Annotated in this window: 78 protein-coding genes, 3 tRNA genes and 1 riboswitch (2 of these 82 cut by a window edge); of the genes, 49 read left to right on the top strand and 32 right to left on the bottom strand. The window is 33.8% G+C overall.

The genetic code is table 11. The features are described 5' to 3' along the window. From BLR17_RS12515 to BLR17_RS12505, 3 genes are all read left to right on the top strand, one after another. Nucleotides 1-581, top strand: partial view of a class I SAM-dependent methyltransferase gene (locus BLR17_RS12515; protein WP_066330165.1) — the 3' portion only. It extends 154 nt beyond the left edge of the window; the window shows 581 of its 735 coding nt (coding positions 155-735); its start codon lies beyond the left edge, outside the window; its stop codon occupies nt 579-581. Nucleotides 582-605: 24 nt separating this feature from the next. Next, nucleotides 606-1,022, top strand: a complete 417-nt coding sequence (gene ruvX, locus BLR17_RS12510) for a Holliday junction resolvase RuvX (RefSeq protein WP_066330164.1) — start codon at nt 606-608, stop codon at nt 1,020-1,022. A gap of 113 nt (nt 1,023-1,135) precedes the next feature. Beyond that, nucleotides 1,136-2,629: a malate:quinone oxidoreductase gene (locus tag BLR17_RS12505; protein ID WP_066330163.1), complete on the top strand. Its 1,494-nt coding sequence runs from the start codon at nt 1,136-1,138 to the stop codon at nt 2,627-2,629. Nucleotides 2,630-2,667: 38 nt separating this feature from the next. Here BLR17_RS12505 and BLR17_RS12500 read toward each other — a convergent pair whose 3' ends face one another. After that, nucleotides 2,668-4,902, bottom strand: a complete 2,235-nt coding sequence (locus BLR17_RS12500) for an FUSC family protein (protein WP_066330162.1) — start codon at nt 4,900-4,902, stop codon at nt 2,668-2,670. A gap of 198 nt (nt 4,903-5,100) precedes the next feature. Here BLR17_RS12500 and def point away from each other — a divergent pair, with 198 nt between their 5' ends. The 4 genes from def to BLR17_RS12480 all read left to right on the top strand — a co-directional run bounded on the left by def (nt 5,101) and on the right by BLR17_RS12480 (nt 9,582). Then, on the top strand, nt 5,101-5,688 hold the full coding sequence (gene def, locus BLR17_RS12495; RefSeq protein ID WP_066330161.1) for a peptide deformylase: 588 nt from the start codon (nt 5,101-5,103) through the stop codon (nt 5,686-5,688). 80 nt (nt 5,689-5,768) lie between these two features. After that, nucleotides 5,769-6,239, top strand: a complete 471-nt coding sequence (locus BLR17_RS12490) for a DUF5606 family protein (RefSeq protein ID WP_066330160.1) — start codon at nt 5,769-5,771, stop codon at nt 6,237-6,239. A gap of 84 nt (nt 6,240-6,323) precedes the next feature. Next, nucleotides 6,324-7,097 carry a nucleoside triphosphate pyrophosphohydrolase gene (gene mazG, locus BLR17_RS12485; protein WP_066330159.1) on the top strand — a complete coding sequence of 258 codons (774 nt, stop codon included), beginning with the start codon at nt 6,324-6,326 and terminating at the stop codon, nt 7,095-7,097. Between the two features lie 216 nt (nt 7,098-7,313). Then, a riboswitch (cobalamin riboswitch) is annotated at nt 7,314-7,571 on the top strand. A gap of 97 nt (nt 7,572-7,668) precedes the next feature. Continuing rightward, nucleotides 7,669-9,582, top strand: a complete 1,914-nt coding sequence (locus BLR17_RS12480; RefSeq protein WP_066330158.1) for a TonB-dependent receptor plug domain-containing protein — start codon at nt 7,669-7,671, stop codon at nt 9,580-9,582. A 62-nt stretch (nt 9,583-9,644) separates the two neighbouring features. Here BLR17_RS12480 and BLR17_RS12475 read toward each other — a convergent pair whose 3' ends face one another. After that, the gene (locus BLR17_RS12475) at nt 9,645-11,081 is read right to left on the bottom strand and encodes a S41 family peptidase (RefSeq protein WP_066330156.1); all 1,437 of its coding nucleotides are present in this window, start codon (nt 11,079-11,081) and stop codon (nt 9,645-9,647) included. 207 nt (nt 11,082-11,288) lie between these two features. Here BLR17_RS12475 and BLR17_RS12470 point away from each other — a divergent pair, with 207 nt between their 5' ends. Beyond that, nucleotides 11,289-11,816 carry a DUF4252 domain-containing protein gene (locus BLR17_RS12470; protein ID WP_066330228.1) on the top strand — a complete coding sequence of 176 codons (528 nt, stop codon included), beginning with the start codon at nt 11,289-11,291 and terminating at the stop codon, nt 11,814-11,816. 74 nt (nt 11,817-11,890) lie between these two features. Here the strand turns inward: BLR17_RS12470 and BLR17_RS12465 are convergent, their stop codons facing one another. Then, a complete protein-coding gene (locus tag BLR17_RS12465; RefSeq protein WP_066330154.1) occupies nt 11,891-12,391 on the bottom strand; it encodes a tetratricopeptide repeat protein in 501 nt (166 codons plus the stop codon). Nucleotides 12,392-12,581: 190 nt separating this feature from the next. On the opposite strand from BLR17_RS12465, the gene BLR17_RS12460 reads away from it, so the two are divergent. Next, on the top strand, nt 12,582-13,244 hold the full coding sequence (locus BLR17_RS12460) for a DUF3826 domain-containing protein (protein ID WP_066330152.1): 663 nt from the start codon (nt 12,582-12,584) through the stop codon (nt 13,242-13,244). A gap of 142 nt (nt 13,245-13,386) precedes the next feature. Here the strand turns inward: BLR17_RS12460 and BLR17_RS12455 are convergent, their stop codons facing one another. The 6 genes from BLR17_RS12455 to BLR17_RS12430 all read right to left on the bottom strand — a co-directional run bounded on the left by BLR17_RS12455 (nt 13,387) and on the right by BLR17_RS12430 (nt 23,629). Continuing rightward, nucleotides 13,387-14,406, bottom strand: a complete 1,020-nt coding sequence (locus BLR17_RS12455; protein ID WP_066330151.1) for a glycoside hydrolase family 43 protein — start codon at nt 14,404-14,406, stop codon at nt 13,387-13,389. A 21-nt stretch (nt 14,407-14,427) separates the two neighbouring features. Further along, nucleotides 14,428-15,861 carry an MFS transporter gene (locus BLR17_RS12450; RefSeq protein ID WP_066330147.1) on the bottom strand — a complete coding sequence of 478 codons (1,434 nt, stop codon included), beginning with the start codon at nt 15,859-15,861 and terminating at the stop codon, nt 14,428-14,430. Nucleotides 15,862-16,024: 163 nt separating this feature from the next. Then, nucleotides 16,025-17,143: an endo-1,4-beta-xylanase gene (locus tag BLR17_RS12445; RefSeq protein ID WP_066330146.1), complete on the bottom strand. Its 1,119-nt coding sequence runs from the start codon at nt 17,141-17,143 to the stop codon at nt 16,025-16,027. Between the two features lie 17 nt (nt 17,144-17,160). Next, nucleotides 17,161-20,061 (bottom strand): glycosyl hydrolase 115 family protein, encoded by a 2,901-nt coding sequence (locus BLR17_RS12440; protein ID WP_066330145.1) that lies wholly within the window; start codon nt 20,059-20,061, stop codon nt 17,161-17,163. 15 nt (nt 20,062-20,076) lie between these two features. Continuing rightward, a complete protein-coding gene (locus tag BLR17_RS12435; RefSeq protein ID WP_066330144.1) occupies nt 20,077-22,242 on the bottom strand; it encodes an alpha-glucuronidase family glycosyl hydrolase in 2,166 nt (721 codons plus the stop codon). Nucleotides 22,243-22,582: 340 nt separating this feature from the next. Beyond that, nucleotides 22,583-23,629, bottom strand: a complete 1,047-nt coding sequence (locus tag BLR17_RS12430; protein ID WP_066330143.1) for a LacI family DNA-binding transcriptional regulator — start codon at nt 23,627-23,629, stop codon at nt 22,583-22,585. 376 nt (nt 23,630-24,005) lie between these two features. On the opposite strand from BLR17_RS12430, the gene BLR17_RS12425 reads away from it, so the two are divergent. The 34 genes from BLR17_RS12425 to BLR17_RS12260 all read left to right on the top strand — a co-directional run bounded on the left by BLR17_RS12425 (nt 24,006) and on the right by BLR17_RS12260 (nt 88,812). Next, the gene (locus tag BLR17_RS12425; protein ID WP_066330225.1) at nt 24,006-26,069 is read left to right on the top strand and encodes a transketolase family protein; all 2,064 of its coding nucleotides are present in this window, start codon (nt 24,006-24,008) and stop codon (nt 26,067-26,069) included. A gap of 1,043 nt (nt 26,070-27,112) precedes the next feature. Beyond that, on the top strand, nt 27,113-30,289 hold the full coding sequence (locus tag BLR17_RS12420; RefSeq protein WP_066330138.1) for a SusC/RagA family TonB-linked outer membrane protein: 3,177 nt from the start codon (nt 27,113-27,115) through the stop codon (nt 30,287-30,289). 11 nt (nt 30,290-30,300) lie between these two features. Continuing rightward, nucleotides 30,301-32,298 carry a RagB/SusD family nutrient uptake outer membrane protein gene (locus tag BLR17_RS12415; RefSeq protein WP_066330137.1) on the top strand — a complete coding sequence of 666 codons (1,998 nt, stop codon included), beginning with the start codon at nt 30,301-30,303 and terminating at the stop codon, nt 32,296-32,298. Nucleotides 32,299-32,387: 89 nt separating this feature from the next. Then, nucleotides 32,388-35,408 carry a SusC/RagA family TonB-linked outer membrane protein gene (locus BLR17_RS12410; RefSeq protein ID WP_217635903.1) on the top strand — a complete coding sequence of 1,007 codons (3,021 nt, stop codon included), beginning with the start codon at nt 32,388-32,390 and terminating at the stop codon, nt 35,406-35,408. Between the two features lie 17 nt (nt 35,409-35,425). Then, entirely contained in the window at nt 35,426-37,231 is a 1,806-nt protein-coding gene (locus tag BLR17_RS12405) for a RagB/SusD family nutrient uptake outer membrane protein (protein WP_066330130.1), read from the top strand. A 25-nt stretch (nt 37,232-37,256) separates the two neighbouring features. Continuing rightward, on the top strand, nt 37,257-38,315 hold the full coding sequence (locus BLR17_RS12400) for a DUF5627 domain-containing protein (RefSeq protein ID WP_066330127.1): 1,059 nt from the start codon (nt 37,257-37,259) through the stop codon (nt 38,313-38,315). 462 nt (nt 38,316-38,777) lie between these two features. After that, nucleotides 38,778-44,171, top strand: a complete 5,394-nt coding sequence (locus tag BLR17_RS12395) for a glycoside hydrolase family 98 domain-containing protein (RefSeq protein WP_066330126.1) — start codon at nt 38,778-38,780, stop codon at nt 44,169-44,171. An 8-nt stretch (nt 44,172-44,179) separates the two neighbouring features. Then, nucleotides 44,180-44,863 (top strand): fibronectin type III domain-containing protein, encoded by a 684-nt coding sequence (locus BLR17_RS12390; protein WP_066330124.1) that lies wholly within the window; start codon nt 44,180-44,182, stop codon nt 44,861-44,863. A gap of 304 nt (nt 44,864-45,167) precedes the next feature. Continuing rightward, the gene (locus BLR17_RS12385; RefSeq protein ID WP_066330123.1) at nt 45,168-48,818 is read left to right on the top strand and encodes a thrombospondin type 3 repeat-containing protein; all 3,651 of its coding nucleotides are present in this window, start codon (nt 45,168-45,170) and stop codon (nt 48,816-48,818) included. An 8-nt stretch (nt 48,819-48,826) separates the two neighbouring features. Next, a complete protein-coding gene (locus BLR17_RS12380) occupies nt 48,827-49,510 on the top strand; it encodes a DUF4962 domain-containing protein (RefSeq protein ID WP_066330122.1) in 684 nt (227 codons plus the stop codon). Nucleotides 49,511-49,863: 353 nt separating this feature from the next. After that, nucleotides 49,864-52,320, top strand: a complete 2,457-nt coding sequence (locus tag BLR17_RS12375) for a glycosyl hydrolase family 95 catalytic domain-containing protein (RefSeq protein ID WP_066330121.1) — start codon at nt 49,864-49,866, stop codon at nt 52,318-52,320. Between the two features lie 20 nt (nt 52,321-52,340). Continuing rightward, the gene (locus BLR17_RS12370; RefSeq protein ID WP_066330119.1) at nt 52,341-54,620 is read left to right on the top strand and encodes a glycoside hydrolase family 127 protein; all 2,280 of its coding nucleotides are present in this window, start codon (nt 52,341-52,343) and stop codon (nt 54,618-54,620) included. A gap of 100 nt (nt 54,621-54,720) precedes the next feature. Continuing rightward, the gene (locus BLR17_RS12365) at nt 54,721-56,778 is read left to right on the top strand and encodes a hypothetical protein (protein WP_217635902.1); all 2,058 of its coding nucleotides are present in this window, start codon (nt 54,721-54,723) and stop codon (nt 56,776-56,778) included. A 73-nt stretch (nt 56,779-56,851) separates the two neighbouring features. Then, entirely contained in the window at nt 56,852-57,808 is a 957-nt protein-coding gene (locus BLR17_RS12360) for a glycoside hydrolase family 43 protein (protein ID WP_066330116.1), read from the top strand. A gap of 3 nt (nt 57,809-57,811) precedes the next feature. Then, nucleotides 57,812-58,783 (top strand): glycoside hydrolase family 43 protein, encoded by a 972-nt coding sequence (locus BLR17_RS12355; protein WP_066330114.1) that lies wholly within the window; start codon nt 57,812-57,814, stop codon nt 58,781-58,783. A 2-nt stretch (nt 58,784-58,785) separates the two neighbouring features. Then, complete coding sequence (locus tag BLR17_RS12350; RefSeq protein ID WP_066330113.1) at nt 58,786-60,357, top strand: glycoside hydrolase family 43 protein; 1,572 nt, start codon at nt 58,786-58,788, stop codon at nt 60,355-60,357. 49 nt (nt 60,358-60,406) lie between these two features. After that, nucleotides 60,407-63,001, top strand: coding sequence for a xylan 1,4-beta-xylosidase (gene xyl3A / locus BLR17_RS12345; RefSeq protein WP_066330111.1), 2,595 nt, complete (start codon nt 60,407-60,409; stop codon nt 62,999-63,001). Nucleotides 63,002-63,045: 44 nt separating this feature from the next. Next, complete coding sequence (locus BLR17_RS12340) at nt 63,046-65,652, top strand: glycoside hydrolase family 31 protein (protein ID WP_245683139.1); 2,607 nt, start codon at nt 63,046-63,048, stop codon at nt 65,650-65,652. Nucleotides 65,653-65,655: 3 nt separating this feature from the next. Then, nucleotides 65,656-66,996, top strand: coding sequence for a glycoside hydrolase family 43 protein (locus BLR17_RS12335; protein ID WP_083189605.1), 1,341 nt, complete (start codon nt 65,656-65,658; stop codon nt 66,994-66,996). Between the two features lie 158 nt (nt 66,997-67,154). Then, entirely contained in the window at nt 67,155-68,513 is a 1,359-nt protein-coding gene (locus BLR17_RS12330; RefSeq protein WP_066330109.1) for a glycoside hydrolase family 43 protein, read from the top strand. 184 nt (nt 68,514-68,697) lie between these two features. Further along, nucleotides 68,698-70,644 (top strand): glycoside hydrolase family 97 protein, encoded by a 1,947-nt coding sequence (locus BLR17_RS12325; RefSeq protein WP_066330108.1) that lies wholly within the window; start codon nt 68,698-68,700, stop codon nt 70,642-70,644. A gap of 21 nt (nt 70,645-70,665) precedes the next feature. Then, nucleotides 70,666-72,012 carry a family 43 glycosylhydrolase gene (locus tag BLR17_RS12320; RefSeq protein WP_066330107.1) on the top strand — a complete coding sequence of 449 codons (1,347 nt, stop codon included), beginning with the start codon at nt 70,666-70,668 and terminating at the stop codon, nt 72,010-72,012. A gap of 39 nt (nt 72,013-72,051) precedes the next feature. Continuing rightward, a complete protein-coding gene (locus BLR17_RS12315) occupies nt 72,052-73,779 on the top strand; it encodes a glycoside hydrolase family 43 protein (RefSeq protein ID WP_066330105.1) in 1,728 nt (575 codons plus the stop codon). 117 nt (nt 73,780-73,896) lie between these two features. Further along, nucleotides 73,897-76,878, top strand: coding sequence for a glycosyl hydrolase 115 family protein (locus BLR17_RS12310; RefSeq protein WP_066330104.1), 2,982 nt, complete (start codon nt 73,897-73,899; stop codon nt 76,876-76,878). Nucleotides 76,879-76,905: 27 nt separating this feature from the next. Beyond that, on the top strand, nt 76,906-78,504 hold the full coding sequence (locus BLR17_RS12305) for a glycoside hydrolase family 43 protein (protein ID WP_066330102.1): 1,599 nt from the start codon (nt 76,906-76,908) through the stop codon (nt 78,502-78,504). 25 nt (nt 78,505-78,529) lie between these two features. Further along, complete coding sequence (locus tag BLR17_RS12300) at nt 78,530-79,771, top strand: SGNH/GDSL hydrolase family protein (protein WP_066330222.1); 1,242 nt, start codon at nt 78,530-78,532, stop codon at nt 79,769-79,771. A gap of 60 nt (nt 79,772-79,831) precedes the next feature. Continuing rightward, nucleotides 79,832-80,668, top strand: coding sequence for a sialate O-acetylesterase (locus BLR17_RS12295; RefSeq protein WP_066330101.1), 837 nt, complete (start codon nt 79,832-79,834; stop codon nt 80,666-80,668). A gap of 72 nt (nt 80,669-80,740) precedes the next feature. Continuing rightward, the gene (locus tag BLR17_RS12290; protein ID WP_066330100.1) at nt 80,741-82,024 is read left to right on the top strand and encodes a family 8 glycosyl hydrolase; all 1,284 of its coding nucleotides are present in this window, start codon (nt 80,741-80,743) and stop codon (nt 82,022-82,024) included. Between the two features lie 68 nt (nt 82,025-82,092). Continuing rightward, nucleotides 82,093-83,223 carry an alpha/beta hydrolase-fold protein gene (locus BLR17_RS12285; RefSeq protein ID WP_066330098.1) on the top strand — a complete coding sequence of 377 codons (1,131 nt, stop codon included), beginning with the start codon at nt 82,093-82,095 and terminating at the stop codon, nt 83,221-83,223. A gap of 33 nt (nt 83,224-83,256) precedes the next feature. Then, entirely contained in the window at nt 83,257-84,411 is a 1,155-nt protein-coding gene (locus BLR17_RS12280; RefSeq protein ID WP_066330097.1) for an alpha/beta hydrolase-fold protein, read from the top strand. A 36-nt stretch (nt 84,412-84,447) separates the two neighbouring features. Continuing rightward, nucleotides 84,448-85,341: an alpha/beta hydrolase gene (locus BLR17_RS12275; protein ID WP_083189602.1), complete on the top strand. Its 894-nt coding sequence runs from the start codon at nt 84,448-84,450 to the stop codon at nt 85,339-85,341. 46 nt (nt 85,342-85,387) lie between these two features. After that, nucleotides 85,388-86,566, top strand: coding sequence for an alpha/beta hydrolase-fold protein (locus BLR17_RS12270; RefSeq protein ID WP_083189599.1), 1,179 nt, complete (start codon nt 85,388-85,390; stop codon nt 86,564-86,566). Nucleotides 86,567-86,619: 53 nt separating this feature from the next. After that, nucleotides 86,620-88,038, top strand: coding sequence for a Gfo/Idh/MocA family oxidoreductase (locus tag BLR17_RS12265; RefSeq protein WP_066330095.1), 1,419 nt, complete (start codon nt 86,620-86,622; stop codon nt 88,036-88,038). Nucleotides 88,039-88,071: 33 nt separating this feature from the next. Then, nucleotides 88,072-88,812, top strand: a complete 741-nt coding sequence (locus BLR17_RS12260; RefSeq protein WP_066330094.1) for a 3-keto-disaccharide hydrolase — start codon at nt 88,072-88,074, stop codon at nt 88,810-88,812. 301 nt (nt 88,813-89,113) lie between these two features. On the opposite strand, the gene BLR17_RS12250 is transcribed toward BLR17_RS12260, so the two are convergent. The 3 genes from BLR17_RS12250 to BLR17_RS12240 all read right to left on the bottom strand — a co-directional run bounded on the left by BLR17_RS12250 (nt 89,114) and on the right by BLR17_RS12240 (nt 89,427). Further along, nucleotides 89,114-89,196, bottom strand: a tRNA-Leu gene (locus BLR17_RS12250). Nucleotides 89,197-89,237: 41 nt separating this feature from the next. Continuing rightward, nucleotides 89,238-89,310: transfer RNA gene (locus BLR17_RS12245), tRNA-Lys, on the bottom strand. Between the two features lie 44 nt (nt 89,311-89,354). Further along, a tRNA-Lys gene (locus tag BLR17_RS12240) sits at nt 89,355-89,427 on the bottom strand. A 127-nt stretch (nt 89,428-89,554) separates the two neighbouring features. Between BLR17_RS12240 and BLR17_RS12235 the strand changes: the two genes are divergently transcribed. Then, nucleotides 89,555-90,073: a shikimate kinase gene (locus BLR17_RS12235; protein ID WP_066330093.1), complete on the top strand. Its 519-nt coding sequence runs from the start codon at nt 89,555-89,557 to the stop codon at nt 90,071-90,073. Here the strand turns inward: BLR17_RS12235 and BLR17_RS12230 are convergent. Together BLR17_RS12230 and BLR17_RS12225 are read right to left on the bottom strand one after the other, a co-directional pair. Then, the gene (locus tag BLR17_RS12230) at nt 90,065-90,565 is read right to left on the bottom strand and encodes a phosphoribosyltransferase family protein (protein WP_066330092.1); all 501 of its coding nucleotides are present in this window, start codon (nt 90,563-90,565) and stop codon (nt 90,065-90,067) included. The genes BLR17_RS12235 and BLR17_RS12230 overlap by 9 nt on opposite strands. 52 nt (nt 90,566-90,617) lie before the next feature. Next, on the bottom strand, nt 90,618-91,013 hold the full coding sequence (locus BLR17_RS12225; RefSeq protein WP_066330091.1) for an RNA-binding S4 domain-containing protein: 396 nt from the start codon (nt 91,011-91,013) through the stop codon (nt 90,618-90,620). Nucleotides 91,014-91,091: 78 nt separating this feature from the next. On the opposite strand from BLR17_RS12225, the gene BLR17_RS12220 reads away from it, so the two are divergent. After that, nucleotides 91,092-92,081 carry a BamM family beta-barrel-assembly machinery protein gene (locus BLR17_RS12220; RefSeq protein WP_066330090.1) on the top strand — a complete coding sequence of 330 codons (990 nt, stop codon included), beginning with the start codon at nt 91,092-91,094 and terminating at the stop codon, nt 92,079-92,081. A gap of 84 nt (nt 92,082-92,165) precedes the next feature. Here the strand turns inward: BLR17_RS12220 and BLR17_RS12215 are convergent, their stop codons facing one another. From BLR17_RS12215 to BLR17_RS12200, 4 genes are read right to left on the bottom strand one after another with little or no spacing between them, the layout of a single operon-like run. Further along, entirely contained in the window at nt 92,166-92,813 is a 648-nt protein-coding gene (locus BLR17_RS12215; RefSeq protein ID WP_066330088.1) for an alpha/beta hydrolase, read from the bottom strand. A gap of 8 nt (nt 92,814-92,821) precedes the next feature. Then, nucleotides 92,822-93,142 carry a DUF4870 domain-containing protein gene (locus BLR17_RS12210; RefSeq protein WP_066330086.1) on the bottom strand — a complete coding sequence of 107 codons (321 nt, stop codon included), beginning with the start codon at nt 93,140-93,142 and terminating at the stop codon, nt 92,822-92,824. An 8-nt stretch (nt 93,143-93,150) separates the two neighbouring features. Continuing rightward, nucleotides 93,151-94,404, bottom strand: a complete 1,254-nt coding sequence (locus tag BLR17_RS12205) for a dihydroorotase (protein WP_066330084.1) — start codon at nt 94,402-94,404, stop codon at nt 93,151-93,153. Between the two features lie 14 nt (nt 94,405-94,418). Beyond that, complete coding sequence (locus tag BLR17_RS12200; protein WP_066330083.1) at nt 94,419-96,347, bottom strand: vWA domain-containing protein; 1,929 nt, start codon at nt 96,345-96,347, stop codon at nt 94,419-94,421. Between the two features lie 132 nt (nt 96,348-96,479). Here BLR17_RS12200 and BLR17_RS12195 point away from each other — a divergent pair, with 132 nt between their 5' ends. Next, nucleotides 96,480-97,589, top strand: a complete 1,110-nt coding sequence (locus BLR17_RS12195; RefSeq protein WP_066330220.1) for a lactonase family protein — start codon at nt 96,480-96,482, stop codon at nt 97,587-97,589. A 37-nt stretch (nt 97,590-97,626) separates the two neighbouring features. Next, complete coding sequence (locus BLR17_RS12190) at nt 97,627-98,148, top strand: hypothetical protein (protein ID WP_066330082.1); 522 nt, start codon at nt 97,627-97,629, stop codon at nt 98,146-98,148. A 273-nt stretch (nt 98,149-98,421) separates the two neighbouring features. Here the strand turns inward: BLR17_RS12190 and BLR17_RS12185 are convergent, their stop codons facing one another. From BLR17_RS12185 to BLR17_RS12145, 9 genes are all read right to left on the bottom strand, one after another. After that, on the bottom strand, nt 98,422-99,771 hold the full coding sequence (locus BLR17_RS12185) for a DEAD/DEAH box helicase (protein ID WP_066330081.1): 1,350 nt from the start codon (nt 99,769-99,771) through the stop codon (nt 98,422-98,424). Nucleotides 99,772-99,958: 187 nt separating this feature from the next. Next, nucleotides 99,959-101,224 carry a YaiO family outer membrane beta-barrel protein gene (locus BLR17_RS12180; protein WP_066330080.1) on the bottom strand — a complete coding sequence of 422 codons (1,266 nt, stop codon included), beginning with the start codon at nt 101,222-101,224 and terminating at the stop codon, nt 99,959-99,961. Continuing rightward, entirely contained in the window at nt 101,224-103,650 is a 2,427-nt protein-coding gene (locus tag BLR17_RS12175; protein WP_066330079.1) for an alkaline phosphatase family protein, read from the bottom strand. Before BLR17_RS12175 ends, BLR17_RS12180 begins: the two co-directional genes overlap by 1 nt. 28 nt (nt 103,651-103,678) lie before the next feature. Then, nucleotides 103,679-105,103 carry a glycosyltransferase family 2 protein gene (locus BLR17_RS12170; protein ID WP_066330077.1) on the bottom strand — a complete coding sequence of 475 codons (1,425 nt, stop codon included), beginning with the start codon at nt 105,101-105,103 and terminating at the stop codon, nt 103,679-103,681. A 2-nt stretch (nt 105,104-105,105) separates the two neighbouring features. Continuing rightward, a complete protein-coding gene (locus BLR17_RS12165) occupies nt 105,106-106,092 on the bottom strand; it encodes a HEAT repeat domain-containing protein (protein WP_139068410.1) in 987 nt (328 codons plus the stop codon). 136 nt (nt 106,093-106,228) lie between these two features. Further along, nucleotides 106,229-106,597, bottom strand: coding sequence for a response regulator transcription factor (locus BLR17_RS12160; protein WP_066330073.1), 369 nt, complete (start codon nt 106,595-106,597; stop codon nt 106,229-106,231). 388 nt (nt 106,598-106,985) lie between these two features. Continuing rightward, a complete protein-coding gene (locus BLR17_RS12155; RefSeq protein WP_245683138.1) occupies nt 106,986-109,772 on the bottom strand; it encodes a T9SS type A sorting domain-containing protein in 2,787 nt (928 codons plus the stop codon). A 372-nt stretch (nt 109,773-110,144) separates the two neighbouring features. Then, a complete protein-coding gene (locus BLR17_RS12150) occupies nt 110,145-110,909 on the bottom strand; it encodes a TIGR02757 family protein (protein ID WP_066330070.1) in 765 nt (254 codons plus the stop codon). A gap of 19 nt (nt 110,910-110,928) precedes the next feature. Further along, on the bottom strand, nt 110,929-111,594 hold the full coding sequence (locus BLR17_RS12145; RefSeq protein ID WP_066330069.1) for an ABC transporter ATP-binding protein: 666 nt from the start codon (nt 111,592-111,594) through the stop codon (nt 110,929-110,931). Nucleotides 111,595-111,726: 132 nt separating this feature from the next. Between BLR17_RS12145 and msrA the strand changes: the two genes are divergently transcribed. Both msrA and BLR17_RS12135 read left to right on the top strand, forming a co-directional pair. After that, nucleotides 111,727-112,275, top strand: a complete 549-nt coding sequence (gene msrA / locus BLR17_RS12140; RefSeq protein WP_066330067.1) for a peptide-methionine (S)-S-oxide reductase MsrA — start codon at nt 111,727-111,729, stop codon at nt 112,273-112,275. A 9-nt stretch (nt 112,276-112,284) separates the two neighbouring features. Next, nucleotides 112,285-112,551 (top strand): hypothetical protein, encoded by a 267-nt coding sequence (locus BLR17_RS12135; protein WP_066330066.1) that lies wholly within the window; start codon nt 112,285-112,287, stop codon nt 112,549-112,551. Here BLR17_RS12135 and BLR17_RS12130 read toward each other — a convergent pair. From BLR17_RS12130 to serC, 5 genes are all read right to left on the bottom strand, one after another. Beyond that, a complete protein-coding gene (locus BLR17_RS12130) occupies nt 112,548-112,859 on the bottom strand; it encodes a DUF6787 family protein (protein ID WP_066330064.1) in 312 nt (103 codons plus the stop codon). The two genes, BLR17_RS12135 and BLR17_RS12130, sit on opposite strands and share 4 nt — an antisense overlap. A 33-nt stretch (nt 112,860-112,892) precedes the next feature. Further along, nucleotides 112,893-113,330, bottom strand: a complete 438-nt coding sequence (locus BLR17_RS12125; RefSeq protein ID WP_066330063.1) for a DUF6146 family protein — start codon at nt 113,328-113,330, stop codon at nt 112,893-112,895. Nucleotides 113,331-113,453: 123 nt separating this feature from the next. Continuing rightward, nucleotides 113,454-114,011, bottom strand: a complete 558-nt coding sequence (locus tag BLR17_RS12120; RefSeq protein ID WP_066330062.1) for a hypothetical protein — start codon at nt 114,009-114,011, stop codon at nt 113,454-113,456. A 96-nt stretch (nt 114,012-114,107) separates the two neighbouring features. Continuing rightward, nucleotides 114,108-115,058 (bottom strand): D-2-hydroxyacid dehydrogenase, encoded by a 951-nt coding sequence (locus BLR17_RS12115; protein WP_066330061.1) that lies wholly within the window; start codon nt 115,056-115,058, stop codon nt 114,108-114,110. A 105-nt stretch (nt 115,059-115,163) separates the two neighbouring features. Beyond that, nucleotides 115,164-115,343, bottom strand: partial view of a 3-phosphoserine/phosphohydroxythreonine transaminase gene (serC, locus tag BLR17_RS12110; RefSeq protein WP_066330059.1) — the end only. 891 nt of this gene lie beyond the right edge of the window; the window shows 180 of its 1,071 coding nt (coding positions 892-1,071); its start codon lies beyond the right edge, outside the window; its stop codon occupies nt 115,164-115,166.

The following is a 115,343-nucleotide window of genomic DNA, read 5'->3' as shown; positions in this document are numbered from 1 at the left end:
CTCCATTTTTCAAAACAGTTTATGGAACTGATATCAGTCAAAAACAATTGGATAATGCTATTCAGGCTGATAATATCATTTATCAGTTGTCAGCAGCAGAAAAAATGACTTTCGAAAATCAAAAATTTGATTTAATAACTGTGGCTCAAGCGGTGCATTGGTTTGATTTTGATGTGTTTTATAAAGAAATCTATCGAATCTTAAAACCGGATGGTATTTTTGCAGTAATGGGGTATGGATTGTTTTCGACTAATACCCATTCGGATGTAATTTTAAATCATTTCTATTATAATATAGTAGGGCCTTACTGGGATAAAGAACGAAAATATTTAGATGAGAATTATGAAACGATTCCTTTTCCGTTTGATGAAATTCCTGTGAAAAAGTTTCAGAATCAATTGAGTTGGACTTTTGAAGAATTAACGGGTTATTTAGAAACCTGGTCGGCAACACAGCATTATATTTCAAAAAACAATCAAAATCCAATCGATTTGATTCGGGATGAATTGCAATCTTCATGGGAAAAGAACAATAAACAAGTGCGCTTTCCTTTATTGTTAAGAATCGGGAAATTAAAATAGTATCTTTGTGAAAAATAAAAATAAATGCCAAGAATTCTCGCTATTGATTACGGACAAAAACGTACAGGAATTGCAGTTACCGATGAATTACAAATTATAGCCTCGGGATTAACGACTATTCCTTCAGCTACTGCTATCGATTTTTTGAAAGAGTATTTTTCGAAAGAAAAAGTAGAGTTGGTACTAATTGGGGAGCCTAAACAGATGAATGGAGAGCCTTCTCAAAGCGCTTCTATTATTAAAGGTTTTGTAACGCATTTTACGAATCATTTTCCGGATATGAAAGTAGTTCGTGTAGATGAACGATTTACTTCAAAAATGGCTTTCCAAACCATGATTGATAGTGGCTTGAAGAAAAAACAACGTCAGAATAAAGCTCTGATTGATGAAATTTCAGCAACTATCATGTTGCAAGATTACCTTTCCCGTAAAATGTTTTAATAATTCTTTGTTAAAACGATTAATCTTAGTGATAAATGTAACTTTTTCAATCTAAATCACTCTTTTAATTACAAGAATATTAAAGTATCTTTGCGCCGAATAAAAATAATATTATGTCTGATACAACCATACGTTCACACTGTGATGTAGTTCTTATTGGAGCTGGAATTATGAGTGCCACTTTAGGCTTAATTCTAAAAGAATTACAACCTGATTTAACCATTGATATTTACGAAAGATTAGATAGTGCTGCTGCCGAGAGTTCAGATGCATGGAATAATGCAGGAACGGGACATTCAGCATTTTGTGAATTGAATTACACTCCGGAAGGAAGTGATGGAAGCATTGATCCTAAAAAAGCGATTAGTATTGCTGAATCCTTTGAAGTATCTCGCCAATTTTGGGCTTATTTAGTGCAACAGGGAAAAGTATCTGCTCCGGAAAATTTTATAAAAAGAATTCCACATATCAGTTTTGTATGGGGAGATAAAAATGTAGATTATTTAACGAAACGTTATAAAGCTTTACAGGCAAACCCTCTTTTTGCAGATATGCAGTTCAGTACTGATTTTACTGAATTAAAAAAATGGATGCCTTTGGTGATGGAAGGCAGAAAAGAGTCAGGCAAAGTAGCCGGTACTACTATGGCTATTGGAACTGATGTTAATTTTGGAGAATTGACTAGAAATATGTTTCATTATCTGACCCAGTTAGATGGAGTGAATATGTATTTTGGTCATGAAGTAAAAAAACTAAGACAAAAAGAAAATAAAACCTGGAGAATAAAAATCAAGAATTTAACAGATGGTTCTATAAGAAAGGCATATCCTAAATTTGTATTTATTGGTGCAGGTGGAGGTTCATTACCATTGTTAGAAAAAGCAAATATTCCTGAAGGAAAAGGATTTGGCGGTTTCCCAGTAAGCGGGCAATGGTTAAGATGTACTAACCCGGAAGTTATTGCGCAACACGAATCAAAAGTGTACGGTAAGGCAAGTGTGGGTGCACCACCAATGTCAGTTCCGCATATTGATTCGAGAATGATTAACGGTGAAAAACAATTGTTGTTTGGTCCTTTCGCAGGATTCTCAACTCGTTTCCTAAAAAACGGTAAATATTCTGATTTGCCTAAATCAATCCAATTGGATAATATTGTTCCAATGGTTATGGCTGGAATTAAAAATATTCCTTTAACAAAATATTTGATTGAGCAGGTAAGACAATCTCCGGCTGACAGAATTAAAGCTTTGAGAGAATATGTTCCGGGAGCTAAATCTAAGGATTGGGTTTTAGAACGTGCCGGACAAAGGGTTCAGGTAATTAAAAAAGATGAAAAAGAAGGAGGGAAATTAGAGTTTGGAACAGAAGTAATTACTTCGGCTGACGGAACTTTATCAGTATTACTTGGAGCTTCACCAGGTGCTTCTACAGCTGTTTCAATTATGATTGATGTGATTAGCAGATGTTATAAAGAAGAAATGAAAACTCCTGAATGGCAGGCTAAGTTTAAAGAGATGATTCCATCTTACGGTCAAAAATTAAACGAAAATCCGGAGTTGTTGAATGAAGTTAGAGAGCATACAGCAACTGTATTGAAGTTGAATTAATCTTTTTGATTTATCATATAATACCAAGAATCCCGACGTTATTGTTGGGATTCTTTTTTTACAGAAGTTAACAGCTGTGTGGTTTTTAGAATGTTCTCGGATAAATTAGTCATCCAGATTAATTGTTCAATCACTAATTGGGCTTCCTGCATTTTGATTTGATAGGCTTCCTGGTCAATTAGTTGTATTTGTTGTAATTCTTTGGCTCTAATATTTTTTAATTCGGTAAGTCGTTGGTCTAAATCTTCGTTAGATACCATGTTTTCTGAATCAGGGTTAGGATTTTCTAATAAATTCATAGCTAATTCCAGATTGGAAATCACTTTGTTAACCACTACATTAAAAGCTTTTGAAGCTTCGGTTGTTTTGTGTGACTGAATATAGGTTCCCAGAGAAGCAAGTGATGAAAGTAATGAATGATTGAGCACCGTTAATTTATAAACCTGAGGGAGTTTGTTTTGTTTGGATTTGGGTTCTTGTAGCATACGCTGAAAAGAAGCCATTAAATTTCCTATTTCAATAAAAGCTTGTTTTCGGGCAAGACGATATTCGGTAGAGACATCCACTTTTTTATTATACATAATCGAAATTTCTTTTAGATAATTGCGATTAGCCTCAATAGCGCTTTCAATATAGGCGGGAAGACTTAAGAATTCCCAGGAAGGCCATAAAAAATAGTTGGCTAATAAGCATAAACAAGCGCCTACAATGGTGTCTAAAATTCGGTATTCGATAACATTTCCATTGTCTGGTGACAGAACACCATAAATTAAAATGACATAAATAGTAATAAAAGTAGATCCAATCTTGTAATTGGTTGGGTTGAATGAAAAACCCAGTAGCATGGCAATAATAGCCATAGTACTAATAGCATAAGAATTGTGTACCACATAGAGGATTCCAAAAGCAATAACACCGCCAACTAAAGTCCCCACTATACGATGGTAAGTACGCTCATTAGTGATTCCAAATCCTTGTTTCATGATAACCACGATGGTGAGAATTATCCAGTAAACATTTTCTAAAGGAAGCACTTTCCCTATCATATATCCCACTAAAATAGTGAGGGTGATTCTAAGCGAATGCCTGAAAACGGTAGAATTGAAGCTGAGGTTTTCTACAAAAGTACTTAATGGATAATATTGAGGTTTGATAAATTTTTCAATGTCTTTATCTCTTCCTTTTATTAAATCTTTCGTATTAACAGTAGCAGAATAGGCGCGTTCTAAAGTGATGATTTTTTCCACCTGTTTTTCGGCATAATGCAACATGGTAATGAGCATTAAGACTCCTTCTGAAGATGATTCATTTTGAATGTCTTTTTTGTAATTAGTTATCGCTAATTCAAAATGATGTAAATCTTCAATTAAATTTCGTTTGGATTCATAAGGTTTGTGTTGTTCGATGCTTTTGGAAAGAGCTTTCATGGCTTTGGCTAAGTTGTAAGCCAAATTTTGATAGGTTTCCAATGCTTTTGGATAACCATCAAACTTTTGATGAAATTTGTTATGGTCAAAAGAAGTAGAAATGGCTAATTCCATAATTTCAACCAAAGAAATAAAACTCAGTAACATTTTTCGGTTTTGTCCCGAAGAACCCGATTTGGTTCGGTTTGTAATGAGTACTTCCCGAATATTTTCATGAAGAATATTTAGTTCTACCTGAAGATGTAATTGTTTTTTGGTAATGGATTTTCTATTCGAATTTAATTCCCATAAATCGCCGCGTAATTTTAAATATTTTGCAGTAAGTCGGATGCATTCAGCCAATTGCAATTCGATATAACGATTGGGTTTTATATGAAAAAAAATGATTGAAATAACCGTGTAAAATAAGCCTCCTGCCAATAAAAGTCCTGAGTAATGTAGCATTTCCCAACCAGTATTTAAGTGAGCAAAGGCCAGTGAAAGAGATAATAAAGCCGAGAAAGATACCATTGTGGCACGTTGACCATAAATGAGAATCATGGAAATACAAAAAATCAAAGTAACCAGAACCGGATAAAACAACCAGGGAATTGGATGGCAAAGGTTGATGATTAAGTTTACCCCGGCAATAATAAATGAGGTGGTTAATAATCCCTTAATTTTATGTTTCAGGTTGCTGGGAATATCACTGGGAAAAGTAAAGAAAGCACCTAAAGCAATTGTAAAACCAACAGAGAAATTATCAAGATAAGAAAAAAATAATACAGGAGAAACAGCGGCAATAGTTATTTTTAAAGCATTAGCGAACTCAGTACTCGAAACAAATTTCTGAATTTTTGTAATCATAAATATTTAGGATTATTTACAAAGGTATGAATTGTGAGATTTATCAATAGGATAAATTAAGATAGTTTTAGGATTAAATTTTTAAATACTATTTATCTTTATTCCCTTTAAGCATTGTTTAAAATTTACTATTTTTGGCAATCCTAAATTTAAGGCTTAAGCCTTGATATAAGGTTAATAATATTTAATACAACAACAATGATTTTACCAATTGTAGGATATGGTGATCCGGTTTTAAGAAAGGTAGGAGCCGAAATAACTCCAGAGTATCTTAATTTGAAAGAAACTATCGCTAATATGTACGAGACTATGTATAATGCTTCCGGAGTAGGACTGGCTGCACCACAAGTAGGACTTGCGATACGTTTATTTGTTATAGATGCTACACCTTTTAGTGATGACGAAGATTTAAAGGCTGATGAACAAAAACAGTTAAAAGGATTCAAACGTACTTTTATTAATGCGAAAATCATTAAAGAAGAAGGTGAAGAGTGGGCTTTTAATGAAGGATGTTTGAGTATTCCGGATGTGCGTGAGGATGTTTATCGTAAAGAAAGAGTTACCCTCGAATATTGTGAAGAAGATTTCGTGATGAAAACTGAGGTATTCGATGGTTTGATTGCTCGTGTTATTCAGCACGAATACGATCATATCGAGGGAATTTTATTCACGGACAAAATATCTTCTCTGAAAAAAAGATTAATTAAAGGAAAGCTGAAAAATATCATGGAAGGGAAAACATTCCAGGATTACAGAATGCGTTTCTTTGGTAAAAAAGTTAGGTAAAAAACTATTTTTGGTATTGTTTTTGACCAAATACAGACAGATAATAAAAAAAATCAATTCTTAATAATAATTAATAAAGCATGAATTTAGAAAAAATATTAGCGATTTCAGGGAAACCGGGTTTATATGTTTTAAAAGTACAAACACGTACCGGTTTTGTGGCGGAATCATTAGTTGATGGAAAAAAAATCACAGTAAATTTAAAAAGTAATGTGAGTTTGTTATCTGAAATTTCAGTCTACACTTACGAAGGTGAGAAACCGTTAAAAGAAGTAATGGCTAATATTGCTGAAAAAGAAAATAACGGTCCTGCTATTTCTCATAAAGAAGACAATACAACTTTGGCAGCTTACTTTAAAGAAGTTTTACCTAATTATGATGAAGAAAGAGTATATGCTTCAGATATTAAGAAAATTTTAAACTGGTACAACACTTTGCAAGCTAAAGGTTTAGTTGTTGAAGAAGCTCCGGTAGAAGAAGTGGTTGAGGTTGCTGTTGCTGAAGAAACTGCTGCTGAAAAACCAAAAAAAGCTAAAAAAGTAACAGAATAATTAATTCTGAATTTTTATAAGAAATCCTGTGTACTAAATTCATTAGAACACAGGATTTCTTATTTTTACACAAAACTATATTCAATGAACACAAGGCAAATACAATTACAGGCTTTTGAGAGATTATTAGCAATCATGGATGATTTGCGTGAAAAATGTCCCTGGGATAAAAAACAAACTTTACAGACTCTAAGACATCTGACAATAGAAGAGACTTATGAATTAGGAGATGCTATCTTGGATAATAATTTAAATGAAGTCAAAAAAGAGTTAGGGGATTTGTTGCTGCATATTGTTTTTTATGCCAAAATAGGAAGTGAAACCAACGATTTTGATATCGCTGATGTTTGTAATGACATTTGTGAAAAATTGATTCATCGTCATCCTCATATTTATAGCGATACTGTGGTAAAAGACGAAGAGGAAGTCAAACAAAACTGGGAAAAATTAAAACTCAAAGAAGGTAAAAAATCAGTTTTAGAGGGAGTACCCCGAAGTTTACCCGCTTTAGTCAAAGCCAGCCGAATTCAGGATAAAGTAAAAGGAGTAGGTTTTGATTGGGAAGAACCGCATCAGGTGTGGGACAAGGTACAGGAAGAATTACAAGAACTACAGCAGGAGGTAGCATCGGGAAATCAGGATGCAATAGAATCAGAATTTGGAGATGTGCTGTTTTCAATGATTAATTATGCCCGTTTTCTGAATGTTAATCCCGAAGATGCTTTGGAACGAACTAACAAAAAATTCATTAAACGTTTTCAATACCTGGAAAGCAAAGCCGAAATAGTAGGCAAGTCCTTAAAAGACATGACGCTTGCAGAGATGGATGTTTTTTGGGAAGAAGCGAAGAAGCTATAACAGTTGAGTTAAACTATATTAAAAGACAAAATAAAGAAAAGAGGATACCGTTTTTGTTTTCACACTTTAAAAGAAAGGATTACCCCGTTTTTGACTCGTTTTTGGGCAATTTCGGGGTTTGTTTTTTTTGATATAAAGCTTATTTGTTGAAAAACAATAGTTTGTGACATTTTGAATGGGGCTATATAAATTTGATTTTTAGCTAAATTAAGTTTTATCTTTGCCATCGTATTATGGTTGCTATGTCCTTGTTAAGGATTTAGCATTAAAAGGGAATCAGGTTAGACACCTGAGCTGTACCCGCAACTGTAAGCTATTAAGCTTGTTGTTATCTACAAAACCACTGTTTTAATTGTAGATTTTAGAATTCAGATTTTAGTTATATCTAAAATCAAAAATCCTAAATCTAAAATGGAATGGGAAGGTCAACAACAGGATGCAAGCCAGGAGACCTGCCTAATGCATCGAGTATCAAACTTTCGGGAAAAAAGGTTTGGGTATGGGTAATTCTATGCTTTTCTCCCATTTATTAGTCATGTAACAGTTAAGCTGTTATTAAATGTTTTTTAAAATGAACAAAAAAATCGTTCGTATTAGTGCGTTATTCGTATTAATAAGTACATGTGCTTTGGCACAAAAAAAAGGAGTTGTTCTGTCTGGAGCCAATGAATTAGATGAGGTTGTTATTTCGGATTCTAAGTTTGCATTACCAAAAGAAAAATCCGGAAAGGTAATTGTAAAAATCACGTCAGATGATTTGAAGAAAAGACCGGGGCAATCCATAGCTCAGGTTTTAAGTACCGTTACAGGGGTTGAAATTAACGGAAATCAAAGCGCAGCGGGAAAAGATTTGAAATATTCTATTCGTGGGGGGCGCAATCGTCAAACTTTAATTTTAATTGATGGTATTCCGGTAACTGATGCTTCTAATATCAATTTAGAATATGATTTGCGTTTAATTCCAGCGGAACAGGTTGAAAGTATTGAGGTAATGAAAGGTGCTGCCAGTACGCTTTATGGTACGGGAGCGGCAACAGGTGTGATTAATATTACTTTGAAAAAAGCAGAAAAGAAAGCCGTTTCCGGAAATGTGTATCTAAATATAGGGACACAAACAACTGCTCAGGAAAAGAATTATTCGGCTCAGGAATATAATCAGGGATTTTCATTTAATGGGAAAACAGACAAGTTTAATTATTTTGGCGCCTTGAACAGTTCTGAAGTTGATGGAATGTCTCAGGCAAGACCGCTTTCTGATTCAGAAAAATTTGAAAATGATGGTTCTTCCAGAGTGAATAGTATTGTAAAATTTGGATTTACACCAACAAAGCAATTAAGCTTTGATTTTTTTGCTAATTATGATCGTCTTAAATATGATTTTGATGCAGATGCTTTTGCCGATGATTTGTATAATTATGGTAAGTCAGAGCAATATCGTGTAGGTTTTTCTCCAAAATATAAATATGAAAAAGGAGAATTAGTAATTAATACCGCTGCGGGGTGGATGAACAGGGATTCATTTAATTATGGAAGTTTATCTACTTATAAATCAAGAAACGTAAATGCAGATGCGTTTAATAAATATCAAATTGCAGAAGAATTATTTGTGATAGGCGGGGGGCAATTTCAGTTTTTCGATATGGTTAATTTAACACCTTACGGAGATATTCAAAAGGAGTTGGCTAAATTCAATATCATTGATCCCTATGCTACACTAGTTTATAATTCTGATTTTGGATTGAATGTGAATGCCGGAGCAAGATTGAATATTCATAGTAAATACGGAAACAATTTTGTGTACAACATCAACCCTTCATTTTCTTTCTCAGATATTCCTTTGAAATTAGTGAGTTCGTACAGTACAGCTTATATTACACCAAGTTTGTATCAGTTGTATGCCTCTTTTTATGGGAATTTAGATTTAAAACCTGAAAGAAACAGTACGGTTGAAGCCGGTTTTGAATTGGATTTATGGAATAAAAAAATCAATTTAAATGCAGTAGCTTTTTACAGACAGGAAGCTAATTCTATTGTTTTTCTTTCCGGAGGCTATGATAATATTGATGGGAAGTATAATGCAAAAGGTATTGAGACAATGTTTACCTATGCTTTGACTAATCAATTAAAGTTGAGAGGAAATTATACTTTTACTCAGGTAGAAAAGGCTTTGGATTTGTATGTGCCAAGACATAAAGTAAATGCTTCTGTAGAGTACCAGCCAACTACCCGAACTTTTTTCAATGTAAGTTATCAATTTGTTGATAAAAAGCCTGATGCTTTATTTGATCCGATTACTTATGAACAAACTTCGATTGTTACAGCTGCATATAAATTACTCAATGCAACAGCTAAATATGAGTTAATAAAAAACCGAATGACTGTGTTTGCAACAGCTACAAATATTTTAAATGAAGATTTTTATGAGGTAATTGGGTATACTACCCGAGGAAGAAACTTTAAATTAGGGTTGAATATTAATTTGTAAGATTGGTATTTAGGGTTCGAAAAAGGCTTTCATTTCTGAAAGCCTTTTTTTATGTGTGAATTTTAAGGTTTAAAATACATCATATTCATTCCTTTTAATGTTTTGGAATCATTTAGGAGTTTTAAATCGGTTGTTGTTTTTTCGGGTACAATGAATTTAGCAGTTCCTGTGATTTTTCCAATTGCGGTACTTAATAAAGGTTCGTTAGTGTCTCCAAGAACACCTAAAGTTTTTATCCTTTCAGTTAGTTGATAATCCGGAGTTAGTCCGTCTAAATAATCACCAAAACCTTCTGAGTTTACCGAATGTGCCACTATAGGCTGCATAGCATAACGATGATTTGGGTTTACACCGGTTTTGGTAAAGCTGGGAGAGTCGTAAAGAGTAACCGAAGCAACATTTTTCCCATAAGTATAATCACCTATCTGAACTACGTTTATATAAGGATTAAGTCCGTTTATGATGAGTTCGCTTGCAGAAGCAGTGCTGCCAGTTGTTAATATATATACTTTAGAAAGATTCAAGCTGTTTAGAGATGCTTCATTTAAAGTACTAATGAAAAGATATTTTTGGTTAAGGTAAGATTTTCTTTCATTGTATGCCAATTCATTAAAAACCTGTCCCTTAAATTGTCCTGTAATCATACTGGCTAAACGAACTGCTGAAGATACAGCACCTCCACCATTGTATCTTAAATCTAAAACCAAATCGGTGATGCCTTCTGTTTTAAAGTATCCAAAAGCATCATTGAGTTGTGTGTCGTAACCGGGATAGAAACCATTGTACATAAGATAACCAATTTTATGTGTGCCACTTGTAATTACTTTTTTAATTAAAATTGGATTTTCAGCTAAGGTTGTTTTGGTCAAATTGAGATTCTTACCATTTGGAGTAATTACAGGATTGTTGTTGGTATCATAAGTTAGGTTGGCAAAATTGAGTGTATAATTTTCATCAGCACTAAATAATAAGTCTGCATAATTATTTAAGGTTAAACTCGTGCCATTAACGCCGTAAAAAACTTCACCACGCTGAATGTTTTTATTAGCAGCATCCGAATTTGGAATAATATAACGTATATAACCAATAACCTGGTTGCTGTTTTGAGTGACAAGGCTCAAGCCAAATTCTACACCATTGTTTTTTGAAGTTCCCTGTAATTGCTGTTCAAGAGTAAGATAATCGTTAACAATCCAGCTAAATCTGTCAACTACACCTGTGCTGTATTTACTTGGTGGTCTGTAAAGTAAATTTTCAAATAAATCTTCTGGTGAATATTGTTTTAGAAAATTTTCATATTCTAAATTATTAGCAAATCTGTTATTAGCTAAATCCGGAACATCAGACTGCCACAAGTACATTTGATTTAGTCCTCTCCAAATAAATTTTTGAACCTCAAGGTCGGTAGTTTTTGGTAAAGTATCATCATTGTCCTGACAGCTTTGTAAGAATAACAAAGAAACAAAAAGTAGGAGTAAATGCTTGTATTGTGTTTTCATTTAGGTTTAAAATTAGGGCTGTTAATCTAAAAGTACTATCTTTAAATTTATTTTATTTTCTTTGAAAGTAAGAAAATTAAAATGCTGTATAAAGCTAAGTATTTTTGTCTTTAAAGATTAAACTTAATGAGTTAATTTTTTTTGGCATAAAAATGGTAAGTGTAATAGTAAAAAAAAGAAAGTAATTTTTAATATAAATATATGAAAATGAAAAAAGTACTTATAACGTTGTTAGTTGCTTTTGCTTCTGGTACGTTTTACGGGCAAGCGGTTTTTGATCAATTTGATGGTCAGGAAGAGATTGTCTCGGTAATTGTAAATAAAAAAATGTTTGAATTAATGAGTAAAGTTAAAGTAGATGCTTCTGATAAAGAAACTCAACAATATTTGAAACTAATTCAAAATTTAAATAATTTAAGAGTTTTTTCAACTACTAATAAAGCAGCAGCTCGAAAAATGAAAGAGGTTGCTGATGCTTATATAAAATCGTCCTCTTTAGACGAGTTGAAAAAAGTAAATGAAAATGGTAAACAGATTACTATTGATGTAAAAAGAGCAGGGAATAATAATCAGCTTAATGAGTTTATAATGTTTATTGATGATGATGCTAATGGTATTAATCGTTCGGTATTAATGTCTCTGACCGGTGTTTTTAGTTTGAATGATATTTCAATTCTTACCGATAAAATGCAAATTCCGGGCGGGACTGAGCTTAAAAAGCTTACGCAAAAGTAAATTACAATGTAATTTAAAAAGCAAAAAGCTGTTTCAACATTGAAACAGCTTTTTTTTAATTCATTATCAAAGGTTTATTTGCAATATGTTTTTAAGTTTTTTGCAGCGCTTTGACTTCCAAGCTGAACTGCTTTAGTAAAATCCGCACAAGCCTTTTTTTTGTCTTCCAAATGAATATAGGTTAATCCTCTCAGGTTGTAAGTAAGGTAATCTTCTTTATTGTATTTAAGAGCAAAGTCACAGTCTTTTAAAGCAGATTTGTAATCCTGAAGTTTATAGTAAATATTGGCTCTGGTTGTATAAGCATAGATATTGTCGTTATGCATTTCTATGGTTTTATTAACATCGGTCAAAGCTCCCTGAAAATCATTGAGTTTTATTTTTTCTATACCTCTGTTTAGATAAGCCACTACAAAATCGGGTTTCATTTTTATGGCTTTGTCATAATCGGCTATTGCGCCTTTTGTATTTCCTGCATTTGATTTTTTCATTGCCTGATCAAAATAGTTTTCGGCAGTTTGGCTCCAACTGAAAGTGGATAAAACAAGAAAAGAAAATAAAAGTAGTTTTTTCATAAGTAGGTGTTTTTTATTAAATTGATTTAATGGGTAGATAAATGTAACGAATTACAATTTATTTTGTTGTGATTGGAAAAATTAAATTGGTTTTTATTAGCTGGCATAAAAATTGTGTCTTTTTTTAATTGTATTTTTAACACCTATTAAATCGCTATCGAAGCATAGCTAACCTCAAGATTAAAATTTTATGAAAACAAAAAAAATTAAAGTGGCATTACTTATAGCTTTTATGGCTTTTGGTACGTTTGCAAAAGCACAATCTGTTGCTGTTTCTAATGAAGATACTGTAAAAGCTAAGGAATGGATTGGTTCTTTATCATTAAATGACAGCGCAAAAGAAAACAGATTAGTGCAAGTAGTTGCGACGCATCTGTCATCAATAAAAGATTGGCATAATTCACATCCGGCTTCAATTGTTCCGGCAGGAATTAATCCATTGGATGGAAAACCTCTTTCTGAGCTTCACAGACAAATTATTGCCGATTCTGCTATGCCTTCGACAATTCATGAAGGTTTGATGAGTGGTTTAAGAGAAGATTTAACCGAAGAACAAGTGGCTTTAGTTTTAGATAAATATACAATTGGAAAAGTTGCTTTTACAATGAAAGGGTATCAGTCTATTGTTCCTGAAATGACTACAACTGAGACAGCTGAAATTCAAAAGCTACTAGAAAAAGCACGTGAGCAGGCAGTAGATTATAAAAGTATGAAGGAGATATCGGCTATTTTTGAAATTTATAAAACTCAGGCCGAACAATATTTGAATAATCACGGTCGCAACTGGCGTCAGATGTATGCTGATTATACTAAGAAAATCAAGGCAGAAAAAGCAGCAAAAAAACAAGAGTAACTTGTAGTTTAAGTATAAAAAAAGGTCTTTAATTATAGTATTAAAGACCTTTTTTATGACACGATTAATATTAAACTAGCAAATTTTGTGCTGTTTTATAAAGAATTTAAATGATTGGTTACTATTAGTGAATGAGATACCGTTAATTTGTATATGGGGATAAAGGAACAATCGAACCATCTTCATTGTAATTTATCTCGGCAACTTTTATTGACCTTAGATGGGTAATTCCTTTAGACAAACTAGAGTCATGGTAAAATAAATACCATTTCCCTTTGTATTCGCATATAGAATGATGTGTTGTCCAGCCAACTACAGGGTTTAAGATTCGTCCTTTGTAGGTAAATGGACCATAAGGACTGTCTCCGGTGGCATAGCAAATAAAATGGGTGTCTCCTGTTGAGTATGAAAAGTAATATTTACCATTGTATTTATGTACCCAGGAAGCCTCAAAAAATCGACGTTCATGGTCTCCTGCCAATAGCGATTTACCATTTTCATCCAAAATTAGAATTTCTTTAGGTTCCTCTGCAAATTGCTTCATATCTGCAGAAAGCTTTGCAACAATAGGCCCTAAAGCTTGTTTATCTGCCTGAGGTTCTTGATTTATCTCTGAATAAATATTGTTTCTATATTTTTGAAGTTGACCGCCCCATATCCCTCCAAAATAGATGTAGTATTGACCATCTTCGTCTTCAAAAACAGCAGGGTCAATGCTATAACTTCCTGAAATCGCTTCTGGTTCAGGAATGAATGGACCAATAGGAGAATCGCTTATCGCGACACCTATTTTAAAAATACCATCGTGGGCTTTTGCTGGAAAATACAAATAGTATTTACCATCTTTATGTGCTGCATCTGGTGCCCACATTTGTCTTTCAGCCCAAGGGACATCATCTACATGTAAGGCTACTCCATTATCTTTTGCTTCTGAATTAATAGAGTCCATTGAGATAACATGATAATCTTCCATTCCAAAGTGATCCCCATTGTCATTAAAAGGAATTCCAGCATCGATATCGTGTGAAGGATAAATATAAATTTTATCATTAAAAACATGTGCAGAAGGATCTGCTGTATAAATATGTTTTATTAATGGCTGTGAAATGGCCTTCTTGTCTAATGCTTTGAAATCAGTTTGTTCTATATTATTTTCGGGCATAATTTATTATCATTAATTTTTTTATTGTCTTCTTTCTTTTAATTCACTTTCAATTTGCAGCTCCATTTTTTTATTTATTTCATAGAAAAAAAGTATTCCTACACCAATTAAAAACGGGACTGAAGGAAAAACACTAATCAATAATTTTATTCCATTTATAGCAGTTTCAGATTGTGTTAGTGAATTGGGAACATATTCAAAGTAGCTTAAAAACCACGTTGTTAGTGACCCGCCAATACTTAATCCAGCTTTTAATCCCACCATCATAGCCGAAAAGATAATAGCAGTGGCACGACGATTATTTTTCCATTCTGAGTAATCAGCTACATCGGCAATCATTGCCCATAAAATTGGTATTGTGATGCCATAGAAAAATCCATGTAGAATTTGTGATCCAAACATTAAAATAATGGATTCCGGAGAGTAGAAATAAAAGGCAATTATAAACAGGGTTGAGATAAAAAGGAACAATCTAAAAATGTCTCTTTTCCCATATTTATCTGCTAATTTTTTGGAAAATGTAATTCCCACAATCATGAAAATAATTCCTCCGGCATTGAACAATCCAAATCCTGCTGAGATAGGGTCTTCTCCAAAAGGATTAATCCCCATTGAAGCTAATGTATCCAGTAAAGGTTGTATAAAATGTGTTAATTGTTGTTTATTGACATAATTTTCAAAATAATACACATAAGCTCCACCTTTCATAGCAAGGGTTATAAAAACTAATGTAGTAAGAGTTAACATGATTACCCAGGGTTTGTTTTTTGACAAATCACCAATATCTTCACTTAAACTTGATTTTTGTTCCGGTTTAGGAATAATACGTTCTTTAGTTGTCAAAAATGTTATGATGAGCATAATGGTTCCAATAATGGCCAATACAGTCATTACTTTTTCGATACCGATAGCTTTATCTCCATTTCCCGCTGTTTTAATGATACCAAGCATGAAAACCTGGACAAAAAATTGGGCAAACATTACAGCTACAAAACGATAGGAGGAGAGGCTATTGCGGTCTTTCATATCTCCGGTAATCACGCCACTAAGAGCTGAATAAGGTAAATTATTACTGGCATAGAATAACAATAATAAAGTATAAGTGATAACAGCATAGATTACTTTTCCACTATAAGAAAAATATGGTGTGGTAAATGCAAGTAATGCAATGATACCCAAAGGAACAGAAGTAAATAATATCCAGGGACGAAATTTCCCCCATTTAGTTGCCGTTCTGTCAGCTATTGCACCAATAATAGGATTAAAAATAAAAGCAGCTATTAACCCCACTACCAACATTATTATAGAGGAATCTTTAGGTGATAATCCATATATATCGGTATAAAAATAGGCGAGATAAGTCATCAATGTTTGGAATACCAAATTTGCTGCTAAATCTCCTAAACTGTATCCGATTTTTTCTTTTATGGATAGTTTTTCGGTGGTTGGATTCATTATGGTCGATTAAGATTATAAAAAATATTTTTTTAGATTTTTATCTGTTATTTTGGAGAATAATTTTACACGAATTAAAAATACAATCGGTTGTGTAAAAGTATGCAAAACTTTTTTAATACAATAAAAGATAATTATTTAATTGCTTTTTTAAATTGAATGCTTACTTTTTTGCAGCTTCGATTACGTTATAATATGCTTTTTTAGATTGTAAATTAGCGTCAAATAATAGTGGATAATCAGTTCTTCCTTTAATTGGAAAATCATTTAGCCAGGACTGAGTATCGTTAACTCCCCAAAATGTTACTCTGCTTATTTTATCTTTATGTTTTAAGAATAATTTAAAAATATCGGCATAACGTTGTGCTAATTTAACCTGCATTGAATCAGGTAAAGATTTTGGATATGGATTCATTTTTTCATTATTAGCAAATCGTTGACTTACTTCAGCACCTTGCATTCCATAAGGGCTTGGCAAAACGGATACGTCAAGTTCAGTAATAGCGATTTTCACACCTAATTTAGCATATTCTAAAATACTTTCTTCAATTTCTTCAATAGTAGGTGAGTTGAGATGCCAGTGGCTTTGCATACCAATACCGTCAATTTTGATTCCTTTCTCCTGTATTTTTTTTACCATTCGAATTACACCAGCTCTTTTAGTCGGATTTTCCATGCTATAGTCATTGTAATATAAATCTACTTTAGGGTCGGTTGCAGCAGCTAGTTGGAATGATTTAGCTATAAAATCTTCGCCAAGTGCTTTAAAAAACACCGATTTTCTCAAAGTTCCATCATCATTAACGGCTTCGTTAACTACGTCCCAGGAATCAACTTTTCCTTTGTATTTTTTAACAATGGTGGTAATATGGTTTTCTAATGCAGCATTCATTTCGGCACTGTCTTTAATTTCAGAAAACCATTTTGGTAATTGGCTATGCCAAATCAAAGTATGTCCATGGATAAACATCTTGTGTTTTTTTCCAAAAGCAATAAACTTATCAGCTGTTTCAAAATCAAATTTATTTTTTTCAGGATGCACAAACATCGATTTCATGATGTTTTCGGCAGTGATAGCATTGAATTCTTTAGCAATTAGTTGGGTTGTTTTGGCATCTTTTTCTTCTATCTGATTAATATCTAATGCAGTACCGATATAAAAATCATTTTTATAGGCATCTTTAAGTGAGCTTTGGTTCGCTTTTTTTTGACTTATAGCGGTACAGCTGCTCAGTGTAATTACAGCCGAGAAAAATAGTAGAAAAGGTTTGGTCGATTTCATAGTCTATATTTTTTTGATTAATTTTTGATATTTGAACTTTCAGGAGGACCCAGTTTAGTTGTTTTTAATTCGCTTTTTTCAGTTTCTATAATGATTTTTTGAAGAACTAAACCTTCATCAACCCGATAATAATTCAGCGTATGATTTCCCGGCTTATCGATTTTGAATTCAGTTGTAATAACTTTGATATTCTCGGTTACGTCTTTGTCCCAATTCTTGGTCACCTTACCATTATAATCAAAAATAATTGGGTCTGAAGCATAATTTATTTTAACAGGTTTTTCGTTGTCAAATGATAATCCATAATACATACCTTCTCTTGTAGAATAGTTAATAGTAGGAGAAAAATACAAATGAACTTTTACTGTTCCTGCATTTTTAAAATGTACATCATACGATAGTTTTGGAGAATTCTCATTCAATTCTACTCTTCCTTTTTTTATTGGTAATGAAATTACTGCTCCGTCAGTTTTTCCTAAATTATCAACAACTTTCCATTTAAATGAATCTGGTTCGGATTTATTTGAAAAATGTACTGCTTTTATAGCTATAAATCCATTGTTTTCTGTAAAACCTTTCTCATTGGTTATTTCTGTATTATTGGTTTTAATAGCTACAACGATTTTTTTTCCAGCTCCTGAAATAGTCACAATTTCGGTATGACTTCCCTGAGGTGCTTTTTCCCAATCTATCTGTACTGTGATTCTTTCTTGTGTATCAATAATTCCTTTTGATTTAGATAACTTTATCCAATTTGATTTGGATTTGATTTTGAAATCAAAAGGAGTGGTTCCTCTGTTGAAAATATCAATATAAGAAGTGCTGTTTTCAGAAGAATTAAAGCTTGGTAATACCGCTTTTTCGGTTGTATTTGGCCACCAATTTGTTGAGCCTTCAATTGCAACGCCTAATTCAGCTTTAACAGGAACTTCAATAGTTTTTGTTTTAGGAATAATATTTGTTCTTGGATCCTGCCAACTGCTATATCCAATGTGCGTTTGTGACATCATGTGATTCCATTTTCCATTCGCCATTGTTTTATTATAATAGGTCGAAAGTTCCGCGTCTTTGTTAAATAATTCTTTTACTTTTTCAGCATATTCATTGGTTGCAGCTCTTCCCTGATTCGCATATAAATTGTTTTTTGCTGTTGTAAAATACAATTCATTTAGGTTTGCACTAGCTAAAATAGGGTATAAGAGCAATTGATAAAAGGCATCTTTGTATTCTGGTTTGAGTTGAGCATTAATTTCCTGTGCTTTCTGAACCAATTTATTGTAATTTGTAACGACATTATCGGCTTCATTGTAATGGATTAAACTATAGGTAGAAGGATCCAATTGTTCAGGTTTTCTACTAGCATTGTATTTGGAATACATTTTTAAAAGAGTAGCAATATCTTCGGTATTTTGTCCTCCAAAATTAGTTGCAGCCCATTGATTGTAATAATCGCTTAGATTACTTTCGTTCCAATATTCCGGATTCCAGGCATAATCTAAGAAGAATTCGATAGGGAATTCTAAGGGTTTAATATCACCCACATTTACAATCCATATTTGATTTGCTCCATGTTCATAGGCTAAGTGCATTTGTTCCCAAGTGCGTTCAATTTGGTTTGTGTTAATCCATTTATAACTTCTTGGACCTCCTACATAGTCAAAATGATAGTAAATACCGTAACCACCTTTTCTGGGTTTTGCATCTAATGCAGGTAGTTTTCTTAGATTTCCCCAATTGTCATCACATAATAATAAAGTGACATCATCAGGAACCTGCATTCCTTTGTCATAATACTCCTGAACTTCTTTGTATAAAGCCCACATTTGAGGTGTTTTTTCGGCAGGTTTTTGAGTGATGGTACTTATGATTTCACGTTGCGTTTTAACAATGTTTTCTAAAAGTTCAATAGCAGTTCCTTCTGTCATGGGTTCATCGCCATCGCCTCTCATTCCAATGGTTAGCAGTGTTTCTTTATTTCCTATTCTTTTAACTCCGTCTGTCCAGAATTTTTTTAAACCTTCAGGATTTTTATTAAAATCCCATTCACCATTAACGGATTTATTCCATTCGCCATGTGCTTTTGCTAGTGGTTCGTGGTGTGAAGTTCCCATAACAATTCCGTATTCGTCGGCCAGAATTCCGTTTTGGGAATCATCAGCGTAAAATTTTTCGCTCCACATGGCTGGCCATAAATAATTTCCTTTCATTCTAAGGATTAATTCAAATACTTTCTCATAGAATTTAGCATTAAATTTTCCATAGTTTTGACGAACCCAACCAGTAAGGGCAGGAGCTTCGTCATTAATGAAAATTCCACGGTATTTTACTTTCGGTTCTCCTAAAGAATGAATTCCAGGAAGTATGTGTAATTCAGACTGTTTTTTTGCAGGAACATCTGCCCAAAATGCCCATGGAGAAACACCAATTTGGTTTGAAAGATCATAAATACCATAAATAGTTCCTCTTTTATCAGATCCCGCAATTACTAAGGCTCTTTTAACTCCTTTAATTGGATTTTCTACAATTTGAGTTGTGAATTTTTCCCATTTACCTTCTAATAAAGACGCATTGATTTTGCCTTCTTTAGCTAATTGGTCAATTATGGAACTTTTTCCTAATGTGCCTATGATTACAACATTTTCTTCCGAATTTATTTGGTCTTTGAAAAGTTTTGGCATTATACCAGTAACTGTATTGATGTCATTTTGAAGATGTCCAACAACTTTTATAACACCCGGAAAATCATTATTACTGATTAATAATGAAGCTATTTGGCCTTTTGTTGCCAAAGCAAAATTTTCAGAAGAAGATTTACTGGTTACATATTTTGTTGGGTTTACAGCATAGCCATTGCTACTAGACAGGACAAGTAAAAAGTTGGATAAGAGTAGATAAAAGTGTTTCTTAATTAACTTCATTTGATTTAATTTTTATTAATTACCGGGTGCAAATGGGAATTTTAAGGATTTAAAATATTCCAAAGATTGAGTTGGTTTTTCAACTCCTTTAGGTAGTTCTTTTCCTGAAAATTGTTGAAAATACAACAGGCAGGCATCGCGCCACCACTTAGCTTCTTTATTTTGAATGTTTAAGAGCATTTGAACTTCTTTAAATCGCTCCTTATCAATATAATTTGCCATTTTATTCCAGGTTGCATTCATTGCAGCAACTTCATCAACTCCTTCCTGATATTTTAAGGCAATTCCATCCCAAAGTGTATGACCACTTTTTAACTTATAATCCCATGAGAGATGATGAAACCATAACAAGTCTTTTTCGGGACAAGTTGTTACATCGTCAAATAGTTTAGCTACTTCGGGAACATATTGAACTGTGGCATTACTTCCTGTTTTAGAACGATCAAAACCGATTCCGTTTTTTGAGGCTTTATGATAATATACAGGGTTCCATTCAGGCCTTGATAAATTGTTCACCCACGGACCTGGTCCATAATGATGACCTGTATCCATAATATGATGTAATCCTAATGGAGTCATATAGTTCACAACAGCTTCTCTGGATTGTAACATCATTTCTTTAACAGGTTTGACAAAATTTTCATCATTAGAAAAAGTGCTTTTTAACCATTCATCGGCAATGATTTCTGAATCCAGATAAGGATTCCAGGCTAATCTTCCAAAGCCATACCAATTGGCTTGCGCAAAAGGATGTCCTGTCCAGTTTAAGTCATTTCCAATATTAGCCACTCCGGCAATTCCTGTAATTTTATTGTTGTATAAAGAACCGTCAATTATTTTGGCAACAGTAGCACCGTTGCCTTTTCTATAGGTGTTTGATTCTAATACTTCCTGATATAATTTAGGCAGATAAACTAAATGGGTGCTAAAGCCTAAGTATTCCTGAGTAATTTGAAACTCCATCATGGTATTCGTTTTTGGCATAGCTCCAAATAGTGGATGAAAAGGCTCTCTGGGTTGAAAATCTATCGCTCCATTTTTTACCTGAACGATTACATTGTCTCTAAATTTTCCATCATAAGGTACAAACTCACTGTAAGCTTGTTTGGCTCTGTCATCGGCATCATGTTCTGAATAAACAAAAGCACGCCACATCACAATTCCTCCAAAAGGAGCTAAGGCATCGGCAAGCATGTTGGCACCATCAACATGGTTTCTGCCATAATTTTGTGGGCCTGGCTGTCCTTCAGAATTTGCCTTAACTAAGAATCCACCAAAATCAGGAATTCGGGCATAAATTTCTGCTACTTTGTTTTTCCACCAGTTGATTACATTTGAATCCAAAGGATCAGCAGTTTTCAATCCTCCAATTTCTATTGGAGCAGAAAAGCGTGCCGTTAAATATACTTTCAATCCATAAGGTCTGAAAGCTGTTGCTAAAGTCTGAACTTTTTCTAAATATTGAGGAGTTAGTATTAAAGCATTGGCATTTACATTGTTAAGAACTGTTCCGTTAATGCCTATTGAAGCATTTGCACGGGCATAATCAATATAGCGTTGGTCAATAAAATCGGGTAGGGTATGCCAATTCCATAACGAAAATCCGGCATAACCTCTTTCTACTGTTCGGTCCAGATTATCCCAATGATTTAAGATTCTAATATCAGTTTTCGGAGAATCAACAATAGCCAGATTTTCTATTGATTTATTGGTTTGAATTAATCTTAAAAAATTGAAAACACCATATAAAACAGCCACATCATTTTTTCCAGTGATTACTATATTTTTTTTGCCTTTACTTGTAATGGTTTTTATTATGAAACCGTCTTTGCTGACTTTTTCAAATTCTGATTTCAAATTTTCCTGAAGAGCAAGGGGTAGAGATGATTTATTTCCTATTACTATTGAATTATTTTGCTTATTATCAGCTTGATGAGTGATTTTTTTACCGAGCATGTTTTCAAGTCCAAGGTCAAGTTCTGCCAAGGCAACTTTTAAAGTTTCTGAATTCCCTAATATTGTAATTCCCTGAATTGTATTCAGGTATTTAGTTATAATTTCACGATCAGTTTTAGACTCATATTGTAACCATAATTTATAATCTTTTTGTGCAGTTGCCGTAAAAGACATAGCAAAAATAATAATGATATAGATTATTGATTGACTGTTTTTAAGTTTCATGTGTCTTTTACTGTAGCTTATTTTTGTTTATATCCTATATTATTTTGATAAAAAAAGAATATTTGATAATAATGAATCGGAATAAATAAATTTATATCTGCAATCGGTTGCGTAAAAGTATAGTTTTGTTTTTGAAGAAAAAAATTTTAAGTCATTTTTTTTAGAATTTGATTTTCTTTGAAATAGCTAAAAGAATGTTTTCTTCTTTTTCAATAGAAGATACGTCTGGGCGTAATACCTAATCAATTATTTAGAATAATTCATTAAACAATAGTATTTCTAATAGTCCTGTTAATAGAAATCTGAATTAGAATAAAAAGATGTTTTATTATTCAAAGATTTATGGCAGTTTATTGTTTAGTTTGTTCGACGATTCTCGAATGATAACTTCCGTATTTAAAAAAGTAATTTCCTTGACATCATCTTTTTTATCAGATTTTAAGTTTTTCAAGATAATATCTGCAGATGCTTTACCCATTTTTTCTGCCGGATGTGTAATTGTAGATATATTAGGGTCGATAATTTGGGAAATAGGGTCGTTGTTAAAACCGATAACAGCAATGTCTTCAGGCACTTTAAATCCTCTTTTTTTAGCAGTTTGAACGGCACTAACTGCGATGATATCACCTGATGCGAAAACACCATCTGGTATGGAGTCTAAATCGAATAACTTATTACTAGCTTTGACACCTTCTTCATAAGTTACGGCATCTAAGTAAATTATTAAATCTTCGTCCACTGGAATATTGTGGTCTTTTAATGCTTCAATATATCCTCTTTTTCTTTCGTTATAAAGATTGCCAAATTCGGAACCTGCTGTGAGATGAGCAATACGTGTACAGCCTTGGTCGATAAGATGTTTTGTAGCTTTGTAACCAGCGGCATAGTTATCAATGATCACTCTAAAGGTATTAAAGTTCTTCGGCACCCTGTCTACAAAGACTAGGGGAATATTGTTGCTTATAAATTGGTCAAAATGGGATGTATCTCGGGTTTCCATAGCAAGAGAGCTAATGACACCACTAACACGATTACTGTATAATGCTTTGGCCATATTGACTTCTTCTTTATAAGAATCATGTGATTGCATAATTATTACAGTATAGCCTGATTTTTGTGCGGCAATTTCGATACCACTAATTAATGATGACAGGAAGGGTTGTGTAATTGTTGGAATTAAGACACCTATAGTTTTTGTTTTGTTACCACGTAAACCTGCTGCCAAAGTATTAGGAACATAGCCCATTTTTTCAGCAGTTTCCTTTACTTTTTTTATGGTTTTTTTACTAATGGTGTGATGATCCTGTAAGGCTCTTGATATTGTAGAGGTTGCTAGGTTTAGTTTTTCGGCAATATCATAAATAGTTACGTCTTTATTCTCTTCCATAAATTATATCATTCTGTAAACAAATATATTTAATTAATTATAAAACATTAATTTTTTGTAATCTTTTCCAATAAATTATGTTTTTATTAGCATTGTTTCTTTAAGTAAAATTTTAATGTTCTTTGTTTGATTGATTTTTGATTTTAAGTTACAGATTTTAATTTTTAGAAAATATTTATTGAACAAATTAAAAAAAAAGATTAAATTTGCAAAGCATACCAGACCAGAACAGTACGATTAGAAACTTATCCTTTTGTTTTTATTAAAATAACCAAAGGTATGATTTGAAAATAAAATCATGTTTCTTTTTACTTTGGCATATAACGCTAAATTAATAAAATCCTTTATCTAGAAATATCTCTTAAAAATAAAAATGATGAATAAAAAAATTGACAATTTAGCAGCAGATAATATTAGAGCATTAGCAATTTCGATGGTAGAAAAAGCAAATTCTGGACATCCCGGAGGTGCTATGGGAGGAGCTGATTTTATGCATATTTTGTACACTGAGTATTTAAATTTTGATCCAACAGAAATGAATTGGCCCTTTAGAGACCGTTTTTTTATGGATGCAGGTCATTTATCGGCTTTGATGTATTCTCAGTATCATTTGTTAGGGAATTATTCAAAAGAAGATTTGCAAAATTTCAGACAATGGGGTTCTGTTACACCTGGACATCCTGAAGTGGACGTTCTTAGAGGAATTGAAAATACTTCAGGACCATTAGGGCAAGGTCATGCTATGGGGATTGGTGCGGCTATTGCTGCGAAATTTTTAGATGCTAGGTTTAGTGGGCTATTTAATCATAAAATATATGGTTTTATAACTGATGGAGGTGTACAAGAAGAAATTTCACAAGGAGCAGGAAGAATTGCGGGACATTTAGGGTTGAATAACTTTATTATGTTTTATGATTCTAATGATGTACAGCTTTCTTCAATGACTGATGAAGTGACTTCTGAAAACACAGCAATGAAATATGAGGCCTGGGGATGGAAAGTCATTACAATAGATGGACATAATCATCAGCAAATTAGGGAAGCCTTGAATGCGGCCAATGCAGAAACTGAAAAACCAACATTAATTATAGGTAAGACTATCATGGGTAAAGGTTGTGTGACTGCTGATGGTGGAATGTATGAAGGGGAGTGTGAGCTGCATGGAAAACCAATTGGAGATACAAAAGCTGATTTTGTAAAGACATTAATTAATCTAAATGCTAATCCGGAGCAGCCGTTTGAGATTTATGATGAAGTTAGACATTATTATGGGAATGTTTTAGTTGAAAAAAAGGCAAAAGCTGCTATTGTAAAAAGTGCTATTGTTGAATGGAGAAAAGAAAATCCGGTTTTGTCACAAAAATTAGATTTGTTTCTTTCAGGTAAATTACCAGAATTAGATTTGAGTTCAGTTGTTCAAAAATCAAATGCAGCAACTAGAGATGCTTCATCGGCAGTATTGGCTTATTTAGCTGAAAATGTTGAGAATATAATTGTTTCTTCTGCTGATTTATCAAACAGTGACAAAACGGACGGCTTTTTGAAAAAATCATCTGTTTTACAGAAAAATGATTTTTCGGGAGCTTTTTTACAAGCCGGAGTAGCTGAACTTACAATGACTGCTATTGCAAACGGAATTGCGTTACATGGAGGTGTTGTTCCTGTGGTTGCTACTTTCTTTGTGTTTTCTGATTATATGAAACCAGCAATTCGTTTAGCGGCAATTCAGGAACTTCCGGTAAAATATGTTTTAACTCATGATTCATTTAGAGTAGGAGAAGATGGACCTACGCATCAGCCAATTGAGCAAGAAGCACAAATGAGATTATTGGAAAAAGTAAAAAATCACTCGGGTCATCAAAGTTTATTAGCGTTACGTCCAGCCGATGCTATTGAAACATCTGTAGCTTGGGATTTGGCTTTGAAAAATACCAATACTCCAACGGCTTTAATTTTGTCAAGACAAGGCATTAAAGATATTCCTGCAACTGGTGCTTCCAGATATGAAGATGCTACTCAGGCAGCAAAAGGAGGTTATTTAGTAAAATCAACTCCGGATGCAGATATTACTTTAATTGCAAATGGTTCTGAGGTTTCGACTCTTTTGGATGCTGCTGCTATTTTAGAAACAGAAAATGGTTTGAAGATAAATGTTGCTTCTATAATTTCAGAAGGTTTATTTAAGGCACAATCTAAATTGTATCAGGAAAGCGTAATTCCGAAAGATAAATTAGTGTTTGGACTTACAGCTGGACTTCCGGTAAATCTTGAAGGCTTGGTAGGTGACACTGGAAAGATTATTGGTCTGGAACATTTTGGATATTCGGCTCCTGCAACTGTTTTAGATGAGAAGTTTGGTTTTAATGCGAGGAATGTAAGTAAAGAAATTATTCAATACTTGATCGATAATAAGGTAAATTGCTATAAATTGATAAATTAAGTTATTGAATTTTGCTTTAGAATAATTAACTGTAGTAGAAGGGGAGTCTTTAGCAAGGCTTCCTTTTTTTTTGTATATATGCTTCTTAAATAACTGAAAATTTAATTCCTCCTGAAATTCTTTGCAAATATTGTATTTTAAATCTAATTAAATGTTTTATACAATCGGTTGTTTTATTTTGATAATTTTTTAATTTTTATCTTTTTTTTAAGATTTTCTACTAATATCTGTTTTTTGTTTAATAAACTATCTACTATTAAGGTTGTGGTTTAATTAAATTCAATAATATTTGTTTATTATTATTTATTACTTATTTAAAAAGATGTTTTTTTATAAATAATAAAAAAATATTTTACACAACCGGTTGTTTAAATTGTTTTTTTGTCTATATTTGTTAATATAAATAAAATTTAAAGTTAAATGATTTGTTATTGTTTAACAGTGTTTTATTTAAAAGTGTGTTTTTGACACTGTAAAAATTATAGTATTTGGATCTATATGTGAAATTGAAGTTTGGTTAGTTTGTTTTTTTTAATGTTGGGTTGCTTTGGTTAGGTAACCCTTTCATTTAAAAAATAAGGCTTAGTTTTTTTGGTGTTAATATGTTTTTGAAGCCGGGAGATTTCTTTGCTCTCGGTTTTTTAAAAATTACAGTAAATAATTAAGTTTCCTGAATGGATTTTTGCTCTTGATTAGTTTGTTTTTATTCATTCGAGAAGAATGAATTATGGTAAAAACAATCTTAATAAAAACAACCGATTGTTTTTGTTTGATTGGAATGTGTTTTATGAAGTGCTTTATAATACTTTAAGTTTTTTATTAAAAGAAAATGAGAATAAATTTTTAAACTATAACTAATCTATTAACTAACTAAATAATAAACCAAAAAAAAGCCTATGAGTTAACCACTTTTTAAAAAGGTATTTTCTTTTAAATACAACGAAAGTATCTTTATTTTTTCGACAAGCTATATGTCTTACTTTTTATATGCGATGTCCATAATTCTAATTTTTAATAAATTAAAAAAATGTCAAAATATTAATATGAAAATACAATTATTTAAAATTCCGCGTAAAGTAAAATTCGTGGCATTAGGAGTTTTGTTTCAGTTTATGTTTTCCAGTGTATTATTGGCAAAAGAAGGGAAAAACAATTCATCTTCTTTACCGGCTAATATTAATCAACAAAACCAGCAAATTGTTGTTACAGGAACAATTACATCTTTAGATGATAAAATGCCAATTCCAGGTGTTAATGTATCTGTTAAAGGAAATCCTAAAAATGGAGTTGTAACTGATTTTGATGGAAAGTATAAAATCACTTTACCTTCATCTGATGCTATATTGGTTTTTTCCAGTATTGGCATGAAAACTATCGAAAAACGCGTTGGAAATCAGTCTGTAATCAATATTGTAATGTCTTCAGATCAAACCGATTTGAAAGAAGTTGTAGTAGTCGGTTTTGGTAAACAAACAAAAGAGAGTGTTGTTGGGGCAATTACGCAAACTAGTGGTAAGGTTTTGCAACGTACAGGGGGGGTTACGAGTTTAGCTGCTGCTCTGACGGGTAATCTGCCAGGTATAACAACTATGACTACTACAGGAAAGCCAGGAGAAGAGGATCCTCAGATTATTTTGAGAGGTATTAGTTCCTGGAATAATACTAGTCCGCTTATTCTTGTAGATGGAATTGAAAGAGCTATAAATAGTGTTGATATCACTTCGGTTGAAACAATATCAGTTTTAAAGGATGCCTCTGCAACTGCTGTATTTGGAGTAAGAGGTGCTAATGGTGTAATTCTTATTACCACTAAGCGAGGAGTTGAAGGTAGAGCAAAAATTGAATTTGGATTTAATTCAGTTTTGAAATCTCCTTCAAAATTACCTGGTAAAATGGATGCCTATGATGCTTTGATGGTTAAAAATAGAGTTATTGAATACGAATTAAATATGCAGCCATCAAGCTGGCAGTATATCAGATCACAATCATTTATAGATAACTACAGAAATCAAACAACTCAGGAACAAAAAGAGAGATACCCAAATATCGATTGGCAGGATTATTTATTTAAGGATTATGCTATGGCTCATAATGCTAATGTAAATATCTCTGGAGGTACTGAAAAAGTAAAGTATTATGCTGCAGTTGATTATGTGAACGAAGGGGATTTAGTGAAAGTACCACCTAGTGGACAAGGTTTTGAATCAGGATATAGTTATAACAGATTGAATTCAAGAGCCAATTTGGATTTTCAATTAACAAAATCTACAGTTTTTAAAGTAAATTTATCGGGTTCTTATGGATTGAAAAAAGCACCTTGGAGGGTAATTTCTGAGGGCTATATGTGGGCTGGTGCTTATAGTACTCCGCCTGATATTTATTATCCTTTGTATTCTGATGGTTCCTGGGGATATTCTCCAGATAATCAGGTTCAAGGTGCTAACTCAGCATTAAATTTAGCAATTGGGGGATCTGAGTCTAAAACTACAACTCGTATTGCAACAGACTTTAATTTGAGACAGGATTTAGGAAAATTGCTTAAAGGACTTTCTGCTAATGTTACTTTTTCATTGGATAATACATTTCTTGAGGAATTTAGAGGAATTGATAATAGTAATTATTCAGTTAAACAAAAATGGATTAATCCTGTAACAGGTGTAGTAGTGTCTCCAAATACTCCAGATGGAACAACCAATTTTGATTTTTACGAACCTAATGTTTGGACGGTTAATGGAGGTACTATGACTGATGGTGCAACGTATCGGAATTTGAATTATCAAACACAGATAAATTATGTTAGAGATTTTGGAAAACATGCCGTAACCAGTATGGGGAATTTTCAAAGACAGGAGAGAGCAACTGGTACGGAAGTTCCAGGTTATCGTGAAGATTGGGTTTTTCGTGGAACTTATAATTATGCTAAAAAATATTTTGCGGAATATAACGGAGCTTATAATGGTTCAGAAAAATTTTCCGATGCAAAGCGTTTTGCATTCTTTTCTTCAGGAGCTATAGGTTGGATGATTTCTGAAGAAAAATTTATGAAAAAACTTACTTTTATTGATAATTTAAAAGTTAGGTATTCTTATGGAAAAGTAGGAGATGATAGCTTTAATAGAGGACGTTGGTTGTATGAAGATATTTACTCTACAGGGGCATCAAGTTCTATTTTAACACAAGGAAATCAAGGAGAGTTAAGCCCTTATTCTTGGTTCACTCAAACAGCAATAGGAAATCCAAATATTGGTTGGGAGACAGTTACTAAAAAGAATTTAGGTATTGATTATTCTTTTTTTCATAATACAATTTCAGGAAATTTAGATTTTTTTAATGACTATCGAACAGGTATTATAATCAATGGATCAGACAGAGCTGTACCTCCATATTTTGGTTTTACTGCACCAGCTACTAATGCAGGTATTGTTAAAGTCAAAGGATATGAATTGGAAGTCCGTTTTAATCATAGATTTACAAATGAATTACGTTTGTCGGCGAACTTTGCAATGACCCATGCTGTAGATAAAGTGGTTTTCAGAGATGATCCTGAACTTTTACCTGATTACATGAAAAGAGCAGGCTTTGCAAATAATCAATCAACAACAATTTTAAGTCAAGGCTTTTATAACAATTGGGATGAATTATATGGTAGTAGCGCTTTTGAAAGTGCAGATACAAAAATTCCCGGGAATTACAGAATAATTGATTTTAATGGAGATGGAATTATTAATGCTCAAGATAGAGTTAAGTATGGTTATCCAACGAATCCTCAAAATACATATAATTCCACTTTAGGCTTAGATTGGAAGGGCTTTAGTGCTATGATTCAATTTTATGGAGTAAGCAATGTATCCAGATATATAGCTACGCAGAGTTTTGGTTTACCCTATTTTAATACAGTATATTCAGAAGGAACTTATTGGTCAAAAGACAATCAGAATGCTGATTCTCCAGTGCCAAGGTTGAATAGTACACTAAATGGAGATAGTCAGGGTACCCGTTATTTGTATGATGGCTCTTATATTCGTTTGAAAAATGCAGAGCTTGCCTATACTTTTACTAATAAGTGGACAAAGTCAATAGGGCTTGAGTCATTGCGAATTTATGCTAATGGAAATAATCTTTGGTTATGGACACGTACACCTGATGATCGGGAAGTAAATGGATCTACTGCGTATCCAACTATAAGACGTTTCAATTTAGGGTTTAGATTAACATTATAAAAAAGTATATCATGAAAAAACATAATAAGATAATTCTTTATTTTGGACTGTTTCTAATATTAACTGGAGGAGCTACTTCGTGTAGTGATTATTTGGATATTAAATCAGGTGCAACTGTAGATACTAATCAGTTTTATTCAAATTTTACCAGTTTTCAGGGGTTTACTGAGGAATTGTACAATTGTATCCCAAGTTTCTGTAATAGGGATGATAATAATTTCTTCAACAATGGTGAAGAAGAAATGTGGCAACAAAATGCTACTAATCAAGGGGCCTGGGTATGGCAGGTTGATATAGGGAATTATCGTGCCTGGATGAATCCTGGTTTTGGTAATGGAGGTTCTTTCTTAGATACCCGTGACGGTTTTTCTTTTAGTACTGACAATAATAAATCTACAAAGTCATTATGGAGAGGGGCTTGGTATGGAATTCGAAAAGCAAATATTGGTTTGGCTAATCTTGATAAACTAGTAGATGCAACAGATGAAGAGAAAAATTTAATTGCAGGTCAATTGTATTTTTTTAGAGCCTGGTTTCATATGCATTTAATTACGTATTGGGGCGGGATGCCTTATATTGATGAGGTTTTACCTTCAGACAAACCTTTACGATTACCTCGTTTGACTTATCAACAAACTGCTGATAAGATAGCAGAGGATTTTAAAAAAGCTTATGAATTATTACCTGGCAATTGGGATTTAATTCCTGCTGGACAAAGAACACAGAATAAAAATGAGCTTAGAATCAATAAATGGATGGCAATTGCTTATTTGGGTAAAAACTATTTATATGCAGGTAGTCCATTAATGAACAAAGCTTCAGGCGGAGGCGAAGAGTATAATGCCGAATATTGTAAAAAAGCAGCTGAAGCCTTTGGTACTTTATTGAATGCTGTAGATAGTGGGGCGTGTCAATATAAATTAATTCCTTGGGGAACAAATGGTACTTCATACGAACAAGTGTACCGTACTAATGGACAAAGTGGAAGAATGCCTGGTTCTGCTACTGTTAATGGTGTAACCTATTTAGAAGCAATTTTTAGAGGGCCAAATTATGGTGGTACTGGACAGTCTACGGATAAAGAATATTTATGTGCTGGAGTTCTACAAGATAGAAGTTGGTCTCAATATCCTACGGCAAATTATGTGAACTATTTTGGTATGAATAATGGTATGCCGATTAATAGTGTAAGCAAGGCAGATGTTGACGATCCTGTTTCGGGTTATGATACTCATTTTCCATGGAAAAACAGGGATCCACGTTTTTATCTAAATTTTGGTTTTGATACCCGAAAGATGGTGAATTCAACAGCTACTGCTGATGCAAAAAAATATACCTATGCTAATTTGTATGATGGAATTCAAGTAGGAAATTACAGATCTGATAGAAATAAAGGAAGTAATACAGGATATTTATTGATGAAGTTTAATCCATTGGGATTCAATAAGTTTGATAATGCTTATAATAATCATCAAATACATGTAGCTTGGATGCGTTTGTCGGATGTCTATTTAATGTATGCAGAAGCAATAGCTATGGGATACAATAATATTCATGCAACTGCTACAACTTACACTAAGGATGCTGTGGCTTCAATTAATATTGTGAGAAATCGTGTATTACTTCCAAATGGCAATCCTTTGCCAGGAGTTCATGCCAGCTATTTGACATCAACTGATAAATTCATGTCAGAAGTAAGACGCGAACGTGCTGTTGAGTTAGCTTATGAAGGGCATCGTTTTAATGATTTACGCCGTTGGCTTTTATTGACTAAATATCCATACAATATTAAAACAGGAATAAAATTTGACCGTGATATTCCGGAAACGAATGATGTTACGCCTACTAATGTATTCTTAGACAAGGTTAATCCTGAAAATAATAAAATTAATAATTTAAAGGAATATGTAGTTTTAGAACGTCAATTTTCGGATAAACATTATTGGCTTCCTTTAAAAAATGTTGATGCTACTATTTATTTAGAATTTAGTCAAAATCCAGGATGGTAATTGCAAATATATAATCGAAAAATTAAGAAATAATGAAGTATATCAAAATAGTTTTTATATGCGCAATACACACTCTTTTTACTTTGAAAATGAGTGCACAAAATAGCAAAATACTGGTTTCAGGAGTAGTGCTTGATAATAAAGGTAAGCATATTTCCGGAGCTATAATTATTGGAGATAATAATCAGACTAGTGTGGCAAATGATCGTGGAGAATTTGCTTTATCCGTTGGCAAAAACACCCCTTTGATAATAAATGCAACTGGATATAAAGCAGTCTCAGTTGAGGCTAAATCTGATTTAAAAACCATAGTGTTAGAATCAACTAATGCAAATATGGTTCAGGTTGCTTTTAATAAGGTGGATAAATCAGAAATACTTGGAGGAGTTTCAAGTATCAATATAGTTGATAATTTAGCTAGTAATTATACCACTTATAGTTTAGATAACTTAGGGAGTTATATTCCAGGTTATCATGGAAGTATTTGGGGAATGAATTCAAAATTAGTCTTAGTAGATGGGATACCACGTGATGAATTTAATGTAATGCCATCGGAGATAGACCAAATTACGGTTTTGAAAAGTGCTGCTGCAGTTGCCTTGTATGGTAGTCGTGCTGCCAAAGGAGTAGTTTCAATAACAACCAAAAGAGGTCTTGAAAAAAAGAACAGATTTGATGTTAGATTGAATACTGGAATTATGGTTCCTAAACGTTATGCAGAATATCTAAATTCTTCAGAATACATGACTTTATTCAATGAGGCTCGTGCTAATGATGGATTACCTGCATTATATACTAATGAGGAAATTACTAATTCTGCATCAGGTATTAATCCTTATCGTTATCCTAATGTTGATTTTTATTCTTCAGATTATTTAAAAAAATATGCTACCCGTTCGGAGGTAGTTACAGAGTATACTGGAGGTAACGATATGGCACAATTTTATGTGAATGTGGGGAATTATAATACTACATCTTTGCTTAATTTCGGAAATGGAAAAAAAGAAGGAGAAAACCGTTTTAATATTAGAGGAAATCTGGATATTAAGTTAAGTAGTATGATTACTAGTAAAATCAACACTAGTGTTACTTTTTATGATAGGAATTCTGCACAGGGTAATTATTGGGGTAATGCAGCTACTTTTAGACCTAATCTTATTACTCCTTTGATACCGATAAGTTATTTAAGAAATCCAAATGCAACAACACTGGGTTATTTAGGAAGTGCATTGCATATTATTGATGGTAAATACTTATTGGGAGGAATTTCAACGCAATTAACTAACCCAATTGCCGATGTGTATACAAGAGGAATAAACAAAGCAACCACTCGTAAATACCAATTTGATGCTTCATTAAATTTTAATTTAGATAGAGTTTTAAAAGGTTTAACTTTTGATACACAGTTTGGTATTGATTATAATACATCATACAGTCAAAATATTAATGATAATTCCTACGCAGTTTATATTACGGGCACTTTAGCAGATCCAGTTTCTGGTTGGTCAACTGATGCCGATGGTGATTATATTTCAATGTTGACAAAACAGGGTACTGATACCAAAAGTAATGTCCGTTCATTGTATGATGCTTATCAACGTCAAACAAAGTTTTTTTCGGGAGTATTCAAGTATAAGTTCGATTTGAATAAGGTACATAATTTTTCAACACTTTTGGTGGCTCATGGTTATACACTGGCTGAATCTGAGGTGTATCATGCAGTAGCTAATGCAAACTTAGGTTTCCAGTTTAATTATAATTACAAAAATAAATATTATTTAGACTATACTCAAAACCAAGTACACTCATCGAGATTTGCTAAAGGAAACCGTGAAGCTTTCTCACCAACAGTTTCTGTAGGATGGAGAATTAGTAATGAGAAATTTTTACAAAACTCCAGTTTTATTGATGATTTGAAATTAACCGCAAGTGCCGGAATTTTAAATACGGATTTAGATTATGATCCTAATACAGGATACAATTTATTCAGAAGTATTTATAGTACTAGTAATGGGGCATATTTTTCATGGCAGGAAGGGCGTCAACTTAGAACAACTGATATTATCCGTGGAGAAAATTATGGTTTGGGTTTTGAACAAAGAAAGGATTATAGTGTAGGATTGGAGACTAGTTTATTTAAAAATATGTTTCAAATTAATGCTTCCTATTTTTATAATAAATTGATTGGTATCCCTCTTCAAAATGTGAATGCTTATCCAAATTTCTTATCAGTACAATTTCCATCTCCTTCATCGTTTGTTCCTTATACTAATTATAATGGAGATGAGCGTAAGGGATTTGATCTTGGTATTTCATATAACAAGAAAATTCAAAATTTAAATTTAAATGTTGGATTTGTAGCTACTTATTATGATACAAAAGCCTCAACCAGAAATGATGTTCTTTATGAAGATAATTATCAATACCGTCAGGGAAAACCAATTGATGCACTTTGGGGATTAAAAAGTAATGGCTTTTTCACGGCAGCTGATATAACAGCTATGGCTAATAAAGAACCAGGAGCACCTGCACCACAGTCATTTGGAGCAATTAAGCCAGGTTCTATTAAATATGTTGATGTTAATAATGATGGAATCGTAGACAATAATGATCAGGTATATTTGGGAAGAGGTGGTTACTCAGGTTCTCCGTTAACTTTAGGACTTAATGTAACAGCTAAATGGAATAATTTTTCATTATTCGTATTAGCAAATAGTACAAGTGGATCTTATGCTTTCAAAAACAGTTCGTATTATTGGGCAACCGGAAATAATGCCAAGTATTCTGCAGCAATGCGTAATCGTTGGACTCCTGAAACTGCTGAAACTGCTACCTATCCAAGTTTGTCAACAGGTAATAATGGTGATAATAATTTCCGTAATTCAGACTTTTGGTTGTATAAAAACGATAGAATTAATTTATCCAGAGTTCAGTTATCGTATGATTTTCCTAAAACATGGTTAGCCAAGACATTCGTTAGTAATTTAGGGATTTATGTAAATGGTAGTGATTTGTTGTTGATTTCAAAAGAAAGAAATTATATGGAAACAAATATTGGCAGTGCTCCACAAACGAGATATTATAGTTTAGGTTTAACAGCAGCATTTTAATTTTAAAATTTAGAATAATGATAAAAAATAGAAACATATTTACAATATTAGTTGTATCCATGTTATTTGTGGGCTGTACAGATCTTATCGATCCTGCTCAGGAAAATCTACGTGATAAGAATACTACATATGCAGATCCTAATTTTGGATTGGGATTATTAACACAAGGTTATACTAGGATTCCTACTAATGGTTGGTCTTTTAGTGAAGTGGCTACTGATGATGCCGTTACCAATGTTACAACAAATGGTTTTTTAAGGTTAGCAACCGGACAATGGAGTGCGTCGAATAATGCAGCAGATCGTTGGAGTTCCTGTTACTCAGGAATTCAATATATGAATATAGTACTATCTGAAGTAGAAAAGATGACATTTGCAGAGGATCCATTGGTTGATAATTTGTTTAAAAACAGAATTAAAGGAGAAGCATATGGGCTTCGGGCACTTTTTATGTATAATTTGTTACAGTCTCATGCAGGTTGGGTTAATGGTAAGTTACTTGGTGTACCAATTTATTTGACGGAGTTAAATTTAAATTCAAATTTTAATGTACCAAGAGAGACTTTTAATACCTGTACAGCTCAAGTTTACAGTGATATCAATAATGCAATTAATCTTTTGCCTTTAGATTATGTTGATGTTACTAATACAGCAAATATTCCAGCAAGATACAATACAACAGGAATGACTACAGCCATTTTTAATCGTGCTATGGGAGTAAAATTCTTAGGACTAATGAGTGGAAGAATTGCTAAAGCTATTCGTTCTCAAGTAGCTTTATTAGCAGCTAGTCCGGCTTTTGCTGATGGTTCAGCTAATGGTTCCAATGGAACTTGGGAAGATGCTGCTCAATATGCTGCAGAAATAATTGCTCTTAAAGGAGGGCTTGCTGGATTACCTTCAACTTTTAACAGTGGGGTAGCCTGGTATAGAAATACTGCTGAGATTAGTGCGTTAACTGCAGGAGCTAATTCACCAGAAAGTCTTTGGAGAGCAGGTACATCTAATGATAATACTTTAGAGGCAGCTAATTTTCCTCCAACATTGTTTGGAAGTGGAAATATTAACCCAACTCAAAATTTAGTTGATGCTTTTCCGGATAAAAATGGCTATCCTATAACACATTCTTCTACAGTTTATATTCAAACAAATCCTTATGCTAATCGTGATCCACGTCTAAAAGAATTTATTTTATATCATGGTAATACAGCAGGTGTAACTAATGCAGCAATTAATATGACTACAGGAAATGATGCTGTAAATGTATTGCCAACTTCTACTAGAACAGGTTACTATATGAAAAAACTATTGAGACAGGATGTGAATTATAATCCTTCTGGAAGAAATACACAAATGCATTACAAACCTCGAATTCGTTATACGGAGATATATCTTAACTATGCTGAAGCAGCTAATGAAGCCTGGGGATCCATTTCGGATCCCAAAGGATACGGTTATACAGCTTATGATATAATTAAAGCAATTCGTAAAAGAGCTTTAGGGATAACAACAGATCCTTATTTAGAATCCATTAAATCAGATAAAGTGGCTATGCGGGCGTTAATTCGCAACGAACGACGTTTAGAATTATGTTTTGAAGGATTCCGTTTTTGGGATTTACGTCGTTGGAAAGTTGCTCTTTCGGAATTAAATACTCCAGCTAAAGGAATTATAGTTTCAGGTACATCTGCAAGTCCTGTATATGGTGCTCCTGTAAACGTTGAAAATAGAATATTTGCAGATCATATGTACTTTGGACCTATCCCTTATAGTGAAACAAGAAAATTCTCTAACTTAGTACAAAATGATGGTTGGAATAATTAGTAATAGACCTTAATGATAAAAAAATATGAAAAAACTAATTTTATTTTTATTGATTTTAATATCAATAACTGGATGTGAAAATGATCCAATTTCATTTCCAGATTATGATTATTCAGCTGTTTATTTTCCCTATCAATACCCAGTTAGAACTATTACCTTAGGGGAGGATATTTTTGATAATAGTTTAGATCTTGAACACAAATGCAAAATTATGGCTACTTTGTCAGGGGTTTATGAGAATAAAAAAGATGTGGTTATCGATTTTGTTGTTGCAGATACAATTCCTAATCGATTCAATTTTGCAGGTACTTCACCTTTGAGAGCTATACGTCCGATGCCTCATAATTATTATACTTTGGCTTCAAATCAAATTGTAATTAATAAAGGTCAAATTTCCGGTGGTGTTGAAGTTCAACTTACAGATGCTTTTTTCAATGATCCTTTGTCTTTACAAAATAATTATGTAATTCCTTTATTAATGACAACGGTTGTCAATGCTGATACTATTTTGCATGGTAAACCAGTTATTGCGGGTACACAACCAAGAAGGTTAAATACTCTTAAATGGGATGTTCTTTCAAAAGATTATGTATTATATGCAGTGAAATATATAAACCCTTGGCATGGTTATTATTTAAGAAGAGGTAAGGATGTTTTTACTGGAAATTTGAACACAACCATTGTTAGACATCCTGTTGATGTACAAACTTATGACGCAGCGACATCAAATGTTGCTACATGGTTGGTTCAATTAACAACGGGTTCTCTCAAACTATTGAAATTTCCTGTAGCATTAAAAGATGCTGGTGGAGCTAGTTATACTTGTACTCTTGATATTACTTTTGATGATAATGGAAATTGTGTTATAGTTTCATCTGATCCTGCTACTTTTACAGCTACAGGAACTGGTAAGTTTGTGAAAAAAGGAGAGAAAAACAGCTTTGGTAATGTAGATAGAGATGTTCTTTATTTGGATTACACAATAAATCACCCAGGGAAAGGAATTACAACCCAAACTAAAGATACTCTGGTAATGAGAAACAGGGGCGTTGTTAAGGAAACATTTAATTTTATTGCTCAATAATTCAAAATAAATTGAGTGTATTGTAAATATTTTGTGAGAGCGTTTTACATAAAAGCACTCTCACAAATTTAATCATCGGATTGGAGGAATTTAATTTTATTCAATCCGATTGTTTTTATAAAATTGTATTAGAATATTAGACATGAGTTCTTTTTTGTTTTAATATTTTCTAATTCAATTTTAAAATCAAAATCTTCCCGTTTTTTTAAAGTTTTTTATTTAACCAATCTTTTATATATAAAAAATTAGCTATTAGAAATTTGTAGAATGCAAAAACTTTTTGTTCCTGCAGATTTCTCAAATAGTGTGGATACTTATTGTTTTAATTTTTTCGTGTAGGTTTTTTATTATATACAAGTAGAGATTATATGTATACTTTGTTAGGAAGGTTTTCTTAGTTGGTATTGTGTTATTGGTTATTTAGTTATGTGGATTTAATTTTTAATTTGAGATAATTTAATAATGAGAAAAAAAATACTTTTTAATAAGCTCTTAGCTTCGAATATTTTTTTAATATTCTTTTTCTTGTCTGTGCATGCTATTTATGCTCAGCAAAATGCTCCTTTAAGACGGCCTGTTTCTCCCAATAAGCCCATGTGGCTAATCCATATTGATACATGGAATTATGCTGATCCTCAAAAAATTATTGATTTAATACCTGTTGATATTCGTCCTTATGTGGTTATGAATATTTCGCTATCGATTAGTCATGATGTAGCCACTAGTCAATTTAAAGTTGCTGAATATGGCTATGAAATTGCTAAATCATGGCTGAGAACTTGTGCACAAAATAGAATGTGGACTATGATTCAGCCTTCTAGTGGTGGCTATTCTCAGTTTTCAGATTTTGACCTTTCGGTTTATGAAGAGTTTTATAAAGAATACCCCAATTTTATAGGATTTAATTATGCCGAACAATTCTGGGGATATGATGATGCCAGCGATCCGCTTTCGCCATCCTGGTCTACTCGAATGTCTCACTTTGCCAATTTATTAAAATTGAGTAATCAGTATGGAGGGTATCTGTCAGTGAGTTGGTGTGGAAACCAATGGAGTCCTTCTATAAATCCTATTGGTATGATGAAACGTAATCCTGCTTTTGCCAAAGCTTGTCGGGATTATACTGAAAACTATATACTATCCGAAAAATACACTCAAACTTCCTATCAGTCTGATATGGAGAGTATTTGTTTGGGTTCTTATCTTTCAGGCTATAGTGGAAATTATGGTATCCGTTATGATGATACAGGGTGGACAAATGCCAGTGGTGTCAATGAAGGATTTACAATGGCTACTGCTGCTGTGCCTCATTTTGAACACATGATGCTCACAGGGCAAACCGTAATAGATGGTCCGGAGCTTATATGGACACAGTGTTTCCGTGAAACAAACCGTATAGCTTCATCAAATGGTTATACAAGTCGAAATTGGGAAACTTTTCCTCAATTTGATAATACTTCTGTAGATATTTTTCGTAAAATATTGGATGGAACGGTTCGTATTCCATCCAGAACTGAAGTTATTGACCGAACTAAGGTTGTAATTGTTAATGATGTTCAATCGGGTACTCCGGATGATATTTATAGTACTCCTGAAACTTTGTTCGAAGGGCTTTATCGTATGGATGGTGATGGAAATCTTAAAGACAATAAGACTTTCTTTAAGAAAACAGGACGATATCCAACAATTCCAACTGTATTTCAATTAGATGATACTGAGGCGAAGTCATTTAATGTTCAGATAAATAAATCAAATTATACTACTAAATGGCCAACCATAGCTTCTAAGCAAACCGAGTTAAATGCATTGTTTCCTGAACAATATACAGGAGATTTATATGTAGGAAGACATGAAAACGGCTGGGTAACTTATAATCCATATAAAACAGTTGGACAAGTTGCCACTGGAAGTATTCCTTTTAAATACAATACCTGTGAAAAAGTAGAGCTGACTTACTCACAATACACAGCGGGAATAATTAAGGAATTTTCAAATAAAGTTAATTTCTATTTAACCAATTATAATGAGTATGATGCTACGTTGAAAACAGATATCATCAAAATATATGGAAGCACTACCGAACCAACTTATTCTTATCAGGATAGAGCTAGCCATCAGGCGAGTATTATTACAAAAAGCTGGTCTGGCGGGGTACTTACTTTAACAGTTCAGCATAATGGTCCTCTTGATTTGACAGTGAATTGCTCGGGTACTGCAACAGGACGTTTATCGACTTATACAGAAGCTAAGCTAATTGAACCGAGTAAACCTTCAGTTTATATTGGACCCCGTCAAAATGAAGCAGAACATTTTGATTATAAAAATATCAATAGCATTATTACGGGTGGTCAAAATGGTTCTATAAGAAATTATCAGGGGCAGGGATATTTAAATTTTGGAACAAATGCTGCAGCAAGTATAAAAGATGTAATCAACGCCTTAAGAAAAGGGACTTATCAACTTAAGATACGATATACAGCTCCAATTTCGTCAGTTACAACTATTGATTTATATGTAAATGGGATTAAAGTAGCAACTCCAATATTTAATAAAACCAATGATGAAAGTTCCTGGTTAACAATATCACAAAATGTAGAATTGAATGAGGGAGATAATGAAATAAAATTAGAAGCCAATGCGGCAGGTTTGGCAACTATTTATTTTGACAATATTACATTTTCACAAAATGAAAATAATGGTGTTTATAATTTCACAAATGATGTAGCTACTACGAGTGCTAGCTTGCCGGCGGCTAATTTAATTACCGTAAAAAGTGGTAGTGCAGGTGTAATATCATATAAAGATGTAAATAATAATACCAGTAATACTTTTAAGGCTTATTCTGTAGGATCAACTAACGGAACAGCTGTAGCCGATTTGGATTTGTTTCAGACTGATGCCAAAGATTATTCTGTTACCTGGAAAGAGTACTATTCTACAAGTGGTGCAAAAAAAGGAGTTTTATTAAGAGCTACAGGGGAGAATGGCTCATGTCCTTATGCTGTAGGTATGAAACAAGGGTATATGTTTATTGCTTCAAATAATTCAGATGGTACTATTACGCTTATGCCTTATGTTGCTGGTACAAATAGTATTATAGCTAAACCAACTTATACAACCACGACTCTAAAAGTAATGCCGGGTCAGCCGGCTTGGTTTAGGGCTTCTGCAATTGGAAATCAGCTAATTTTTGAATGTTCTGCAGACGGGATAAATTGGGAAGGTGCTTCACAAACCACATTTCAGGATGCTATTTATACCTCAGGAGGTTCAGAATTAGTCTGGGGATTAGGGGCTAACAATTTCAATTGGGTAATGGACGATATTAAATTTTCTTCATCAAGCACAACCATATCTAAGCTTGACATCGAAGGGTTTACTTATGTTCAGGGTTCAGGACCATCAGTTAGTCAAGTGTTTTCTGTGTCAGGCAGTTCACTTACAGGAGATATAACTGTTGAAGCTCCGGTAAATTACGAACTGTCTTTGAGTACTAATGGCACATACCAGTCTAAACTTATATTGCCGCAAACTAATGGGGCAGTGGCAAACACCACAATATTTGTTCGTATGGCCTCTGGATTGTCAACAGGTAAAAAGACAGGTGTAATTTCAGTAAGAACTACTAATGCAATAGACCGTCAAATAACTTTGACAGGTAAAGTAGATCAAAGCCCACTATTTGTTAAATATGATTTTACAAATGATGTGGCTACTACATCAGCAACAACCCCTGCCGCAATCAATGCTACTATTGGAGTAGGGAATACTGCAACAGCTGGCGTTGTGTCTTATACAGATGCCAACAATTATACAAGTAATGTTATTAAGCCTTACGGTGTAGGACAAAAAAATGCTACCGGAGTAATAGATTTGAATGCTTTTTCTAAAACAGCTACAAATTATTCTGTAACATGGAAACAATACATTGGATCAGAATCAACTCAGTATAAAACAGGCTTTTTGTTAAGAGGTAATACTAGCAAAATAGGCACTACATCAACTGGGTATGTTCAGGGGATCATGGAAGGTTATTTATTATTAGTATATAATACAGGAACAGATTCACAATTTAGGATTTATCGCTCTACATCAAGTGGATTAACAATTTTGATTAATACAACTGTAAGTTTGGATCCAATTCCTAATAAGCCTATTTGGTACAGAGCATCTGCTTCAGGAAGTAGTAGTGTTGCATTAAAAATTGAGTATTCAACTGATGGAGTAAACTGGACTACAGCAGGTTCTACTACCGATGGTAGCTCGACCTATTCAGCTGGAGCTACACAAATTGTGTGGGGTTTAGCTGTTAACAGTCTGGACTTTTATATGGACGATATTGCTTTTTCAGGTTTAGATGAATCAGCAACATTGGAAACGGATGATGATAATGATGGTGTACCAAATAATATAGACATTTGTCCAAATACACCAATAGGTCAATTGGTAAATACTACAGGTTGTGCTCAGAGTCAATTAGATGATGATGGAGATGGCGTTAAAAACAATGTTGATCTTTGTTCAAATACACCTACAGGTCAAAGTGTAAATGCTAACGGTTGTGCTCAGAGTCAATTGGATGATGATAATGATGGTGTTAAGAACAATATTGATCTATGTCCAAATACACCAACAGGTCAGTTAGTTAATGCTTCGGGCTGTGCTCAGAGTGAATTAGACGATGATAATGACGGTGTCAAGAACAGTGTTGATCTTTGTCCAAACACACCAACAGGTCAAACAGTAAATGCTACTGGTTGTGCTCAAAGTCAATTGGATGATGATAATGATGGCGTTAAGGACAATGTTGATTTATGTCCAAACACACCAACAGGTCAAAGTGTAAATGCTTCAGGTTGTGCTGTAGGGCAATTAGATGATGATAATGATGGAGTTAAAAACAGTGTTGATGTATGTCCAAATACACCTACAGGTCAGTCAGTTAATGCTACTGGTTGTGCTCAGAGTCAATTGGATGATGATAATGATGGCGTTAATAACAATATTGATGTATGTCCAAATACGCCAACAGGTCAAAGTGTAAATGCTTCAGGTTGTGCTACAGGACAATTAGATGATGATGGCGACGGAGTTAAGAACAGTGTTGATTTATGTCCAAATACACCAACAGGTCAGTCGGTGGATGCTAATGGTTGTATTGTCTTAGGTTCAACAAATTATTCTATTGAAGTTGTTGGCGAAAGTTGTCCAAATAAGAACAATGGTCAAATAGTCATCACAGCCAGTCAGGCTTTGACGTATTCAGCAACTGTTAATGGAGTATCTAAAGCTTTTAGTAATAAAATTTTAGCCTTAACGAACCTTAATCCAGGTACTTATGATATATGTATTGATGCTTCGGGAACAAGTGCTAAACAATGTTATTCTGTAGTAATTCCTGCAAGTGCGGCTATTACCGCTAAAACCACATCAACAGCTGAAAAGTTAATGGTTGAAATTCAGTCAGGTACTGCTCCTTATCAGGTAAATGTTAATGGAGTACTACAATTTGAAACCAATAATTCCAATTTTGGTGTAGATGTAAGTAATGGGGATTTATTAGAAGTGAAAACTTCTAAAGAATGTGAAGGAACTTTTGCTAAATCTATCACTTTGTATGATTTGGTTAAAGCGGTTCCAAATCCTACAGACGGTCCGTTCGACGTTTATTTACCAACTAATGACAGCTCAGTAGAAATAGGAATTTATACTGTTACAGGAACATTAATTTCTAAATCGGTTTATACCATTGAAAATGGTAAAGTACATTTAGATTTAGGAAAAGAAGCTGCCGGAGTTTATTTTGTTAGAATACAATCGAATCCTTTAGAGACAATTAAAATCATTAAAAAGTAGTTTGCGATATGAAAAAAATAAGTTTGTTTATCCTGAGTTTGATACTTTTTTCTTCTTGTAGCAGTGGTGGAGATGAGGGCGATGCCCAAACTCCACCGACTATTCCAAGTTTAGTTTATCCAACAAATAATTTAGTTTGTATAAACAATACGGTTGAATTTAAATGGAATGCTTCATCTGATGCTCAAAATGATGCGATTACTTATCAACTGGATGTTGCCACAGATAATGCTTTTACTAAAAATGTAGTTACTTCAACGACCACTTTGCTCAGTAAGTCATTGTCTTTAGAGAAAGGGAAGTTTTATTATTGGCGGGTGAAAGCCATTGATTCTAAAAACAAATCAGATAAATACACAGCGGTATATACTTTTTTTACTGAAAGTCAGGGGATAGTAAATCATTTACCATTTATACCAGAAGTAAAGACACCGGTTTTGCATTCTAATGTTTCCGGTAGTTCAGCCATTTTAAGTTGGACAGCAGTAGATGCCGATAATGATAATTTGTCGTATGATGTGTATTTAGGAACTTCAAATCTCCCGACTCAAAAAGTAGCTTCCGATTTATCAACAGCCTCTTATACAGCTTCTTCGTTAACAACAGGGACAAAGTACTATTGGAAAATTGTTGTTAAAGATGGTAAAGGAGGAACTACAATCGGTCCGGTTTGGGATTTTACTAAACAGTAAGTTTTGCACATAGCAATTATCTTATAAATATCTTTTCAATAAAAGAAGTTTGATATGAGACTATCCAAATTTTAGGACGGTCTCATATCTCTTGAAATAGAATCAAGAAAAAATAGTAAACGATTTTTAGGAGATATTCTTGATTTTCTAATGATTAGTTTTTTATGTCTTTGTGATTTGTAAAACACTGAATGTTAGTTGTTTGTTTTTTTTTTGTTTCTCTCCTGATTTATAACTTGATTTTTTACTTAATGAAGAAAAAAAATCTATCCACTTTAATTATGTAACAATAATTCTACTATGTATGAAAAGAAAAATTAAAATAAAGCTAGCATTTATTGCGGGTATAATTTTTTGCGGTCTAGGGTTTGCACAGAATCCAAAAGTCAGAATTGACAAGAATATAGCTTATCAGAAAATTACCGGATTTGGTGGATTTGTAAATAGTCCTCAATTTGCTTATAACCATATGTCACCAGCAGAAATTCAAAAGGTTTGGGGTGCAAGTAGTGAGGCAGGTTACAATATTATGCGTTTGTATATTCCTGAAAACAAAAATAATTGGAATGCGGTGTTAGCTACTGCACAACTTGCAAAATCTATGGGACTTACAATTTTTGGGAGCCCTTGGACAATGCCGGCGGAATGGAAAACTAATAACCATATTAATGCAGTATATGTAGATGCTGATGGCGTACAGCAGATAGGATATTTAAAGCCAGAATATTATAGAGATTATGCTTTATATCTGGATGAGTTTGTAACTTATCTTAAAAACAATGGAGTAGAGTTGGATTATATTTCTATACAGAATGAACCAGACGAAAAAGCATTATATCAAGGATGTATATGGACTCCTGATCAGATTGCTACTTTTGTGAAAGACTACGGACATCTTATCAATTGTAAAGTAATAGCACCCGAGAGTGTTGGTTTTTCAGATAATTATGCAAATGCCTTTTTAAAGCCTGAAGTAATGGCTAATTTTGAAGTGTATGCAGGACATCAGTATGGTGGAATACAATCAGTCTATAAGCAATTTCAAAATTACAACAAACAAATCTGGCAGACAGAGTATCTTATTAATTGGAATTCTTCTAGTAGTACTACACCTAGAAATTTTGATTGGAATACAGATGGTTTTTCTTTCGCTAAAAGTGTAAATGATGCATTATTAGGAAATGTGAATGCCTGGATTCATTATGCTACCAAGCGTTTTTACGGATTGATGGGTGATGGAACTAATGGTTCTGTTGATGGTGAAATTACTAAAAGAGGTCGTGTTCTTCAGCAATTAGCTAAAAATGTTACCGGAAAGACCAGAATCGATGCAACATGGACAGATGAAGGTGTTTTAAAAGGATCTTCATATATTTCTGAAGATGGAAATAAAATTATTTTGTTTGTATATAATATGGCATCTACTTCTTCTACGCTAACTGTAGATTTGCCTTTCTATACAATTTCAGGAACAAAAACGCTTACAAATGCTACGAGCGATTATACTATTTCTAATCTTGTTTATAATGAACAAACTTTTCGTCCTGTTGTAACTGTGGAAGCTTCTAGTGTTATCACTTTTGTTTTTAATAAAAATAGTGACAGACCACAATCGAATATGATTGGGGAAGATATTCATTATAATAAGATTGATGTCCAGCCAACTTCTAACGCTTCATTTGGAACGACTTATAAAATTAGTGGACAAACTAAAACATGGTCTAATCCAAATCCTTTATTTAGTTCAAATACTAACGCAACAAATGGTTATATTGCTTTGGATGACAGATATACTAAATTAATAATGCGTGTGAATAGTGCAACGTCATCCGCTAATCGCTATTCTGACAATACGACACTTATCTATGTAAACGCCGCAGGAGTTGTAAAAAGTAAGAATTACGGACGAGTAACTTTTCCTGCCACTGGTAGTTTTGATATTGTCTTAGATATTTCGACAGCAACATTGACTGATGGTATTAAAGGAATTATTAGTCTTACGAATTCTAATTATAGTTCGGTACTTACGATGAATTTTGGAGATGTATATTTAAATATTGGCAACGAAAAAGCTTCTAAATTTTCAGGAGTTTATTCTGATGGCGATAGTAGCTTATTAGATGCTTTATCAAATAGCTACAGTACTTCTCTTGATTTACGTGATGTCACGGTAATTCCTCAAAGTAAAAATTGGTATCAACTAGCTGCAAATAAGAACAGTATTTATTATGTGCCTCAAGGTTATACAGGGCTTACAACGAATGTTATTGCAAACAATAATGCAAATTTACTCTCACTAGCTGATCAAAGAGGGGATTTTAGTGTTCCATTTAATTTTAATGCTATGTCAGCCACTTACACAGGAGTTTTTGCAGGGTACAGAACTTTGACATTGCCCTTTGAAGCATCGATTCCAATAGGAGTTACTGCTTATAATATGGTAACGTCATCTGCAAATGTTTCTTGTACATCAATCAAAAACGGAATTATTCCTGCTAACACCCCCGTTTTAATTAGTGCAAACGGAACTTTTACTTTTACCGGAAGCGGAGCTGTTTCTACGCCTAAAAATCTTACTGTAAATAATTTAGTTCCTGTGTATATCAACTATAAATCCCCTGTGAAAAGTTATATATTTAAAACAGTTAATGGTGTTTCTGGATTCTATACAGTAACAGCTTCTTCTCTTTCAGAGATGAATCCATTTACTGCATATATCACTTTTGAAAATTCATATACAGCAGAAGTTCTCCCTCTTAAATTTGATATTTCAGATGATAGTGATGGTGATGGTGTTCCAAATAATTTAGATTTATGTCCAAACACCCCAACAGGTCAGGCAGTAAATGCTACTGGTTGTGCTCAGAGTGAATTGGATGATGATAATGATGGTGTCAAAAATAGTCTGGATATCTGTCCAAACACACCAACAGGTCAGTCAGTTAATGCTTCGGGTTGTGCTCAGAGTCAATTAGATGATGATGGCGACGGTGTTAAAAACAGCGTTGATTTATGTCCAAATACACCAACAGGTCAAAGTGTAAATACTTCAGGTTGTGCTCAAAGTCAATTAGATGATGATAATGATGGCGTTAAGAACAATATTGATTTATGTCCAAATACGCTAACAGGTCAAAGTGTTAATGCTTCAGGTTGTGCTGTAGGGCAATTAGATGATGATGGCGATGGAGTTAAGAACAGTGCTGATCTTTGTCCTAATACACCTAGTGGTCAGGCAGTCGATGCCAATGGTTGCATAGCTTTAGGTTCAACAAATTATTCTATTGAAGCAGTTGGCGAAAGTTGTCCAAATAAGAACAATGGTCAAATAACTATCACTGCCAGTCAGAATTTGACTTATTCAGCAACTGTTAACGGAAGCCCTAAAGCTTTTACCAATAAAGTTTTAGCCTTAACGAACCTTAATCCGGGAACTTATGATATATGTATTGACGCTTCGGGAACAAGTGCAAAACAATGCTATTCTATAGTCATTCCAGCAAGTGCGGCTATTACAGCTAAAACAACATCAACATCTGAAAAGTTAATGGTTGAAATTCAGTCAGGTACCGCTCCTTATCAGGTAAATGTTAATGGAGTATTACAATTTGAAACCAATGATTCTAGTTTTGGTGTCGATGTAAGAAATGGGGATGTATTAGAAGTTACAACTTCGAAGGAATGTGAGGGTACTTATGCCAAAACGATTACTTTGTTTGATTTGGTTAAAGCGGTTCCAAATCCTACAGATGGTCCGTTTGACGTTTATTTACCTACTAATGACAGCTCAGTAGAAATAGGAATTTATACTGTTACAGGAACATTAATTTCTAAATCAGTTTATACCATTGAAAATGGAAAAGTACATTTAGATTTAGGAAAAGAAGTTGCCGGAGTTTATTTTGTTAGAATACAATCGAATCCTTTAGAGACAATTAAAATCATTAAAAAGTAGTTTGCGATATGAAAAAAATAAGTTTAATTATATTGAGTTTTACACTATTTTCTTCTTGTAGTAGTGGTGGAGATGAGGGCGATGCCCAAACTCCACCGACTATTCCAAGTTTAGTTTATCCAACAAATAATTTGGTTTGTATAGACAATACAGTTGAATTTAAATGGAATGCTTCATCTGATGCTCAAAATGATGCGATTACTTATCAACTGGATGTTGCCACAGATAATGCTTTTACTAAAAATGTAGTTACTTCAACGACTACCTTGCTCAGTAAGTCATTGTCTTTAGAGAAAGGGAAGTTTTATTATTGGCGGGTGAAAGCCATTGATTCTAAAAATAAATCAGATAAATACACAGCGGTTTATACTTTTTTTACTGAAAGTCAGGGGATAGTAAACCATTTGCCATTTATACCAGAAGTAAAAACACCGATTTTGCATTCGAATGTTTCCGGTAGTTCAACCACTTTAAGTTGGACAGCAGTCGATGCCGATAATGATAATTTGTCGTATGATGTGTATTTAGGAACCTCAAATGCTCCTACTCAAAAAGTAGCTTCCGATTTAACAACAGCTTTTTATACAGCTTCTTCATTAACAACAGGAACAAAGTATTATTGGAAAATTGTTGTTAAAGATGGTAAAGGAGGAACTACAATCGGTTCGGTTTGGGATTTTACTGTTCAATAATCAAATTAATAACCACCAACCAATTTTTAAAAAACAATGAGGTCTTTGGCTTCATTGTTTTTTTTTAACCGACATAAGTTTTATTAATTTAATTCAAGCTCACTATTGGGTTTCTCAAATAATTTCAGATAAAATTTATATTAAACATAAAAATGATTTAATTATTTTTTGTTTTGAGTAAAAAAATAACGCAACCGATTGTTTATTCTCATTTATCTGTTTATATTTGTTTTATAAAAGTAGAATTTCCCTAAATGGGTTTTTTTAAACAATTTTAAAAGTGTGATATTAACACTTTTGTTAATTGGTTTTAATGTATTTAAATTTCTCCTAAATGTGGGACTAAAAGAGTTATGAAAAATTATTTAGTAAACCTTCTGTTGTTTTTTAACATTTCTTTATTTGCTCAGGAAAACGATTTAAAACTCTGGTATAATACACCCTCTGGGAGTGTATGGGAAAATGCGTTACCTATAGGGAACGGTTTTCAAGGAGCTATGGTTTATGGAAATGTGGAAAAAGAAATTTTTCAATTGAATGAAGGTACCGTTTGGAGTGGAAGTCCTAACAGGAATGATAATCCGAATGCAAAAGTTGCTTTAGAAGAAATAAGAAATTTGCTTTTTCAGGGAGAATATAAAAAGTCTGAAAAATTAATAAATGAAAATATAATAACTAAAAAATCGCATGGGCAAATGTTTCAGCCTGTGGGGAATTTAGAATTGAGTTTTTCAAATCAAGAAAGTTATACTGATTATTACAGAGAGTTGGATATTGAAAAAGCAATTGCAAAAACTGTATATAAAGTAAATGGAATTACTTACACCAGAGAATCTTTTACATCCTTTCCTGATAGAGTTTTAGTGATTAAACTTTCTGCTGATAAACCTGGAGAATTATCTTTTACAGCAGCTTTTACTTCTCAACATAAAAAACAAAAATTAGTAGTTAATGCTAATAATGAACTTTCTCTTTTGGGTACAACCAGTGATCATGAGGGAGTAGAAGGAAAGGTAAATTTCAATGCACTTGCCCGATTTAAAGTGGATGGAGGTAGTGTAAATCATACTGATAGTTCCATAAAAATTGAGAAAGCTAATTCAGTAGTAATCTATGTTGCTATCGCAACTAACTTTGTTAATTATAAGGATATTAGTGGTAAAGAAAGTGAACTGGCAAAATCCTTTTTGGATAAAGCGTTTAATAAGAATTTTGATAAGATGAAAACGGCTCATGTTGCTAATTATCAAAAGTATTTCAAAAGAGTTACACTTGATTTAGGTGCTACAGAAGAGGCTAAATTACCAACAGATCAAAGACTAGCTAATTTTAGAAATGTATTAGATCCGTCTTTTGTGACTTTGTATTACCAGTATGGACGTTATTTGTTGATTTCATCTTCACAACCTGGAGGTCAGGCGGCAAATCTTCAAGGGATTTGGAATAATAGTTTGAAACCTGCCTGGGATAGTAAATATACCATTAACATAAACACGGAGATGAATTACTGGCCGGCAGAGAAAACCAATTTGTCAGAAATGCATGAGCCTCTTTTGAAAATGATTCAGGAATTAGCTCAAACAGGAAAAGAAACGGCTAAAGTTATGTATGGAGCCCGAGGCTGGGTGGCGCATCATAATACGGATATATGGAGAATAAATGGTCCGGTTGATGGTGCAACATGGGGAGTATGGAATGCCGGTGGAGGCTGGTTAAGTCAGCATGTATGGGAGCATTATTTATATACAGGGGATAAAAAAATTCTTCAATCAGTATATGAAGTGCTGAAAGGTGCAGCCATTTTTTATTCTGATTTTTTGGTTAAGGATCCGGCAAATGGTTGGTTAGTTGTAGCTCCGGGAAATTCACCTGAAAATGCTCCAAAAGCACATCAGGGTTCAGCGATTACTGCGGGTTCTACGATGGATAATCAAATCGTTTTTGATGTATTCAGTACTGCTATAAAGGCATCAGAAGTGTTAGGAAAAGACAAAGAATTTGCTGATAGTCTTAAAAAAATGCGTAAAATGTTACCACCCATGCAAATTGGGAAGTACAATCAATTACAGGAATGGTTAGATGATGTGGATGATCCTAAAGACAATCATCGTCATATTTCACATCTCTATGGTTTGTATCCTTCCAATCAAATTTCTGCTTACAGGACTCCAGAACTTTTTGCCGCGGCAAAAAACACGCTACTGCAACGTGGCGATGTATCAACAGGTTGGAGTATGGGATGGAAAGTCAATTGGTGGGCTAAAATGCAAGATGGAAATCATGCTTACAAATTGATAAAAAATCAATTAACTCCGCTTGGAATAAATGAAGGAGGAGGGACCTATAATAATCTTTTTGACGCACATCCGCCCTTTCAAATCGATGGAAATTTTGGTTGTACTTCAGGGATTACCGAAATGCTAATGCAAAGTTCAGATGGTGCTATTCAGTTGCTCCCGGCTTTACCGGATGCTTTAAGTGAATATGGTGAAATAAGTGGTTTGAGGGCTAGAGGCGGTTTTGAAATAAAAGATTTGAAATGGAAACAGGGAAAATTAATCGCGGTAAGTATTCAGTCTAATCTTGGTGGAAACTTAAGATTGAGAACTCCAAATGAGATTATTTTAAAGGATAATAAAAATTTGAAAAAAGCATCAGGAGTTAACTCAAATGTGTTTTATCAATTTGAGGAGATTGAAAAGCCTATTATTTCTAAAGAATCAAATATAAAACCTTTAGATATTAAGCCCTCTTATTTATATGATGTAATGACTACGAAAGGTAAAACATATACTTTTTTAATTAAATAATTTTATAGTAATTCCTTAAAATGAAATATAGAATTTTATATTGTTCGGTTGTATTGTTTATGGCTTCTTCTGTTCTAGCTCAAATGCAATCATTTAACTTGAAAGAAGTAAGGTTAAAAGAGGGACCATTTAAAAAAGCACAGGATGTTGATCTTAAATATATTTTAGAACTTAATCCTGATAAACTTTTAGCTCCTTATTTACTGGCTTCAGGTATTCCTACAAAAGCTGATCGATATGGTAATTGGGAAAGTATAGGGCTTGATGGACATATTGGAGGTCATTACCTGTCGGCATTATCGATGATGTATGCCTCTACGGGAAATACTGAACTAAAAAACAGATTAGATTACATGCTTTCTGAATTGGAACGTTGTCAGGAAAAAAATGGTAATGGTTATGTAGGAGGAGTTCCTAACGGAAAAGTTTTTTGGGATCGAATTCATAATGGAGATATTGATGGCAGTGGTTTTGGATTGAACAATACTTGGGTTCCTATTTATAATATTCATAAGCTTTTTGCAAGTTTAAATGATGCTTATCATTATACGGGTAGTGAAAAAGCAAAAGACATTTTAATAAAATTAGGAGATTGGTTTATTGAATTAATTCGTCCACTTTCTGATGAGCAAATCGAAAAAATTTTAAAAACAGAGCATGGAGGTATAAATGAATCTTTTGCCGATTTGTATATTATTACAAAAGATAAAAAATACCTTCGAACAGCTGAAAAAATTTCACACAAGGCTTTTTTGAATCCTCTATTGAAAAAAGAGGATAAATTAACGGGGCTGCATGCAAATACACAAATACCTAAGGTTATTGGTTTTGAGAAAATTGCAACTCTTTCAGCTAATAAAGAATGGTCAGACGCAGTACAATTCTTTTGGGAAAATGTTACGCAAAAGCGTAGTGTAGCTTTTGGAGGGAATAGTGTGGCTGAGCATTTTAATCCTATAGATGATTTTAGAGGTATGTTGAAGTCAAATCAAGGTCCTGAAACCTGTAATTCCTACAATATGGAACGCTTGAGTAAAGCTTTGTTTTTGGATAAAAATGATGTCAGTTATCTTGATTTTTATGAGCGTACGCTTTATAATCATATTCTATCTAGTCAGCATCCTGAAAAAGGAGGATTTGTTTATTTTACACCTATTCGACCTAATCATTACAGAGTATATTCTCAACCAGAAACAAGTATGTGGTGCTGTGTAGGATCAGGACTTGAAAATCATACTAAATATGGTGAATTAATTTATAGCCATTCGGATAATGATGTTTTTGTGAATCTTTTTATTCCTTCAACTTTAAACTGGGAGGAAAAAGGAATACAATTAGAACAAACTACAAAATTCCCTTATGAGAACAATACAGAACTTGTTGTAAAATTGAAGAATTCTAAAAGCTTTGCTTTGAATATTCGTTATCCAAAATGGGCTGAAAATTTCGAGATTTTGGTAAATGGAAAAGCACAAAAAATAACTACTAAACCTTCTACTTATGTTATCCTTACAAGAAAATGGAAATCAGGTGATAAGATAACCATTAAATTTAAAACTGCTACACATTTAGAAAGTCTGCCTGATGGATCAAACTGGAGAGCTTTTGTCAATGGACCGATTGTATTAGCCGCCAAAACATCTACTGAAGGATTAGATGGATTATTTGCTGATAATAACCGAATGGGACATGCAACAAGAGGAAAGTATATTCCTTTAGACAAAGCATACGCATTAGTTGGGGAAAAATCAAGTTATGTTTCAAGACTTAAGGATTTGGGTAATATGCGTTTCAGTTTAGATTCATTAGAATTAGAACCTTTTTTCGAAGTGCATGATGCACGTTATCAAATGTATTTCCAAACCTATTCGAAAGATGAATATAAAGAAAAACAAGCATTATTGAAGCAACAAGAGATTGAAGCTATGGCTATTGAAGCTAAAACAGTAGATAAAATAAATTGCGGAGAGCAACAACCTGAAGTAGATCATCTTTACAAAGGCGAAAAAAGTAATTCCGGTTATGATGATGGTAAGTTCTGGAGAAGCACCCGTTCGTATATTTCGTATCAAATGCAGAATAAAAATAATCAGGGAAAGTTTTTAGAAATAAGTGTTTTAGATGATTTAAAAATAAATAAAATTGATATTCTTATTAATGAAAAGTCTGCTGATATAGTTTCTGTAGAAAAGAAAATGATTAGGATAAATATTGATAAACTTGAAGTTGTTGACGTTAAAATAACAGCTAAAGAAGGAAATAGTAGTCCGAGGTTTTATCAATTGAGAATTGTGAAATAAACGAATAAAATAGAGAGAGAAAAAATAACTGTGCCTAATCTATAATGGATTATAATAAATTAAAATTACTATGAAAAGTCGCAATATAATTTTTGCATGTATGGCTACATCATTACTCGGTGTAAGTTACGTTAATGGACAAAACAAGGTTACTCCAGAAAACAAGTCAGCCAAAAAGTTTGTACATCAATCAATAGGAAATCCATATCTTCCATTATGGGAGCATTTACCCGACGGCGAACCCCGAGTTTTTGAAGATCCGGATAAACCTGGAAAATTTCGCGCCTACATCATTGGTTCTCACGATTTGCGAATGACAAGTTATTGTGGGCCAGATATTCGAATATGGTCGGCTCCAGTAGAAGATCTTTCTAGCTGGAGAGATGAAGGACCTGCTTTTACGTATCAAATTGATGGACAATGGGATGTAATGTATGCTCCAGATCTGGTTGAGATAAAAAGAAAAGACGGCAAAAAAGAATACTATCTTTATCCGCACAGTCGTGGACAAAATAGAGAGGCAATGGTAGCCAAAGGAAGTCGCCCCGATGGCCCATTTACTCCTGTCAATCTAACTCCTGATGGCAAACGTACTGTTCCGGGAAGCATTTTGGGATTTGACCCTGCTGTATATATTGAATACGTTACTGATCCCAAAGATCCTGATTTCAAAATAGGCTTTAGAGCTTATGGTTTTTGGGGTTTCCAGAAATCATCAGCAGCTGAATTAGATCAAAATACGATGTATTCACTAAGACCAGGAACTAAAATAATTGAGCGACTATTGCCAGCTGGAAGACGTTACGGAGAAATTCGTGATCCAGAAGGAACTCAGTTTCCTCAAATTTTTAAGGGAGAAGATTTAGGGAAATTCAATTTCTTTGAAGCCTCTTCCATTCGCAAGATTGGTAATAAATATGTATCCATTTATAGTGGTTATTCGGGACCAGATTATGGAATAAGCAGCTCTAATTCCACTTTGCGTTATGCTGTTGGTGATTCGCCTCTAGGACCTTGGAAAATAGGTGGGGTTTTGGTTGATTCCCGTGCTCCAGTGTTGAATCAGGATGGTACTGCAATAACTACTTCAAATGCAGGTCATAATACACACGGTAGCATTGAACAAATAAATGGACAATGGTATGTGTTTTATCACAGGCCTCCAAGAGGTTTTGGATTTGCTCGCCAGGCTATGGTAGCTCCAGTAATGGTTACTTCAGACGAAAAATCGGTTGCTGAAGGAGGAACTGTATCCATTAGTATGTTCGATCCTTATTCGGAAAATAAATTTCCAACTGTAAAAGACAGCAAGGGAAATGAATACAAAGGGGCTGAAGTTACTTCAGAAGGTTTTCATATTTATGGGCTTAATCCGTATCAATATTATTCAGCAGGTTATGCTTCCTATCTTTCTGATAATAGTATTCAACAAGATTCTTGGGATATCTGGGACAACCATATGCCTATTACCAATGTGAAAAATGGTCATATTATAGGTTATAAATACTTCGGTTTTGGTGGACTCAAAAACAATAAAAACGGATTGAAAGCTTTTGAAGGAACAAAAAAAGGAAACAATACCGCATTCAATATTTTTCTTACTCCGAAAACAACAAAATCCTTTAAAGTCAATGTTTGGCTTGATGGACCTTGGGATAATGAAACTTGGAAAGGAAAAAAAATAGGCGAGATTATTGTTCCTGAAAATGCTTCACAGGATATTACACAATATACAATTGATGTTTCAAAATTTGTCGATAATTTGGATAAAAAGCACGCTGTTTATTTGGTAGCAGAAGGTAGTGGTACTGAATCTCTTTTTGATTTTACCGGTCTTGGATTCAGTTCTAATAAAAATAAAATTTCACGTCCAATTGCACCAAAAGTTAGCATTAATGTCGATGGAAAAGCAGTAACATTATCTGAAACTCCTGTTAGATCTACTGGAACAAATGGTATTGTAGGCTATGATGTTTATGAAGCAAAATACAAAATAGCATCTGGTACAACTGCTGTTCCTGTTGTTTCGGCTACAGCCAATAATCCTGTGGTAAAAATTACAGTTACACAGGCAGCTTCATTATCTGAAAATGCCATTGTGAAGTTTGATTATAATGGGGTAGTGAAAACCTATACTGTACAGTTTGTTTTAGAATAATGATTTTTAACAAAATGAAAACCAAAAAAAAAGTTGAACAATTAACAACCTGAATTAAGGATTTTTTATAAATATGGAATTTAAAAGTATAATTACAGCCATTGTAATTCTTGGGATAACTGTCATACAAGCCCAGAATCCAATTATAAAGGATGTTTTTACAGCAGATCCCGCACCTTTGGTTTACAAAGATAAAGTTTACTTATATGTAGGACATGATACAGCTTCAGTAGGGGTAGATAGTTATCAAATGCCTGATTGGCTGGTGTATTCTTCTTCTGATATGAAAAATTGGAAAAATCATGGCCCTCTTTTGTCGCCAAAGGATTTTTCCTGGGCTGCAAAAGCTGCGAATGCTGCACAATGTATTGAACGAAATAATAAATTCTATTGGTATATATCAGTTATCCATAAATCGGATCAAAATAGTAAAGGTGGAGTAGGAATAGGAGTAGCAGTTGCTGATAGTCCAACAGGACCTTTCAAAGATGCTTTAGGAAAAGCGCTCGTTACAAATGATATGACTACGGATATGAAACATTCCTGGGATGATTTAGATCCAACGGTTTTTATAGATGATAATGGTCAGGCTTATCTTTTTTGGGGAAATGGAAGCTGTAAATGGGCAAAGTTAAAGAAAAATATGATTGAACTCGACGGTCCAATACATACGTTCAAACCTCAAAATTTTACAGAAGCCCCTTGGATTTATAAGCGAAAAGACTTGTATTATTTGGTCTATGCTGCCGGAATGCCTGAGCGTGTAGAATATTGTACTTCTAAAAGTCCCGAAGGTCCTTGGGAATACAGGGGAATTATTCAGGATATCTCTGCTAATAGTTTTACTACACATCCGGGTATAGTAAATTTTAAAGGTAAAGATTATTATTTCTATCACAATGGTGCATTACCAACAGGCGGTGGTTACAGGCGTTCGGTTTGTATCGATTATCTCAATTATAATCCAGATGGTAGCATTCAAAAAGTGATACAAACTAAAGAAGGAGTGTTCTTGACTAAAACAAAATAAATTATGAAATTCAAAACTATTTTTACATGCCTTGTAATTTTTGGAATGACCAATATATTACAAGCTCAAAATCCAATTATCAGTGAAATTTTCACGGCTGATCCTGCCCCTTTGGTATATAAAAACACAGTATATCTTTATGCCGGTCATGATGGAGCTACTTTAGAAGATACCAATTATAAAATGCCCGATTGGTATGTGTTTTCGTCTAAGGATATGGTAAACTGGACAAATCATGGTTCTAAATTATCGCCGGCAACTTTTTCATGGGCCACAGGTGAAGCTTATGCCGCTCAATGTATAGAACGAGGAGGTAAATTTTATTGGTTTGTTTCTACTTTTCATAAAAATGACGATAATAGTAAAGGTGGTGCCGCTATTGGTGTAGCAGTTTCAAATTCTCCTTTAGGTCCCTTTAAAGATGCAATTGGTAAAGCATTAGTTGTAAACGAAATGACTACCGATATGAAACATGCCTGGGACGATATTGATCCAACAGTTTTTATAGATGATGATGGCCAGGCTTATCTTTTTTGGGGAAATGGAAGTTGTAAATGGGTAAAATTAAAAAAGAACATGACTGAACTCGATGGAGAAATTACAACACTTAATATCAAAAATTTTATTGAAGGTCCGTGGATTTATAAACGCAAAGATTTATACTATCTTATTTATGCAGGAAGAGGTACAAAAGCAGAAATGATAGAATATGCTACTTCAAAAAACATTCAGGGGCCATGGGAATACAGAGGAATTCTTGCCGAAAATGCTCCTAAGAGTTTTACAATACATCCGGGAGTTATAGACTTTAAAGGAAAAACTTATTTTTTCTATCACAACGGAGAATTACCTACAGGAGGGAGTTACAGAAGATCAATATGCGTAGATAATCTTTATTTTAATGAGGATGGCAGTATGCAAAAAGTAATTCTAACTAAAGAAGGTGTTAAATCAATAAAACAATTAAATAACTAAAAATGAAAAAAAGATATAGTATTTTATTATTAAGTCTTATAACTCTTTTTGTAGTAAGAGCCCAGGAAAATAAGGCACATAATCCAATAATTTTTGCAGACGTACCTGATTTATCTATGATTAGAGTAGGCGATACCTATTATATGAGCAGCACTACAATGCACATGAATCCGGGTGTTCCCATAATGAAATCCAAAGACTTGGTTAATTGGAAATTAATTAGCTATGCCCACGATAAATTAGGAGATATGGATGAATTAAACTTAAATAATGGTAAAAGTACTTATGGGCGTGGTTCCTGGGCTAGTAACATACGATTTCATAATAACATGTTTTATGTAACAACTTTTGCTCAAACTACAGGGAAAACACATATTTACACGACTAAAGACATAGAAAAAGGACCATGGAAGGAAGTTACATTTAGTCCTGCTTATCACGATCATAGTATTTTATTTGATGATGATGGTAAAGTCTATATGGTTTATGGGAACGGAAAACTTTTTGTAAAAGAATTAAAGTCTGATTTATCAGGTGTTAAAGAAGGAGGATTGGATCAGGTTATGATTGAAAATGCGAGTGCTCCGGCAGGCGAGAATATCAATCTTGGAGCTGAAGGTTCTCAACTTTATAAAATAAAAGGCAAGTATTATTTGTTCAATATTGCCTGGCCAAGAGGAGGTATGCGCACTGTAATTATTCACAGGGCAGATAAAATTACAGGACCATGGGAAGGAAAAGTAGGTTTGCAAGATCAAGGTGTTGCACAAGGTGGACTTATTGACACACCCGACGGGAAATGGTATTCTTATTTATTTAGAGATGCAGGTGGAGTAGGTCGTATTCCTTATTTGGTTCCTGTTAAATGGGAAAATGGTTGGCCAATATTAGGAGAAAATGGTAAAGTCCCTGAATATTTAGATTTACCCGCCAGCAAAGGCTTAATTCCCGGAATTGTAAATTCGGATGAGTTTTCACGAAAAAAAGGTGAAAAGGATTTAGGATTAGTTTGGCAGTGGAATCATAATCCAAATAATTCTCTTTGGTCTGTTAAAGAGAAAAAAGGGTTTTTACGTTTAAAAACGGGCAGAATTGATACTGATTTTTTATTAGCCAAAAATACATTAACGCAGAGGACAATTGGTCCTGTATGTACTGGTACAACTTCTTTAGACGCAACAAATATGAAAGAAGGTGATTTTGCCGGTTTGGCTTTATTACAAAAAGATTATGGTTTAGTTGGTGTGAAAATAGAAAATGGAGTTAAGAAAATTGTGATGGTAAATGCTGTTAAAGGAAAAGCAGACGAATTACAGTCAATTCCACTAACACAAAGTAAAGTTTATTTTAAAGGAGAATGTAATTTTAAGGACAAAGCTGACTTAGGGAAATTCTTTTATAGTCTGGATGGAAAAAATTGGATAGCTATCGGTAAGCCTATCAATATGCCATATACTATTCCACATTTTATGGGGTATCGATTTGGTTTATTCAATTATGCAACTAAAAACATAGGAGGATTTGCTGATTTTGATTATTTCCATATTCAGGATAAAATTTCAAAGACGAATTAATTTCAGCTTATTTTTCTGTAAAAATCACATTAGCAAATTCAGCTTCAATATGAAAATTAATTATTTATTCTTAATCGGGTTATGCTCCATAATGAGTTTAAGCGCACAACAATTGCCTTATAAAGATTCATCTCTTAGTTCAGAGGCACGAGCCAAAGATTTAATTTCTCGATTAACGCTGGAAGAAAAAGCGACATTAATGTGTGATCAATCGGATGCAATACCCAGACTAGGAATTAAAAAATTCAATTGGTGGAGTGAGGCTTTACACGGTTATGCCAATAATGATAATGTGACGGTTTTTCCAGAACCTATTGGAATGGCTGCTTCATTTGATGATGTGTTATTGTACAAAGTGTTTGATGCTGTTTCTGATGAAGCCAGAGCCAAATACAACCAATGGATTCAGAACGGGAATGAGAATAAACGTTTTTTGAGCCTTTCGGTTTGGACACCTAATGTCAATATTTTTCGAGATCCACGTTGGGGACGTGGACAGGAAACCTATGGAGAAGATCCTTATCTGACTTCTCGAATGGGAGTTTCGGTGGTCAAAGGTTTACAAGGTCCTACCGATGCTAAATATCGTAAACTTTTGGCTTGTGCCAAACATTATGCGGTGCATTCTGGTCCAGAGTGGAGCCGACACGAATTGAATTTGAATAATGTAAATCCAAGGGAATTATATGAAACTTATTTGCCTGCATTTAAAACATTGGTTCAAGATGCCGATGTGCGTCAGGTAATGTGTGCTTATCAACGAATTGACGATGAACCTTGTTGTAGCAATACCAAGCTTTTACAACGCATTTTGCGTGATGAGTGGGGGTATAAATATTTAGTAGTTTCAGATTGTGGAGCAGTAACCGATTTTTATACTACTCATAAAGTATCTTCAGATGCCGTTCACGCTGCATCGAAAGCCGTATTGGCAGGAACCGATGTAGAATGTGTATGGGAAAAATATCCGTTTAAAGAACTTCCAGCTGCTGTTGCCAAAGATTTAATAAAAGAAGAAGATATTGATAAAAGTTTGCTACGTGTTTTAGTGGGGCGTTTTGATTTGGGCGAAATGGATGACGATGCCATTGTGCCTTGGGCTCAAATTCCAGCATCTGTTCTAAATAGTAAAAAACATCAGCAATTAGCATTAGAAATGGCTCAAAAGTCGATGACGCTTTTACAAAATAAAAACAATATTCTTCCTCTGAATAAAGAGACAGACAAGATTGCCTTAATAGGTCCAAATGCAGATAATGAACCAATGTTATGGGGAAATTACAACGGAACTCCGATTAAAACGATTACCATTAAAGACGGAATTGAATCTAAAATTACAGTTGATAAACTATTTTATGATAAGGCTTGTGATTTAGTAGAAGATAAAGTAACCCAAAGTTATTTTGATCAAATTTCATTTGAAGGAAAAAAAGGAATGAAGGTTACTTATTGGAATAATTCAAATAGGGAAGGAGCGAGTGTTATCTCTCAGCAAATTGTAAATCCAATAAAAATGACTACAGCCGGTCAGCATGAGTTTGCTTCAGGAGTTAAATTAGAAGGGTTTTCTGCGAAATTTGAAACAGAATACTTAGCCAAACAAACTGATACTCTTGTTTTTAAAACAGGTGCTACAGGAGTTTTTGAATTGCTTGTTGATGGAAAATCAATTGCAAAATATACCAATTGGCGTACTATTCCAAGTAATTTTTCTTTTGCTGTCGAGGCGGGTAAAAAATATAAAATCGAAATTCTTTATGCCCAATCCAACAATTGGCAGGCCAATCTTGAATTTGATTTCGGTAAAGAATATGCTATAGATTTCAGTGGTTTAATTCAAAAATTAAAAGGAATTGACACCGTAGTTTTTACAGGAGGACTTTCTACCTTACTGGAAGGTGAAGAAATGCCTGTTTCTTATCCCGGTTTTAAAGGTGGAGATCGCACCAATATTGAACTTCCGGCTGTTCAAAGAAAATGTTTAAAAGAATTAAAAAAAGCTGGTAAAAAAGTAATTTTTGTAAACTGTTCCGGGTCTGCCATTGCGTTAACTCCTGAAACCGAAAGCTGTGATGCTATTTTACAAGCTTGGTATCCGGGTGAAGCAGGAGGTCAGGCAGTTGCTGATGTGCTTTTTGGAGATTACAATCCTGCGGGGAAATTACCTGTTTCATTTTATAGAAACTCCGATATATTAGGCGATTTTGAAGATTATTCTATGAAAAATCGCACCTACCGTTACACGACTGATGTTTTATTCCCTTTTGGTTTTGGATTGAGTTATTCAAAATTTACGATTGGTTCAGCCAAATTGAACAAAACAACTATAAAATCTACTGAAAATACGCAGTTAAGTTTTCCAATACAAAATGTTAGTAAACGAAACGGAACAGAAATCGTTCAGGTATATGTTCGAAAAGTAAATGATCCAGATGGACCTTTGAAAACATTAAAAGCTTTCAAAAGAATCGATTTAAAAGCAGGTGAAAAACAAAATATAACCATTGATTTACCAGCTTCTTCTTTTGAATTTTATGATGCTAAAACGATGGCAATGAATGTTACTGCAGGCGAATACGAAGTCTATTATGGCAAGAGTTCAGATGCTAAAGATTTAAAAATGACTAAAATAGTTATTCAATAATGCAAGGGAAAATCATTACGCCTAAATACTAAAATAGTATCATTATGTTTTTTAAATTAAAATTTTTTGCTCCCATTTTTTTAATGCTGCTATTTAGTTTTAATAGCATCAATACGAGTTATACTTTACATAAAGATCGTATTTCGATACCTTTAAGTGAAGGAATATTGAATATAATTCCGTTGACAGACAATTCGATTAGAATTCAAATAAACGGGGAGAATATAAAGCAGGATGAAGAATTAATTTTAGTCAATAAATTACCGGTGCCCGCTTTTAAAGTTACTGAAAATACGAATGAAATTGAGCTAAAAACCGCTTCGATTGCTGTTTCATTTAATAAAAAAACTAAAGCATTGAACTTTAAAGACAGTAAAGGAAAGGTGTTTTTAAGTGAAAAAGCAGACAGTAGAAAAATGTCATCCGGCACTGTAAATGGAAATCCTTGTTTGGTAGTGGAGCAAAGTTTTAATTCTCCTGAAAATGAATTTCTTTTTGGCTTAGGTCAATTTCAGGACGGACATTATAATCTAAAAGACATCAGCCGAAAATTGACTCAGGTTAATACACAAATTGCAGTTCCTTTTTTGTATTCCAATAAAGGATACGGAATTCTTTGGCATCAATACGGTCTTACAGAGTTTAATCCAAACGATAATTTGATTACACTTACCAAAAGTGAAAAATCATCAGATAACAATAAGGAAGTTGAGGTAACCACAACAGCAGGAACTCAAAAAGTATCACAAAGACAAGCATTATATACGGGAAAATTTAATGTAGATAAAGACGGACAATATTCCATTATGTTGGATTTAGGTGATATGGACAGCCGTCATTTGGTTATTATTGATGATAAAACCATTATTGATCAATCTAATTTATGGTTGCCACCGGCAGTTAGCGAATTAGTGAATTTGAAAGTCGGAGAACATTCGGTGCAAATCGTTTGTAATGCTACAAATAAGCCAAAGTTGTCTTTTAGAAAAACGGATAATTCAACCACTTTTCGTTCAGTAAATGCTAAAGCTTTAGATTATGTGGTTTTCAAAGGAAAAGATACCGATGAAGTAATAAAATCGTATCGAAGTGTTTCAGGACAAGCTCCAATGTTGCCCTTATGGGCTTATGGTTTTTGGCAATGTCGTGAACGTTATACGTCCAGCGAACATTTAATTAATACAGTTAAAGAATTTCGTGAAAGGAAATTACCATTAGATGTAATTGTACAGGATTGGCAATATTGGGGAAGTAATGGTTGGGGTGTACCGCAATTCGATGAAAAAAACTACCCAAATCCTGCTGGTTTTATCAAAGAACTACACCATTTGAACTCTCATTTTGTGGTTTCTGTTTGGTCTAATCCGGATAAAAATTCCAGTATTGGTAAAAAATATGTTGAAAACGGAATGTACATTCCCAACACCAAATGGCTGGATTATTTTAATCCGGAAACCGGAAAAAGTTATTGGAAAACATTAAATGATAATTTATTTTCAAATGGTGTTGATGGTTGGTGGATGGATGCAACAGAGCCGGAAAACGATGCGCTAGTTGGCACAATAACACATCAAGGTCCTGGCGATTTTTTCCGACTTACGTATCCATTATTTGTGAGTAAATCGGTTTATGAAGGACAACGAAATACAAATGCTGAAAAGCGGGTCACTATATTAACACGTTCTGCATTTGCCGGTCAACAACGTTTTGGAACGATTAACTGGTCAGGTGATATTGGAGGAACCTGGGATGGTTTTAAAAGACAAATTGTTTCCGGAATGAATTTTACTTTAACAGGGATGCCGTATTGGACAACGGATATTGGTGGTTTTTTCCGTCCAGGCGGAGGACAATACAAGGATGAAAAATTTCAAGAGTTGTTGACCAGGTGGTTTCAATGGGGAGCATTTAGTACCATATTTAGATTACACGGCTATCAAACTGAAACCGAACCTTGGAAATACGGTCAGAAAGTGGAAGACAATATGAGAGAAATGTTGAATCTTCGTTACCAATTAATGCCGTACATCTATTCTGAAACCTCTAAAATTAAAACGGGTTCTACTTTTATGAGACCGCTGGTAATGGATTTTCAAAATGATGAAAAAGCAGTGAGCCAGCCTTACGAATACATGTTCGGCAAATCGTTTTTAGTTACTCCGGTTATTGAATCAGGAGTTAAGGATTGGGAGGTTTATTTGCCCAAAGGCACAAAATGGTTCGATTTCTGGTCTGAAAAAAGCTTTGATGGAGGTCAGGAAGTTAAAGTAAATGTGTCTTTAAACAGAATTCCATTATTTGTAAAAGCGGGTGCTATAATTCCTTTTGGATCAATAATGCAATCGACCAATGAGAAGAAATGGGATACTCTTGAAATTAGAATTTATGAAGGAGCTGATGGAGAATTTACACTTTATGAAGATGAAGGGGATAATTACAATTATGAAAAAGGGAAGTTTGCGACAATTACTTTTAAATGGAATGATTTCAAGAAAATCTTAAGTATCAGTGAGCAAAAAGGCTCTTTTTCCGGGATGATAAAAGCAAGGAAATTTAAAGTTGTAAAAGTTTCTTCAAACCTAAAGCAACCGAACACAACGACTGGAAAATATGTTGATTATAAAGGAAGTAAAATTTCAATTAAATTATAAAAAATGAATACAAAAATAAATAGTATTGTAGCGATTTGCTTATTTACAATGACTGCTTTTAATGGAATGGCTCAAAGCAGTATCAAACAAAAACCAATTATCCAAACTAAATATACTGCTGATCCCGCACCAATGGTACACAATGATACCGTGTTTTTATATACTTCACACGATGAGGACGATGCAAAGGGATTCAAAATGAAGGATTGGTTGCTATACACTTCAACCGATATGGTGAATTGGACTGAACACGGAGCTGTGGCTTCTTTGAAAGATTTTAGTTGGGTAAAACCTGATAATGGTGCCTGGGCGATTCAATGTATTGAGAGAAACGGTAAATTTTATTTATATGCACCTATGCACGGACAAGGAATAGGTGTATTAGTTTCGGATAGTCCTTATGGACCGTTTAAAGATCCATTGGGTAAAAGACTAGTCTATTCAGATCATAACATTTGGGACGATATAGATCCAACTCCTTTTATAGATGATGATGGTCAGGCTTATTTGTATTGGGGAAATCCAAGTTTGTATTATGTGAAACTAAATGAGGATATGATTTCTACTTCAGGTGAAGTTGTAAAAGAACCTACTAAACCTAAAAATTATCAAGAAGGGCCGTGGGTGTATAAACGCGCAGGACATTATTATTTATCTTATGCTTCAACTTGCTGTCCGGAGGGTATAGGATATGCAATGAGTAATTCCCCCACAGGTCCTTGGGAATATAAGGGAATGGTGGTGGAAGCCAGTGATAAAACCAGAGGGAATCATCCGGGAATTATTAATTACAAAGGGAAATCCTATGTTTTTGGACATAGTTATGATCTTTTAAAAAGAGAAACTTCCACTTTTTATGAAAGACGTTCTGTCGATATGGATGAAATTATGTATAATCCGGATGGTACTATTCAAACGCTTTCTTATTGGTCAGTAGATGGTCCGAAAGCCGTTGGTACAATCAATCCTTTTAAACGGGTTGAAGCTGAAACAATGGCTTGGAGTGAAGGAGTGAAGTCAGCTAAAAATGATAAAATAGGAGTCTTTGTAAATCAAATAGACAACAACGATTACATAGAAGTACAGGCTGTTGATTTTAATAAAGGAGCAAAAAGTTTTCAAGTAAGTGCCGCTTCTTTAATTGGAGGAAAAATAGAAATCCATTTAGATACTAAAGAAGGGGAACTTCTAGGTGTTTGTGATATCAAAAGCACAGGTGATTTAAATACTTGGAAAGAGTATAAAACTAAAGTTAAGAAAGTAACAGGAGTACATAATGTGGTTTTTGTATTCAAAGGAGATGGAGGATCGTTGTTTAATTTAGATTGGTGGATGTTTCAATAATAGCTCATTTCTATTACATACTATAAATTTAAAAAACACGCAGATTTTGCAGATTTACTCAGAATCACTCTAATAAAGTTGCCTAAATCCGTAAAATCTGCGTGATATATTTTTTGTTTAGTCCGAAATACTGATAGTCATAATAAATAATTAAGAATATGTTTTTAAAAAAAATCCACGTTTTAGCATTGTATATCATTCCGATATTAGGAATGGCTCAAAATCCTATCGTCCAAACTAATTATACTGCCGATCCGGCACCAATGGTATATAATGGCAAAGTGTATTTATATACTTCTCATGATGAAGACGAATCGACTTGGTTTACTATGAATGATTGGAAATTATACACCACCGAAGATATGGTCAATTGGACTGATCATGGTTCAGTGTTATCCTATAAAAATTTTAGCTGGGCTAAAATGAATGCTTGGGCTATTCAATGTATTGAGCGAGGAGGTAAGTTTTATTTGTATGCTCCAATAACGGATAATCAGGGTAAAAATGGTATTGGAGTAGCGGTTGCCAATAGTCCTTATGGTCCTTTCACAGATCCGTTAGGAAAACCACTAATTCAAAACAGTAATGCCGATATTGATCCAACTGTTTTTGTAGATGACGATGGACAAGCTTATCTTTTATGGGGAAATCCGGTGTGTAATTATGTGAAATTAAATGAAGATATGATTTCTTATAATGGAGAAATACAAACATTTCCGAATACAATTGAATCTTTTGGAAAACGCGAAGGAAAAGAAGATACCCGAAGACCAACTACTTATGAAGAAGGACCGTGGTTGTATAAGAGAAACAAATTGTATTATTTGTTTTTTGCAGCAGGACCTATTTCTGAACATATTGGATATTCAACAAGTAAAACGCCTTTGGGGCCATGGAAATATCAAGGAGTTGTAATGCCTACTCAGGGCGGAAGTTTTACAAACCATCCCGGAGTTATTGATTTTAAAGGGAAGTCTTATTTTTTCTATCATAATGGGGCTTTGCCCGGAGGTGGTGGTTTTACTCGTTCAGTAGCAGTTGAAGAGTTACTATTTAATTCAGACGGAACAGTTAAACAAATGAATATGACCGAGGGAATTAAAAAAAGTCTCGCAACTGTTAATCCTTATGTTAAAAATGAAGCAGAAACTATGGCTTGGTCAAAAGAGGTGAAATCAATGCAAAACGAACAAGTTGGTGTGTTTATCACAGCGATGAAAAATGATGCTTTTACAAAAGTGAAAGAGATTGATTTCCGTAAAGAAGGAGCGTCAAAATTCATGGCGCGTTTGGGCACCACTCATAATGGAAATGTGTCTATGGAAATACGATTAGATAGTATAGACGGAGAATTGATAGGAACGATAAAAGTCCCAATGACTGGTGGAAATGATCGTTGGGCAATAGTGAAAACGGAGGTCAAAAAAGTGACAGGAATACACGATGTCTATTTTGTTTATAAAGGAAAAGCTTCCAGCAAAATTATGTTTTTTGATTATTGGATGTTTTCTAAATAACTATTTATGAAAATTTATTTCATCCTATGTTGTTGAATTTTAATCTGTTGTTGTTTTTATTTTTAAATTAGTATTTCTTAATTAAACCTATCAAATAAAACAGAGTCTATTATATTTATATTTGTTTTTTTTTAAGATATAAATATTTAAAATAAAAAAAAATACGTTAATAAATAATTAATTTATGATAAAGTCAGGGAATGTTTTATGTTTTTTTCTATTGAGTTTTTTTGCTTTAAAAGCGCAATCGGTTGTGAAGAGTCCGGATGGAAAACTTATGGTGTCAGTTGCTGTAAATAATGGGATGCCAACGTATAGTGTTTCTTATAATGCAAAAACATTCTTGGAGCAGTCTCCACTTGGTTTAAAAACCAATGTCGGTGATTTTACTTCGGGATTACTTTTAGGAGATAATGTGATTCAAAACAAAATTGATGAAACTTATGAGTTGGCTAATATAAAGCAAAGCAAAGTACATTATGTTGCCAATGAAGCGGTATTTTCTTTTACTAAAGACGGCAAAGCTGCCATTGATGTGATTTTCAGGGTTAGTAATAATAATGTAGGTTTCAAGTATAAAATACATCCGCAAAAAGAAGCTCGTTCCTGTGTGGTTCAAGAAGAAGCATCAGGATTTTCGTTGCCGGAAGGAACGACTACTTTCTTGTGTCCACAGAGTAAATCAATGGTAGGTTTTGCCAGAACAATGCCTAGTTATGAAACGTCCTATACTTTGGATGCTCCAATGGGCAAGAACGGTTCTGGAGAGGGTTACACTTTTCCTTGTCTTTTTAAAGTAAATAATACCGGATGGGCTTTAATTTCTGAAACAGGTGTTGATAGTGGCTATTGTGCTAGCAGATTAATTGGTAAAGAAAAAGGATTGTACACAATTGGATTTCCAATGATAGGTGAAAACAATGGCAATGGAACAACAGCTCCGGGAATTCCGCTTATGGGAGAAACTCCTTGGAGAACGATTACAATTGGCGAAACATTGGCCCCAATTGTAGAAACAACAATTCCATTTGACTTGGTTAAACCAAAATACGAAGCTTCTCAAAAGTACAATTATACCAAAGGATCTTGGAGCTGGATTATGAAAATGGATAGCAATACCAAATTTCCAGTACAAAAACAATATATCGATTTTAGTGCTGCCATGGGGTATGAAACCATTTTAATTGATGCGCTCTGGGACACACAAATAGGAAAAGATAAAATTGCTGAGTTGGCTCAATACGGCGCAAATAAAGGAGTCGGATTGTATTTGTGGTATAATTCCAATGGCTATTGGAATGATGCTCCCCAAGGGCCAAGAGGAATTATGGACAATACCATCATTCGTCGTAAAGAAATGGCTTGGATGAAAAGTATTGGGGTAAAAGGAATTAAAGTTGACTTTTTTGGTGGAGACAAACAAGTAACGATGAAGTTATACGAAGACATTTTAGCCGATGCCAATGATTTTGGCATTATGGTCATTTTCCACGGTTGTACTTTACCTAGAGGTTGGGAGCGTATGTACCCAAATTATGCGGCGAGTGAAGCTGTTTTGGCGAGTGAAAATCTATATTTTGGTCAAGGAAGTTGTAATAATGAAGCCAAAAATGCTTCGATTCATACTTTTATTCGCAATGTGGTAGGAAGTATGGATTTTGGAGGAAGCGCTTTAAATGAATTTTATAATAGTGAAAATACGCCAAACAAAGGTTCCAAACGAATGACTTCAGATGTTTATGCTTTGGCAACAGCCGTACTATTTCAAAGTGGAGTACAACATTTTGCTTTGGCACCAAATAATTTAACTGACGCACCTGATTGGGCAATTAACTTTATGAAAGAAGTGCCAACAACTTGGGATGAGGTTCGCTATTTAGATGGTTATCCAGGTAAATATGTGGTGCTTGCCCGTCGAAAAGGAGCAAAATGGTATATCGCTGGAGTAAATGCTCAAAAAGAAACATTGAAACTTAAACTCAAATTACCAATGATTTCAGCAGGTTCTGAATTAAAGCAATACACTGATGATGAGCAATTAATTGGAAAACTAAGTAGCATCAAAATGAACAAAAACCAATTAGTTGAAATAACAATTCCTTGTAATGGAGGCGTGTTAATGGTCAATTAAGAAACGAATACTCAAAGCAGGATGAATCGTAAATCAATTTTTAGAATAGAAATGATGCTGGTTTTTATTGGCAGTATTTCTTTTGCTCAAAACCCTCTTATCCAAGATCAATATACCGCAGATCCATCTGCAAGAGTATTTGGTGACAGAGTCTATGTTTTTCCTTCGCATGATATTTTGGCTACCGAAGGAAAAGGCCGCAAAGACTGGTTTTGTATGGAAGATTATCACGTGTTTTCTTCGGCTAATCTAACCGATTGGACCGATCACGGTATGATAGTGCAACAAAATAAAGTGCTTTGGGTGAAGCCTGATGGCTATAGTATGTGGGCTCCGGATTGTATTGAAAGAAATGGCAAGTATTATTTCTATTTTCCAAGTACGCCAAAAGATACCATTAATTCTAAAAGAGGCTTTACGGTAGGTGTTGCTATTGCTAATCAACCTGAAGGACCCTATATTCCGGAACCTAATCCGATAAAAGGAATTAGTGGAATTGATCCAAATGTTTTTATTGACAAAGATGGACAAGCTTATTTGTATTGGTCTGGAGGAAATATTTTTGTTGCCAAGTTAAAAGAGAATATGACTGAGTTGGAATCAGAAGTAAAAACCATCGAAAATCTTCCAACCAAAGGGCTAAAAGAAGGGCCGTATCTATTTGAAAGAAACGGAATTTATTATTTGACTTATCCTCACGTTGAAAATAAAATTGAACGATTGGAATATGCCACCGGCGATAATCCATTAGGACCTTTTAAAGTTGCGGGTGTCATTATGGATGAATCGCCTACAGGTTGCTGGACAAACCATCATTCGATTATTGAATTTAAAAAGCAATGGTATTTGTTTTATCATCATAACGATTTATCTCCTGAATTTGATAAACTAAGATCCATTAGAGCCGATTATTTGTATTTCAATCCGGATGGAAGCATTCAAAAAGTCGTTCCAACTTTGAGAGGAGTTGGAATTACGAAAGCGACAAATCCAATTCAAATCGACAGGTATTCAAAAATAAGTGATAAAGGAAGTTCCATTTCTTTTTTAGATAATTCGAATTCCTTTGAAGGTTGGAAAACAACTTTCAATCAATCAGATGCTTGGATACAGTACAATAGCATTGATTTTGGAAAGAAAAAATTAAAGTCAGTATCTGTAAGAGCTATGTCAGAAAAAGGAGGAGTATTGCAAATTCGTACTAAAGGAATCGATGGTGCCGTCATTGCTGAGGTAACAGTTCCTAAAAATAGTGAATGGGTTGAAGTAAAATCACCATTATTACAATTTGATTCAGGAGTTCAAGATGTATTTGTTGTATCAAAAAACGACAATCAAGTTGAAGTTGATTGGGTAAAGTTTGAATAAATAAAAAAGAAGATTATTAACATACATATTTTTTAAAAAATGAAAAAAACGCAATTATTATTTTTATCCACCATTATGGGGTTGTTTTTTGGGACAGGCGTTAACAGCCAAACCAAGAAAAACACCTCTAAAAATCCAGCTGTATTTTCAAAGGTTGTTTATCAGGGTGATGATGATATTTATAAAAAAAATCCATTAAAGGCGGATGAATTTTATACTCCGATTTTGCAAGGATGTTACCCTGATCCTGCAATTACTAGAAAAGGAGATGATTATTATATGGTATGTTCTTCCTTTGCGATGTTTCCCGGAGTACCTATTTTTCATTCTAAAGATTTAGTGAACTGGACTGATTTGGGAGGTGTACTTAATAATGTTAACGAATTCAATCCACACGATACAGGTATTAGTGCCGGAGTTTATGCACCGGGAATTACTTATAATCCGCACAATGATACTTTTTATATGATTGTAACGGCTTTTTCGGGAGGTCTTGGGAACATTATTGTAAAAACAAAAGACCCAATGAAAGGTTGGGGGAGTCCAATTAAATTAGGTTTTGGAGGAATTGATCCATCCATATTTTTTGATGATAATGGAAAGGGGTATATTGTTCACAACGATGCTCCGGACAAAGGAAAAGAATTATACAATGGACATCGTGTAATTAAAGTTTGGGAATATGATGTTGAAAATGATAAAGTGATTCCGGGAACAGATAAAATTATAGTTGACGGAGGAGTGGATCTTTCAAAAAAACCGATATGGATTGAAGCACCACATTTGTACAAAAAAGACGGAAGTTATTATTTAATGTGTGCAGAAGGTGGTACAGGAGGAAATCATAGTGAAGTAATTTTCAAAAGCAATAGTCCTAAAGGGCCTTTTATTCCTGCACCAAGTAATCCAATATTAACGCAACGTTATTTTCCAAGAGATAGGGCTAATAAATACGATTGGGCTGGACACGCCGATTTAGTTAAAGGACCTGGCGATAAATATTATGGCGTATTTTTAGGAATTCGTCCCAATGAGAAAGACAGGGTAAATGCTGGTCGTGAAACTTTTATGTTGCCTGTGGATTGGTCTGGAGAGTTTCCTGTTTTCGAAAATGGATTAGTTCCTTTAGAGCCAAAATTAAAAATGCCTAAAGGTGTTACTGAGAATAAAACCGGAAAAGACGGTTTTTTCCCGAACGGTAATTTTACGTTTACAGAAAATTTTACTTCTCAAAAACTAGATTACAGATGGATTGGTTTGAGAGGACCACGCGAAAATTTTGCTACAGTAACTAAAAAAGGATTGCAAATTAATCCATTTGCGGTAAGCATTAAAGAAGTGAAACCTACTTCTACACTTTTTCACAGACAACAACATAACAGTTTTTCTTTTGCAACTACAATAGATTACAAACCAGCATCTGAAAAAGATTTGGCAGGTATTACATGTTTACAAAATGAAAAATTCAATTATGTTTTTGGTGTAACTAAAAAAGGAAATGATACTTATATTTTATTAGAAAGAACAGAAAAAGGAGTGTCTAAAATTATTGCAAGCACTAAAATTGACCTTAAAAAACCGCTTCGTTTACAAGTGAAAGCAACTGGAGATAATTATGAATTTAGTTATTCAACCAATGGTGTTGATTTTACAAATTTAGGTGGAGCAGTTTCAGGTGATATTCTTTCAACTAATGTGGCTGGTGGTTTTACAGGTGCATTGATAGGTTTGTATGCTACATCAGCTAATGATGCTCAGCTTCAATAAGGTCCATTGGCTTTAAAAATTATAGCCCCTAAAAGTATTTGATTTAGGGGTTTTTACGCTGTAATCCTTAATGTTAAATTATCAACAGTTGGTTTATTTCATTAAAATAATTAAACTATGATTCAATCCAAAATAAAATTTCATTTGCTGTCACTATTATTGTTTTTAGTAGGAAGTGTATTTGGTCAATCCATTAAAAAAAATGATCAAAGAACTCCAGTTAATTATGTTTTGCATAAAATGGAAGCTCAGGCTTTTAAAATTGTTGCTAATGGTAAATCGGCTTCAATTTATGTTGATTCAAATGATTGGAAAGGTGTGATTCGTGCTGCAAAAGATTTGGGCGATGATACTCGAAAAGTAACTGGTATTGCCTCCCTAGTTTTTGAAAGCACTAAATCTGAAAAGAACGCCATTTTAATAGGAACCATAGGTAAAAGCCGCATTATTGATAAATTAATTGCGGCTAAGAAAATTGATGTTTCAAGTATAAAAGGTAAATGGGAATCATTTTTAATTCAAACAGTAGACGGTCAGTTAGTAGTAGCAGGAAGCGATAAGCGAGGCACTATTTACGGTATTTATGATATTTCAGAAAAGATTGGTGTATCACCTTGGTACTTTTGGGCTGATGTTCCGGTTAAAAAATCAAGCGAACTTTATGTAAAAGCGGGTAAGTATTTTCAGGATTCACCAAAAGTAAAATACCGAGGCATATTTATTAATGATGAAGAACCTTCGTTTGCTCAATGGGCGAGAGGAGCTTACGGCGGAATTAATTCTAAGATGTATGCTACCATGTTTGAATTGCTTTTGCGTTTAAAAGCCAATTATTTATGGCCGGCAATGTGGGGTAAATCATTTAATGAAGACGATCCACTTAATCCGTTAGTTGCCGATGAATATGGTATTGTAATGGGGACATCTCATCACGAGCCTATGATGCGTTCGCAAAAAGAATATACAGACAGAAAAAAGGAAATTGGTGAATGGAATTATGAAACCAATGAAAAAAATATTAGTCAATTTTTTTATGATGGAATAAACCGGAATAAAAATTTTGACAACCTGATTACGATTGGAATGCGGGGAGAAGGTGATGTTGCAATGGGAGAAGGAGATGATTTAAAAAATATACAAACCTTACAAAATGTAATTAAGAAACAAAGAGAAATTATTCAAAATGTATATAATGATGCTCCCGAAAATCACCCTCAGGTTTGGGCTATTTTTACCGAAGTACAGCGATACTATGACGCTGGTTTAACAGTTCCTGATGATGTAATTCTTCTATTTTGTGATAATAATTGGGGACATATACGTCGTACCTATCCAGAGAAAGAAAAAGTAAAAAATAGAATAGGTGGCGGTGGACTATATTATCATATTGATATGAATGGTGGCCCGTGGAATGATCGCTGGATTAATACAACAACGATTCCAAAATTACAGGAGCAGTTTAATTTAGCTTACCAATCAGGTCTTGATAAATTATGGATTGTGAATGTGGGAGATCTTAAACCTAAAGAACTTCCTATTGATTTTATTATGCATTTTGCCTGGAATCCAGATGCTATTCCTGCTGATAAAACACAGAAGTATATGATTGATTGGGCAAATAGGATGTTTGGAAATGAACATGCTGAAGAAATTGCAGATATCGTATCAAAATATACTAAATACAACCTTTGGAGAAAACCGGAAGCCCAGGTTCCAAATATTTTTAGTATTGTAAATAATCAGGAATCAGATAGAGTCTTAAAGCTATGGAAAGATGTTGTTGATAAAGCTGAAAAATTAAAATCAAAAATTCCTGTTGATGCACAAGATGCCTATTATCAATTGGTATTGTATCCGGTAAAAGCTTCGGCTGGTGTAGCTGAAATTTATCTTGCTGCAGATAAGAATATGCTTTATGCAAAACAAGGCAGAGTGAGTGCTAATGATTTTTACAAACGTGCCCAGGGTCTTTTCGAAGAAGACAAAAGATTAAGTGATTATTATAATAATTCCATGGCAAAAGGAAAATGGAAGAATATGATGAGTGATATCCATATAGGTTATAAGATGTGGTCAATGCCCAGAGCTAATCAGTTGCCTGAAATGAAAGAAATCACACCATTACCAGAACCAACTATAGGAGTGGCTATAGAAGGATCTGAATTATCTTGGCCTAATACTACCGATAAAGCAACTTTGCCATTATTTGATGGATTAGCTAAATCCAGCTATTATATTGATGTGTATAATCGGGGTCTTGGAAAGTTTGAATTTACTGCTAAAGCAAATAAAACTTGGATTAAATTGAGTCAATCAAAGGGAGTTGTTGAAAAAGAAACTCGTATTCAAGTGGATATTGATTGGAATGCTTTAACCAACGGAACTTCTGATGGTACTATTGAAATTAGTCAAGGAAACTCAATAGTTCCCATACAGCTTAGTGCTATAAAAGCTGCTCAACCAAAAATTGAGGAACCTTATTTTGGAAGCTTAACAGGAGAGTTCTCTATACCTTCAAATAGCTACAATACAAGTGTTCCGGGAAAATTTGCAAAATGGGTTACTTTGCCTGATTTAGGAAGATCAGATGCCAGTATGGGAATCAGTCCGGTAACAGCTCCAAGTGCAATTCCAGAATCAGCACCTCGGTTAGAATATAAAGTGCTTCTTTCAAAAAAAGGAAAAGCTACTGTTTGTTTAGGGATACTTCCAACTCAGGATATAAATCCAGCCAGAGGATTGAGAATTGCTGTGGCTTTAGACAATCAAACTCCGGTAATTATCGATGCCCGAAAAGGCTTAGTAGATACTTTTGGAGAATACACACCCAGTAATTTAGCACATTCAAAAGTGTTAAAGCCGCTTCCTCCTTTAAATAAGGATATTTATTTAAATGGAAATGCTAAACAACGTCGAAGTGAAGTCTTTGATAATTTAAGATGGTTAGATACAGAGCTACAAATTGATGAGCCAGGAATTCATACATTAAAAGTTTACATGATTGATCCGGAAGTAGTTCTGGAGAAAATTGTTGTGAATCCTGATAATGCACATTCAAGCTATTTTGGACCGATTCCGATGCAACATAATGTGAAATAATTTTATAAAATTAATGTAATTAAAACGATGAATAAAAATTCAATTTTATTATTATTTGCTTTAGTTTATTGTGGTTGTATTGCACAACAAACAAAAAAAAGTGATAGTACACCATATACAAATCCTATGATGTGGGCTGATGTGCCCGACATGTCTATTACACGATCAGGAAGTGATTTTTATTTGATTAGTACTACTATGCACCTTATGCCCGGAGCTCCGGTTATGACGTCTAAGGATTTGGTACATTGGGAAATAGGTAGTTATGTGTTTAATCGTCTTACTGATAATTCTAAATATGATTTGCTGAATGGTACCGTTTACGGACGCGGACAATGGGCATCATCTATTCGTTATCATAAAGGAAAATATTATGTTCTTTTTTCACCTAATGATGAACCATTCAAGTCCTATATCTATGTAACAGATAATCCTAAAACAGGAAATTGGAAATTGGTTACAAGAACAAAACATTTCCACGATGCTTCATTGTTTTTTGACGACGATGACCGCGCTTTTGTTTTTACTGGAACAAAGATAATTGAGTTGAATAAAGATCTTTCGGATGTAAAACAAGGAGGAATTAATCAGGATATTTTTCAGAAAGATGCTGACGAAACAGGGCTTTTAGAAGGAAATCAGGTTGTTAAGTATAACGGAAAATATTATTTGCTTATGATTTCCTGGCCAAGGGGTAAACCTCGCCGACAAGTTTGTTATAGAGCCGATAATATTACCGGACCATATGAAAAAAAGGTAATTCTGGAGGATAATTTTGCTGGTTTTCCTTATGCAGGACAAGGCTGTATTATTGATGATGAAAAGGGTAATTGGCATGATTTAATTTTTCAGGATCGTGGAGCTGTTGGCCGTGTACCATTATTAATGCCTGTACGTTGGGAAGAAGGCTGGCCAATGTTAGGAGATAAAAATGGGAAAGTACCATTGACTGCCGAAGTTCCTCTAAAGCCGTTTGATTCTGGAAAACGTATTGTAGAAAGTGATGATTTTTCTAAGAAACAATTAAAAATTAATTGGCAATGGAATCATAATCCTATTGATAATGCCTGGTCATTAACAGATAGAAAAGGTTTCCTTAGATTGAAAACTGATAGAATTGTTACCAATTTATATGCTGCACCTAATACAATTACACAGCGCATGGAAGGACCGAAATGCAGTGGAATAGTAGCAATGGATATTTCTAAAATGATAGATGGAGATGTGGCTGGATTTAGTGTATTTAATGGACATTCAGGACTTTTATCTGTGACTATGCAAGGAAATAAAAAGTACCTGACCATGTCAACGAATATTGTTGATTTAGATAATAAAACCAAAGCAATACTTAATGTTGTGGTAGATGAAAAAGCACGTGTTGAGTTGTCTAAGAATCGGGTTTATTTGCGTATTGATGGAGATTTTAACTTGAATAAAGATTTGGCAAAATTCTATTATAGTTTTGATAATAAAAATTGGACAGCAATAGGAACAGAGTTCAAAATGATTTTTGACTACAGAAAACTCTTTATGGGAACCAAGTTTGCCATTTTCAATTATGCTACAAAGACTGCTGGGGGCTATGTTGATGTTGATTTTTTCAAATACGAGAAGAATACAAAGTAGAGTTTTCAATTTTAAAAAGTTAAAGATGGGAAAAAGATATTTTAAATACTTATTGCTTTTTAATCTCTTCATTTTTGTTGTAGGATGTAAATCTAATCAGTCATTAAAAGAGACTAAAAAATCAAATACTTCAAATTGGGTTGGTACTTGGGCTACGGCTCAAATGTTAGTAGAGCCTAATAATATGCCTCCAGCTCCGGGGCTTACTGATAATACACTCAGACAAATAATTAGGGTTTCAATTGGTGGAAAACGTATGCGATTACGTTTTTCGAATATATTTAGTGACCAGGCTACGGTTTTGAAGTCTGTAAGTGTTGCAAATGTTGTGGAAGGAGCCGTTATTGACGGAAAATCTCAAAAAGCACTTAGCTTCAATGGAAATGCAGGTATAACAATGAATCCGCAGCAGGAAGTATTTTCAGATGCCTTTGATTTTGCTTTACGGCCTGGGCAGCTTTTGGCCATTACGATTAATTATGGAGCAACTTCGCAAAAAACATCAGGACATCCGGGCTCTCGAACTACTTCTTATATTTTGCAGGGAGATCAGCTCAATAATGTAGATTTTGCTGGAGCGGTAAAAACAGATCATTGGTATTCTATTATGGGGGTAGATGTAATTGCTCCTAAAAAATCGGCTGCAATAGTATGTTTAGGAAATTCAATTACCGACGGGCGTGGATCGGGAACGAATAAACAAAACAGATGGACAGACATTTTATCAGCTCGTTTATTAGAAAATAAGGCTACGGAAAATATTGGAGTTTTGAATTTAGGAATTGGAGGAAACTGTGTGGTTCGTGGTGGATTAGGCCCTACAGCTTTAGATCGATTTGATAGAGATGTACTTTCTCAAGAAGGTGTAAAATGGCTCGTTTTACTCGAAGGCATAAATGATATTGGCGGAATTAGAAAAGCCGAAGATGCACCAGTTAGGGCTCAAGAACTTATTGCTGCTTACAAAGTGATGATCGACAAAGCACATGGCAAGGGGATTAAAGTGTATGGCTGTACTATTTTGCCGTTTGAAAAATCCTTTTATGATGCACCGTACCGACAAGAAGCAAGAGATATTGTAAATGTCTGGATTCGAAATAAAACCAGTGGTTTTGATGCTGTAATTGATTTTGATAAAGCAATGGTTTCCGAGCCTGGTTCTAAGACTATTTTATCCAATATGCACGATAATGATTTTTTACACCCCAATCAATTAGGTTATAAAAGAATGGGTGATGTTATTGATTTAGAATTGTTTAAACAATAATAGTATTAGTTTTTTACTATCGATAAATTAGAATTTTGAAATAACAAACAATAGAAAAAGATGAAAAAAGAAATTAAAAATTATGTTTTAGTATTGGTCCTAATATTAGTGGTGCAACATTCCTATTCACAGGATAAAAATTTCCAAATTTATTTGAGTTTTGGACAATCCAATATGGAAGGAAATGCTAAAATTGAACCTCAGGACACTGTTGAAGTTGATGGCCGTTTTCAGGTTTTGGAAGCAGTAAATTGTCCGGAATTAGGTCGTGAAATGGGTAAATGGTACACAGCTGTACCACCATTATGCAGATGCAAAACAGGTTTGACACTAACAGATTATTTTGGCAGAACTATGGTTGAAAGTCTTCCTAAAAATGTAAAAGTTGGAATTATTAATGTAGCTGTTGGTGGTTGTAAAATAGAGCTTTTTGATAAGGATAAATATGAATCTTATGTTGCTACAGCACCTGACTGGATGAAAGGTATGATAAAAGAGTATGATGGGAATCCTTATGGGAGATTAGTTGAAATGGCAAAAATTGCTCAAAAAAGCGGAGTGATAAAAGGAATTTTGTTACATCAGGGAGAGTCAAACACAGGGGATACACTTTGGACAAAAAAGGTCAAAATTGTTTATGATAATTTGATGAAAGACTTGAATTTGGATCCTAAAAAAGTACCATTGCTTTCGGGTGAAACGGTACATGAAGAGCAAAACGGTAAATGTGCGAGTATGAATAAAATTATCGCCACTCTTCCGGAAACTATTCCTAATTCCTACGTGATTTCATCTCGTGGGTGTACTGTTGCTAAAGATAATTTGCATTTTGATGCCGCAGGTTATAGAGAATTAGGAAGACGATATGCCGATAAGATGTTGACTTTGTTAAAATAGTAGTAAGAAAAACAGCAGTACAAAGAGATTGAAATACTATTTATAACCAACCGAAATAAACCGATTATTTGAATGAAAAACTACAACTATTTATATCCACACGTTCATAAAATAGGCTTGTTTTTAATGACAATTTTATTCTCTTCTATGTTTTTTGCTCAAACTAAAAAATCAACTAGAGCATTTGAAAATATTAAATACAGAAATATTTTTTTAGAAGCAGGATATAAAAAAGAAGCGATCGATAAGAAACTTTCAAAAGCTTATTATGATATTTTTGAAGGGCCTAATCGTGTTTATTTTACTGTTGGTGATACGATGGCTTATGTTTCTGATGTGAAAAATAAGGACGCAAGAACCGAAGGAATGTCTTATGGAATGATGGTTGCGGTCCAGTTGGATAAAAAAGATGTTTTTGACCGGATTTGGAGGTTTTCAAAAGCCTATCTTCAGCATCAAAGCGGACTAAGAGAAAGCTATTTTGCCTGGAGTTTCAATCCTGTTACAATGAAACAAAATTCTCCGGGTTCAGCATCTGATGGAGAATTGTATTATATAACCAGTCTTTTATTTGCTTCTAATAAATGGGGAAATGATACAGGAATCAATTATTATAAGGAAGCCCGACGCATATTAGATGCTATGTGGAAAAAAGATGGGACGGGAAATATTTACAATCTTATCAATACCGAACACAAACAAATAACTTTTGTCCCTGAGGGAAATAGTTACAATTGGACAGATCCATCCTATCATTTACCTGCTTTTTATGAAGTTTGGTCTGAATATGCAAAAGACGGTCATGAAGAATTTTATAAAGCCTGTGCAGATACTTCAAGAGTGTTTTTTAAAAGAGCAACGCATCCAATGACGGGACTAAATTCTGACTACACCGAATTCAGTGGTGCACCTCATCCTACACGTTGGATGCCAGCAGGATTTCGTTATGATTCCTGGCGGGTTCCTATGAATATAGCTATGGATTATGCTTGGTTTAGAAAAGATAAGAAGTGGCAAAAAGAGTATGCAGTAAAATTTCAAAAATTTCTAAGATCAAAAGGAATGGATACTTATGAGGATCAATTCAATCTTGACGGTTCAACACCGGAATTTATTTTACAAGCAGGTCCAGTGAAAAAACTAAGACATTCTATTGGGTTAGTTTCCACTGCGGCAACAACAGCATTAATAAATGATGAAAAAGGAAGTCTGGATTTTGTACATGCAGTTTGGAATGCGAAGTTAGAACCTTATGAAGACGGTTATTTTGACCCTTATTATGATGGTTTGATGTATCTTTTTAGTTTGATGCACTTAAGCGGAAACTATAAAATAATCACACCACAAGTGCATTAAATTTTATTACAAGGAAATAAAAGAAAAGAAAAATAGTATTACTCCAATTTAAAAAAAGAACCAAAATTATGAAACAGTATAACTTTTTGATTGTGTTATCGATGACTTTAATTAGCTCATTAATTAGTGCACAAAATGAACCAGTAAAAATAATTGAAGATTTCAAAGCTTCAACAGTAAATCAACCGGGACAAGAATACCCGCAAGTTAATTCTCAAGGCTATGCACGATTTCAAATTAAGGCACCTGATGCTAAATCAGTTGTTGTAAGTTTAGGATTGGGAGGAGCAAAAGGAGGAACTGAACTTTCTAAAGCAGAAAATGGCGTATGGACAGGAACAACTGCTGGTCCTATGGACGAAGGATTTCATTATTATCATGTAACGATTGACGGAGGTGTTTTTAACGATCCCGGAGCATTGAATTTTTATGGTTCTACCCGTTGGGAAAGCGGGATAGAAATTCCAGCTCATGATCAGGATTTTTATGCGTTGAAAAATGTTCCTCATGGCAATGTTCAGCAAATTCTTTTTCCATCAAATAGCACTAATACTTCACGCCGTGCTTATGTTTATACACCACCATCTTATGCTAAAGAACAATCAAAACGTTTTCCGGTTTTGTATTTGCAACACGGTTGGGGAGAAGATGAAACCGCCTGGAGCAATCAGGGACGTGTGAATTTAATTATGGATAATTTGATTGTCGAAGGAAAAATTAAACCATTTATCATTGTTATGACTTACGGAATGACTAATGAAGTAAAATGGGGAGGTATGGCAAGTTTTAAAATAGAACCTTTTCAAACCGTTCTTGTCGATGAATTAATTCCTTATGTAGATGCTAATTTCCGTACACTGGCTAATCAAGAAAATCGTGCTATGGCAGGACTTTCAATGGGAGGTATGGAAACAAAAACGATAACACTAAATAAACCGGATGTTTTTTCTCATTATGCGCTTTTAAGCGGAGGAACTTATAAACCAGAGGATATTAAAGACAAATCAAAGGTTAAACTTGTCTTTTTAAGCTGTGGAAGTAAAGAGCGTCCTGATGGGGTGAAAAATGCAGTAATTGGTCTGAAAGAAGCAGGATTTAATGCCGTTTCATATGTTTCAGAAGGAACAGGACACGAATTTCAAACATGGAGACGTAGTTTCAAGGAATTAGCACCACTTTTGTTTTTGAATAAGAAATAATTCTTTTTAGTAAATCAAATAAAGTATTTTAAAATGAAAGTAAATTCTATTATTGTTTTTGTTATTACGATAATTTCTAATACTTCTTTCTCTCAATCAGTATCTTCTAATGTTGTTGAAGATTTTGTTCCTTCGTCAGTAAATCAACAAGGGAAATTGTATCCTCAAGTTAATTCTGAAAGACGGGTGAGAGCCAGTATTCTTGCTCCTCAGGCAAATAAAGTTCAGTTGGATCTTGGCGGAACTAAATATGATATGGTAAAAGATGACAAAGGCATCTGGACTGGAGTCTCTAATCCTCAGGATGAAGGCTTTCATTATTATCAACTCAATATTGACGGAGCATCAGTCCCTGATCCCGGAACAGTATATTTTTACGGTGCTGGAAGATTAGGAAGTGCAATCGAAATTCCGGCATCAGACAGAGACTTTTATGCTATGAAAGACGTTCCTCATGGTTTAGTAAGTGAAAATATTTATTTCTCTAAATTAACCAATTCGTTTAGACGTTGTTTTGTTTATACTCCTGCAAATTATAATACCGATACAAAAACACGTTTTCCTGTACTTTATTTACAACACGGTAGTTTTGAGGATGAAACTGGCTGGGCTGTCCAAGGAAAAGCAAATCTAATTCTCGACAATCTGATTACTTCCAAAAAAGCAAAACCTATGATTGTGGTAATGGATAATGGTTACGCTTACAAACCTCAAACGAATGGAGCACGCCAAGAATCAGTTTTCGAAGAAGTGGTAATCAATGAAATTATTCCAATGATTGATGCCAAGTTTCGCACTATCGCTAATCGAGAAAACAGAGCTATTGCCGGACTTTCTATGGGCGCTAATCAGACTATGAGAATCATGATGAATAATCTGGATACCTTTTCCCATTATGGAGGATTTAGCGGAACTTCAAACTATCCGAGTGCTGATGCCATTGACGTGAACACTTTTTTAGATGGAAAATTTAAAGATGCGAATGCACTCAATAAGAAAATAAAGCTTTTTTGGCTTGGATTAGGAACAAAAGAGCCTAGTCCATTTCCGGGATCAGTGGGGGCATTCAGAACAATGTTAGAAAAGCAAGGAATTAAATATGGCTATTATGAATCTCCTGAAACAGCTCATGAATGGCTAAGCTGGAGGAGATGTCTGAATCAATTTGCAGCTAAATTATTCCAATAAAAAAAACGAATTATCAATCAACCTAAACATAAAAAAATGAAAAAAATTATTGTTACAGCAACAATGCTTTTTATGTGTAATCTAATTGTTGTTGCACAAAAAATCGAAAAAGAAGGACCAAAGGGGTTTGATCAGGAAAGAGCAGCCATTGCTCATGGTACAATAGATACCATCGCTTATGATTCAAAAACAGTGGGTACGACAAGAAAAGCTTTGGTTTATAAAACTCCTGGATTTTCAAAAGATAAAAAATATCCGGTTTTATATTTACTGCATGGGATTGGTGGAGATGAAAAAGAATGGTTAAAAGGAGGAACACCGCAAATAATATTGGATAACTTATTTGCCGAAGGAAAAATCAAGCCGATGATTGTGGTATTGCCAAACGGTCGTGCTATTAAAGATGACCGAGCAACTGGAAATATTATGGCTCCAGACAAAGTTCAGGGCTTTGCCACTTTTGAAAGAGACTTGTTGGATGATTTAATTCCGTTTATCGAAAAAACATATCCAACCTTTACAGATAGAGAAAATCGCGCCATTGCAGGACTTTCTATGGGTGGCGGACAATCATTGAATTTTGGTTTAGGAAATTTAGACAAATTTGCCTGGGTTGGAGGTTTCTCTTCGGCACCAAATACTAAAATGCCGGAAGTCTTAGTGCCTAATCCGGAAGAAACCAAGAAAAAATTAAAATTACTTTGGATTTCCTGTGGTGACAAAGATGGTTTAATTACTTACGGTAAGCGTTTACACGATTATTTATTGGAAAAAAACGTTCCGCACGTATATTATTTAGAGCCAGGAGGCCATGATTTTAAAGTTTGGAAAAATGGTTTGTATATGTTCTCTCAATTTTTGTTTAAACCAGTTGATGTAGCTTCTTTGAGCCAATATACAGTATTGGATACAGCTTCTGTTACTAAGTAAAAATAATCAGATATTGGATTAACAACGGTCTAAAAAAAAAACAATTATGAGTAAATTTTTAGAATTGCATAACATCAATATTGGCTTAACAGTAGGAGTGTTTTTCTTTTTGAATTTTGCTACAGTAAAAGCTCAAGGTTCGATAAGTCAAACCCAACAGGAATTATTAGGTGTTCCCGCTCAAACGAATATCCGCAATGCGAAGTATCCGCAAATATTACAAGACAATCGGGTTGTTTTTAAAATTAAAGCACCAGAAGCAGCAAAAGTCCAAATCGATTTAGGTAAAAGATACGATATGACAAAAGGGGAAGATGGAACTTGGACAGTAACCACTGATGTTATCAATAAAGGATTCAATTATTATTCTTTGGTAATTGATGGCGTAGCAGTTGCTGATCCGGCAAGCGAAACATTTTACGGAATGGGACGTATGGCCAGTGGTATTGAAATTCCAAATAAGGAAGGAGATTTTTATGCTTTAAACAATGTACCACATGGCGACATCAGAATCAAACACTATTTTTCAAAAGCAACTAATTCCTGGCGTGAAATGTATGTTTATACTCCACCGGGCTATGAAAAAGCTACCGAAAAATATCCTGTTTTATATCTATTACACGGAGGTGGAGAAGATCAGAGAGGATGGGCTACTCAAGGAAAGGCTAATTTGATTTTAGATAATTTAATAGCAGAAAACAAAGTTAAACCTATGGTCATAGCAATGCTGGATGGCAATTTACCAAATGCAGGTGGAATAGCAGGTTTTAATGAAAATGCACTAAAGGCTTTCGAAAATGAGTTAAAAATGGGAGTAATTCCGTTTGTAGAAAGTAATTTTAGAGTGGCAACTGACGCTAAAAACAGAGCTTTAGCAGGTTTATCGATGGGAGGATTGCAAACACTATACGCAGGAATTAAAAATTCGGATATGTTTTCTGGTATTGGTGTGCTTAGTTCAGGTTGGTGGGCCAATAATCCTGACTTATCAGAGCCACAGTATGAGTTCATGAAAAAGAATGTTGGAAAAATTAATTCGAATTTGAAAGAATTTTGGATTTCAATGGGAGGAAAAGAGGATATTGCTTTTGAAAATTGTAAAATCATGATGGGCAAATTCGACCAAATGGGAATTAAATACCGATACAGTGAATATCCTGGAGGACATAGCTGGCCGGTTTGGAGACACGATTTGTTTGCTTTTGCACCATTATTGTTTCAGTAGTGAAACAAGAATAAGTAGCTAAAAAATAGTAATGCTTTTAACACCATTTTAATATGAATAAAAGAGAGAAATCAAGACGTGAATTTATAAAGCAAGCAATGTTAGCTTCAGCAACAGTTGCAATAGCTCCGTCATTATTTGCAAGTTCTGTTTCAAAAGTTGAAAAAGAAAAGGTAAAGTTAGCCTTAATAGGTATTGGCAATCGAGGAGGGCAAATTGCTAAGGATTTGTATGCTACCGGTTTGTGTGAAATTGTAGCCCTTTGTGATGTCGATATGGGAGCTAAACATACACAAGAAATTATGGCAATGTTTCCAAAAGCAAAACAATTTAAAGATTTTCGGGAAATGTTTGATAAAGCAGCCAATGATATCGAAGCTGTTTCGGTAGGTACACCTGATCATTCCCATTTTCCTATTTGCATGTTGGCGCTGTCTTTAGGAAAACATATTTATGTTGAAAAACCAATGGCATGTACATTCTATGAAATTGAACTGATGATGCAGGCAGCCAGAAAGCATCCTAATTTAGTAACTCAAGTGGGTAATCAGGGACATTCTGAGGCAAACTATTTTCAGTTTAAAGCATGGAAAGAAGCCGGGATTATTAAAAATGTGACTGAAGTAGTAGCTCACATGAATTCGCCACGAAGATGGCATGGTTGGGATCCCAATATATATAAACTTCCAGAAGGACAGCCAATTCCCGAAGGAATGGATTGGAACACCTGGTTGATGGCCAGACCTTATCACGATTATAGTGATAAATACCATCAGGGTAACTGGCGTTGTTGGTACGATTTCGGAATGGGAGCATTAGGAGACTGGGGCGCTCATATTTTAGATACTGCTCATGAATTTCTTGATTTAGGTTTGCCTTATGAAGTAAATCCAATAAAACTTGAAGGTCATAATGATTATTTTTTTCCAATGTCTTCCACAATCCAATTTAAATTTCCTAAAAGAGGCAATATGCCACCAATGAATATTACATGGTATGATGGGGTAAATAATATGCCTCCTTTGCCATCTGGTTACGGTACTTCAGAATTGAATCCTAATATTCCAACAGTCGCGGGTGCAAAGTTGCAGGAGGCCAAATTAAATCCCGGAAAAATAATTTACAGTGATGATCTTATTTTTAAGGGAGGTACTCATGGAAGTACTTTAAGTATTATTCCAAGTGAGAAAGCCAAGGAAATCCAATCAAAATTACCGAATGTCCCTGTAAGTACTTCTAATCATTTTGCTAATTTCCTTTTGTCTTGTTTAGGAAAGGAAAAAACCAGATCACCGTTCGAAATTTTCGGACCATTAAGTCAGGTTTTTTCTTTAGGAGTAATTGCCCAAAGATTAAATACACCACTTAAGTTTGATAGAAATACCAAAACAATTACCAATAATCCGTTTGCTAATGCTTTATTAACAGATGTCCCTCCTCGTAAAGGATGGGAAGAGTTTTACAAACTATAAGGATTTAATAGAAATAATAACAGAAATCAAATCATGAAAAAAATATTATTATCAAGTATAATTTTACTTAGTACTTTTCTTTTACAGGCACAAAAAGACAATTCGAATACTTTAACCCCAAAAGAAGTGAGTGAAGGTTGGAAATTATTGTGGGATGGAAAAACTACTAATGGATGGAGAGGAGCACGAATGGATGCGTTTCCGGCAAAAGGGTGGAGTATAGTAAATGGGAGTTTAAAAGTGCATGCAACAGATGGAGGTGAATCCTCTAATGGAGGTGATATTGTTACAGTTAAGAAGTATAAAAATTTCATTTTGAAAGTTGATTTTAAAATAACAAAAGGAGCTAATAGTGGAATAAAATACTTTGTAGACTCTGATTTGAATAAAGGAGCGGGATCGGCAATTGGTTGTGAGTTTCAAATATTAGACGATGAAAATCATCCTGATGCAAAAAATGGTGTGAGAGGCAATCGTACCCTTGGATCATTATATGATTTAATTACTTCAAAGAGAGATAAAGATTTTAAGTTTAATAAAGACGATTTTAATACAGCAACAATTGTAGTAAAAAATGATAAAGTTGAGCATTGGTTAAATGGGGTTAAAATTGTGGAATATACCCGAAATAATCAAATGTGGAATGCTCTGGTAGCTTATAGTAAATACAAAGACTGGCCAAATTTTGGAAATGCAGCAGAGGGTAATATTTTATTGCAGGATCATGGAAATGAGGTGTTTTTTAAAAATATAAAAATTAAAGTTTTAAAATAGCAAAAAAAAAACTTCAATATCCTACTCAATACCATAAACCTGAATTATCAATCAATTCTGAATTATTTTGATAATCGAAGTACAAATGCTTCGGCTGAATCTTTATAATGCCAAAATAAAAGCTTTTAGAAGTCAATTAAGAGGAGTCAGAAAAATTGATTTTTTCCTATTTAGATTATCTAATCTTTTTGCTTAATCCCCAACTTTTGAACCTGATCCCCATTTTAATTCTCCATAGGTTGTTTTGATTGATCCATACAAAAAAGGTGCTAAATCAATTGATTTAGCACCTTTTTTGTAGTGACCATGGAGGGATTTGAACCCTCACGCCCTTGCGAGCACCACCCCCTCAAGATGGCGAGTCTACCGTTTCTCCACATGGCCTAAAAGTAAAAAAGGTTAAGTAAAAATTACTTAACCTTTTGTGACCCGACTGGGGCTCGAACCCAGGACCCCATCATTAAAAGTGATGTGCTCTACCAACTGAGCTATCGAGTCATTGCATCAGAGAACGTTTGTTTTTCAAGTGAGTCACTCATTTGTGACCCGACTGGGGCTCGAACCCAGGACCCCATCATTAAAAGTGATGTGCTCTACCAACTGAGCTATCGAGTCTTGCATCGTTCCCTGATTGCGGGTGCAAATATAAGGCGTTTTTTTTATTATTTCCAAGCTATTTTATTATAAATTTGTCTTTTTTTAATAATAAATTTTAACACTCTAATTTATAGGGTTTTATTCTATGAAGAAAATTGTACTGTTGGGTTATATGGGTTGCGGAAAGTCGACCATCGCCAAAGAATTGTCCAAAAAACTGGAGATTCCGTTTATCGATTTGGATGAATTTATTGAGGAAAAGGTCAAAATGACTATCAAAACTATATTTGCCGAGAAAGGAGAAATCCATTTTAGGAAGTTGGAACACGAATGTTTTGTAGAATTACTGAATCTTCCTGAGGCCGTTATTATTGGATTAGGGGGAGGGACTCCTTGTTATGCTAATAATCATGAATTATTAAAGGGGGAAAATGTATTGTCTGTCTATCTGAAAGCATCTATAGATACACTTGTCGCCAGATTGTCATTAAATAAGAGCAATAGACCCCTTATTGCCGACAAAAATGATGTCGAGCTGAAAGAGTTTATTGCTACTCATTTATTTGAAAGAAGTTATTATTACAATCAGGCGCAACATATAGTTACTGTAGATAAGCAAACTATTAGTGAGACTGTAGAGGATATTCTGAAGATTTTAGCTTAACCAGGCGTAACTTTTGTCGTCCTGATCAAATTCTACCTGTACATGCTCTAATAATGAAGTAGAAAGAGAAATTCCTTTAAAATCGGCTTTTACAGGGTATTTTTTATGATTGCGGTCTACTAAGACCGCTGTCTTAAACTTTTTCAAAGGCACACCCAAAAAGTGTTTTACAGCATAAATTAAGGTTGTGCCTGAATTCAATACATCATCTATTAGGATTAAACCTTTATTAGCGTAGGCTTCGGCTGTAATAGAGGTTTGAATAGCCAGTTGAGGATTGTGTTTGTCTACTTGCACTTCACATAGGATTACTTTAAGGTCTGAAATGGATTTAAGTTCCTCAGCAATTTTTTCAGCAAATACATAACCGTTAGTTGCTATTCCAGCCAAAACCACTTCTTCTTCATCTATAAAAGTTTCATAAATTTGATAAGCAATTCTTTTTGTTTTGTGTTTGATTTCCTGATCAGTTAGAATGATATTTTTGCTCATTTTATTGTTATGTTTAAATTTTGGGTTGAAATTAGGATTTTCTTCGTTCTAATTATAAATCCTCTTCATCGTCTTCCTGATGGATTTCGTTTCCGTAATCATCAATATCCCTGCGGTCTTTTTTAGTTGGTCTGCCGGTTCCGGTTTTACGATAATGTTCTTTTGATAATTTTAATAGTTCTAAATGCTGGTATACTTCTGCAGGAGTATCATTTCTTCGATAAATATCGACTAATTTAGCACCTACACGGTTTTCAGGAATGTCTAATACGGTAATGGTTTGGGTAATCTGGTCTTTTCTAAAAGTGATTTTATCTGTAGGAAAAACTTCTTTAGACGGTTTTGCAACTACACCGTTTACAGTGATGTGATTTTTTTTACAAGCTTCTGTAACCATGTTTCGGGTCTTGTAATATCGGACACACCATAAATATTTATCGATTCGCATAAAAATTCTAAAATCAGAGTTAAATAGTTTACAAAAATAAATCAATATTGTATCTTGCGCACTTAAAATTCAGCTATAATGAACAAATTTAAGTATTATTTTATTGTAATAATTACAAGCCTCTTTTTATTTTCCTGCTCTAAAGATGATAATTCCTTTACTACAGAACCTTTAAAGGATTATGGAGAGCAATTTAAAACAGATAGTATTGCTATTAAAGAATATTTAGAAACGTATACCTTTGTAGAAACGAATGCCCCTGGTCAACCAGAAGATAAAGATGTGACATTTACAAAAATTACAGATGCTGTTAATCAAAGATCAGTTATGTCTTATCTAAACAGTAGTACTTTTCCAAAGTTGTTAAAAAAAGAAGTTAAGTTACATGATATTACCTATAGTCTTTATTATTTAGTTTTAAGAGAAGGAACAGGAGAGCAGCCTTGTAATGCAGATGGAGTTCTAGCAGCCTATAAAGGAGATTATTTATATCGTACAACAGCAACAGCAACAGTTCCTTCTGAACTTATAGCAACTCAGTTTGAAAAAGTAATATATCCTCAGGGATTTTTGTATTTATACCAACTTGTTACAGGTTGGAGTGAAGTTTTTCCTGAGTTTAAAACAGGAACTGCAACGTCTAAATCAGACGGAACTGTTGAGTATAATAATTTTGGAGCAGGGGTGATGTTTTTACCTTCAGGATTAGGATATTATAGTTCTGGTCAGGGTTCTATTCCAAGTTACTCACCATTAGTTTTTAGTTTCAAATTATATGCTGTTGACAGAACAGATTTAGATAATGATGGAATACCTTCTTATTTAGAAGATTTAGATGGAAATCGTTATATGTATACTTTAGCATCTGGAGTAACTAATCCTGATGATACTGATGGAGATGGAATTCCAAATTATTTAGATACAGATGATGATGGTGATGGTTATTCTACCAGATTTGAAATTACAGTAAATAAGGTTGTTACTCCATTTAATTTAATTCCTGATTGTAGTGGAAACACGACTAATGCAACAAGAATTAAAAAACATTTAGATAAAAATTGTCACTAAAATTAAGTGCTATTAAATACAAAAAATCCCGTCTTGGTATGAACAAGACGGGATTTTTTAATTATTAATTAGAGTAAAATTATTTTAATTTTTTGTAAGCCAATTTCTAAAATCATAAAATTCCTGAGGTGAAACTCCGTGACCGATAGGATATTCATTGTAGACTGATTGAATTCCTAAACCATTTAAAAAAGGCTTTGTTTTTCGTGCCCATTCTACGGGAATAACCTGATCTACAGTTCCGTGGGCTGCAAAAATTTTCAAATTTGAGAAATCATTGTTTTTGTAATTTTCTTCAAAAATAGGTTCGCTGATATAGCCGCTTAACGCAATTACTTTTTGTACTTTGTCAGGATGAGATAAGGCAATGGCATTGCTTAAGATGGCTCCCTGGCTGAAACCTAATAAGGTAACTTGTTTCTCGTCAATTGGGTAATTGGCAATTAATTCTTCGATAAATTGAGCAATTAAATCACGCGATAATTTTGCCTGTTCATGGTCTGAAAACTTATTTTCATTAGCATCAAAATTGATGGCATACCAGGCATAGCTTCCATATTGTAAATCATAAGGAGCACGTGCTGATATTACATAGTATTCTTCGGGTAATTCAGATGCAAAGGAGAATAGATCCGCTTCATTGCTTCCGTAACCATGTAATAACAGTAATAATGGATTCTTATCTGATTTTATTTTAGGTTCTCTGATGAGGTATTCTAAGGATAGATTCATGTTTTAGACTAAACATTTTTAAATATTTTTTGAAATTGTTCTCCTAAAATTGGAATAGCTTTCATTTGTCCTTGTAAAGCTCCTAAAAATCCGTATATCCAAAGGATGAAATAAAATAGATAAAAAGCAGATGAAATAGTCCAGCTGTCAAAATACCCAATAAAATACCCAATTAAAAAAAAGGATAAAAAGATACCCAATGCCTGACGAATATGGAATGAGGCGAAAGGGGCTTTTTTGTCATTATTCATAAAAAGAGCAATTACTGCTCCTATAATAGTGAAATAGCTAATGATGGCTATGTTTTTACTTTCTTTATCTGGATTCATATAATTTATTAGCTTAATATTAATTTTCCCTGATTTACAATTCCGTATGCTTTTCCTTTTAGTGGCATCCCTAAAAATGCTGAGTTTTTAGATTTTGATAAAATGGTGGCTTTTGTGAAAATGTTTGTGCTCTCCGGATTGAATAAGGTAATATTAGCAGTTGCGCCTTCTTTTATTGTTGATTTTTCAATACCAAAAACCGATTTTCCATTGGTTAATTTTTCAATTACTTTTTCTAAAGGCAATACGTTCATTAAAGCTCCAAAAGCAGATTCTAAACCAATAGTACCATTTTTTGCCAAATCAAATTCCATTTTTTTGTGTTCAATGTCTATTGGATTATGGTCACTCGTAATAACATCAATAGTATTATCCAGAACTCCGGCTAATAAAGCCTGACGGTCTTCTTCGGTTTTTAATGGCGGAGTTACTTTGTAACGGGTGTCAAAATTGTCTAGTTTTTCATCGGTCATCGTTAAATGATGTACACTTACGCTACAACTTACATTTAATCCTTTGGCTTTGGCTTCTTTGATTAAAGCTACTGATTTAGCAGTAGAAACCGTTGGAATATGCATTTTTCCTCCGGTATATTCCAATAGAAATAAATTGCGGGCTACTTGTAATTCTTCGGCAAGATTAGGAATTCCTTTCAATCCTAAACGAGTGGAAACGATACCTTCGTTTACTACACCATTTCCTTTGATTTTTTCTTCCTGAGCAAAAGCAATCACTACGCCGTCAAAATCCTGAGTGTATTGAAGAGCGATTTTTAGCAAATTGGCATTTTCTAAACTTCTGTTGTAATCACCAAAGGCAATTGCTCCGGCTTGTTTCATGTCATACAATTCAGCCATGTCTTTTCCTTCTGCATTTTTGGTCAAAGCACCAATAGGAAAAAGTTCGGTGGCTTGACCGAATGCTTTACTTTTTACAAAATTAATATGCGATTGATTGTCAATTATAGGGAAGGAGTTAGGTTGTAAAGCTATGCCTGTGAAACCACTTTTTGCAGCAACCAAAAGTCCGTTTGTAATAGTTTCACGGTCTTCAAAACCTGGTTCGCCAAGAGAAACGCTACTGTCAAACCAGCCTTGTGAAACGTGAAGATTATCCAGTTTTAGTTCTTCGGCATTGTTAGCATTAGGTAAATTAGCCCCAATTTTTTCAATTAAACCATCTGCTATTAAAATATCTACCGTTTGATTGTGAAAAGAACTTTGAGGGTCGATAATTTTTGCGCTTCGGATAATTAGTTTCATATATGAATAATGTTTTATTTCAGGAATTTTATAATTGCCATTTCGCATAATAGAAAGAGCAGTGCAAAGATAACAAACCATTTCCAAAGTTGATTATCCATTCGCTCGCTTTGTAGGCTATGAAAAATACTTTCAATAGAATTGGCAGTTTGATAATCGGAAAGCAAATTGTTATCCAACGGATTGAGATTACTTTCACTTCGGTTGTAATTAAAACTGATGTTTTCAACCCATTGTTTTTGATTGTATATTTCAAAATTTCCGGCTTCTTGTGGCAAATCGTTAAAAGTCATTTTAACTTTTGAATTTCTAATTTGCTGAATAGGAATAAATTGTTCAGTAGCATTTTTAATTTCTAAAATTCCGTCTTTTGTAAGTGAAGCATTGACAATAAAGGGATTTTGGTTTCCAATTGTAAGCGCATTTACAGCATTGTTTTGATTGAATTGTGCCATTTTATAAAAAACAGGAACAATTAAAGGTGATTGTTGAAAGTTTGAGTTCTCAGTGTTTAGAGGAGCCGAAAATACATAAACAGCCGAAACCGGATTTAATACTGCCGTTAAAAAAGCAGTTTGGTTCTCATAAAGTAAAGCAGCCGGATTTGTATTTGAAATGCTAAAAGAAGCTTTGGTTGTCGGGTATTGAAAATTAGAAATTCTGTTTTCAAAAACTCCCGAAAACAGAGGATGATTGAAATTGATTTTGCTAATCAATTTGTTGTTCGTTTCATAGGATTTGAATTGGATGTTTCCAAAATTTCCTAAAAAAGAATTTAGTGCTGTAATGGAATTTTTTGGCGAAGGAATAAAAATAAGATTGCCGCCTTTTTGAACAAAATCTTTCAGAGTAATTTGCAATGCCTGAGGAATTTCGTCTAATTCGTTTAAAACAATGGCATCTTGTTTTTCAAGAGAATTATAGTCTAAGGAAGTTAATGCTGAATTACTGAAATTGAATTCATCATTTGTATAGATGCGTTGTAAAAAGTTACTTTTTTCGCTTTCGCCAATGCTGATTACATTTGTTTTTTTGGTGTTAGAAATACTAAAATAAAAAGTGTTGTCATAAGTTAAATTGTTGTCGGAAATGGAAATATAACCATGAAAAGCTTGTTTAGGAATGTTGAAATGCAATGATTTTTTTGGACTTTCCAAGTTGGTAACTGTTTTTGCAATCAGTTTATTCTGGTTGTAAATAGCTATAGGAAGCGATTTTATGTTTTCGCCATAACAGGACAAGTTGACGTTGATGTCATAGAAATCATCAGTTGTTTCATCAATAAAAACACTGTCTATTGACACATTATTAAGCTGTTCGGCTTTTGGAACTATAAAATAGCTAACATTATTTTTAGGAAGATTTTGGAGTTGTTTCGAATTCAATCCCAGCGCATCTGTAATGATGATAATATCTTTTTTATCATTAGTTGGATGTGCATTGAGTCGGGCTAAAATAGCATTCAAATCAAATGCAATGGCGCTGTATTTTAAATTTTGAAGTGTGTTTCTAATGGATTTAATATCTGTATTCCAATAGCTTTCGGTATTGGTAAGTAATGAAAACTTAGTGTTTTCAGGTGTTTCTTCGAGTAATTCCTGAACGGCTCTTTTCAATAATTCTCCCTTCTTTCCTTTGGCCTGCATACTAAAAGAATTATCCAGAATAATATACATTTCATTAGAGCGATTTTTTGCTTCTTTGGCATCAAAAAAAGGTTGTGCAAAAGCCATAATAACACAAAAAAGCAGCAATAAACGACTTGCAAGTAACAGCCATTTTTTAAGTTGGGAACTCTTTCTGGTTTGTATTGAAATGGATTTTAAAAACTGAACATTGGTGAAATATTCTTTTTTAAACTTTCGAAACTGAAATAAATGAACCAAAACAGGTACAATCAATAAAAAGAGAAAGTATAAAATTTCAGGATGTTTGAATTGCATTCTTGTTTTGGGTTAATTTAGTACTCAAAAATACAAATTTGTACCTACTAACGATGTAGATAAGCATGTTTTTTCAATGTGAAATGGTATGATTTTAATATGTATTTTAGCAAAGCTCTAAAAACAAAAGAAATGAAAAAAAACATCCTCATTACATTACTATTATTATCCTGTATTTGCATTCAGGCACAAGAGAAAAAGTTTAACCTGATTATTGGAACTTATACAAAAAGTTGTGAAAGCAAAGGGATTTATGTCTATGATTTTAATGCTGAAACCGGGGATTTTCAATTTAAATCTTCAACTGAAAATGTAATCAACCCTAGTTTTGTAAGTGTTTCAAAAAACAACGATTTTATTTATTCGGTTAATGAAGACGGACCTAAAAGTACGGTGAGCGCTTTTAAATATGACACTTCAAATGCTAAAATTGAATTTGTAAATAAACAGGAAATACATAATCCCGGGCCTTGTTATATAATCAATGATGATAAAAATGTCATAACGGCTAATTATACAGGAGGAAGTGTGGCTGTTTTTGGGAAAAATAAAAACGGAAGTCTTACGGAATTAAAGCAGCTTATAAAGCATTCAGGAAAAGGAATTAATCCTGCCCGTCAGGAAAAATCGCATGTGCATTCGGTACAATTCTCTCCTGATCATCAGTTTGTTTTGGCAACCGATTTAGGAACTGATAAAATGTATTTGTATCAATATAACCCTAAAGTAGCAAAACCCTTGGAACTTAAAGACAGTATCAAGGTAAAAGCGGGGAGTGGTCCAAGACATTTTGCTTTTAGCAAAAACGGGCAACAACTGTATTTATTACAGGAATTAGACGGAACTTTATCTGTATTTAATTATAACAAAGGAAAATTAGTATTGGTTCAGGAAACTACTGTGCTTGCCCCTGATTTTAAGGGAACTTCTACAGCAGCTGATATCCATATTTCACCAGACCAACGTTTTCTGTATGCTACCAACAGAAAAGAAGCCAATACGATTAGTTGTTTTAAAATTTTGAAAGACGGTAAATTAGCATTGGCTTCCAGAACAAGCTCTTTGGGCGATGGTCCTCGTAATTTTGCGATTGACCCAACGGGTAATTTCTTGTTAGTGGGACATCAGTATACTAATAATGTGGTTGTTTTTAAACGTAATAAAGAAACAGGAGCATTGACTGATACCGGAAAAAGAATCGAATTGTGTGCTCCGGTTTGTTTGGTTTTTACAGAGAAGTAAAACAGTTACCTGATATTTCAAAATAAATCGAGGACATATGAAAACAATAAGCACTATTTTCCTATTGATTTTTAACCTTGTAAATATTCAACAATCAGAATTTGAGCTGAAAGAATTTTACAATGCAAAAGGAATATTAATCAACGATTACGAAAATTGGCCTTTCTTATTTGCAAATAATAAATTTTCAACGAAATATAGAGTAAATATTAGTGAAGCTATTGAAGCTGAAAAATATATTCAAACAAACTATTACATTTATAAACGAAATGAATTAAACCATTTTAAAAGCGATTATGATGTCAATAGTTTTAAAAACCCAATGAATGTCAAAAAGAAGTTTAAAAATTATAATCGCCAGTACTCTGGATTTAGAGATCAAAATAACGATACGATTATATATGTTGGAATGCTAAACTTTAAGAATAAAAAAAAGGCGAATGATTATTTTGGAGTTTGGAAAGAGAGTTTAATTTTAGGTAATGGTGACTGGTATTATTCAAACCAAGAATATTTTCTCTACAACTTATCAAAGCAGAAACTTGAGAATACTTTTTAAATAAATAAGGTAATCATCGTTTCAAGCTTTTGCGGAGTTTTTCGTTGCAGGAATTTTATAATTCACGAAATAAAGGTTGTCTTAGGCAGAGAGAATTCTGCTCACTTTAATCCGAAACTGTGTGAAGGTTCCTGCGATTTCAGACAGCAGAAAGGAGAAGGTAGATTTTAGTTTTTTTTAAATAAAAACAGATTTCAGATGAGAGGTTAATCCTTAATCTGAAATCTGTTTTTTGCTTTCTGCAAATTGAAGACTGCTTTCTAAATCCGCAGTTTATTTCTTCTTTTTCTTTTTAGCAGCTTGGTTTTTCAACATATTTCTATTTACCGAACCATGTGTTTTTTTCTTTGTTTTTGAAGGACCTCCAAGATTGACTTTTGTATTCTTTTTGGCTTTATCATGAAAAGCCGCTCCGCCTTCTATCTTAGGTTTTTTCATTAAAAACTTAACAGGCTGTCTGTCTTTTTCAGGACCAATTAACTTGTCAGAAATGGCAACTTCTTCAGGGAAATCTTCAATTTCTAATTCCAGATCCATTAGGACTTCGGCTTCTACTTTTGCTTCTTCTTCACGAGGTGATACAAAACTAATTGCAGTTCCCGTAGCATCGGCACGACCGGTACGTCCAATACGGTGCATGTATAACTCGGCAAACTCAGGCATTTCAAAATTGATAACGTGAGTAATATCAGAAATATCCAAACCTCTCGCCATAATATCGGTAGTAATCAATCCGCGTAAACTGCCTTCCTGAAAAGAAGCCATGGTGTTCAAACGGTAATTTTGCGATTTATTAGAATGAATTAAACCAAATTGCCCTTCAAAATCTTCCTCGATGCGTTCGTGAAGCATATCGGAAATCTTTTTGTTATTGACAAAAATCAGCACACGACTCATGTCTTCATTTGTAGCTAATAAATGTTTTAACAAATTGATTTTGGTATTGAAATTCGGAACGTTATAGGTAATCTGTTTGATTTTTTCCAATGGAGTTCCTGAAGCGGCCAGCGTTACTTCTTCCGGATAATCGAAATAATCGTTCAAAATAGCATCTACTTCATCGGTCATTGTTGCCGAGAATAATATGTTTTGACGTTTTCTTGGCATCATCGCAAATAAAGAGGTCAGCTGTGTGCGGAAACCTAAATTCAGCATTTCGTCAAATTCGTCTATGACCAGCTTTTGCATGTCTTCAAAACGAACAACGTTATCCAGTGCTAAATCCATTGTTCTTCCAGGAGTTCCCACAAGAATGTCGGAACCTTCATAAACCGTTTTTTTCTGTGTATTGATATTCACACCACCAAAAATTCCTATAGTTCGAATAGACATGAATTGCGTTAATTTTTCTATTTCTTCTACTACCTGAACTACAAGTTCACGTGTAGGAACTAAAATAACAATCTTAGGAGTATGTGTAGTACTGAATTTGTATTGTTTTAATAAAGGTAATAAGTAGGCAAAGGTTTTACCGGTTCCGGTTTGTGCAATTCCCATCATATCTCTTCCAGACATAATTACAGAGAAAGATTTCTCCTGAATAGGAGTAGGAGTTGTAAGTCCTATTTCATCAACTGCTTTTTGTAATGATTTAGGAAGATTGAATTGCTCGAAAGTAGCCATAAAACGTATATTTTGTGCAAAGATAGTCTTTTTGAAAATAATGTCTTCATACTTTCTGATTTCGCAAAGCTTCACAGAGTATATCACAGAGATTCACAAAAAAATATGGTTAAAACTGTAAAAATAATCTCTTTGTAGTATTTTGTGTTTTCTTTGTGAATCTCTGTGGAAAATTATTTGTGTTTTGTTATTTGAATCTCAAATCCCAGGAAACAGTAAGCGAATAAATCCAGAAATAATTTCCGGGATTAAAACTTATTTCCTGATGGGCTACATCAAATTGTGCTCCCCAGGCATTTTTATTATTATTGGTTGAGAAAAAATAACCTATGTTAAAACGTTGTGTTTGAAGTCGTACAATAGAGGCATCATTTGAATTAAATATGAATTGGTTTACTTCCGGTGAAACTCCCATACTGTACATAAAGCTTAAGTAGTTATCGGAATTACTGCGGTATTTTCTATAAGTCAAAGCAGCAGAAGTACTGGTTCCACCATCACCCGGTGTGAAATAAGGGCGTAAAGACCAATAGCTGTTTCCGGTGTACCAACCCAATGACCCTGTATAAATGTTAGTGGTTGTGCTGTACTGTAAAGATCTGAAACCGGCTGAAAGTTCTAAACCATGAGGTAAAGATTTGTACAATTCGGCACCAAATCTAAAGTCGGGAAAGATAAAGCTGTTAGCATATCCTGCATTCAAATAGGCATATAGTCCTTTGGTGATTTTAGGATACATATCGACTTCAAGCTGAGCACCATTTTCGTTGAAACGACGGTTGAAATTAACTCTTCCGATGATACTTCCGTATTTTGTTTGTTTACCATAACTCATGGTATAATATTGCATTGGATCAAATACTTTGGAATAGATATCTACGGAGGCTCTAACACCAATAGTATTCGTTCTTAATGTACTGTTTAGACTTTCTAAAAATTCTTTAGCATTTTGATTTTCGGGGTTTTTTGCAATAATTGCTTCAACAGTACTTAAGGCTTCTAACGAATTATTAGTGTTTTTTAAAGCGGTTGCTTTTAATAAAGAAATTTCCGGGTCATTTGGGAAAATTTTCAATGCTGTATTAGCCATTTCTAATGCTTCATAATGCGCATCGCTCCAAGATTCGTTTTTGATGGCGGCAATCCAGTTTTCTTTGTTTTCTGGTGCTTTTTCAATTACCTGGGCAAATTCTTTTCGTGCTTTTTTATAATCGCCATCCCAGGAATAGGTTGCAGCTAAAAAACTACGGATATCATGATAATTAGGATATTTGGTTAAAATATTTACTAAAGTATCCTGAGCTTGTTTTCTTTGTTGATTGAATGCCAGTTTACGGGCAGTTTCAAAAGAAGTATCCGGATTTCCATTATAAGGTTTCACTTGGGCCTGTATTTGTACAAGACAAGAAAAAGTGAAAAGTATCGTTAATTTGATAATTGGTTTACTTATCATTATTTTATTTCATTTTTAAGTTTAAGAAAATCACTGTTTTTAGGCTGTTTTTTAAGCAGACTGTCAACGGCTCTTTTTGCCATGGCGATATTATTTGTTCTTCGGTAAGCTTTGGCTAATTTAATTCCTAATTCCGGATTTTTAATTTCATTTTTCAAAGCTTTTTTAGCAATTGCTATTCCTTTATTATCCTGATTTGACCACCAGTAAATATCCATCAATGCAAGGTAGCTGTCGTAATAATAAGGTGTTCTTTTGACAACTTCTAATAATTCTTTTTCGGCATTTACATAATCTTTGTCCCATGCCAAAGTTCTGCCTTTTAATGTTCTTACATCGGCATAGTTAGGTAAATCATTTAAAACATAGTTGCATAAGGTACGGGCTTCTTTTCTTTGATTGTTAAACGCTAATTCTCTTGCTTTAAAGAAAATTTGGTCGGAGTTTAATCCCTGAATTTCTTTTTTAATGAAAGTTAATTCTTCTTTTGAAAATTCATAATTAGATTTATTGTAAATCTGTAGGTATTTTGGAATGATTTTATTTTTTTGAGTCAAATAGGCGTTCAGTTTTTTAGCCTCCTGCATATTTTCTTCAACAGTTTGTAGGATCTCGCTATCACTGATTTTTTTAGTTTCAAAATTTGCGTCAATTTTATAGAGCTCTCCATTAGAGTACAAATAGTCTTTGTAGATAAGTTCATCGATTACTCCTTTATTTTGCATAATAGGAATTGAATGAATATTTCTAAAACGCTTTACCGTATCTAAACCAGAACTCATCCAGGCTGTTTTTTCCAGTTTGTTCATTTTGTAATTGTTAGTTAAAAACGAAAGCAAACTAGGAGTGATATCCCAGTGGGAAGAAACCGATTTGAAAGATTGTGTTTTTTTCAACATTGGGCTATAGATATACAAAGGGACGTGAAAACGACAAAGTTTGTCTTTTTGTTCAATTGGAATTAAACGGTGGTCACCTGTTATTACAAAAATAGTATTTTTATAATCCGGTCTTTTAGCATAAGATTCTATAAAAGTTTGAATCGAATGATCGGTATACAGTAAAGAAGCATAAATGTCCTTATAGGTGTCGATTTCCGATGAAGAAAGAGCAAGAGATTTGTTGGTGTTTTTGATATAATCAACTTTTTTCAAATATTCGGCTTTTTCAGGAAATTCAAAAGGCTCATGATTAGTCAGTGTCATGATTACGTCCAGACGAGGTCCTTTTTTGATGTCCATTTCTGAAAGTGTTTTTTTGAATATTTCAGCATCAGGATATCCCCAGGAAAAGCCTTTTTCGTCTTTTTTTGTCATTTGATAACTATTGCCAAATTTGTTAATATCCACAATGTTATCGATGTTGTTGTATTCCAGAAAATTAATTCGATGGTCAAAACTGGATTCATCACCACAATAAAAAGCGGTATTGTATCCATTAGATTTTAAAATACTAATTAAAGAGCTGTGAGCCGGCAAAGGATTCATTTCCAGAAAACCTTTTTCGCCATAAGGCAAGGAACCTAAAATAGAAGGTAAGGCACCAAATGTACGTCCTGCATTACTAACAAAATTTTCCCAATATAAAGATTTTGGGATTAAAGAATCCAGGAAAGGAGTGAAGCCTCGGTTGGCATTTTTTCCAATAAATTCATCTCCTAAACCTTCAACAATAATCATTACAATATTTGGTTTTTCTTCCTGAATATTGAAAAAAGGAGCCAAAACATCAGGTGTTGCCGATGCAGGTTTTAACAAAGGATATTCATTTTTATAGGTTAAATTTGCAGCGTCAAATTCATTTTTGTCTTTTTGAAAACGAATGATGTCGTTAGCAAAATAAGCCAGTTTATTTTGATATCCAATTTCTGATACTTCAGTTAGAAAGAGTTTGATTAAAATGCAAAAAACAGCAAAAAATCCTGAAATTTGGTATATTTTTTTTGATGTGAAAGTTTTAGCGTAATAGTTACAAATTGACCAAAACAAAACAGGAAAGAGAATGAAAGGGACAAAATACAGTATAGAAAAGGATTCCGATGCAGTAACTGTTATAAACATATCATCAAGTGAGTAACCCAGAAAATCAGCTCCCAGATTAACTAAGGTTGTCAGATGGTATTTGGTTAAAGCAAATTGACAGATTACAATTATTGTAAAAAGTGTTTTAAATAGAGTATCAGCCCATTGATTACTTTTATAATTTACAGCAAAATACAAAGGCAAACCAAGCAAACTTATAATAAGTACGGTCCAGAAATCATTAATCAGTTTGTAAACTAAGGTGATAGCTGTGTTTGGTATTTCGATACCAGTATATGTTTTAGCGACTATTTCGAATATGCTTATTAACCAAAAAACAGATAACATTGATAAGCACAAGTAGCCGTAACTAAAGTGTTTTTTTAGTTGTTGATTAGAGTCCATTGAAAAAAAGATTGGTGAATTTTGAAGATTAATTACTACTCATTCCTTTGCGAGTCATTTCTCCCCACTTGATTTTTTTATTAAAATAGTAGTCAAAGTTTCCTTTTATAGCAGCATACAAAACAACCGGGTGGTTGAGTATAGGCTCGGTAAAAGCAGTTTTTATAAGCTGCCATCCCATTCCTTTTTTTGAATATTGATGGTAAGTAAGCTCTTCAGTAATAATTGTAATAATTGAAAAAAGCACATTAAAAAGATAGGCTAATACAAGAAAAGAAATAGCATAAATCCAAACTACAAAACCATTAAAAATAAGAATTAAGAAGTAAATTAATCCCAGTATTTCCATAATTGGAGCAACTCTTTCAAATAAAAACCAATAAGGATAACTAACCATTCCTAAGGCTTTGTATTCGGGATTAAATCCGATTTTTTTATGTTTTTTAAGTGTTTCAATAGTGCCTCGGGTCCATCTGTTTCTTTGAGAAATAAATATTTTGTAACTGTCTGGCGCTTCTGTCCAACATAATGGGTCAGGGATGTATGCTACTCTGTATTTTGCTTTTTTTTCTTCCATATAGCGTCTCATCCTAACGATGATTTCCATATCTTCTCCTACCGTTTTAGTATCATAACCACCTACTTCCAGAGCTATTTTTTTATCAAATAAACCAAAAGCTCCCGAAATAACTAATAATCCATTGAGTTTACTCCATGCCATTCGGCCTAAAAGAAAAGCTCTTAAATATTCTAAAATTTGGGCTTTTACGATACTGCTTTTAGGTAAATTAATATCCAGTAATTTTCCGTCTTTAATTTTACACGAATTAGCAATTCTAATTACCCCACCGGCTGCAATTACTTTCTCATCGGTAGATTCTAAAAATGGTTTGATCATTTTTTGTAATGAATCTTCTAATAATAAACAGTCTACATCAATGCAGGCCACATATTTGTTAGTGCTGATGTTTAACCCAAAGTTCAAAGCATCGGCTTTTCCTCCATTTTCTTTATCAACTACAATTAGTTTTTCAAAAGCAGGATTTGTAGATTTAAAAACTCCTTGTCTAAGTGGTTTAGTAGGAAGTTGATTGTTGATTAAGTAATCTACTTTTACCAAATCGTAAGCTGCGATAAGTTTTTCTAAACTATCATCTTTACTACCGTCATTAATAATAATTACATCATAGTTTACATAATGATTTGAAAGTAAGGAACGTACATTTTCTACAATATTTAAGCTTTCATTATAAGCTGGGGCTATGATTGAAATAGACGGTGAAATAGAAGAAGACAATATCTCGGTATAGTTTACAAAACTATTTTTCTTCATATAATTCACGGTTTCAAAAGCAGAAATTATTGCTAAAATAATATAGGATGTTACCGCTGCAATTGCAAAACCAAAAAATATAAAATCAAGAGAATCGATAATAGTACTTGTAATGTTCATAATTAACTGGCTTTGGTAAGGTTAGTGTTAATTTGATATTCTTCGGCAATATTGTTAATGGTAAAGGTATTGTCGTCTCCAACAGTAATTAAGTTCATGATTTTCATTACCGAAATTCGGATGTAGAAATTCTTATGATTCATATGCTCTTTAATAAATTCAATGTCGTCTGGCATAGACATTTCTTCCATCATTTTAAAGAATGCAATTTGTTCTTCAAGAGTTCTTTCGAAAACACCGGTTTTTAAGATTGCTACAGCTTCGTAAATACCTAAATGATTCACTAAATTGATGGCTTCTACTCTGATTTCAGGATTTGAATGATTAAAAAGTGCAATTATTTCGTCTTTAACACCAAATTGATTGTGAATTCGAACTAATTTTAATGTAAAAGAAACCACTGAATCGTTTTTTGATCGTAACCAATCGCTCATGTCAGGGAGCTGCAAATTCTTGAATTTATTTAGAATTTCTAAAAGTTGAATTTGATCCCATTCTGAAAGTTCATTTTCAATGATATTCAAAAATTCAAGTCCTTCAAAACGAAATAATTGTACTAAATATTTTTGAATCTCAAAACGGACTTGTTTTTTGGGATGATTGACTAATTTGATAATTTCATCGTGTGTTTCTTTGATTTCAAATTGGGTCAACTCTCTAATTGCTTTGGCTACAACATCCCATTTTTTGCTTTTTAATTTAGAGGTAGCTGATTCAATCAATCCTGTTTGGTAATATAATTTTTGAATCGCATCAGCAGTTTCTCCAGATACATCGTTTTTTAGTTTTAAAAAAGTGCCTATGATTATTTTTCTTTTCAATCGGTTTGCTGCACATTTTTTTAAATAAATAACAATTTTTTGCTGTTGTTCATTTTCTGTTTCATCGTCACCGGCATATAAATATTCAATTAGATCCGATTCGTATTTTTTTTGATACGTAGCTTCTATTCGTCTCTTTATTTTTAATCGGTCCCTTAAATTTTTCAAATAGATTAATGAAAGGAATATAGTTGAAGCGAGAACCAATGATAAGTAGATACATATTTTGATAATAATATGCATACTGCTCAAAGAGTCTATACTATTTTGGAAAAACTCTAACATGATAGTTGGTATTTAAGCTTTATTGCAATAATCTTTTGATACGAATAATTAATTCGTTTGGGCTAAAAGGTTTGCTCATAAAGTCGGTTGCACCTAAATTAAAAGCGTTCAAAACCATTTCTTCCTGACCGGCAGAAGAAAATACAACTATGGGAGTATTTCTGTCGAGTTTGTTTCTAACGTGACTGATTACTTCTAGGCCGCTTATGAAAGGCATCATAATGTCGGTTAAAATCATGTCCGGATCGTTGTCTTCAATCAAATCAACGGCTTCTTTGCCATTGTTTGCTATTAGGAGTTGATAACCTTCTTTCTCTAATTTAAATTGTAATAATTTTGAAAGAATAGAATTATCCTCGGCCAAAACAATTTTTTTTGTAAGATTCATTTTTTAGTAGGTTAGTTGTTTTTTGTACTAGGGCTTAATTTCAAGATAAAAGTAAACAATAAAATTTAATTATATCGATAAAGTGCATAAAAACACCGATAAAATGCATTATTTTATTAAAATAAAGGTAAAAATACTACAAAGTATTTATAGCTAATACTATTGTAGAATTACTAAAAAGAAGTTGAAAGAGTCTATGTGAAAAAAGTTTGTACGGTGGAATTTTAAATCCTTCAAATACATCAAGTCAAAAAGTGTAAAATCGTAATTGAAGAGAGTGTTTGGGATTAAGTAATGCAACCAGAAAAATTAGAATTAGTAGATTGAAATTGGATATAAAAAAAATGGCAACTTTGAAAGTTGCCATTTTAAAGATGATAATAAAAAATTATTCTAAAATGATTTTTTGTGAATGTATTATTTTTTTACTTGAAATATCTGAAACATTTAGAACGAAAATTCCTTTTGCTTGTAAATTGACGTTTTCCAAACGATCTGTTTTAAGAATTCCTTTTTTGACTTCTTTTCCAAAAATATCATAAATTTTATATTCAGCAATACTTTTGTCTTCGGTGTCATTATTGGTCATTAATATCGAAAAAGAACCATTATTTGGGATAGGCCAAACATTAACCTGAGTAGAGATTTCTGGATTTTTTTTAGTTGCTGACAAAGAATATCCGTTAACTATATTTACTCTGCGGGTCATTGTTGCTCCGGTATTATCAGTAACGGTAAAGTCAAATGAACCTAATCCGTTTGCCGTTGGTCTGTATTCTACTATGTTAGCAACTAAAGTAGCATTTCCTTTTTCAACATTAGATAAGGAGTAACTAACTCCTTCGGTAAATCCTCTCGAAAGTTTTTTGATATCAATATTTACTTTATGTCCTTTAGGAGATTCATAATGAGGTAGTGACATCCATTGTAAATATTCATCCAGATTAGTGTAACCGTCTAAATTATCGTCGGCATTACTATCTGAAAAATCTCCAATTGCAGAATTTAGATTAGTTCCTTTGATAGCTTCCCACCAGTTAGGTAATCCATCCTGATCAGTATCCCAATCAATATCTCTGTTCACTACTGGATATTCTTCATAACCTCCCACATCTGATTCATTATCAGGGAATCCAGGTTTTCCGGTTACACTTCCTGTGTAGGTATAAGTTCCGTCCAATGTTTCAGTAATAATTCTTTGATCGTGTTCGTCAAATTCAGGCTGAACACAACCAACGTCAGAAAGCACAATTTTGTAAGCATGACCAGCTGTTTGTGTTGTTACATAAGACGGGAAAAATGGTGTGTTAACAAAGTTGTCGTATTGATAAGTAGCTCCATTTCTAAAGGTAGCTCTTCTACCAATAATTTGATTTGATTCATCAAAACGACCAGGCATCACATTTCCGTTAAAATAACATCTTTGCATTCCTGTTCCAACATTTTCGTTATCAGCACTAAAAGCAACAAAAATTTTAGAACCTGCTCCCGGTTTATAATAATTATTGACAAAATTGACTTCTTTCGTTCCTCCGTCAGTTGTTCTGCCACCCCAATTGTATACTACATTGTTAGTAATATCCATTCTGCCGGAATAAGCTCCGCTACCATCTAAACCACCACCAAGACTCCAGTTACGTCCGTAATTGTGTGCTAATAAATTATGGTGAAAACTTCCAATATCTCCACTAATTGTTCCTGCATAACCATGTTCAGTTCCTGCCGGATAATTTTGATGTCCTGCCGCGTTTAACGCTTCTGAAATTAATGTTCTTTGTAATGTAATGTTTTTACCTGAGCGAGAACTAAATGCTTCATCAATTGTCCAACTGATAGAGCAGTGGTCTATGATGCTGTAATTAGCCCCTGTTAATCCCATTCCATCATAAGTAGGACCTGCACCTAATCGAACTCTTACATTCTGAACGATAGCATCGTTTCCTGTAATACCGAAAGGAGCAGAGCGAATACAGATTCCTTTTCCAGGAGCAGTTTGCCCCGCAACGGTTATATAAGGCTGGCTTAAAACCAAACGGGAATTCAATTGGATAATTCCTGAAGTATTAAAAACAATAGTTCTTGGACCGATATCATTGGTAACAGCCTCACGCAAACTTCCGGGACCGCTGTCATTTAAATTGGTAACAGCTACTACTTTTCCGCCTCTTCCTCCACGGGCAAAACGGCCATATCCTTCAGCACCCGGAAAAGCAAGTTGAGCGGGACGTAAACGCCAAATATTTCCTTTTACTACTTCACCATTTGCTAAAACTTCGTCAACTCTCCAATAATAGGTGCCTCCTGTATATAGTCCGCTTACCGGATAAGAGGTATTTGCTTTAAGTTGATTTCCTTTATATAATGAAGAAGAGGTGTTTGCTGATTCAATCGATGCTAAATCTGTTCCAAAATAAACATTATGTGATACAGCATTAATAGCAGAAGTCCAACTCAAAACCGTACCTCCGGAATTTAATTCTACGTGTTCGTCATTGTTGCTTGGAGACGGATTGGTAGCCTGATTAAAAATATTAGGGGTATTCAATTCGATTCCGTTTAACATGACATTTTTGTTGGCTTCAGTACCTGACCTTTCTGCCGCAAAAAGGATGACCACATCGTTTCCTGTCGTGGCTTGAAAAGTTAGATAAACTGATTTTGCGTCAGCGGTTTTATGAGCTCTGATAGTTGGAATTACGTTATTAAAAACTAAATTCCCATCTACAGAAACATCAATTGGACTATAGGTAAATACGGGGCTGTCTACCACATTTAAAAAAGCCATTAAAGTATGAGTTCCTGTTTCTAATCCTTTGATTCGAAGTTCTATTTTTCCGCCCTGATTTGCAGTTGTTCCTTTTACGGTAAGTCCGTCACATACTAATCTTGCGTAATAAGGAGCCTGGATTCCTACTTTTTCCCAGTTGGTTCCTAAGTTGTCTCCTTTGTCTCCAACTCTGGTTACTGTGAATGTAACTCCATTTAGTATCTTAGTGGCTGTATTTGTAGTAACTACCCAGGGAGTATATCCTGGTTCACTTACTTCGGCCGATTGTCTTCCTGATTGGTCAAAATCAATCTTGACTACAGGATTCTGCGCAAACATTGCGGTGGTTGTCATTGTAAGGCAGGCTATTGCCTTTACAAATGATGGTTTCATGTAATTTTTTAGCATTTAATGTAGGTTTTGGGTTAATAATTCTATTTATTGTTTAAAATTTTTTACTCATTTTTTTTTTGATTTAATTTTTTGTAAACGTTTACATGAAGTAATAAAAAAACGTTTAGTTATTCTGTTCGGGGATAAAATTAGATATACAAAAAATAAATTAGGGGTAAAAATTGTTTTTAAAGCAGGGGCAAATCGCAATTTGATGCTAAAACAGAGGTAAATTGACAAAAAAAGTTTTTTTTACATGTGAAAATAGAATCTTAAATAAAAGCATTTGTTTTCACAATGATTACTAAGCCAAAAAGACTTATTGGCTAGTACTATACTTTTTAATTTACTTTAATTGAGACTAACGATGATCGATAGTAAATCGGTCTAAAATCCTTCAAATACACCAAGTCCAAAAAGAGCAAAATCGTATTTTACAGGATCATTTGGGTCTAATTCTCTAAGATTGGTATCTAGTTCCAAAAGTGCTTTAGCGTCATTTTGTTTGCGTTCCAGCAATCCTAATTTTCGGGCAACATTTCCTGAGTGAACGTCTAAAGGGCAGGAAAGTTTTGAGGAAGAAATTGATTTCCAAATGCCTAAATCGACTCCTTTGTTGTCCTGACGACACATCCAACGTAAATACATGTTAATGCGTTTGGCTGCCGAATTATTCAAAGGATCCGAAATATGTTTTTGTGTTCGGGCTAAATGAGGAATTTCGAAAAAGATTTTTTTGAATTCGGAGATGCTTTTTTGCATCGAATTGACTTCTTGGTTTTTTGAAAAGACAGCTTCCAGTCCGCCGTGATTTTTGTAGATGTTTTGCAAACTTTTGATAAAACCTACAAAATCCTGACCATTAAATGTACGATGTACAAATGATTCTAATCTTTCTAAATCGGTTTCACTGTGGGACATCACAAAATCATAAGGGGTATTTCCCATTATTTCCATCATGCGATGGCTGTTTTTGATAATCATTTTTCGATTGCCCCAGGCAATAGTGGCGCTAAGGAAACCGGCTATTTCAATATCTTCTTTTTGCGTAAATAGATGTGGAATTTGTACAGGATCACTTTCGATAAAATCTAAGGTGTTATATTGCAATACTTTTTCGTCCAGAAAATCTTTGAGTTCGGCTTGTGTCATTTTTTGACTTTAATAAGATTTATGAATTGCTAATCAATCCATCAATCATGACTAGTTTTCTGTCGGCCATATTGGCTAGTTCTTCATTGTGAGTAACAATAACAAAGGTTTGTCCAAATTCATCTCTAAGTTTAAAGAACAATTGGTGTAAATTTTCTGCCGAATGGGTGTCTAAATTCCCCGAAGGTTCATCGGCAAAAATTACCGCCGGTTTATTGATTAGTGCTCTGGCTACAGCCACACGTTGTTGTTCACCTCCTGAAAGTTCACTTGGTTTGTGGTTAATTCGATGCGAAAGTCCTAAATAGGTCAGTAGTTTAATTGCTTCTTCCTCAGTTTCTTTTTTAGATTTTTTAGCAATATAAGCCGGAATGCAAACATTTTCAAGAGCTGTAAACTCAGGCAGCAATTGATGAAATTGAAAAATAAATCCTAAGTTTAGATTTCTGAACCTGGATAAATTTTTGTCATTCATTGATAAAATGTCTTCGTTGTTGATGCGAAGTTCAATGCCGATGTCGCTATTAGGTTTGTCTAGTGTACCTAAAATTTGTAAAAGTGTTGTTTTTCCTGCCCCTGAAGCACCTACAATCGAAACGATTTCTCCTTTTTGAATATGTAAATCAACACCTTTCAAAACGTGAAGCTGGTCGTAATATTTATGTAAGTTTTTGGCTTGTATCATGGTTTGCAGTTTTTACAAAGAAACAAAGATTTTAACGATTATAAAATTGACACTATTATATTTTTGGTTTAAAAAAGCATAAATTTGAGTTAATGGAAATGAACCAATTGTTTTCTAATTTAATAAGTATTTATGGAAAAAGAAATAATGACAGAAGTAGCAACATTAGCAGGAGGTTGTTTCTGGTGTACAGAAGCTGTTTTTTTAGAATTAAAAGGAGTCCAAAAAGTGGTTTCCGGATATATAGGTGGTAAGACCGTAAATCCTACTTACAAAGAAATATGTCAGGGTGATACAGGTCATGCCGAAGCAATTCAGATTACTTTTGATCCTAATGTAATTTCGTTTGGTGAACTTTTAGAACTGTTTTTTGCAACCCATGATCCTACTACTTTAAACCGTCAGGGGAATGATGTGGGGACTCAATATAGAAGTGAGATTTTTTATCATAATGAGGAGCAACGTGAAATATCGGAAGACTTTATTCGATTTTTAACTCAGGAAGCTGTTTTTGATAAGCCTATTGTCACTAAAGTTTCACCAGCTTCGACTTTTTATGATGCAGAAGAGTATCATCAGAATTATTACAATCAAAATAAAAGTCAAGGGTATTGCTCTTTTGTAATTACACCAAAAATTAACAAAGTAAGAGCTTATTTTAAAGATAAGTTAAAAGGATAGAAGGGCTTTATGGATAATAAAAATAAAAAGCTTATTCTGGGAATTGTTTTCGATATTATCGGGATGTTATCTTTTTCCATTCCTTTTATAGGTGAGTTCTCCGATGTGGTTTGGGCTCCCTTGTCAGGTTTTTTAATGACTAAAATGTATAAAGGCAGGCCGGGAAGGATAAGCGGTATCATTTCTTTTGTAGAAGAGTTTTTCCCTTTTACAGATTTTATTCCCACTTTTACACTTATGTGGATTTATAATTATAGTATTAAAAAGAATGATTAAGACGGGTTGTTTTTGAATAAAAATCCCAGTCCCATTTTGCGGAGCATCTTTTTTTCGAATGCCCAGAAAAATTTGAATTGGCCAAATAAAAATCCGATAATTACAAGTAAAATTTGATACAGAGGAAGTACAATTAACAATCGGACAGGAGTATGCCAGAATCCAAAATCTTCTTTTAAAATCCCTAACCAAATACATACTGGTTTTGAAATCCATGCCGAAGCTGATCCTGTAATGGCAAAAACTATAAAAACTATTGTAAGTTGAAAATTAGAAGTAATTCCCCAACGTTTTTTTAATCCCTTCATCTTTATTTATAATGATAACAAATGTAGTAAAGATTATCTTAAAGGAACGTGACCCCATAGTTTTTGACGGTAATTATTTTGAAAATAAATCATATAATTGTAAATCAAATAATTTACTTCATAGCCATAATCAATATTAGGGTCGTAATCAATGGTCATTTCGTATAAATTTCTGCTGTAACGTTGTGGTTGCAAAAAGCGATTATTCCATTCACTTATATATAATCTATTTTTGTTTTCTAAATAACTTTGGGTGTAAAAGCCTCGAGGATAAGCCATAGAATTAAGCCACATATTAAAACCGGGATCAATAATGATTACTTCATATTCTAAGTCTTTGTTAGCAATTTTAATTGTGTCGTTACTGCCCGAAGTTAAAGCTTCTTTTTGAGGAATAGTTGTTTTTTGACTGGCACAACTTAGTAGTATGAGTCCTAAAATCAATGTTAATATGTAAAGTTTATTTTTCATGATATTAGCCGGATTTGAGTTACTTAAATTTACGAATTAAATCGCTGATATAAGTCGGTTTTTATCAAAAATGCCATTTGTGAATAAGACAAATGGCATTTTTAAAAGAATTTTATTTGATATTTACTTCCCGAAAAGTTTTCCCAGCATTCCGCCTAAACCTCCTTTTTTAGTTAGTTCTTTGGCATCTTCTAAGTCAATTTTTCCATCGGAGTTTTGATCTAAACCAAAATGAAGTCCGTATTTACCTATAGCATCCATGATACTGGCATGTTCAGGACTGTCGCCACCGGTTAAGGCATCCAGTAATCCGGAAAGGCTAATGCTTTTGTCTTTTGGGTCGTTAGCTTTGTTAATTAAGGAACTGAGTACTTTAGGAATCATGCTTGTAGCTGTGCTAATGGCAGTAGTAGAATTAATTCCTAATTTTTGGGTCAATGAATTGGATACTTCATTGGTGATTTTTTGTATGGTGGGATCATTTTTATTAATGTCCTTACCTTGTAATAAGCCCGCAATTTGAGATAAATCAGCTTCGGTTGCTATTTTTTGTAAGCTTGAAAATATAGAACTGCTGGTTTCTTTTAAAACTGCCTCATTTTGTTCGTTTGGGATAGCCTCGTTTTTTACAACAGCATCTTGTCCAAATTCTTGTACTAGTTGATTTAATTGTTCTAACATGAGCTTTTTTTTAAAATGGTTTAATCAAATATAATGAAAAAAGGACTCATTACCAATTGATAAAGAGTCCTTTTGTGTTATATAATTCTTAAACGATTAGCTCAAAATGCTAATGATTTGAGATGCTAATTCAGTTCCAATTCTGTCCTGAGCTTCTCCAGTTGCAGCTCCAATGTGTGGAGTCAAAGAGATTTTTGGGTGCATTAAAAGTTGAGTAGCAGGAGTTGGTTCGTTTTCAAAAACATCTAAACCGGCAAAAGCAACTTTTCCACTGTCTAAAGCTTTAACTAAATCCACTTCGTTGATAACTCCACCACGAGCACAGTTTACAATTCCAACTCCGTTTTTCATTGTAGCGAATTCTTTTTCAGTTACAATATAACCGTTTTGTGCAGGAACGTGTAATGTGATGAAATCAGATTCAGCGAATACAGATTCTAATGACTGAGTTTTGATGGTAGTTGTGATAGATTGTCCGTCAAAGAATTCAACTTTTACATCTACCTGAGGAATAAAACTATCCGCAGCAATCACTTTCATACCTAAACCAAGAGCCATTTTAGCTGTAGCCTGACCAATACGACCAATACCTACAATTCCTAAAGTTTTACCTCTTAATTCAACACCGTTAGCATAGGCTTTTTTCAAGTCGTTGAATTTAGTGTCTCCTTCTAAAGGCATGTTTCTGTTAGAATCGTGTAAGAAACGTACACCTGTTAATAAATGAGCAAAAACCAATTCAGCTACAGATTCTGAAGATGAAGCAGGAGTATTGATTACGTGAATTCCTTTGCTTTTAGCATAATCCACATCAATGTTATCCATACCTACACCACCACGACCGATGATTTTTAGTCCTGGACAAGCATCGATAATATCTTTACGAACTTTAGTTGCACTTCTTACTAAAACTACGCTTACGTTGTTTTCGTTTACAAAGTTAGCTACTTGTTCCTGAGCTACTTTTGTAGTGATTACTTCAAAACCACCTTTTTCTAAAGCTAAGATTCCACTTTTTGAAATCCCGTCGTTTGCTAATACTTTCATTTCTTTTTTTTTTATTTTTAAAGATTCGAATTCTTTTTGGTTGAAATAAAGAACGATTAAAAGTTTTTGACCTTTAATCGTTCTCTTTGTTTGTATGTTTTGTTTTTAAACGTTTTTTTCTAAAGCTTGCATTACATCTACTAACACTTGTACGCTTTCAATTGGCATAGCATTGTAGATAGAAGCTCTGTAACCACCTACTGAACGGTGTCCAGGTAATCCTGAAATTCCGGCTTCTTTCCACATTTTGTCAAATGTTTCAGTATGCTCCGGGTTAGTTAGTAA

The organism is Flavobacterium glycines, assembly GCF_900100165.1.
Lineage (GTDB): Bacteria > Bacteroidota > Bacteroidia > Flavobacteriales > Flavobacteriaceae > Flavobacterium > Flavobacterium glycines.
This window is presented reverse-complemented; position numbering and strand designations above follow the sequence as displayed.

Coding starts and splice junctions, on each gene's coding strand:
- BLR17_RS12380 (WP_066330122.1), top strand. CDS start 48,827: ATGAAAAAAATAAGTTTAATTATATTGAGTTTTACACTATTTTCTTCT.
- BLR17_RS12465 (WP_066330154.1), bottom strand. CDS start 12,391: ATGAAAAAACTACTTTTATTTTCTTTTCTTGTTTTATCCACTTTCAGT.
- BLR17_RS12505 (WP_066330163.1), top strand. CDS start 1,136: ATGTCTGATACAACCATACGTTCACACTGTGATGTAGTTCTTATTGGA.
- mazG (WP_066330159.1), top strand. CDS start 6,324: ATGAACACAAGGCAAATACAATTACAGGCTTTTGAGAGATTATTAGCA.
- ruvX (WP_066330164.1), top strand. CDS start 606: ATGCCAAGAATTCTCGCTATTGATTACGGACAAAAACGTACAGGAATT.
- BLR17_RS12355 (WP_066330114.1), top strand. CDS start 57,812: ATGAAATTCAAAACTATTTTTACATGCCTTGTAATTTTTGGAATGACC.
- BLR17_RS12200 (WP_066330083.1), bottom strand. CDS start 96,347: ATGCAATTCAAACATCCTGAAATTTTATACTTTCTCTTTTTATTGATT.
- BLR17_RS12280 (WP_066330097.1), top strand. CDS start 83,257: ATGAAAGTAAATTCTATTATTGTTTTTGTTATTACGATAATTTCTAAT.
- BLR17_RS12490 (WP_066330160.1), top strand. CDS start 5,769: ATGAATTTAGAAAAAATATTAGCGATTTCAGGGAAACCGGGTTTATAT.
- BLR17_RS12400 (WP_066330127.1), top strand. CDS start 37,257: ATGAAAAAACTAATTTTATTTTTATTGATTTTAATATCAATAACTGGA.
- def (WP_066330161.1), top strand. CDS start 5,101: ATGATTTTACCAATTGTAGGATATGGTGATCCGGTTTTAAGAAAGGTA.
- BLR17_RS12460 (WP_066330152.1), top strand. CDS start 12,582: ATGAAAACAAAAAAAATTAAAGTGGCATTACTTATAGCTTTTATGGCT.
- BLR17_RS12225 (WP_066330091.1), bottom strand. CDS start 91,013: ATGCGAATCGATAAATATTTATGGTGTGTCCGATATTACAAGACCCGA.
- BLR17_RS12440 (WP_066330145.1), bottom strand. CDS start 20,061: ATGAAGTTAATTAAGAAACACTTTTATCTACTCTTATCCAACTTTTTA.
- BLR17_RS12455 (WP_066330151.1), bottom strand. CDS start 14,406: ATGCCCGAAAATAATATAGAACAAACTGATTTCAAAGCATTAGACAAG.
- BLR17_RS12130 (WP_066330064.1), bottom strand. CDS start 112,859: ATGAAGGGATTAAAAAAACGTTGGGGAATTACTTCTAATTTTCAACTT.
- BLR17_RS12405 (WP_066330130.1), top strand. CDS start 35,426: ATGATAAAAAATAGAAACATATTTACAATATTAGTTGTATCCATGTTA.
- BLR17_RS12310 (WP_066330104.1), top strand. CDS start 73,897: ATGATTCAATCCAAAATAAAATTTCATTTGCTGTCACTATTATTGTTT.
- BLR17_RS12325 (WP_066330108.1), top strand. CDS start 68,698: ATGATAAAGTCAGGGAATGTTTTATGTTTTTTTCTATTGAGTTTTTTT.
- BLR17_RS12285 (WP_066330098.1), top strand. CDS start 82,093: ATGAAACAGTATAACTTTTTGATTGTGTTATCGATGACTTTAATTAGC.
- BLR17_RS12265 (WP_066330095.1), top strand. CDS start 86,620: ATGAATAAAAGAGAGAAATCAAGACGTGAATTTATAAAGCAAGCAATG.
- BLR17_RS12185 (WP_066330081.1), bottom strand. CDS start 99,771: ATGGCTACTTTCGAGCAATTCAATCTTCCTAAATCATTACAAAAAGCA.
- BLR17_RS12415 (WP_066330137.1), top strand. CDS start 30,301: ATGAAAAAACATAATAAGATAATTCTTTATTTTGGACTGTTTCTAATA.
- BLR17_RS12290 (WP_066330100.1), top strand. CDS start 80,741: ATGAAAAACTACAACTATTTATATCCACACGTTCATAAAATAGGCTTG.
- BLR17_RS12115 (WP_066330061.1), bottom strand. CDS start 115,058: ATGAAAGTATTAGCAAACGACGGGATTTCAAAAAGTGGAATCTTAGCT.
- BLR17_RS12295 (WP_066330101.1), top strand. CDS start 79,832: ATGAAAAAAGAAATTAAAAATTATGTTTTAGTATTGGTCCTAATATTA.
- BLR17_RS12410 (WP_217635903.1), top strand. CDS start 32,388: ATGAGTGCACAAAATAGCAAAATACTGGTTTCAGGAGTAGTGCTTGAT.
- BLR17_RS12395 (WP_066330126.1), top strand. CDS start 38,778: ATGAGAAAAAAAATACTTTTTAATAAGCTCTTAGCTTCGAATATTTTT.
- BLR17_RS12150 (WP_066330070.1), bottom strand. CDS start 110,909: ATGACACAAGCCGAACTCAAAGATTTTCTGGACGAAAAAGTATTGCAA.
- BLR17_RS12260 (WP_066330094.1), top strand. CDS start 88,072: ATGAAAAAAATATTATTATCAAGTATAATTTTACTTAGTACTTTTCTT.
- BLR17_RS12145 (WP_066330069.1), bottom strand. CDS start 111,594: ATGATACAAGCCAAAAACTTACATAAATATTACGACCAGCTTCACGTT.
- BLR17_RS12315 (WP_066330105.1), top strand. CDS start 72,052: ATGAAAAAAACGCAATTATTATTTTTATCCACCATTATGGGGTTGTTT.
- BLR17_RS12470 (WP_066330228.1), top strand. CDS start 11,289: ATGAAAAAAGTACTTATAACGTTGTTAGTTGCTTTTGCTTCTGGTACG.
- BLR17_RS12445 (WP_066330146.1), bottom strand. CDS start 17,143: ATGAAATCGACCAAACCTTTTCTACTATTTTTCTCGGCTGTAATTACA.
- BLR17_RS12270 (WP_083189599.1), top strand. CDS start 85,388: ATGAGTAAATTTTTAGAATTGCATAACATCAATATTGGCTTAACAGTA.
- BLR17_RS12330 (WP_066330109.1), top strand. CDS start 67,155: ATGTTTTTAAAAAAAATCCACGTTTTAGCATTGTATATCATTCCGATA.
- BLR17_RS12300 (WP_066330222.1), top strand. CDS start 78,530: ATGGGAAAAAGATATTTTAAATACTTATTGCTTTTTAATCTCTTCATT.
- BLR17_RS12320 (WP_066330107.1), top strand. CDS start 70,666: ATGAATCGTAAATCAATTTTTAGAATAGAAATGATGCTGGTTTTTATT.
- BLR17_RS12195 (WP_066330220.1), top strand. CDS start 96,480: ATGAAAAAAAACATCCTCATTACATTACTATTATTATCCTGTATTTGC.
- BLR17_RS12425 (WP_066330225.1), top strand. CDS start 24,006: ATGAATAAAAAAATTGACAATTTAGCAGCAGATAATATTAGAGCATTA.
- BLR17_RS12215 (WP_066330088.1), bottom strand. CDS start 92,813: ATGAATCTATCCTTAGAATACCTCATCAGAGAACCTAAAATAAAATCA.
- BLR17_RS12385 (WP_066330123.1), top strand. CDS start 45,168: ATGAAAAGAAAAATTAAAATAAAGCTAGCATTTATTGCGGGTATAATT.
- BLR17_RS12120 (WP_066330062.1), bottom strand. CDS start 114,011: ATGTTAGAACAATTAAATCAACTAGTACAAGAATTTGGACAAGATGCT.
- BLR17_RS12350 (WP_066330113.1), top strand. CDS start 58,786: ATGAAAAAAAGATATAGTATTTTATTATTAAGTCTTATAACTCTTTTT.
- BLR17_RS12450 (WP_066330147.1), bottom strand. CDS start 15,861: ATGAATCCAACCACCGAAAAACTATCCATAAAAGAAAAAATCGGATAC.
- BLR17_RS12210 (WP_066330086.1), bottom strand. CDS start 93,142: ATGAATCCAGATAAAGAAAGTAAAAACATAGCCATCATTAGCTATTTC.
- BLR17_RS12125 (WP_066330063.1), bottom strand. CDS start 113,330: ATGAAAAATAAACTTTACATATTAACATTGATTTTAGGACTCATACTA.
- BLR17_RS12420 (WP_066330138.1), top strand. CDS start 27,113: ATGAAAATACAATTATTTAAAATTCCGCGTAAAGTAAAATTCGTGGCA.
- BLR17_RS12160 (WP_066330073.1), bottom strand. CDS start 106,597: ATGAATCTTACAAAAAAAATTGTTTTGGCCGAGGATAATTCTATTCTT.
- xyl3A (WP_066330111.1), top strand. CDS start 60,407: ATGAAAATTAATTATTTATTCTTAATCGGGTTATGCTCCATAATGAGT.
- BLR17_RS12335 (WP_083189605.1), top strand. CDS start 65,656: ATGAATACAAAAATAAATAGTATTGTAGCGATTTGCTTATTTACAATG.
- BLR17_RS12340 (WP_245683139.1), top strand. CDS start 63,046: ATGTTTTTTAAATTAAAATTTTTTGCTCCCATTTTTTTAATGCTGCTA.
- BLR17_RS12360 (WP_066330116.1), top strand. CDS start 56,852: ATGGAATTTAAAAGTATAATTACAGCCATTGTAATTCTTGGGATAACT.
- BLR17_RS12480 (WP_066330158.1), top strand. CDS start 7,669: ATGAACAAAAAAATCGTTCGTATTAGTGCGTTATTCGTATTAATAAGT.
- BLR17_RS12190 (WP_066330082.1), top strand. CDS start 97,627: ATGAAAACAATAAGCACTATTTTCCTATTGATTTTTAACCTTGTAAAT.
- BLR17_RS12305 (WP_066330102.1), top strand. CDS start 76,906: ATGAATAAAAATTCAATTTTATTATTATTTGCTTTAGTTTATTGTGGT.
- BLR17_RS12370 (WP_066330119.1), top strand. CDS start 52,341: ATGAAATATAGAATTTTATATTGTTCGGTTGTATTGTTTATGGCTTCT.
- BLR17_RS12235 (WP_066330093.1), top strand. CDS start 89,555: ATGAAGAAAATTGTACTGTTGGGTTATATGGGTTGCGGAAAGTCGACC.
- BLR17_RS12365 (WP_217635902.1), top strand. CDS start 54,721: ATGGCTACATCATTACTCGGTGTAAGTTACGTTAATGGACAAAACAAG.
- BLR17_RS12170 (WP_066330077.1), bottom strand. CDS start 105,103: ATGAACATTACAAGTACTATTATCGATTCTCTTGATTTTATATTTTTT.
- BLR17_RS12230 (WP_066330092.1), bottom strand. CDS start 90,565: ATGAGCAAAAATATCATTCTAACTGATCAGGAAATCAAACACAAAACA.
- BLR17_RS12275 (WP_083189602.1), top strand. CDS start 84,448: ATGAAAAAAATTATTGTTACAGCAACAATGCTTTTTATGTGTAATCTA.
- BLR17_RS12205 (WP_066330084.1), bottom strand. CDS start 94,404: ATGAAACTAATTATCCGAAGCGCAAAAATTATCGACCCTCAAAGTTCT.
- BLR17_RS12175 (WP_066330079.1), bottom strand. CDS start 103,650: ATGGACTCTAATCAACAACTAAAAAAACACTTTAGTTACGGCTACTTG.
- BLR17_RS12475 (WP_066330156.1), bottom strand. CDS start 11,081: ATGAAAACACAATACAAGCATTTACTCCTACTTTTTGTTTCTTTGTTA.
- BLR17_RS12375 (WP_066330121.1), top strand. CDS start 49,864: ATGAAAAATTATTTAGTAAACCTTCTGTTGTTTTTTAACATTTCTTTA.
- BLR17_RS12220 (WP_066330090.1), top strand. CDS start 91,092: ATGAACAAATTTAAGTATTATTTTATTGTAATAATTACAAGCCTCTTT.
- BLR17_RS12155 (WP_245683138.1), bottom strand. CDS start 109,772: ATGCTAAAAAATTACATGAAACCATCATTTGTAAAGGCAATAGCCTGC.
- BLR17_RS12430 (WP_066330143.1), bottom strand. CDS start 23,629: ATGGAAGAGAATAAAGACGTAACTATTTATGATATTGCCGAAAAACTA.
- BLR17_RS12435 (WP_066330144.1), bottom strand. CDS start 22,242: ATGAAACTTAAAAACAGTCAATCAATAATCTATATCATTATTATTTTT.
- BLR17_RS12500 (WP_066330162.1), bottom strand. CDS start 4,902: ATGATTACAAAAATTCAGAAATTTGTTTCGAGTACTGAGTTCGCTAAT.
- BLR17_RS12180 (WP_066330080.1), bottom strand. CDS start 101,224: ATGATAAGTAAACCAATTATCAAATTAACGATACTTTTCACTTTTTCT.
- BLR17_RS12390 (WP_066330124.1), top strand. CDS start 44,180: ATGAAAAAAATAAGTTTGTTTATCCTGAGTTTGATACTTTTTTCTTCT.
- BLR17_RS12135 (WP_066330066.1), top strand. CDS start 112,285: ATGGATAATAAAAATAAAAAGCTTATTCTGGGAATTGTTTTCGATATT.
- msrA (WP_066330067.1), top strand. CDS start 111,727: ATGGAAAAAGAAATAATGACAGAAGTAGCAACATTAGCAGGAGGTTGT.